At 47.2% G+C, this 115,343-nt stretch carries 107 protein-coding genes, 4 tRNA genes, 3 pseudogenes and 1 other annotated feature (1 of these 115 running past the window's edge); of the genes and pseudogenes, 77 read left to right on the forward strand and 37 right to left on the reverse strand.

All coding sequences use genetic code 11. From position 1 onward, the window contains the following. On the reverse strand, positions 1-213 hold a 213-nt coding region (locus B8880_RS00005; RefSeq protein WP_143933378.1), incomplete at its 3' end, for a transposase family protein. Positions 214-489: 276 nt separating this feature from the next. Between B8880_RS00005 and rpsB the strand changes: the two genes are divergently transcribed. The 15 genes from rpsB (at position 490) to rnhB (ending at position 15,758) form a co-directional block, all read left to right on the forward strand. Next, positions 490-1,239, forward strand: a complete 750-nt coding sequence (gene rpsB / locus B8880_RS00010) for a 30S ribosomal protein S2 (RefSeq protein ID WP_084255084.1) — start codon at positions 490-492, stop codon at positions 1,237-1,239. A gap of 136 nt (positions 1,240-1,375) precedes the next feature. After that, positions 1,376-2,224: a translation elongation factor Ts gene (gene tsf / locus B8880_RS00015; RefSeq protein ID WP_084255086.1), complete on the forward strand. Its 849-nt coding sequence runs from the start codon at positions 1,376-1,378 to the stop codon at positions 2,222-2,224. Between the two features lie 129 nt (positions 2,225-2,353). Further along, a complete protein-coding gene (gene pyrH, locus B8880_RS00020; protein ID WP_084255088.1) occupies positions 2,354-3,076 on the forward strand; it encodes a UMP kinase in 723 nt (240 codons plus the stop codon). Positions 3,077-3,234: 158 nt separating this feature from the next. Further along, positions 3,235-3,792, forward strand: coding sequence for a ribosome recycling factor (gene frr, locus B8880_RS00025; RefSeq protein WP_084255090.1), 558 nt, complete (start codon positions 3,235-3,237; stop codon positions 3,790-3,792). Between the two features lie 374 nt (positions 3,793-4,166). After that, positions 4,167-5,360: a 1-deoxy-D-xylulose-5-phosphate reductoisomerase gene (gene ispC, locus B8880_RS00030; protein ID WP_084255092.1), complete on the forward strand. Its 1,194-nt coding sequence runs from the start codon at positions 4,167-4,169 to the stop codon at positions 5,358-5,360. 89 nt (positions 5,361-5,449) lie between these two features. After that, the gene (uppS, locus tag B8880_RS00035) at positions 5,450-6,169 is read left to right on the forward strand and encodes a polyprenyl diphosphate synthase (protein ID WP_084255631.1); all 720 of its coding nucleotides are present in this window, start codon (positions 5,450-5,452) and stop codon (positions 6,167-6,169) included. A gap of 37 nt (positions 6,170-6,206) precedes the next feature. Further along, a complete protein-coding gene (locus tag B8880_RS00040) occupies positions 6,207-7,076 on the forward strand; it encodes a phosphatidate cytidylyltransferase (protein ID WP_084255094.1) in 870 nt (289 codons plus the stop codon). 12 nt (positions 7,077-7,088) lie between these two features. After that, entirely contained in the window at positions 7,089-8,432 is a 1,344-nt protein-coding gene (gene rseP, locus B8880_RS00045) for a sigma E protease regulator RseP (protein WP_084255633.1), read from the forward strand. Positions 8,433-8,499: 67 nt separating this feature from the next. Then, positions 8,500-10,911: an outer membrane protein assembly factor BamA gene (gene bamA / locus B8880_RS00050; RefSeq protein WP_084255096.1), complete on the forward strand. Its 2,412-nt coding sequence runs from the start codon at positions 8,500-8,502 to the stop codon at positions 10,909-10,911. A 92-nt stretch (positions 10,912-11,003) separates the two neighbouring features. Continuing rightward, a complete protein-coding gene (locus tag B8880_RS00055; protein ID WP_084255098.1) occupies positions 11,004-11,528 on the forward strand; it encodes an OmpH/Skp family outer membrane protein in 525 nt (174 codons plus the stop codon). 3 nt (positions 11,529-11,531) lie between these two features. After that, positions 11,532-12,560, forward strand: a complete 1,029-nt coding sequence (lpxD, locus tag B8880_RS00060) for a UDP-3-O-(3-hydroxymyristoyl)glucosamine N-acyltransferase (protein WP_084255100.1) — start codon at positions 11,532-11,534, stop codon at positions 12,558-12,560. A 73-nt stretch (positions 12,561-12,633) separates the two neighbouring features. Beyond that, positions 12,634-13,113 (forward strand): 3-hydroxyacyl-ACP dehydratase FabZ, encoded by a 480-nt coding sequence (gene fabZ, locus B8880_RS00065; protein WP_084255102.1) that lies wholly within the window; start codon positions 12,634-12,636, stop codon positions 13,111-13,113. A gap of 26 nt (positions 13,114-13,139) precedes the next feature. After that, positions 13,140-13,928: an acyl-ACP--UDP-N-acetylglucosamine O-acyltransferase gene (gene lpxA / locus B8880_RS00070; protein ID WP_084255104.1), complete on the forward strand. Its 789-nt coding sequence runs from the start codon at positions 13,140-13,142 to the stop codon at positions 13,926-13,928. Positions 13,929-14,002: 74 nt separating this feature from the next. Continuing rightward, positions 14,003-15,175 (forward strand): lipid-A-disaccharide synthase, encoded by a 1,173-nt coding sequence (lpxB, locus tag B8880_RS00075; protein ID WP_084255106.1) that lies wholly within the window; start codon positions 14,003-14,005, stop codon positions 15,173-15,175. After that, positions 15,162-15,758 carry a ribonuclease HII gene (gene rnhB / locus B8880_RS00080; protein ID WP_084255108.1) on the forward strand — a complete coding sequence of 199 codons (597 nt, stop codon included), beginning with the start codon at positions 15,162-15,164 and terminating at the stop codon, positions 15,756-15,758. Before lpxB ends, rnhB begins: the two co-directional genes overlap by 14 nt. A 70-nt stretch (positions 15,759-15,828) precedes the next feature. Here rnhB and B8880_RS00085 read toward each other — a convergent pair whose 3' ends face one another. Further along, entirely contained in the window at positions 15,829-17,043 is a 1,215-nt protein-coding gene (locus B8880_RS00085) for a pyridoxal phosphate-dependent aminotransferase (RefSeq protein WP_084255110.1), read from the reverse strand. Positions 17,044-17,212: 169 nt separating this feature from the next. Between B8880_RS00085 and B8880_RS00090 the strand changes: the two genes are divergently transcribed. From B8880_RS00090 to prmA, 11 genes are all read left to right on the forward strand, one after another. After that, positions 17,213-18,517 carry an isochorismate synthase gene (locus tag B8880_RS00090; RefSeq protein WP_084255112.1) on the forward strand — a complete coding sequence of 435 codons (1,305 nt, stop codon included), beginning with the start codon at positions 17,213-17,215 and terminating at the stop codon, positions 18,515-18,517. 39 nt (positions 18,518-18,556) lie between these two features. Continuing rightward, the gene (menD, locus tag B8880_RS00095; RefSeq protein WP_084255113.1) at positions 18,557-20,287 is read left to right on the forward strand and encodes a 2-succinyl-5-enolpyruvyl-6-hydroxy-3-cyclohexene-1-carboxylic-acid synthase; all 1,731 of its coding nucleotides are present in this window, start codon (positions 18,557-18,559) and stop codon (positions 20,285-20,287) included. After that, the gene (gene menH, locus B8880_RS00100; protein WP_084255116.1) at positions 20,280-21,026 is read left to right on the forward strand and encodes a 2-succinyl-6-hydroxy-2,4-cyclohexadiene-1-carboxylate synthase; all 747 of its coding nucleotides are present in this window, start codon (positions 20,280-20,282) and stop codon (positions 21,024-21,026) included. Before menD ends, menH begins: the two co-directional genes overlap by 8 nt. A 56-nt stretch (positions 21,027-21,082) precedes the next feature. Further along, positions 21,083-21,940: a 1,4-dihydroxy-2-naphthoyl-CoA synthase gene (gene menB, locus B8880_RS00105; RefSeq protein WP_084255118.1), complete on the forward strand. Its 858-nt coding sequence runs from the start codon at positions 21,083-21,085 to the stop codon at positions 21,938-21,940. A gap of 32 nt (positions 21,941-21,972) precedes the next feature. Next, on the forward strand, positions 21,973-22,965 hold the full coding sequence (gene menC, locus B8880_RS00110) for an o-succinylbenzoate synthase (protein ID WP_084255120.1): 993 nt from the start codon (positions 21,973-21,975) through the stop codon (positions 22,963-22,965). 80 nt (positions 22,966-23,045) lie between these two features. Next, complete coding sequence (gene aroQ, locus B8880_RS00115) at positions 23,046-23,504, forward strand: type II 3-dehydroquinate dehydratase (protein ID WP_084255122.1); 459 nt, start codon at positions 23,046-23,048, stop codon at positions 23,502-23,504. A 167-nt stretch (positions 23,505-23,671) separates the two neighbouring features. Further along, positions 23,672-24,121, forward strand: coding sequence for an acetyl-CoA carboxylase biotin carboxyl carrier protein (accB, locus tag B8880_RS00120; RefSeq protein WP_084255124.1), 450 nt, complete (start codon positions 23,672-23,674; stop codon positions 24,119-24,121). A 76-nt stretch (positions 24,122-24,197) separates the two neighbouring features. Next, complete coding sequence (gene accC / locus B8880_RS00125; RefSeq protein WP_084255126.1) at positions 24,198-25,544, forward strand: acetyl-CoA carboxylase biotin carboxylase subunit; 1,347 nt, start codon at positions 24,198-24,200, stop codon at positions 25,542-25,544. A 91-nt stretch (positions 25,545-25,635) separates the two neighbouring features. Next, the gene (locus B8880_RS00130; RefSeq protein WP_084255128.1) at positions 25,636-25,902 is read left to right on the forward strand and encodes a YhdT family protein; all 267 of its coding nucleotides are present in this window, start codon (positions 25,636-25,638) and stop codon (positions 25,900-25,902) included. Next, complete coding sequence (gene panF / locus B8880_RS00135) at positions 25,902-27,362, forward strand: sodium/pantothenate symporter (RefSeq protein WP_084255130.1); 1,461 nt, start codon at positions 25,902-25,904, stop codon at positions 27,360-27,362. The genes B8880_RS00130 and panF overlap by 1 nt, the downstream gene beginning before the upstream one ends. Then, a complete protein-coding gene (gene prmA, locus B8880_RS00140) occupies positions 27,343-28,227 on the forward strand; it encodes a 50S ribosomal protein L11 methyltransferase (RefSeq protein ID WP_084255132.1) in 885 nt (294 codons plus the stop codon). Before panF ends, prmA begins: the two co-directional genes overlap by 20 nt. Positions 28,228-28,312: 85 nt before the next feature. Here prmA and B8880_RS00145 read toward each other — a convergent pair whose 3' ends face one another. From B8880_RS00145 to yihU, 3 genes are all read right to left on the reverse strand, one after another. Beyond that, entirely contained in the window at positions 28,313-30,328 is a 2,016-nt protein-coding gene (locus tag B8880_RS00145; RefSeq protein ID WP_084255134.1) for an alpha-glucosidase, read from the reverse strand. Between the two features lie 66 nt (positions 30,329-30,394). Beyond that, positions 30,395-31,273: an aldolase gene (locus tag B8880_RS00150; protein ID WP_084255135.1), complete on the reverse strand. Its 879-nt coding sequence runs from the start codon at positions 31,271-31,273 to the stop codon at positions 30,395-30,397. A 24-nt stretch (positions 31,274-31,297) separates the two neighbouring features. Continuing rightward, complete coding sequence (gene yihU, locus B8880_RS00155) at positions 31,298-32,191, reverse strand: sulfolactaldehyde 3-reductase (RefSeq protein ID WP_084255136.1); 894 nt, start codon at positions 32,189-32,191, stop codon at positions 31,298-31,300. Between the two features lie 142 nt (positions 32,192-32,333). On the opposite strand from yihU, the gene B8880_RS00160 reads away from it, so the two are divergent. The 11 genes from B8880_RS00160 to B8880_RS00210 all read left to right on the forward strand — a co-directional run bounded on the left by B8880_RS00160 (position 32,334) and on the right by B8880_RS00210 (position 42,877). Next, positions 32,334-33,236 (forward strand): sugar kinase, encoded by a 903-nt coding sequence (locus tag B8880_RS00160; protein WP_084255138.1) that lies wholly within the window; start codon positions 32,334-32,336, stop codon positions 33,234-33,236. 46 nt (positions 33,237-33,282) lie between these two features. Then, positions 33,283-34,062 carry a DeoR/GlpR family DNA-binding transcription regulator gene (locus B8880_RS00165; protein WP_084255140.1) on the forward strand — a complete coding sequence of 260 codons (780 nt, stop codon included), beginning with the start codon at positions 33,283-33,285 and terminating at the stop codon, positions 34,060-34,062. A gap of 360 nt (positions 34,063-34,422) precedes the next feature. Further along, complete coding sequence (locus B8880_RS00170; RefSeq protein ID WP_084255142.1) at positions 34,423-35,664, forward strand: AGE family epimerase/isomerase; 1,242 nt, start codon at positions 34,423-34,425, stop codon at positions 35,662-35,664. 62 nt (positions 35,665-35,726) lie between these two features. Continuing rightward, positions 35,727-36,254, forward strand: coding sequence for a TRAP transporter small permease (locus B8880_RS00175; RefSeq protein ID WP_208610865.1), 528 nt, complete (start codon positions 35,727-35,729; stop codon positions 36,252-36,254). Positions 36,255-36,257: 3 nt separating this feature from the next. Further along, complete coding sequence (locus tag B8880_RS00180; protein WP_084255144.1) at positions 36,258-37,547, forward strand: TRAP transporter large permease; 1,290 nt, start codon at positions 36,258-36,260, stop codon at positions 37,545-37,547. Between the two features lie 38 nt (positions 37,548-37,585). Then, complete coding sequence (locus B8880_RS00185; RefSeq protein ID WP_084255146.1) at positions 37,586-38,641, forward strand: TRAP transporter substrate-binding protein; 1,056 nt, start codon at positions 37,586-37,588, stop codon at positions 38,639-38,641. A gap of 104 nt (positions 38,642-38,745) precedes the next feature. Beyond that, positions 38,746-39,798 (forward strand): aldose epimerase family protein, encoded by a 1,053-nt coding sequence (locus B8880_RS00190; RefSeq protein WP_084255148.1) that lies wholly within the window; start codon positions 38,746-38,748, stop codon positions 39,796-39,798. A gap of 31 nt (positions 39,799-39,829) precedes the next feature. Then, positions 39,830-40,558, forward strand: a complete 729-nt coding sequence (locus B8880_RS00195) for a sulfite exporter TauE/SafE family protein (RefSeq protein WP_084255150.1) — start codon at positions 39,830-39,832, stop codon at positions 40,556-40,558. Positions 40,559-40,869: 311 nt separating this feature from the next. Continuing rightward, positions 40,870-41,835 (forward strand): tRNA dihydrouridine synthase DusB, encoded by a 966-nt coding sequence (dusB, locus tag B8880_RS00200; RefSeq protein WP_084255152.1) that lies wholly within the window; start codon positions 40,870-40,872, stop codon positions 41,833-41,835. Between the two features lie 40 nt (positions 41,836-41,875). Then, positions 41,876-42,172 (forward strand): DNA-binding transcriptional regulator Fis, encoded by a 297-nt coding sequence (gene fis / locus B8880_RS00205; protein ID WP_084255154.1) that lies wholly within the window; start codon positions 41,876-41,878, stop codon positions 42,170-42,172. A 153-nt stretch (positions 42,173-42,325) separates the two neighbouring features. Beyond that, complete coding sequence (locus tag B8880_RS00210; protein ID WP_084255156.1) at positions 42,326-42,877, forward strand: DUF5358 domain-containing protein; 552 nt, start codon at positions 42,326-42,328, stop codon at positions 42,875-42,877. An 81-nt stretch (positions 42,878-42,958) separates the two neighbouring features. Here B8880_RS00210 and sodA read toward each other — a convergent pair whose 3' ends face one another. Further along, complete coding sequence (sodA, locus tag B8880_RS00215) at positions 42,959-43,603, reverse strand: superoxide dismutase [Mn] (RefSeq protein WP_084255158.1); 645 nt, start codon at positions 43,601-43,603, stop codon at positions 42,959-42,961. A gap of 237 nt (positions 43,604-43,840) precedes the next feature. Further along, the gene (locus B8880_RS00220; protein ID WP_084255160.1) at positions 43,841-46,123 is read right to left on the reverse strand and encodes an NADP-dependent malic enzyme; all 2,283 of its coding nucleotides are present in this window, start codon (positions 46,121-46,123) and stop codon (positions 43,841-43,843) included. A 200-nt stretch (positions 46,124-46,323) separates the two neighbouring features. On the opposite strand from B8880_RS00220, the gene rsuA reads away from it, so the two are divergent. The 3 genes from rsuA to treR are packed head-to-tail and all read left to right on the forward strand — an operon-like array spanning position 46,324 to position 49,229. Then, complete coding sequence (gene rsuA / locus B8880_RS00225) at positions 46,324-47,019, forward strand: 16S rRNA pseudouridine(516) synthase RsuA (RefSeq protein WP_084255162.1); 696 nt, start codon at positions 46,324-46,326, stop codon at positions 47,017-47,019. Between the two features lie 36 nt (positions 47,020-47,055). Beyond that, on the forward strand, positions 47,056-48,255 hold the full coding sequence (locus B8880_RS00230; protein ID WP_084255164.1) for a Bcr/CflA family multidrug efflux MFS transporter: 1,200 nt from the start codon (positions 47,056-47,058) through the stop codon (positions 48,253-48,255). Between the two features lie 14 nt (positions 48,256-48,269). Continuing rightward, positions 48,270-49,229 (forward strand): trehalose operon repressor TreR, encoded by a 960-nt coding sequence (gene treR, locus B8880_RS00235; RefSeq protein ID WP_084255166.1) that lies wholly within the window; start codon positions 48,270-48,272, stop codon positions 49,227-49,229. A gap of 165 nt (positions 49,230-49,394) precedes the next feature. Here treR and nifJ read toward each other — a convergent pair whose 3' ends face one another. The 4 genes from nifJ to B8880_RS00255 form a co-directional block, all read right to left on the reverse strand. After that, the gene (nifJ, locus tag B8880_RS00240; RefSeq protein WP_084255168.1) at positions 49,395-52,967 is read right to left on the reverse strand and encodes a pyruvate:ferredoxin (flavodoxin) oxidoreductase; all 3,573 of its coding nucleotides are present in this window, start codon (positions 52,965-52,967) and stop codon (positions 49,395-49,397) included. A gap of 9 nt (positions 52,968-52,976) precedes the next feature. Then, entirely contained in the window at positions 52,977-54,632 is a 1,656-nt protein-coding gene (locus B8880_RS00245; protein ID WP_260337792.1) for an NAD(P)-binding protein, read from the reverse strand. A 231-nt stretch (positions 54,633-54,863) separates the two neighbouring features. Next, entirely contained in the window at positions 54,864-55,466 is a 603-nt protein-coding gene (locus B8880_RS00250; RefSeq protein ID WP_244165577.1) for a sugar O-acetyltransferase, read from the reverse strand. Between the two features lie 18 nt (positions 55,467-55,484). After that, complete coding sequence (locus B8880_RS00255; protein WP_084255172.1) at positions 55,485-56,177, reverse strand: GDSL-type esterase/lipase family protein; 693 nt, start codon at positions 56,175-56,177, stop codon at positions 55,485-55,487. 288 nt (positions 56,178-56,465) lie between these two features. Here B8880_RS00255 and B8880_RS00260 point away from each other — a divergent pair, with 288 nt between their 5' ends. From B8880_RS00260 to hisIE, 11 genes and pseudogenes are all read left to right on the forward strand, one after another. Further along, positions 56,466-57,107, forward strand: coding sequence for a TfoX/Sxy family DNA transformation protein (locus B8880_RS00260; RefSeq protein WP_084255174.1), 642 nt, complete (start codon positions 56,466-56,468; stop codon positions 57,105-57,107). Positions 57,108-57,454: 347 nt separating this feature from the next. Further along, on the forward strand, positions 57,455-57,937 hold the full coding sequence (locus B8880_RS00265; protein WP_244165578.1) for an alpha-amylase family glycosyl hydrolase: 483 nt from the start codon (positions 57,455-57,457) through the stop codon (positions 57,935-57,937). Between the two features lie 171 nt (positions 57,938-58,108). Then, positions 58,109-58,234, forward strand: a sequence feature (His leader region). A gap of 38 nt (positions 58,235-58,272) precedes the next feature. Continuing rightward, entirely contained in the window at positions 58,273-59,172 is a 900-nt protein-coding gene (gene hisG, locus B8880_RS00270; protein ID WP_084255177.1) for an ATP phosphoribosyltransferase, read from the forward strand. A gap of 49 nt (positions 59,173-59,221) precedes the next feature. Then, entirely contained in the window at positions 59,222-60,508 is a 1,287-nt protein-coding gene (gene hisD, locus B8880_RS00275; RefSeq protein WP_084255179.1) for a histidinol dehydrogenase, read from the forward strand. A gap of 12 nt (positions 60,509-60,520) precedes the next feature. After that, positions 60,521-61,585, forward strand: a complete 1,065-nt coding sequence (gene hisC, locus B8880_RS00280) for a histidinol-phosphate transaminase (protein WP_084255181.1) — start codon at positions 60,521-60,523, stop codon at positions 61,583-61,585. Positions 61,586-61,595: 10 nt separating this feature from the next. Further along, positions 61,596-62,699, forward strand: coding sequence for a bifunctional histidinol-phosphatase/imidazoleglycerol-phosphate dehydratase HisB (gene hisB, locus B8880_RS00285; protein ID WP_084255183.1), 1,104 nt, complete (start codon positions 61,596-61,598; stop codon positions 62,697-62,699). A gap of 4 nt (positions 62,700-62,703) precedes the next feature. After that, positions 62,704-63,294: an imidazole glycerol phosphate synthase subunit HisH gene (gene hisH, locus B8880_RS00290; RefSeq protein WP_084255185.1), complete on the forward strand. Its 591-nt coding sequence runs from the start codon at positions 62,704-62,706 to the stop codon at positions 63,292-63,294. A gap of 115 nt (positions 63,295-63,409) precedes the next feature. After that, positions 63,410-64,252: pseudogene (locus B8880_RS00295) on the forward strand (BRO-N domain-containing protein). Positions 64,253-64,266: 14 nt separating this feature from the next. Next, positions 64,267-65,016: a 1-(5-phosphoribosyl)-5-[(5-phosphoribosylamino)methylideneamino]imidazole-4-carboxamide isomerase gene (gene hisA, locus B8880_RS00300; protein WP_084255187.1), complete on the forward strand. Its 750-nt coding sequence runs from the start codon at positions 64,267-64,269 to the stop codon at positions 65,014-65,016. Continuing rightward, positions 64,998-65,771, forward strand: a complete 774-nt coding sequence (hisF, locus tag B8880_RS00305) for an imidazole glycerol phosphate synthase subunit HisF (protein WP_084255189.1) — start codon at positions 64,998-65,000, stop codon at positions 65,769-65,771. The genes hisA and hisF overlap by 19 nt, the downstream gene beginning before the upstream one ends. A gap of 42 nt (positions 65,772-65,813) precedes the next feature. Beyond that, positions 65,814-66,431: a bifunctional phosphoribosyl-AMP cyclohydrolase/phosphoribosyl-ATP diphosphatase HisIE gene (gene hisIE / locus B8880_RS00310; RefSeq protein ID WP_418889038.1), complete on the forward strand. Its 618-nt coding sequence runs from the start codon at positions 65,814-65,816 to the stop codon at positions 66,429-66,431. A 50-nt stretch (positions 66,432-66,481) separates the two neighbouring features. On the opposite strand, the gene B8880_RS00315 is transcribed toward hisIE, so the two are convergent. The 3 genes from B8880_RS00315 to B8880_RS00325 form a co-directional block, all read right to left on the reverse strand. After that, positions 66,482-67,273: a glycosyltransferase family 32 protein gene (locus tag B8880_RS00315; protein WP_084255191.1), complete on the reverse strand. Its 792-nt coding sequence runs from the start codon at positions 67,271-67,273 to the stop codon at positions 66,482-66,484. A 104-nt stretch (positions 67,274-67,377) separates the two neighbouring features. After that, positions 67,378-67,453: transfer RNA gene (locus B8880_RS00320), tRNA-Val, on the reverse strand. 43 nt (positions 67,454-67,496) lie between these two features. After that, positions 67,497-67,572, reverse strand: a tRNA-Val gene (locus B8880_RS00325). Between the two features lie 177 nt (positions 67,573-67,749). Here B8880_RS00325 and gltX point away from each other — a divergent pair. Further along, positions 67,750-69,195 carry a glutamate--tRNA ligase gene (gltX, locus tag B8880_RS00330; protein WP_084255193.1) on the forward strand — a complete coding sequence of 482 codons (1,446 nt, stop codon included), beginning with the start codon at positions 67,750-67,752 and terminating at the stop codon, positions 69,193-69,195. Between the two features lie 122 nt (positions 69,196-69,317). Next, positions 69,318-69,393: transfer RNA gene (locus B8880_RS00335), tRNA-Ala, on the forward strand. Positions 69,394-69,519: 126 nt separating this feature from the next. Here B8880_RS00335 and yczE read toward each other — a convergent pair. After that, positions 69,520-70,179: a membrane protein YczE gene (gene yczE / locus B8880_RS00340; RefSeq protein WP_244165579.1), complete on the reverse strand. Its 660-nt coding sequence runs from the start codon at positions 70,177-70,179 to the stop codon at positions 69,520-69,522. A gap of 246 nt (positions 70,180-70,425) precedes the next feature. Between yczE and B8880_RS00345 the strand changes: the two genes are divergently transcribed. From B8880_RS00345 to tadA, 16 genes are all read left to right on the forward strand, one after another. Then, complete coding sequence (locus tag B8880_RS00345) at positions 70,426-71,964, forward strand: YjjI family glycine radical enzyme (protein ID WP_084255195.1); 1,539 nt, start codon at positions 70,426-70,428, stop codon at positions 71,962-71,964. Further along, positions 71,954-72,769, forward strand: coding sequence for a 4Fe-4S cluster-binding domain-containing protein (locus tag B8880_RS00350; RefSeq protein ID WP_084255197.1), 816 nt, complete (start codon positions 71,954-71,956; stop codon positions 72,767-72,769). The genes B8880_RS00345 and B8880_RS00350 overlap by 11 nt, the downstream gene beginning before the upstream one ends. Before the next feature lie 217 nt (positions 72,770-72,986). After that, positions 72,987-74,258 carry a NupC/NupG family nucleoside CNT transporter gene (locus tag B8880_RS00355; RefSeq protein WP_084255199.1) on the forward strand — a complete coding sequence of 424 codons (1,272 nt, stop codon included), beginning with the start codon at positions 72,987-72,989 and terminating at the stop codon, positions 74,256-74,258. A 102-nt stretch (positions 74,259-74,360) separates the two neighbouring features. After that, positions 74,361-75,152, forward strand: coding sequence for a deoxyribose-phosphate aldolase (gene deoC / locus B8880_RS00360; protein ID WP_084255201.1), 792 nt, complete (start codon positions 74,361-74,363; stop codon positions 75,150-75,152). Between the two features lie 60 nt (positions 75,153-75,212). Then, positions 75,213-76,445, forward strand: coding sequence for a phosphopentomutase (gene deoB, locus B8880_RS00365; RefSeq protein ID WP_084255203.1), 1,233 nt, complete (start codon positions 75,213-75,215; stop codon positions 76,443-76,445). Positions 76,446-76,469: 24 nt separating this feature from the next. Continuing rightward, the gene (gene deoD, locus B8880_RS00370) at positions 76,470-77,189 is read left to right on the forward strand and encodes a purine-nucleoside phosphorylase (protein ID WP_084255205.1); all 720 of its coding nucleotides are present in this window, start codon (positions 76,470-76,472) and stop codon (positions 77,187-77,189) included. Positions 77,190-77,480: 291 nt separating this feature from the next. Then, positions 77,481-78,332, forward strand: coding sequence for a co-chaperone DjlA (djlA, locus tag B8880_RS00375; protein WP_084255207.1), 852 nt, complete (start codon positions 77,481-77,483; stop codon positions 78,330-78,332). Further along, entirely contained in the window at positions 78,332-78,946 is a 615-nt protein-coding gene (locus B8880_RS00380) for a DUF2238 domain-containing protein (protein WP_084255209.1), read from the forward strand. The genes djlA and B8880_RS00380 overlap by 1 nt, the downstream gene beginning before the upstream one ends. Further along, entirely contained in the window at positions 78,943-79,893 is a 951-nt protein-coding gene (gene dusC / locus B8880_RS00385; protein WP_084255211.1) for a tRNA dihydrouridine(16) synthase DusC, read from the forward strand. The genes B8880_RS00380 and dusC overlap by 4 nt, the downstream gene beginning before the upstream one ends. Positions 79,894-79,912: 19 nt before the next feature. Further along, positions 79,913-80,593, forward strand: coding sequence for a pyrimidine 5'-nucleotidase (gene yjjG / locus B8880_RS00390; RefSeq protein ID WP_084255213.1), 681 nt, complete (start codon positions 79,913-79,915; stop codon positions 80,591-80,593). Next, the gene (locus B8880_RS00395; protein ID WP_084255214.1) at positions 80,590-80,976 is read left to right on the forward strand and encodes a pyrimidine dimer DNA glycosylase/endonuclease V; all 387 of its coding nucleotides are present in this window, start codon (positions 80,590-80,592) and stop codon (positions 80,974-80,976) included. The genes yjjG and B8880_RS00395 overlap by 4 nt, the downstream gene beginning before the upstream one ends. 11 nt (positions 80,977-80,987) lie before the next feature. After that, entirely contained in the window at positions 80,988-81,518 is a 531-nt protein-coding gene (yjjX, locus tag B8880_RS00400) for an inosine/xanthosine triphosphatase (RefSeq protein ID WP_208610866.1), read from the forward strand. Positions 81,519-81,781: 263 nt separating this feature from the next. Beyond that, positions 81,782-83,911, forward strand: a complete 2,130-nt coding sequence (pnp, locus tag B8880_RS00405; RefSeq protein ID WP_084255644.1) for a polyribonucleotide nucleotidyltransferase — start codon at positions 81,782-81,784, stop codon at positions 83,909-83,911. A gap of 68 nt (positions 83,912-83,979) precedes the next feature. Further along, positions 83,980-84,912, forward strand: coding sequence for a lipoprotein NlpI (gene nlpI / locus B8880_RS00410; protein ID WP_084255218.1), 933 nt, complete (start codon positions 83,980-83,982; stop codon positions 84,910-84,912). Between the two features lie 172 nt (positions 84,913-85,084). Further along, positions 85,085-86,941, forward strand: coding sequence for a DEAD/DEAH box helicase (locus B8880_RS00415; protein ID WP_084255220.1), 1,857 nt, complete (start codon positions 85,085-85,087; stop codon positions 86,939-86,941). Positions 86,942-87,141: 200 nt separating this feature from the next. Beyond that, on the forward strand, positions 87,142-87,645 hold the full coding sequence (tadA, locus tag B8880_RS00420; protein WP_084255222.1) for a tRNA adenosine(34) deaminase TadA: 504 nt from the start codon (positions 87,142-87,144) through the stop codon (positions 87,643-87,645). A 57-nt stretch (positions 87,646-87,702) separates the two neighbouring features. On the opposite strand, the gene B8880_RS00425 is transcribed toward tadA, so the two are convergent. The 16 genes and pseudogenes from B8880_RS00425 to orn form a co-directional block, all read right to left on the reverse strand. Beyond that, on the reverse strand, positions 87,703-88,650 hold the full coding sequence (locus B8880_RS00425) for a tagatose 1,6-diphosphate aldolase (protein WP_084255224.1): 948 nt from the start codon (positions 88,648-88,650) through the stop codon (positions 87,703-87,705). 12 nt (positions 88,651-88,662) lie between these two features. Next, complete coding sequence (agaF, locus tag B8880_RS00430; RefSeq protein ID WP_084255226.1) at positions 88,663-89,103, reverse strand: PTS galactosamine/N-acetylgalactosamine transporter subunit IIA; 441 nt, start codon at positions 89,101-89,103, stop codon at positions 88,663-88,665. 59 nt (positions 89,104-89,162) lie between these two features. Then, positions 89,163-90,011 (reverse strand): PTS N-acetylgalactosamine transporter subunit IID, encoded by an 849-nt coding sequence (gene agaE, locus B8880_RS00435; protein ID WP_084255228.1) that lies wholly within the window; start codon positions 90,009-90,011, stop codon positions 89,163-89,165. Continuing rightward, positions 90,001-90,774 carry a PTS N-acetylgalactosamine transporter subunit IIC gene (gene agaW / locus B8880_RS00440; RefSeq protein ID WP_084255230.1) on the reverse strand — a complete coding sequence of 258 codons (774 nt, stop codon included), beginning with the start codon at positions 90,772-90,774 and terminating at the stop codon, positions 90,001-90,003. The genes agaE and agaW overlap by 11 nt, the downstream gene beginning before the upstream one ends. A gap of 11 nt (positions 90,775-90,785) precedes the next feature. Beyond that, positions 90,786-91,262, reverse strand: a complete 477-nt coding sequence (gene agaV / locus B8880_RS00445) for a PTS N-acetylgalactosamine transporter subunit IIB (protein ID WP_084255232.1) — start codon at positions 91,260-91,262, stop codon at positions 90,786-90,788. 42 nt (positions 91,263-91,304) lie between these two features. After that, complete coding sequence (locus tag B8880_RS00450) at positions 91,305-92,465, reverse strand: SIS domain-containing protein (protein ID WP_084255234.1); 1,161 nt, start codon at positions 92,463-92,465, stop codon at positions 91,305-91,307. Positions 92,466-92,564: 99 nt separating this feature from the next. Then, positions 92,565-93,338, reverse strand: a complete 774-nt coding sequence (agaR, locus tag B8880_RS00455) for a transcriptional repressor AgaR (protein WP_084255236.1) — start codon at positions 93,336-93,338, stop codon at positions 92,565-92,567. A gap of 217 nt (positions 93,339-93,555) precedes the next feature. After that, a complete protein-coding gene (hflX, locus tag B8880_RS00460) occupies positions 93,556-94,860 on the reverse strand; it encodes a ribosome rescue GTPase HflX (RefSeq protein WP_084255646.1) in 1,305 nt (434 codons plus the stop codon). Positions 94,861-94,938: 78 nt separating this feature from the next. Then, on the reverse strand, positions 94,939-95,208 hold the full coding sequence (hfq, locus tag B8880_RS00465; RefSeq protein ID WP_084255238.1) for an RNA chaperone Hfq: 270 nt from the start codon (positions 95,206-95,208) through the stop codon (positions 94,939-94,941). Between the two features lie 111 nt (positions 95,209-95,319). Beyond that, positions 95,320-96,258: a tRNA (adenosine(37)-N6)-dimethylallyltransferase MiaA gene (gene miaA, locus B8880_RS00470; protein WP_084255648.1), complete on the reverse strand. Its 939-nt coding sequence runs from the start codon at positions 96,256-96,258 to the stop codon at positions 95,320-95,322. A 50-nt stretch (positions 96,259-96,308) separates the two neighbouring features. Then, on the reverse strand, positions 96,309-98,204 hold the full coding sequence (gene mutL, locus B8880_RS00475; RefSeq protein WP_084255240.1) for a DNA mismatch repair endonuclease MutL: 1,896 nt from the start codon (positions 98,202-98,204) through the stop codon (positions 96,309-96,311). 243 nt (positions 98,205-98,447) lie between these two features. Beyond that, positions 98,448-99,113, reverse strand: a pseudogene (locus B8880_RS14625) (N-acetylmuramoyl-L-alanine amidase); the annotation flags it as partial. Positions 99,114-99,275: 162 nt separating this feature from the next. After that, positions 99,276-99,635: pseudogene (locus tag B8880_RS14630) on the reverse strand (AMIN domain-containing protein); the annotation flags it as partial. Positions 99,636-99,690: 55 nt separating this feature from the next. After that, the gene (gene tsaE / locus B8880_RS00485) at positions 99,691-100,182 is read right to left on the reverse strand and encodes a tRNA (adenosine(37)-N6)-threonylcarbamoyltransferase complex ATPase subunit type 1 TsaE (RefSeq protein WP_084255242.1); all 492 of its coding nucleotides are present in this window, start codon (positions 100,180-100,182) and stop codon (positions 99,691-99,693) included. A gap of 127 nt (positions 100,183-100,309) precedes the next feature. Next, positions 100,310-100,385, reverse strand: a tRNA-Gly gene (locus B8880_RS00490). 119 nt (positions 100,386-100,504) lie between these two features. Then, positions 100,505-101,071, reverse strand: coding sequence for an oligoribonuclease (gene orn, locus B8880_RS00495; protein WP_084255244.1), 567 nt, complete (start codon positions 101,069-101,071; stop codon positions 100,505-100,507). Between the two features lie 73 nt (positions 101,072-101,144). Here orn and rsgA point away from each other — a divergent pair, with 73 nt between their 5' ends. From rsgA to crr, 4 genes are all read left to right on the forward strand, one after another. Then, positions 101,145-102,203, forward strand: a complete 1,059-nt coding sequence (rsgA, locus tag B8880_RS00500) for a small ribosomal subunit biogenesis GTPase RsgA (protein ID WP_084255246.1) — start codon at positions 101,145-101,147, stop codon at positions 102,201-102,203. A 330-nt stretch (positions 102,204-102,533) separates the two neighbouring features. Beyond that, entirely contained in the window at positions 102,534-102,791 is a 258-nt protein-coding gene (ptsH, locus tag B8880_RS00505) for a phosphocarrier protein Hpr (RefSeq protein WP_084255248.1), read from the forward strand. Between the two features lie 139 nt (positions 102,792-102,930). Next, the gene (ptsI, locus tag B8880_RS00510; protein ID WP_084255250.1) at positions 102,931-104,658 is read left to right on the forward strand and encodes a phosphoenolpyruvate-protein phosphotransferase PtsI; all 1,728 of its coding nucleotides are present in this window, start codon (positions 102,931-102,933) and stop codon (positions 104,656-104,658) included. Positions 104,659-104,724: 66 nt separating this feature from the next. Further along, on the forward strand, positions 104,725-105,225 hold the full coding sequence (crr, locus tag B8880_RS00515; protein WP_084255252.1) for a PTS glucose transporter subunit IIA: 501 nt from the start codon (positions 104,725-104,727) through the stop codon (positions 105,223-105,225). A 181-nt stretch (positions 105,226-105,406) separates the two neighbouring features. On the opposite strand, the gene arcA is transcribed toward crr, so the two are convergent. Then, positions 105,407-106,120: a two-component system response regulator ArcA gene (gene arcA / locus B8880_RS00520; RefSeq protein WP_084255254.1), complete on the reverse strand. Its 714-nt coding sequence runs from the start codon at positions 106,118-106,120 to the stop codon at positions 105,407-105,409. 244 nt (positions 106,121-106,364) lie between these two features. Beyond that, positions 106,365-107,954 (reverse strand): peptide chain release factor 3, encoded by a 1,590-nt coding sequence (gene prfC, locus B8880_RS00525; RefSeq protein WP_084255256.1) that lies wholly within the window; start codon positions 107,952-107,954, stop codon positions 106,365-106,367. Between the two features lie 152 nt (positions 107,955-108,106). Here prfC and dapF point away from each other — a divergent pair, with 152 nt between their 5' ends. From dapF to xerC, 3 genes are read left to right on the forward strand one after another with little or no spacing between them, the layout of a single operon-like run. Continuing rightward, the gene (gene dapF, locus B8880_RS00530) at positions 108,107-108,931 is read left to right on the forward strand and encodes a diaminopimelate epimerase (RefSeq protein ID WP_084255258.1); all 825 of its coding nucleotides are present in this window, start codon (positions 108,107-108,109) and stop codon (positions 108,929-108,931) included. A gap of 10 nt (positions 108,932-108,941) precedes the next feature. Then, a complete protein-coding gene (locus tag B8880_RS00535; protein WP_084255260.1) occupies positions 108,942-109,634 on the forward strand; it encodes a DUF484 family protein in 693 nt (230 codons plus the stop codon). Next, on the forward strand, positions 109,635-110,534 hold the full coding sequence (gene xerC, locus B8880_RS00540; protein WP_084255262.1) for a tyrosine recombinase XerC: 900 nt from the start codon (positions 109,635-109,637) through the stop codon (positions 110,532-110,534). Position 110,535: 1 nt separating this feature from the next. Here xerC and B8880_RS00545 read toward each other — a convergent pair whose 3' ends face one another. The 4 genes from B8880_RS00545 to lsrR form a co-directional block, all read right to left on the reverse strand. Continuing rightward, positions 110,536-111,069, reverse strand: a complete 534-nt coding sequence (locus B8880_RS00545; RefSeq protein ID WP_084255264.1) for a SprT family zinc-dependent metalloprotease — start codon at positions 111,067-111,069, stop codon at positions 110,536-110,538. Between the two features lie 30 nt (positions 111,070-111,099). Next, positions 111,100-111,933 (reverse strand): class II glutamine amidotransferase, encoded by an 834-nt coding sequence (locus B8880_RS00550; protein WP_084255266.1) that lies wholly within the window; start codon positions 111,931-111,933, stop codon positions 111,100-111,102. A 142-nt stretch (positions 111,934-112,075) separates the two neighbouring features. Then, complete coding sequence (lsrK, locus tag B8880_RS00555) at positions 112,076-113,653, reverse strand: autoinducer-2 kinase (protein WP_260337793.1); 1,578 nt, start codon at positions 113,651-113,653, stop codon at positions 112,076-112,078. 47 nt (positions 113,654-113,700) lie between these two features. After that, positions 113,701-114,663 carry a transcriptional regulator LsrR gene (lsrR, locus tag B8880_RS00560; protein WP_084255268.1) on the reverse strand — a complete coding sequence of 321 codons (963 nt, stop codon included), beginning with the start codon at positions 114,661-114,663 and terminating at the stop codon, positions 113,701-113,703. Positions 114,664-114,913: 250 nt separating this feature from the next. Here lsrR and lsrA point away from each other — a divergent pair, with 250 nt between their 5' ends. Beyond that, positions 114,914-115,343, forward strand: the 5' end (the start) of a protein-coding gene (lsrA, locus tag B8880_RS00565) for an autoinducer 2 ABC transporter ATP-binding protein LsrA (protein WP_084255270.1). The gene runs 1,091 nt beyond the window's last position; 430 of the gene's 1,521 nt are visible here — the first part of the coding sequence; its start codon is at positions 114,914-114,916; its stop codon lies off the right edge, out of view.

The following is a 115,343-nucleotide window of genomic DNA, read 5'->3' on the forward strand; positions in this document are numbered from 1 at the left end:
AATGGTATCATCGACCGGGATGCCGCGCTCAAAAGGTAAATATTGACGCAACCACGCCAAATGATATTCCCCGAACCGTTTAATGTCCGTCCAACCTTCCGCACCGGAAATGACGGCGCTCATGGTCAGAAAAATGATTTCAAGAAAAGGATATTTTTGGTTGATATCTTTACGCGGGTCTTCCAATTGACCGAAAAAGCGGAATAAGTCCATGACGTTACCTTGTATTTTAACGTATTAAAGGCTTATTAGATCATATTTTGAGGAAAAGTGCGATCTTGCCCTGGCGGTCTTGACGGAAGTGCGGTAAATTTACTGGTAATTTCCGGCTGGCTATGGTATAAAATGCGCCGTTATTCCGAACCGTCGGAATGGCATTATGATTAACTAAGACTTCACACACATATCACACACTGTCAGTCGGGGTGCCAAACGGTCGATGCGACAGGATATGTGGAGGCTAAACCCCAATTAAATAAGGAATTTATCATGGCACAAGTTTCAATGCGCGATATGCTGCAAGCAGGCGTACATTTCGGTCACCAAACTCGTTACTGGAATCCAAAAATGAAATCTTACATTTTCGGACCACGCAACGGCGTTCATATCATCAACCTGGAAAAAACCGTTCCGATGTTCAACGAAGCATTGGTTGAGTTGACCCGCATTGCAGGCAACAACGGTAAAGTGTTGTTTGTCGGTACCAAACGTGCAGCTACCGAAGCAGTAAAAGACGCGGCATTAAGCTGTAACCAATACTTTGTCAACCACCGTTGGTTAGGTGGAATGTTGACCAACTGGAAAACCGTTCGTCAATCAATCAAACGTTTAAAAGATTTGGAAGCACAGTCTCAAGACGGCACTTTTGAAAAATTAACCAAAAAAGAAGCGTTAATGCGTGCGCGTGAGATGGAAAAACTGGAATTAAGTTTAGGCGGAATCAAAAATATGTCCGGTTTGCCGGATGCGATTTTCGTTATCGCTGCCGATCACGAACACATTGCAATCAAAGAAGCCAATAACTTGGGCATTCCGGTATTTGCGGTTGTTGATACCAATACGAATCCGGATGGTGTTGATTACATTATCCCGGGTAACGACGATGCGGCGCGCGCAATTCAATTATATTTGACAGCGGCAGCGGCAGCAGTCAACGAAGGTCGTGCGCAGTCTAACCCAACCGTAACAGAAGAAAGCTTTGTTGAAGCGGAAGCAGCCGTAGAAGCAGCAGCTGAATAATGTTATCGGTAATAAGGCTGTTTGCCCTTATTAACCACACGAATTAATTGGTTAGCAGGGGGCTTTATGTTCCCTGCTTTTTTATTCAAAGTGCGCTTATTTTTACAATAGGTTGTACGGACAAGAGGATTAAAAAATGGCTGATATTACAGCGGCATTGGTAAAAGAACTGCGTGAGCGTACCGGCGCAGGTATGATGGAATGTAAAAAAGCCTTGGTGGAAACCAACGGTGACATCGAATTGGCAATCGACAATATGCGTAAATCCGGTCAAGCAAAAGCGGCGAAAAAAGCCGGTCGTGTTGCAGCGGAAGGCGTGATCTTGGCACGCGTTGACGGCGGTTACGGCGTGTTGGTTGAAATGAACTGTGAAACTGACTTCGTTGCCAAAGATGCCGGTTTCTTGGCATTGGCAAACAAAGTGGCCGATGCGGCGTTAGCGGGTAAAATCACCGATGTCGAAGTGTTGAAAGCGCAATTTGAAGAAGAGCGTGCGACCTTGGTTGCCAAAATCGGCGAAAACATGAATATCCGCCGTGTGGCTGCGATCAGCGGTGACGTGGTGGGTTCTTACCTGCACGGCGCGAAAATCGGTGTGTTGGTTGCGGCAACTAATGCGAATGATGAATTGGTTAAACAAATCGCGATGCACGTTGCGGCGAGCCGTCCGGAATTCGTGAAACCGGAAGATGTTTCTGCGGAAGTGGTGGCGAAAGAGCGTGAAATCCAAGTGGCTATCGCCATGGAATCCGGCAAGCCGCGTGAAATCGCAGAGAAAATGGTTGAAGGCCGTATGAAGAAATTCACCGGCGAAGTCTCTCTGACCGGTCAACCGTTCGTGATGGATCCGTCCAAATCTGTCGGCGATTTGCTGAAAGAGAAAGGCGCGGACGTTTCCGGCTTTATCCGCTTTGAAGTGGGTGAAGGCATTGAGAAAGTCGAAACCGACTTTGCCGCTGAAGTGGCAGCGATGCAAAAAGTGTAATACTGAAATAAAAGGCGAGGAAACTCGCCTTTTTAATGAATTTTATTTGTAATGATTTTGGGATAGAAAAGTTTTGATCAAATAGTAATGCTATTCGATCAGCACTTTGAACAGAGCGAGGAACAAAAAATGGCTACACAACCGGCATACAAACGTATTTTATTGAAATTAAGCGGCGAAGCCTTGCAAGGCGAAGAAGGCTTCGGCATTGATCCTTCGGTATTGGATCGCATGGCGATTGAAATTAAGGAATTGGTCGATTTAAACGTGCAGGTAGCGTTGGTGATCGGCGGTGGGAATCTGTTTCGTGGTGCAAAATTGGCTAAAGCGGGCATGAATCGTGTGGTGGGTGATCACATGGGAATGCTGGCGACAGTGATGAACGGCTTGGCGATGCGCGATTCGTTGCACCGTGCCGAAGTGAATGCCAAATTGATGTCGGCGTTTCCGTTAAACGGCGTATGCGATACCTACAGCTGGGCGCAAGCGATTCGTCTGTTGAACCAAGGGCAGGTAGTGATTTTTTCCGCAGGTACCGGCAACCCGTTCTTTACCACCGATTCCGCCGCCTGTTTGCGCGGTATTGAGATCGAAGCGGACGTGGTATTGAAAGCGACCAAGGTAGATGGTGTGTATGACTGCGATCCGGCGAAAAATCCTGATGCCACGCTATATCATAATTTGAGCTACCAAGATGTTTTGGAAAAAGAGTTGCAAGTGATGGATTTGGCGGCATTTACGCTGGCACGCGATCATAATGTACCGATTCGGGTGTTTAACATGAATAAACCGGGGGCGCTAAAACGTGTTATTATGGGTGAAGCCGAAGGTACATTAATCAGCCACGAATAATCAGCCACGAATAATTTAGCCTCGAATAATCGGCCATTGATAATCTATAGCGGAATAATTGGTTGTTCGGCTAGGTTGTCAATCTTGATTTGTCGGCGAGAATAGGTTAAAAATAGCTGTTTATAACATCATAGTAGCAACTGAGAAAGGAAAAGAGCGTGATTAACGAAATTAAACAAGATACTGAACAACGCATGGAAAAAAGCATTGAAGCGTTTAAAACTCAGATCTCTAAAATCAGAACCGGCCGTGCCCACCCAAGTCTGTTAGACGGCATTCAGGTTGAATATTACGGTGCGGCAACGCCATTACGCCAGCTGGCGAATGTGGTGGCGGAAGACGCACGAACCTTGGCGGTGAGCGTGTTTGACCGCTCTTTGATTCAGGCGGTGGAAAAAGCGATTATGTCGTCGGATTTGGGGTTGAACCCGTCATCTGCGGGTACTACAATCCGAGTTCCGTTACCGGCGCTGACTGAAGAGCGTCGCCGTGATTTAACTAAAATCGTGCGCGCTGAAGCGGAGCAAGGCCGTGTTGCGGTGCGCAATATCCGTCGTGATGCCAATGATCAAATCAAAGCGTTGTTGAAAGACAAAGAGATCAGCGAAGATGACGAGCGCAAGGCGCAAGACGTGATTCAAAAACTGACTGACGCTTTTGTGAAGAAAGTCGATGACGCCTTGGCTGACAAAGAAAAAGAGCTAATGGAATTTTAATGCTGTTTAAGGCTTTATTTATTGTGAAAGTGCGGTTGTCATTGAGGTGGTAACCGCACTTTTGGTTTTTATGCCCTAAAATAGTGATGTTTGTTTTCCCCCTTCTGCGGTGCCTGAGCGTGTGTGAAATTTGTAGGGAAATTTTTTTGTTTGAGCGAAGCGAGTCTGCCCGCAACGCGGGCGAATTAAAAATTTTCCGTTAAGCAAATTCACACTAAGCGAAGATCAGCACCGCAATAGGGTCGCCTTTCTTTTGCATACTTTTCTTTGGCGAAGCAAAGAAAAGTATGGTCGCCATCGGCGAAATACGATGTGGGTGGCAAGAGAAATGTGATAAATTTCAATATATTTCAATTTTTTCAATACGGTGATCTATGCAACAAAATATCGTGATTCTGGGTTCGACCGGTTCGATCGGTAAAAGCACTTTATCGGTGATCGAACACAATTCCGAAAAATACCGCACTTTTGCGCTGGTCGGGGGACGCAATGCCGAGTTGATGGCGCAGCAGTGTTTGGATTTCCAACCGCACTTTGCCGTGATGGCGGATAGCGAAGCGGCGAAACAGCTTAAACAACGGTTAAGCGAAAGTGCGGTTAAGACAGAAGTCTTGAGCGGTGAGCAGGCGATTTGTGAAATTGCGGCGCACCCTGAAGCGGACTGCGTGATGGCGGCGATTGTCGGCGCAGCAGGTTTACGTTCAACCTTGGCAGCGATTCAAGCCGGAAAACGAGTGCTGCTCGCCAATAAAGAATCACTGGTCACCTGCGGACAACTGTTTATAGATGAGGTGGCGAAATCGGGCGCAACCTTGTTACCGGTGGACAGCGAACACAACGCGATTTTCCAAGCGCTGCCGCAGAGCGAACAGCAGCGGATCGGGCATTGCCGATTGCACGAAAGCGGTATTGAACGCATTATTCTGACTGGTTCGGGCGGGCCGTTTCGCCATACCGCACTTGAAGATTTTGCTGCGCTCACGCCGGCACAAGCGGTGGCGCACCCGAATTGGTCGATGGGGCATAAAATTTCGGTGGATTCGGCGACCATGATGAACAAAGGTTTGGAATATATCGAAGCCCGTTGGTTGTTCAACGCCTCCGCCGAACAGATGGAAATTATCATTCACCCGCAATCGATTATCCACTCGATGGTGCGTTACAGCGATGGCAGTGTATTGGCGCAAATGGGCAATCCGGATATGCGCACCCCGATCGCCCACACGCTAGCCTACCCCGACCGCACTTTTGCCGGCGTTGCGCCATTGGATTTCTTTAAACTTAAAGAATTGACTTTCATCGAACCGGATTACCAACGCTATCCGAACCTGAAATTGGCCATTGACTGCTTTGCCGCAGGGCAATATGCCACCACCGTGATGAATGCGGCGAATGAAGTGGCGGTTGCGGCTTTTCTGCAAGGCCAAATCCGTTTTACGGATATTGAACAAATAAATCGCCGCACAGTGGAACAATTTCCGTTTTCCGCTATCAAACAAATAGAAGATGTGTTTGAAATCGATCAAAAAGCACGGCGATCGGCACAACAACTGATTTTAGCTTTTTAAGTTATTTCAGGCTTGTGATATAGTTAGCCGGATATTATTTTTAAATTTGGATAGTTATGAACGAACGTTTAACTTCTGTAGCGATTCCTATGTCCGTCGAGCGAAAGGGACAGATGCCGAAACATGTTGCCATCATTATGGACGGCAACGGACGCTGGGCGAAGGAAAAAGGAAAGCTACGTCTGGTCGGGCATAAAAACGGCGTGCAGGCGGTGCGCAAAGCGGTGGCGTTTGCGGCGGAGCAGCGGATCGAATCGTTGACCTTATACGCCTTCAGCAGCGAAAACTGGGCACGACCGGCAAGCGAAGTCAGCGGCTTGATGGATCTGTTTATGTTGGCGCTGAATCGCGAAGTAGGGAAATTACACAAAAACAATATCAAATTACAGATTTTGGGCGATGTCAGCCAATTTAGCCGCGCGTTGCAAAAGAAAATCGCCGAAGCCGAAGCGTTGACCGCCGCAAACAGCGGTTTGATGTTAAATATCGCGGCTAATTACGGCGGTCAGTGGGATATTGTGCAAGCCGCGCAAAAGTTAGCCGAAAAAGTCAAGCGGGGCGAGCTGGAAACGGCGATGATCAGTGCCGCCGTGTTTCAAGAGCAGCTGGTGACAGGACGGCAGGCTCCGGTGGATTTATTGATCCGTACCAGTGGTGAACAGCGCATCAGTAATTTTTTACTGTGGCAACTGGCTTATGCCGAATTGTATTTCAGCCCGGTGTTATGGCCGGATTTTGATGAGCAAGAATTTTCCAACGCAATTGTGGCGTTTCAACAGCGTGAGCGCCGTTTTGGCGCGACAGACTGATCATCAATAATTCAATAATAAGAAAGGGGAATCTTAGGTGCTTAAACAGCGTATTATTTCTGCGATAGCATTACTTATTTTTGTCATAGCGGCCTTGCTGCTGTTTTCACCCTATGCATTTGCTTTAACCGTCGCGGCGATTGTGGTGCTGGGCGTGTGGGAGTGGTGCCAGTTTGCCAAACACAAAAATGATATATGGCGTTGGTTGATCACCGGATTATCCGCTTGCGCTTTATTTATGATCATTTTTTCTTACCGCGATTATATTAATGCCGGTATTGTGCTGAACAGTGATACGGTTTGGTTGTTGGTTGCCGCACTGCTTTGGTGGCTGTTGGCGTTACTGTTGGTGGTGAGCTACCCGAATTCCAGCAAATATTGGCAGAAACCGGCGTTGTTACAACTGTTTTTCGGTTTCTTCACCTTAATGCCTTTTCTATTCGCTTTACTGGCGTTGCGTTTGTACAACTATAACCAAAACAGTTATGAGGGGTTGCTGCTGCTGTTGTATGTGCTGATTTTGATTTGGAGCACAGATACCGGCGCCTATTTTTGCGGCAAAGCCTTTGGTAAACATAAATTGGCACCGCACGTTTCACCGGGTAAAACTTGGCAGGGCGCCATCGGCGGCGTGGTTGTCGCATTGATTATTGGTATCGTTTTTGTGCAGTTTACCCCAAGCAACTTTGTTCTGCGTCACTTTTCACAGCCAACATTATCGGCAATCTCTTTTGGAACTGTTGCGATTTCGATTCTCGGTGATTTAACCGAAAGCATGTTTAAACGCCATGCCGGCATTAAAGACAGCAGCCAGTTGATTCCGGGACATGGTGGCGTCTTGGATCGGATTGACAGCCTGACGGCGGCGTTGCCGTTCTTTTGTGCCATGTTCTATTTTTATCGCTAAGGAAATCGCATGATGTCTTCGCTTTGGTATGTTTTCGCTTTCCTGATCGTGATCAGTGTACTGGTGTTTGTGCATGAGTTCGGACACTTTTGGGCAGCACGAAAGTGCGGTATTAAAGTGCTGCGCTTTTCGATCGGTTTCGGTAAAGTGTTGTGGCGCCGCACCGATAAGCAGGGGACGGAGTTTGCCCTCTCCCTGATTCCGTTAGGCGGTTATGTCAAAATGTTAGACAGTAAGGCGGAAGCCGTTGCCGAAGCCCAGCGGGAGCAGGATTATAGCAGCAAATCGGTGTGGCAACGGGTTTTTGTGATTGCCGCCGGCCCGTTGGCGAATTTTATTTTTGCCGTGTTGGCATACTGGGCGATTTATATGATCGGCGTGCCGACGGTGAAGCCGGTGATTGAAAGCGTTATGCCCGACTCGATTGCTGCACAGGCGGGATTGCAACCGGATAGCCAAATTTTTGCAGTGGACGGAAAAGCGGTGGAAGATTGGACTACGGTGAATATGTTGCTGACGACTAAGGTCGGCTCATCGCAGGTGGTGTTGACGGTCGCCCCTTTCGAACAACCGCAAATGCGGCAAGAGAAACGTTTGGATTTGAGCGCTTGGCACTATGAACCGCAACAGCAGTCTGCATTTGCGGCGTTGGGTATGGTGCCAAAGAGCGGTAAAGTGGAGCTCACCGTATCGAAAATCACAAAAAACTCGCCGGCGGCAATAGCCGGCTTGCAGGTTGGTGATAAAATTCTGACGGTTAATGGGCAAACGTTGCCATGGCAAGAGTTGGTCCAGACCATTCGCCGTCATTTGAATCAGCCCTTGCAATTCCAAATCGAGCGCAATCAACAAATTTTCACCTTATTGATGACTCCGATCAACAATAAAGACGGTCACGCCTATGTCGGATTTTCCCCGACTTTTGAACCGTTGCCGCAGCAGTACCGCACCGAATTAAAATATGATATTCTAAGCGCCTTGCAGCAGGGCGTGGAAAAAACGGCGGAATTATCGCTGGTGATTGTCAAATTGGTTGCAAAATTATTCAGCGGTGATATTTCGTTGAATAATATCGGCGGGCCGATTTCGATTGCTCAGGGCGCCGGAATGTCATTGGACAGCGGTTTGGTGTACTACCTCAGTTTTATGGCGCTGATCAGTGTCAATTTAGGGATCATGAATTTATTTCCATTGCCGGTATTGGACGGCGGACATTTGCTGTTTTTGGCGGTTGAAGCCGTGCGCGGACGTCCGGTGACGGACAAGGTGAGAGAAGTTTTTTTCAAAATCGGTGCGATGTTATTGCTTATCCTGACATTTTTTGCCGTATTTAATGATATTATACGCTTTATTTGATTTTGAACCGAATCTCAGACAATCTGAACATTTTATTTAACAGGGCTTATTGAACAGGAAAGCTACAATGAAAAAACTCCTAGTGACCAGTTTACTCTTAAGCAGTGCCAGTGTATTGGCGGCGCCTTTCACCGTACAGGATATTCGGGTAGAAGGTACTGATCCGGTAACCGCTGAAAACATTATTGCCGGTCTGCCGGTTAAAGTCGGACAGCGTGCCAATGATCAGGATTTATCGCAAATCGTACGCAGTCTATTCTTGCGTGGCGGTTATGAAAACGTGGAAGCGGTGCGCGAAGGCAATGCCTTGGTTTTACGCATTCAGGCGCGCCCTTATATCAGTTCGCTGGAAATTGAGGGTAACAAGCAAATACCGAAAGATGCCTTGGAAACCAATTTGCGTGAAAACGGCATTGCCAAAGGGGAAATTCTGGAGCGGGAAAAATTGGAATCGTTCCGTCAGGAATTGCTCAATTATTACCATTCCGCCGGTTACACTAACGCCGAAATCAATACCATTGTTGATGATTTGGGGCAAGGTCGGGCAGCGTTGAAATTAGAAATTAAAGAAAACGACGGTGCTTTGGTTAAAGAGATTAACTTTGTCGGCAACAATGCTTTTAGCGACAGCAAATTACTCGACCAAACCGAAATTCAACCGGATGTGTCATGGTGGAATATTTTTTCCAGCAGCAAATTCTCGAATCCGAAATTTGAAAAAGATCTCAACACGTTGCGGGATTTTTATCTGAACCAAGGTTATGCCAAATTCAAAATTGTTGATACGGACGTGCAATACAGTGATGATAAAAAAGACATCAATTTGACGATCACAATGGACGAGGGTGAAAAATACACGATTAACGATGTACGGATTATCGGCGATACCGCCGGTATGAGCGCCGATTTGAATCAATTACTGGCAAATATCAAGCGTGGCGAGCAATTCCGCGGCAACACGGTCAAGGCTATTGAAGACGGGATTAAAAATACCTTGGGCGCACGTGGCTATGCCAATCCGCAAATTACTATCCAACCGGACTTTGATGACGCCAACCACACCGTTGATTTAATCGTGGTGGTTGATGCCGGCCGCCGTTATTATGTGCGTTCTATCCGCTTTGAAGGTAACGATGTCAGTGCGGATTCGACATTGCGCCAAGAAATGCGCCAACAAGAGGGCAGTTGGTTGTCGACCGCACTCATCGAACAGGGAAAATATCGTTTGGAAAGAACCGGTTTCTATGAAACGGTGGAAAGTCAAACCTTGGCGGTACCGGGCGTCGATGACCAACTGGACGTGTTGTATAAAGTGAAAGAGCGCAACACCGGCAGCATTAACTTCGGGATCGGTTTCGGTACCGAGAGTGGTTTAAGCTATCAAGCCAGCGTGAAACAAGATAACTTTCTGGGAATGGGGTCATCGGTCAGTTTGTCCGGCGTGAAAAATAAATATGCCACCAGTGTCAATCTGGGGTATACCGAACCGTACTTTACCCGTGACGGCGTGAGTTTGGGCGGAAATATTTTCTATGATACCTACGACTATAAAGACAGTGATACCACCGCCTCTTACGCGCGTACCAGTTATGGTATCAACGGCACGTTAGGCTTTCCGGTGAATGAAAACAACTCCTATTATTTGGGCGTCGGTTATGTGCATAACAAACTGAAAAACATGTATCCGGAATATAACCGTGCCCGTTATTTACGCTCGATGGGCGTCAATGACTGGAGAATCAAAAGCGATGACTTTGAATTCAGTCTGGGGTGGAATTATAACACGCTCAACCGTGGCTTTTTGCCGACTAACGGGACTCGAGCCAGTATCGGCGGGAAAATTACGATTCCCGGTTCCGATAACAAATATTATAAATTAAGTGCGGATATCACCAGCTTCTATCCACTGAATTACGATCAGACCTGGGTGTTATCGGGGAAAGCCACGCTTTCTTACGCGAACGGCTTCGGCGATAAAAAATTACCGTTCTATCAAAACTATAGCGCCGGTGGTATCGGCAGCTTGCGCGGATTTGCCTACGGTGCGGTCGGGCCAAGAGCGATTTATAATACCCAGAGCGGTGCTTCGGTTAATGATCCTGCCAGAAATTACAACAATATCAACTATGATGTCGTCGGTGGCAATGCTATGGCGACAGCGAGTGTTGAATTGATTATGCCGACTCCGTTTGTCAGCGATAAAAACCAAAATACGGTCAGAACGTCGTTATTTGTTGACGCGGCCAGTGTTTGGAACACCGAATGGAAGAAAGACAAGGCGAATTTGTTTACGCAAGGCAATATTCCGCAACGTATTACTGACTATGGTGATCCTAGCCAAGTCAGGGCTTCCGCCGGTTTGGCCTTCCAGTGGAACTCGCCGATCGGGCCGTTGGTTTTTTCGTATGCCAAGCCGATCAAAAAGTATGAAGGTGATGAAATCGAGCAGTTCCAATTCAGTATCGGTGGTAGTTTCTAATCTTAAACGGCAACTTTTTATTTAAAATAGCGTCATATTAAACAGGCGGATTGATTGTGAATCCGCCGTATAAACTCAATAAGGGATATCATATGAAAAAAGTATTAAAAATCGCAGGTCTGTCTTTGGCTTTGGCACTAACTTCTTCATTGGCGACGGCAGCAGAGAATATTGCTTTTATTAACTCGGCTTATTTATTCCAAAACCATCCGGATCGCGAAGCTGCCGCAGACAAAATTGATGCGGCGCTAAAAGCACCGGCAGAAAAATTACAAGCCAGTGAAAAAGCGATTGTCACGAAGATTGAAGCCCTACAAAAAGAAGCACCGAAATTGCGTTCGGCGGATATTCAAAAACGCGAAGACGAAATCAATAAAATGCGTGAAGCCTATCAAAAACAGGCGGAAGAGCTGCAGGCGCAAAATGAAGAATTGCAGTATCAAGAAAGAGCAAAATTATTGGCCGATATCCAAACCGCAACCAACGAAGTGGCGGCAAAAAATAACTACAGCTATGTAATTGATGCCAATGCAATTGTCTATGCCGCTGCCGGTAAAGATATTACCGAAGAAGTATTAAAAGCAATTAAACCGGCTGCCGCAGAAGCTAAAAAATAATTTATGGCACAGTATTTATTACAACAACTCGCAGAACATGTCGGCGGCGAATTACGCGGCAATCCTGAAAGTGCGGTAGAAAGTATCGCCGCGTTGAATAAAGCCGAGCCTAATCAGCTGAGTTTTATTTCCAACGCTAAATTCCGCGAATTACTTGCGGACTCTAAGGCAGGCTGTTTGTTAGTCACCGCACAGGATATTGATTTTTGCCGTGCGGACAGCAATTTGATTATCGTTAAGGATCCTTACATTGCTTATGCGTTAATCGCACAATTAATGGACGCTACGCCTCAAGCGGCAAGCGGAATTGCCAAAAGTGCGGTTATTTCCGCTTCGGCAAAAGTGGGCAGCAATGTGGCGATCGGTGCGCATGCCGTGATCGAAGACAATGTTGAATTAGGCGATAATGTCGTTATCGGCGCCGGTTGTTTTATCGGTAAAAATACGAAAATCGGCGCCGGAACCCGACTTTGGGCGAACGTGACGGTATATCATGAGGTGGAAATCGGACAGGATTGCTTGATTCAATCTTCTTCCGTGATCGGTGCTGACGGTTTTGGTTACGCCAATGATAAAGGCAAATGGATCAAAATTCCGCAACGCGGGCAAGTTATCATCGGCAACCGCGTTGAAATTGGCGCTTGCACTTGTATTGATCGCGGTGCATTAGATGCGACGGTTATCGAAGATAATGTCATTATTGATAATCTGTGCCAAATTGCGCATAACGTGCATATCGGCACAGGTACGGCGGTTGCCGGCGGGGTGATTATGGCCGGCAGTCTGACCGTGGGTAAATATTGCTTAATCGGTGGCGCCAGCGTACTGAACGGCCATATGGAAATCTGCGACGGAGTGACGGTAACCGGCATGAGCATGGTTTTACGTCCGATTACCGAACCGGGGGTGTATTCTTCCGGTATTCCGGCACAAACGAATAAAGCATGGCGTAAAACGGCGGCGCTGACAATGAACATCAGTGAAATGAATCGCCGCTTGAAGACATTAGAACGAAATTACGACAAGTCATAAGTCAGCAACAAAATCATTTTTGCTACGGACAGTCTGCCGTAGCAATGGATATAATACTTAAGGGAATTAGAACGTGACAACTGAAAACAATCAAACCGATTCGCAGGCAAGAGAAGCGAAAATTGTCGATATTAATGAAATCATGCAGTTATTACCGCATCGTTATCCGTTTTTATTAGTGGATAGAGTCATTGATTTTGAAGAAGGCAAATGGCTGAAAGCGGTGAAAAACGTCACTGTCAACGAACCTTGTTTCACCGGTCATTTTCCGCAGAAACCGGTATTTCCCGGCGTATTGATTTTGGAAGCCATGGCACAGGCGACCGGCGTGTTGGCATTCAAAACGCTGGAACTGCCGAAAGACGAACTGTTCTATTTCGCTGCTATCGACAATGCCCGTTTTAAACGCCCTGTCGAGCCGGGCGACCAAATGATTTTAGAAGTTCACTTTATCAAGGAGCGCCGCGGCGTGACCCGTTTTACCGGTGTAGCGACGGTGGACGGAAAAGTGGTGTGCGAAGCCGAATTGATGTGCGCACGTCGTCCGATGTAAACCCACAAGCATAAACAGGATACGAGATGATTAATCCAACGGCGAAAATTCATAGTTCAGCGATAATCGAAGACGGAGCCAAAATCGGCGCCGATGTTGTCGTCGGCCCTTTCTGTATTATCGGTGCCGATGTTGAGATTGGCGAACGTACGGTGCTGCACTCCCATGTGGTGGTGCGCGGACACACCAAAATCGGACGGGATAACCAGATTTTTCAGTTCGCCAGCATCGGTGAGGTCAATCAGGATTTGAAATATAACGGCGAACCGACCAAAACCATTATCGGTGATCGTAACCGCATTCGTGAAAGCGTGACTATTCACCGCGGTACGGTGCAAGGCGGTGGAGTAACCCGCGTTGGGGACGACAATTTATTGATGATCAATACCCATATTGCCCACGACTGTCAGATTAAAAACCGCTGTATTTTAGCTAACAACGCCACGTTGGCAGGACACGTTGAACTGGACGATTTTGTGATCGTCGGCGGTATGTCGGCAATTCACCAGTTTGTCGTGATTGGCGCCCATGTAATGTTGGGTGGCGGTTCGATGGTCAGTCAAGACGTGCCGCCGTATGTGATGGCGCAGGGCAACCATGCACAACCGTTCGGTGTCAATTTGGAAGGGCTGAAACGCCGCGGCTTTGACAAACCGGCAATGCATGCGATCCGCAATGTGTATAAATTGATTTACCGCAGCGGCAAAACCTTGGAAGAGGTTATCCCTGAAATTGAACGGATTGCAGAAACGGAAGCCTCAGTCAGCTTCTTCCTGTCATTCTTCAAACGTTCGACGCGCGGAATTATTCGCTAATTATCGCGTGGTTCGCGTTGTGTTATGCAGTTTAACCGCACTTTCAAGTGCGGTTATTTTTTAACGGGGGATTTATGCAACCACCAAAAAACGCACCGTTGATCGCCTTGGTCGCCGGTGAAATTTCCGGTGATATTCTGGGCGCGGGATTGATTAAAGAATTGCGCCGGATTTATCCCGACGCCCGCTTTATCGGCATTGCCGGCCCGCAAATGTTGGCGCAAGGGGCGGAGAGCTACTTCGAAATGGACGAATTATCAGTGATGGGCTTGGTTGAAGTGTTGAAGCATTTGCCGCGCTTGCTGAAAATCCGTAACACCTTAATTCAAAACCTGTTGGCTGAAAAACCGGATATTTTTATCGGTATCGATGCGCCGGATTTCAATCTCGGTGTGGAGAAAGTATTAAAACAGAACGGGATTAAAACCATTCATTACGTCAGTCCGTCGGTGTGGGCATGGCGGCAAAAACGGATTTTTAAAATTGCCGCCGCCACCGATTTGGTGCTGGCTTTTTTACCGTTTGAAAAAGCCTTTTATGACCGTTTTAACGTGCCGTGCCGTTTTATCGGGCACACGATGGCAGATGCGATTCCGCTTGAAGTCGACCGCAGGCAGGCGTGTACCCGACTGCAACTGGATCCGCAGCAGCGTTATGTGGCGATTCTGCCCGGCAGCCGCGGCTCGGAGCTGGAATTTCTCAGCGAACCGTTTTTGCAGACCGCACTTTTGCTGAAACAACGCTTTCCCGATCTGAAATTTTTAGTGCCGCTGATCAACGCCAAACGCCGGCAACAATTTGAACGGGCGAAACAGCGTATCGCACCGCAATTGCCAATGCACTTGCTCGACGGGGAAGCCCGTGCGGCGATGATGGCAGCAGACGCCACTCTCTTGGCTTCCGGCACGGCGGCGCTGGAATGTATGTTGTGCAAATCACCGATGGTGGTGGGTTATCGCATGAAGCCGCTGACCTATTGGTTGGCGCAGCGCTTGGTCAAAAGCAAATATGTCTCGCTGCCGAATTTGCTGGCTGATGAAATGCTGGTGCCGGAATTGATTCAGGACGAGTGCAATCCGCAACAGCTGGCGGACGCTCTATCACGCTATCTCAGTCCTGATGAGCGCGCACAAAACCGCACTTTGGCGTTGAAGCGGTGCTTTGTCGAGCTGCATAACATGATCCGCTGCAATGCCGATCAACAGGCGGCGCAAGCCGTTGTCGAGGTATTAAATGGACAGCTTTGAATATCCGCAAGCGGTTGGTTTGATCGCCGGTGTTGATGAAGTCGGACGCGGCCCGTTAATCGGCGCGGTAGTCACCGCCGCCGTGATTTTAGATCCGAATAAACCGATTGTCGGCTTAGCCGATTCAAAAAAATTATCTGAAAAAAAACGCCTATTATTGGCGGAAGAGATCCAAGCCAACGCCTTAGCATGGGCGCTAGGCAGAGCGGAGCCGGAAGAAATTGATCAACTCAATATTCTGCAAGCCAGCCTGCTCGCCATGCAAAGAGCGGTTGCCGCACTCCGCATTCAACCGCACTTTGTGTTGGTGGACGGCAATAAACTGCCGAAATTGCCGATGCCGGCGCAGGCAGTGGTCAAAGGTGATAGCTTAGTCGCAGAAATCAGCGCTGCGTCGATTTTGGCAAAAGTTGCACGCGATCAAGAAATGACGGAGTTGGATCGGCAATATCCGCACTACGGTCTGGCGCAGCACAAAGGCTATCCGACCGCACTTCACCTGCAAAAACTGCAACAATACGGCGTATTGCCGCAGCACCGCAGAAGTTTTTCGCCGGTGAGGAAATTGTTGGAACAGGCTTAAACAGAGTGCGAAAGCAAAGAAAAAAGGTATCCGCAGATACCTTTTATTGTTTATCGGCTTGATAACCCAATTATTGGCGATAGTTTTCCAAAAAACGGGCAAATCGTGTCAAGGCGTCTTCAATTTGATGGACATACGGCAGGGTGACGATTCGGAAGTGATCCGGTTGCTGCCAGTTGAAGCCGCGTCCGTGCACCAGCAACACTTTTTCCCGGGTCAGTAAATCGAATATCATTTTTTCATCATCATAGATATTGTATTTTTTGGTATCGATTTTCGGGAACATATAGAGCGCCCCCATTGGTTTAACGCAGCTGACCCCCGGAATCTGGTTGAGCAGCTCATGCGCCCGATTGCGCTGTTCCAACAAACGTCCGCCGGGCAGAATGTATTCGTTAATGCTTTGATAGCCGCCAAGTGCGGTTTGAATTGCATTTTGCATCGGCACGTTGGCACATAAGCGCATGGAAGCCAGCATATCCAAACCCTCGATGTAGCCTTGCGCCGCTTGTTTCGGGCCGTGCAGCATCATCCAACCTTGACGGAAACCGGCGATCCGGTAGGCTTTTGACAAGCCGTTAAAAGTCACGGTCAGCAGATCCGGCGCCACTTCCGCCATATGATGGTGTACTGCGCCGTCGTATAAAATTTTGTCATAAATTTCATCGGCAAAAATAATCAGCTTGTTTTGCCGCGCCACTTCGGCGATTTCCAGCAACAGTTCGCGGCTGTAGACCGCGCCGGTCGGGTTGTTCGGGTTGATAATGACAATGCCTTTGGTGCGGCTGGTGATTTTGCTTTTAATGTCGGCGATATCCGGAAACCAGTTGGCTTCTTCGTCACACAAATAATGCACCGCCGTGCCGCCGGAAAGGGTAACCGCCGCAGTCCACAACGGATAATCCGGCATCGGCACCAGAATTTCGTCACCGTCATTCAGTAGCGCCTGCATCGACATGGTGATTAACTCGGACACGCCGTTGCCGATATACACATCATTCACCGACGGATTGCGCAGTCCTTTTGACTGATAATATTGCACAATCGCTTTGCGCGCGGAATACAAGCCTTTGGAATCGCAATAGCCTTGTGCGGTCGGCAGGTTGCGGATCACATCAACCAAAATTTCGTCCGGCGCCTCGAAGCCGAACGGTGCCGGGTTGCCGATATTGAGTTTTAAGATTTTATGTCCTTCTTCTTCCAAACGCAGTGCTTCTTTGTGCACAGGTCCGCGAATGTCGTAGCAGACATGTTCTAATTTGTTGGATTTAGGAAAAATATCCATGCTGAACCTTTGATGTCAATGTGTGATAAGTGAATTTGTTTACTCTACGCTGATTTGCGAAAAATGAAAAGATTTCGGTCAATATTTCTTTTAAAGTGCGGTAGAATGAGTGTTTTCAAGTTTTATACGATGACTTGGTTTCAAGAAATAAAAAAGGTCACTGGATATAATGGACTGTTGGCAACAGCTAAAACAACAATTATTACAACTGCTGCAAAATCATCAGGTTGTCGCGGATCAAGCGATTACGCAATATCAATTTTGTATTGCGTTGCCGCCGGATTGCGGCAATGTACTGGCATGGCTGAAAGGGCAGCCGCACTATCCGCGTTTTTTCTGGCAGGCGCGAGAATCGGAAAGCCAATGTGTCGCCCTCGGTGAGGTGCAGCGGTTTTCACAGCTTGATGCGGCGCAGCAATTTTTAAATCAGCACGCGGATCAACCGCTGCATTTGGTCGGCGGTTTAACCTTTGAAGGCGAGGCGAGTTTTTATTTGCCGCGCTTGTGGCTTGAGCAGTGCGCAGAGCGGTTGAAAGTGACGTTCAGTTTGTCGGCAACGGATCGGCAAAGTGCGGTTTACGCCTTTATTGAGGGGTTGCAAGGCGCGCAAACGCTGAATGCGGTGACTGCAGGTTTATACCCCGGCGAACAAAATTACAGCCAGACACAATGGCAGGATTTGGTGCAGGAGTCGCTGGACTGCATCGCACAAGGGCGGTTTACCAAGGTCGTTCTGGCGCAAAAGAAAACCTTTGCCTTAAGCGAAGCGCTTGATCCGCATGATTTGCTGGCGCAAGCGCGCCGTCAGCAGCCGTGTTGTTACTATTTTTTATGGGCGCAATCGGCGCAATCGGCATTTTTGGGTATCAGCCCGGAGAGACTGTATCGGCGGCAACGGCAAACCCTGTTTACCGAAGCCTTGGCTGGCACGGCGGAATACGGCGGCGATCAACGGCAAAACCAACAGCAGCAGCAATGGCTGTTGCAAGACGGTAAAAATATTCATGAAAACCGACTGGTGGTGGAAGATATCTGTGCCAAACTGTCAAATTTAAGCCAGCATTTGGATATCGGTGAATTGAGCAGCCGCACCTTGCGTTATGTGCAGCATTTGGTGCGGAATATCGGTGCCAAGCTCTATCCCGAGGTCGATGATCAGGCTTGTTTAACCGCCATTCACCCAAGCGCCGCCGTCGGCGGTCTGCCTTATGCCGCCGCATTAAAATTTATTGCTGAACGGCAAAATTTTAAACGGGATTGGTATGCCGGCACTTTGGGAGTGATGTCGTTGGCGAGCAGTGAATTTTGCGTGGCGATTCGTTCCACTTTGTTAAGTAAAGATCCGCAGGAACAGGACAAAATCGCGATTTTCTCCGGTGCGGGTATTGTTGCCGGTTCCGTTCCCTTGCTAGAATGGCAGGAGATTGAAAGAAAAGCGGCGGGAATCCTGTCATTATTTCCAACATCAGGTTGATAGAATTCAGGTTTTCTGGTTAAAAATTGGAGAAAAATCATGTCAGTTTCGGCATCCGTAGCGTTATCTGTTGCAGTAATGAACCGCTGTTGGGCGAGAGTTGTTTTAGAAAGTATAGTACGAAATGGCGTGCGGCATATTTGTATTGCCCCGGGTTCGCGTTCGACGCCGTTGACATTGGAAGCCGTGCGCTTGCAAGACAGCCACCGCGCCGTCTGTCATACCCATTTTGATGAGCGCGGCTTAGGCTTTTTTGCGCTCGGACTGGCAAAAGCCGACAATACGCCGGTGGCGATTATCGTTACTTCCGGTACCGCAGCGGCCAATTTATATCCGGCGATTATCGAAGCCGAGCAAAGCGGACACGATTTAATCGTGCTGACTGCCGATCGCCCGCCGGAGCTGATCGATTGCGGTGCCAATCAAGCGATTCAACAACAGGGCATTTTCGCCGATTATCCTGTCGTCAGCGTCAATTTCCCCCGGCCGAGCGAAGATTATAGCAGCGCATGGCTGCTGAGCCGTATTGATCAGGCCTGTCAGCGACAAAAAGTGCAACACGGCGTGATCCATTTTAATCTGCCGTTTGCCGAACCGCTGTACCAAGCCGATGAAAGTGCGGTGCAGCACGCGGCTTGGTTAGCGGAGTTCAACCGTTGGGCAAGCAAAAAGCAGGTGTGGATTGAGTATGCCGCACAGCAGAGCGAAGTGTTGATCCACGAAAATTGGGATTATTGGCGCACCAAACAAGGCGTGATTGTTGTCGGCAAATTGCCGCCAGAGCAGAGCATGGGCATTTCCGCTTGGGCGGCAACCATGGGCTGGGTGGTGATCACCGACATTCAATCCGGCTTGGAGCCGTCTTTGCCGTATGCCGATATTTGGCTGGCGAATGAAATCGTGCAGCAAAAATTATTACAGGCGGAAATCGTGCTGCAATTCGGCAGCCGGATTATCAGCAAGCGCGTCAATCGCTTCCTCGAGCAGTTTAAAGGTGAATACTGGCTGATCGAAGCCTCGCAGAAAAACCTCGATCCTTATCATCATCAGCACACCCGTTTTAATGTGAAAGTGCATCACTGGCTGCGTGCGCATCCGCCGTTGCGCCAACGTCCGTGGCTGTTGGAGCCGTTGGCGTTGTCGCAATTCTGCGCCGCTTTTATTGAACAGCAGATCGGCGGGCAGCTAAACGAAGCCTCGCTGGCACACCATGTCAGCCGCGTACTGCCGAGCAACGGCTCGCTATTTTTAGGCAACAGCCTGTTTGTGCGTTTGGTCGACGGTTTGTGCAAACTGCCGGAAGGCTATCCGGTTTATACCAATCGCGGCGCCAGCGGCATTGACGGGCTGTTGGCGACCGCCGCCGGTGTTGCCGTAGCGACTAACCAACCGTTAGTGGCGATGCTTGGCGATATTTCCGCTTTATACGATCTTAACTCGCTGGCGCTGTTTAAGCAGGTGCGCCAACCGACGATTCTGTTTGTGATCAACAACAACGGCGGTGCGATTTTTGATCTGTTGCCGGTGGAAGAGAGCGTCAAAGATCAGTTCTACCGCTTGGGACACGGCTTGGATTTCTCCTCGGCGGCGGCGATGTTCGGGCTGAGTTACAGCCGCCCTTATACTTGGGCGGATCTCAATTCGGTGTTGAAACAGGCTTACGGGCGCAAAGAAGCGACGATAATCGAAATTAAAGTCAATCCGAGCGACGGTAGCAAAACCTATAAATCACTGATTGAGCAAATTGCCGGAGCGGTGATCGGTGGTTAACACAAACCATAAGCCTGTGCTGGTTTTTTTACACGGCTTATTGGGCGATAAACAGGATTGGCAAGCGGTGATCGAGCGCCTACCGCACTTTGAGTGTATCGCACTGGATTTGCCGTTGCACGGCGCACAAAAAAGTACAATTGTTGCCGATTTTGCGCAAACTTGTGGCTATTTGGCGCCAAAAATCCAAAGTGCGGTCGGCGATGCGCCTTATTGGTTGGTCGGTTACTCTTTGGGCGGACGGCTCGCCTTGTATTATGCGTTTCAGGCGCAGATCGAACGTGGCAAGCTGCAAGGCGTGATTGTCGAAGGTGCGAATTTAGGGCTGGGTAGCGCTGCGGAAAAACAGGCGCGTTGGCTGAATGATCAGGCTTGGGCGCAGCGTTTTAGCACCGAATCGCCAAGTGCGGTGTTAAGCGCTTGGTATCAGCAAGCGGTGTTTAGCCATTTGAATTCGGCACAACGGCAAGCGTTAGTTGCAAAGCGTGCGCCGAATTGCGGCGAAAATATCGCGCGAATGTTGTTGGCGACCTCGCTGGCGAAACAGCCGGATTTCACGGCAAAAGTGCGGTCCGCCGCGTTGCCGATCCACTTTTTTTGTGGCGAATGCGATCAAAAATTCCGTCGGCAAGCAGAAAATAACCAATTAAATTTGACCTTAATTAAACGGGCGGGGCATAACGCCCACCTTGAAAATCCGACAGAATTTGCCGCTCAGCTTGTGGCATTGTTAAGATAACCGCACTTTTATACGAAAAACCGATCTCTATTGTTATAAAAAATAAAGGAAAAATTATGTTATATCCAAGTGAAGAATTTTTATATGCTCCGGTTGAGTGGCAGGATTGTAGCAACGGCTATAGTGATATTTTGTATCACAAATCCGCCGACGGCATTGCCAAAATCACCATTAATCGTCCTGAAGTGCGCAATGCGTTTCGTCCGCAAACGGTGAAAGAGATGATTAACGCCTTTGCCGATGCGCGTTTCGATGACAAAATCGGTGTAATCGTGCTGACCGGACAAGGCGAAAAGGCGTTTTGCGCCGGCGGTGATCAAAAAGTGCGTGGCGACTACGGCGGTTATAAAGACGAAGCCGGTGTTCATCACTTGAACGTGTTGGACTTCCAGCGTGATATTCGCAGCTGCCCGAAACCGGTGGTGGCGATGGTCGCCGGTTATGCGATCGGCGGCGGTCATGTGTTGCATATGCTGTGCGATTTAACCATTGCGGCGGAAAATGCGGTCTTCGGGCAAACCGGTCCGAAAGTCGGCTCATTCGACGGCGGCTGGGGCGCATCGTACATGGCACGCATCGTCGGGCAGAAAAAAGCGCGCGAAATTTGGTTCTTATGTCGCCAGTACAACGCACAAGAAGCGTTGGATATGGGCTTAGTCAATACCGTTGTGCCGTATGCCGAACTAGAAAAAGAGACCGTGCGCTGGTGTCGCGAAATGCTGCAAAACAGCCCGATTGCGCTGCGCTGCCTGAAAGCCGCGTTAAACGCCGATTGTGACGGACAAGCCGGTTTGCAAGAGCTTGCCGGCAATGCCACCATGCTGTTCTACATGACTGAAGAAGGGCAAGAAGGGCGCAACGCCTTCAACCAAAAACGCGAACCGGACTTCAGTAAATTTAAGCGTAATCCGTAGTTTTTTTAATAATTGCTTAACAAGGTGTATTTATGACAACGCGCAGTTATCAACTTTATCGTTATTCAATTCCGGTGGATTCGCAAGTGGTATTGCGCAACCGGTTTTTAAAACGGCGCGAAGGGCTGCTGGTGCAGGTGAAGTGCGGTGCGCACGAAGGTTGGGGAGAGATTGCGCCGTTGCCGGAATTTAGCCAAGAAACGCTGGTGCAGGCACAAGAGCAGACCGCACTTTGGTTGCGGCAATGGGACGAGGCGCGCAGCCGCAACGAAAAGTTAGCGCTCGACGGGTTGTATCCGTCGGTGGCGTTCGGCTTGAGCTGTGCTTTGGCGGAGATGAAAGGTGAATTGGGCGAAGCGGGTAATTATCAGGCGGCTCCATTGTGTTATGGTGATCCCGACGAATTGTATGAACAGCTGGATCAAATGCCGGGCGAAAAAGTGGCGAAAGTCAAAGTCGGTTTGTATGAAGCCAACCGCGACGGTTTGATCGCCGATATGCTGCTGGAAGCCGTGCCGGATTTAAAATTGCGCCTTGACGCTAACCGTTCTTGGACACCGGCAAAAGCACAGATGTTTGCCAAGTATGTCAAACCGGAACATCGCACACGGATTCAGTTTTTGGAAGAACCGTGCAAAACTCGGGAGGAAAGCCGTCAATTTGCCGCCGAAAGCGGAATTGCAATTGCATGGGACGAATCGGTGCGCGAAGCGGATTTTCAGGTGACAGCCGAACCGCATTTAGCGGCGATTGTCATCAAACCGACACTGGTCGGCTCGTTACAAAAATGCATTGAATTAATTCGACAGGCGCAGGCGCAAGGCATTATGGCGGTGATCAGCTCCTCGATTGAATCCAGTTTTGGTTTAACTCAGTTGGCACGCATCGCGCAACAATATACGCCGAATGTGATTCCCGGTTTGGATACGTTGGATTTGATGGATTTTCAGTTGATCCGCACTTGGCCGGATTCAACCTTGCCGATTATCGGATTTGACAGCGAGCGGTTGGAAAAAATCATCTGATTTAACTATCGGGTAAAATATGGTTATAATGGCGTGATAGTTACTCTTGGAAATTACTTAATGTGTCATGAGAAATCAAAATGAACAAAAAAATTTTGTTATTGAACGGGCCGAATCTGAATATGCTGGGCAAACGCGAACCTCAGCATTACGGCAGTTTGACTTTGGCGGATATTGAGCGGCAACTACAGCAACAAGCGGCAACACTAGGCTTTGAACTGGATTGTTTTCAAAGCAACAGCGAAGAAAAGCTGATTAATAAAATTCACCAAGCGTTTGAGCAAGTGGATTTTATCCTGATTAATCCGGCGGCATTTACCCACACCAGCGTGGCGTTGCGCGATGCATTGTTGGCGGTGAATATTCCGTTTGTCGAAATCCATTTGTCGAATGTGCATGCGCGCGAGCCTTTCCGTCATCACTCGTATTTAAGCGATAAAGCCGTGGGTGTTATTTGCGGTTTAGGTGCGAAAGGCTATCAGTTCGGCTTGGAATTTGCACAGCAATATTTGCGTGATAAAAGTCATAAAAAAGCCTGATTTTCGATAAATTTCAGGCAAAATGCAGATTTTTATCGCCAAAATGCCAGAATTCAGGTAATCTCTGCGTTTAATGTAAATCAATATAATGTTACGGCGCTGTTGCGGAGAAGATCACGTCAACTGTGCGGTAATGTCACTTAAATTTCAATCAGCGGAATCAAAACATGGATATTCGTAAAATCAAAAAATTAATTGAATTGGTAGAAGAGTCGGGCATTATGGAAATTGAGATTTCCGAAGGCGAAGAATCGGTGCGTATCAGTCGTGGTACACCGGCGCCGACTGCCGTTCAATATAGCTTGCCTGCGGCAGCGCCGGCAGCTGCTCCGGTTGCCGCACCGGCAGTGCCTGCGGCGGCGCCGGTTGCAACGGAAGTATCCGGCCATGCGGTACGTTCGCCGATGGTAGGAACGTTCTATCGTAGTCCGAGTCCGGAAGCCTCTCCGTTTGTGGAAGTCGGCAGCACCGTTAAGGTGGGTGATGCGCTTTGTATTGTGGAAGCGATGAAAATGATGAATCGTATCGAAGCGGATAAAGCGGGCGTGGTGAAAGCGATTCTGGTAAATGACGGGGAAGCCGTTGAATTCGACCAATCGTTGATTATTATCGAATAATTTGATTATCAACAAGCAGCTGACCGCACTTTGCCTTCAGCCGCAATCACATCTTAAAGAGTAAACGGATAATCGTATGTTAGAAAAAGTTGTCATTGCCAACCGTGGCGAAATCGCCTTGCGAATCTTACGCGCCTGTAAAGAGTTGGGCATTAAAACCGTTGCGGTGCATTCAACCGCCGATCGTGAATTAAAACATGTTTTATTGGCCGATGAAACCATCTGTATCGGGCCTGCGCCGTCGAGTAAAAGCTATCTGAATATTCCGGCATTGATTGCCGCAGCGGAAGTCAGCGGCGCCGACGCCATTCACCCGGGTTATGGTTTTTTATCGGAAAATGCCGATTTTGCCGAGCAAGTCGAGCGTTCCGGTTTTGTGTTTATCGGTCCGACGGCTGATGTGATTCGCTTGATGGGGGATAAAGTGTCCGCCATCAATGCAATGAAAGCGGCCGGTGTGCCTTGCGTCCCCGGATCTGACGGACCGGTTGGCAGTGATGTGAAGAAGAACAAGGAAATTGCCGAACGTATCGGTTATCCGGTGATTATCAAAGCATCCGGCGGCGGCGGCGGGCGTGGTATGCGTGTGGTGCGTTCTGCCAATGAGTTGGAAGAGTCGATTGCGATGACCAAGTCCGAAGCCAAAGCGGCGTTTAACAATGACGTGGTGTATATGGAAAAATACCTTGAAAATCCGCGCCATGTCGAAATTCAAGTGTTGGCAGATACCCACGGCAATGCAGTGTATTTGGCGGAGCGTGACTGTTCGATGCAGCGCCGTCACCAAAAAGTGGTGGAAGAAGCCCCTGCGCCGGGGATCAGCGAAGAACTGCGCCGCGATATCGGCAGCCGTTGTGCCAAAGCCTGTGTCGAAATCGGTTACCGTGGTGCGGGAACCTTTGAATTTCTGTATGAAAACGGCGAATTCTATTTTATCGAAATGAATACCCGTATTCAGGTTGAGCACCCGGTTACCGAAATGATCACCGGAATTGACTTGGTAAAAGAGCAATTGCGTATCGCTTCCGGCTTGCCGCTTTCTTTCCGCCAAGAGGACGTGAAAGTCAAAGGCCACGCAATTGAATGCCGGATTAATGCGGAAGATCCGCGCAACTTCCTGCCGTCTCCGGGTAAAGTCACCCGCTTGCATACGCCGGGCGGTTTCGGTATCCGTTGGGATTCGCATATCTACGACGGCTACACTGTGCCACCGCACTATGACTCGATGATTGCCAAATTAATCAGCTACGGTGAAAACCGCGCCGAAGCGATCAGCAGAATGCGAAATGCGTTGTCGGAAGTGATTATCGAAGGTCTGAAAACCAATATTCCGTTACATGAATTGATTATGGAAGATCCGAATTTCCAACAAGGTGGCACCAATATTCACTACCTTGAGAAAAAATTGGGTATGCACGATTAATTCGGCGTAAAAATCAGTAATAAAATAATGAAGTGGAATCAAATGATTCCACTTTTTTTCACAGGGTCTTTTTCTGTTTGAGGTGTTCATCATGAAATTGCAGCAAAAGTATCAACAAGCCAGTAAAGAAGCCCGTTGGGCGTTGGGTGTAACTGTTTTGTATGTGATCGGTTGGTGTTTGTGTGCCTATTTGCCAAGTGGTACGCAAGGACCGATTGGTTTTCCGTTATGGTTCGAACTTGCCTGTATTTATTTGCCGGTTTTATTTATCGTGGTTGCCTATTGGGTGATTCGGATCGTGTATCAGGATTTTGATTTGGATAATCATGCGGGCAGCGCGCAACAGGAGAAAAAATAATGAATTTAGGCATTATTTTACCGCTGGTCATTTATCTGGCGTTTGTGTTCGGTGCGGCGCTCTATGCCTATGTTAAACGCAGCAAAGGCGACTTTTTGACCGAATATTATGTCGGCAACCGTTCAATGACCGGCTGGGTGTTGGCGATGACCACCGCCTCGACTTACGCCAGTGCCAGTTCATTTATCGGTGGGCCGGGGGCGGCGTATAAATTCGGTTTGGGTTGGGTGTTGCTGGCGATGATCCAAGTGCCGGCAGTTTGGCTGGCTTTGGGCGCATTAGGCAAAAAATTCGCCCTGCTATCGCGTGAAAGCAACGCATTGACTATTAATGATCTCTTGCTGCACCGCTATAAAAACAAATATTTGGTCTGGATTGCCTGTGTTGCCCTACTGATTGCCTTTTTTGCTGCGATGACGGTGCAATTTATCGGGGGGGCAAGATTGTTGGAAACAACCGTCGGCATTAGTTATACCCAATCATTGTTGATTTTTGCGCTAACGGTCGGTATTTACACCTTTATCGGCGGCTTCCGCGCGGTGGTGCTGACCGATACCATTCAAGGTACGGTAATGATTTTCGGTACGCTGATGTTATTGGGTGGCGTAATTTACGCTGCCGGCGGAGTCGAAAGTGCGGTCGCGGCGTTGGCGGCACAAGATCCGCAGTTGATCAGCCCATACGGTCCGAACGAGATGTTAGACTTTCAGTTTATGGCCTCATTTTGGATTTTGGTCTGTTTCGGCGTTGTCGGCTTGCCGCACACAGCGGTGCGTTGTATGGCATTTAAAGACAGCAAAGCCTTGCACGGCGGTATGTTAATCGGCACGGTGGTGCTGAGTATAATTATGCTGGGCATGCATCTGTCCGGTGCGCTCGGGCGTGCGATTTTGCCGGATTTGACCATTCCGGATCAGGTGATCCCGACCTTAATGCTGCAAGTGTTGCCGCCGATTGTCGCCGGAATTTTTTTGGCGGCGCCGATGTCGGCGATAATGTCGACTATTGATGCGCAGTTGATTCAATCATCGGCGATCTTCGTTAAAGATATTTATCTGGCGGCAAAACCGGAAGCGGCGCAAAACCAACGTAAAATCGGGTTGTTCTCTTCAATGGCAACCTTGATTCTGACCGCACTTTTGGTATTGGCGGCGCTCAATCCGCCGGATATGATTATCTGGCTGAATTTATTTGCCTTCGGCGGCTTGGAAGCGGCGTTTTTATGGGTGATCGTGTTGGGTTTATATTGGGACAAAGCCAATGCCTACGGTGCGATTGCCTCGATGGCGGTCGGCTTGGGCAGCTATGTGTTGCTCACCGTTGCTTCGCTGAAGCTTTTGGGTTTTCATGCCATTGTGCCATCGTTGGTCTTCGGCTTGATTGCCTTCTTAGTCGCCAATAAAATCGGTGAAAAACAGTTTGATAAAAGAGGAACGACAGATGCCTTGGGTGCAAATTAGAATCAACAGCAATGATAAACAAGCGGAAGCCATCGGCGAGGTGCTGGAAAATCTCGGCTCGGTTTCCGTGACCTTTGTCGATAGTCAGGATACACCGGTGTTTGAACCGCTGCCGGGTGAAACCCGCTTGTGGGGCAACACCGATGTGATTGCGCTGTTTGATGCCGAAACCGATATGCAACAAATTGCAGCCGAATTAACCGCACAGCGGATTTTAAACGACAGTGCCAGCCATAAAATCGAACAGATCGAAGACAAAGACTGGGAGCGCGAATGGATGGAGAATTTCCACCCGATGCAATTTGGCACGCGCTTATGGATTTGTCCGAGCTGGCGACCGGTACCGGACGAAAGTGCGGTTAATGTAATGCTCGATCCGGGGCTGGCATTCGGCACCGGAACCCATCCGACGACCGCACTTTGCCTGACTTGGTTGGACGGTTTGGAGCTAAACGGCAAAACCGTGATCGATTTCGGCTGCGGCTCCGGAATTTTGGCGATTGCCGCCCTTAAACTGGGCGCAAAACAGGCGATCGGTATCGACATTGATCCGCAAGCGATTCTCGCCAGCCGTGATAATGCCGAACGCAACGGCGTAGCTGATCGTTTACAATTATTTCTTGCCAAAGATCAACCGCAAGATTTAAAAGCCGACGTGGTGGTTGCGAATATTTTAGCCGGCCCGTTGAAAGAGCTGGCAGAACCGATCATCGCTTTATTAAAACCAAACGCCGATTTGGGGCTGTCCGGTATTCTTGCCAACCAAGCGCAATCGGTTTGCGAGGCCTATCAAGCCCAAGTACGGTTGGATCCGGTGGCGGAACAAGAAGAATGGTGCCGGATTACGGGCGTTAAACCGCTGTAGCTATGGATTGATTTAGACATAGTAGATAGAAATTTTAATTTTTTTCTACTATGTCTTTTTAGCTATATTGAAGACGTTCGGATAATTATTGGATTTCGATTATGCCGTTAAACAATTCTGTCCATTGGCTGTTTTTCCTATAAAAGAGAGGCGGTTTGCCTATTGGTGCCGGGACAGTGATATATTGTCCTCCCTGAACTTCTTGTTTATCCCAAACGTAAACCCAAGTTTCGTTTGCCGGCAAGTATACTTTCCATTCATCTGCATTGGCTTCATGAACAGGAGCGACTAAGAGTTCCGAACCGTAAAGATATTGATCTTGGATATCGTAAGTGTTCAAGTCATTTTCGAAATGTAAAAATAGGGCTCTTTGAACAGGGTATCCTTTAGTGTGCGCTTCGTTTGACAGGTGTTTTAGATATGGTGTCAAATGTTTATATACCTTGACCATTCTAGCAAGATGGGCGATGGTATTTGCATCATGATCAAACTGAAAATTTTCATCAGGGCGATTCCCTTCATGGGTTCTCATCATTGGCGTAAAAGTTGCCATATCAACCCAACGCTCAAAAACCTCTTTCGTTCGACGATTGCCAAAAAGACTGGTGTAGCCTCCTATATCGCTATGGTGATATGCGTTGCCTAATATTCCCGAAGAAAGTGCGCCGCAAATAACAGTATTGAGACCATCATGGCGAGAGAAATCGACACATTGGTCACCGGCCCAAAGCATAGGGCAATATTTTTGCGTGCCAGTGAATCCGGCTCGCATGAAATACATGATTTCTCCACTGAGGCCCCTTTCAGCCACAGCTTCAGCATTAACACTTGCCCAAAGGGGCGGCCAAGCATTATGCATGATAGTTGAATTGATTCCGTTAGCTAAAAGCAAATTATCAGTCGGTAGGTATTCGCCGAAATCGGCCATCCAGCCGGATACGCCTAAATCAAGCATATTCTTTTGAATAATTTCCTGTTTAAACCATTCTCTGGCTGCTTTATTGGTGAAATCTAATACGCCGCAATTAAATTCGCCAAAATCGACTAACGCGACTTCACCCGTATTATCAAGGGCGAATAATGATTTTTCTTTTGCAATCGGAAATAGTTCTCCATCCTCGCATAAGTATGGACTAACATAGGCAAGGAAGCGGATGTTTTGCTCTTTTAGGGATTGAATTCTTTTATCTAAGTTGGGATAGCGTTTTTTACTCCATTTCCAATCCCAAAATAACCTTTTGCCAAAGGAGGTTTCACGTATTCCAGCCCAATCTTCACACCATAATCCGGACACCGAAATCCCATTTTTAACAGCATTCTCTAATCTTGAGAATGTGTTTTCTTCTCCGCCTTTTAAGCCTAAGATTATACCGCTATAAATCCACTCGGGTAATTTAGGTTGTCGGCCAAAGCGTAAACTGAGTTTCTCAACCAAATCCAGAAACGAGGGTGCCGTAAAAAATTCGATGGTTTCCGGAATTTCCCAAATTTGCAATTCATGATAAGCCGGATTTCTGAAATCAAAATCGGCATAAGCACTGCTATTCACATGGCAGGCATAATGCAGGGAAGACACAAAAGTCGGTTGCGGATAATTGGTATTGTAGTAGTCTCCACCTGCTTGGTTATATTTGTCAGATAGAAAAGTCATTTCGGTTGTTTTATCCCTACCGACACCGGGCTCTGAAGTCCATAATGGGAAGTGTCTGCCGCGTAAATTGAAATAGGACATTTGTTCGCCACAACCCCAAACTTTTTCGGATTCAACCACACTTAGGCGAATCCAAAAACGGTTTAAATCGGGGTTTTCACTTTTGCAAGATATTATGGCATTGCCATTATCTGATGGAATAAATATTAACGTTAATAGTGGAGCCGTATTTTGTTGGTATGAGAGTAGGACACGGTCATCACCGACTTGAGAATGCGTTAAAGGTATTCTTTCAACCAATTGATCTTGGATATTAAAATTTCCCCGATAAGTCTCAATCTTCTCATATCCGATACCGACAAAAAATGCAGGATTATTAGGAGTATGATTGAGTAAAACTTGTTCATTGTGGATAATTTGAAATCCATCTTTTATTTGTTTTAATTGCATAATTTGCCTCATTTATCTGATAAGAGACTATCCGGCTAATTAAAGTGGCTTCATGCTGTGAATGATTTATCTTGATGCCATCATTTCATCGACGATTGTGCCTAAATATTGCATTCTAGGCGCAGATATATCTCGCAGCATTAAATTCGTATCAGGTAAGCCTATCGTTGATGCCCAAATTGCACGACCGGCAAGAAAGCCTGAAGCACCAGCTTGCATAGCTATTCTTACGGCACGACAAAATAAATTTTCATTAATTCCCGAAGATAAGATAACCCAAGGAATATTGATGTTATCATTCAACTTTTTAGCTGCTGCTAATAGTACTTGCGAATCGCCTTTACCGAATAGCGGCATTTCCCCTTTGTATAGATCCGAACCCAGATCGCCAAGTTCCTTTGCTGCGTCTAAGATACATTGCTCACGGTCAAATTTATCACCAATTCTAGGCGGTCTTACGACGGGCTCTATAATGCTGAGTAATCCGGCGGAATGACACTTTTGATTAAATGCTTTTACCATTTCAATACGTTGTTGCGCATCTTCATCTTGACGCCAAAGAATAAGAAGTTTTAGCGCTTTGCCGCCATTTTGTTTTACTTCATTGGCATCAATATCAGGATCAATACATACGCTGTCAACAGGTATCCCGTTTCCTGCAATAAATTGATCGCCGGCCACGATGAGTGCCGAATTTTTAGAAAGTGCTTTTTGTTTCACAATTTCTTTATAACAGAATTGATTGTCTACCAGCACGGCTGAAGCATAGGGTGATATGATTTCTGCTGCGCTGACTTTAAAATCAGTCAGGGTTTTATCGCTGACAGGTTGTTTCATACCGGCAGCAGAAAACATATTTCTCATTGCTTCACGCTGATCCACAGCTAACATTGCGAAACCGCCAGAGGGTCTGGCAATATCTTTGAGGGTATAAATAGTCGTCATTTTAAAGTCTCCTGCGTTATGACATCATGGGTTGTTATTTTTTAAACCGGAATTACTGCGGGTCTGTTCTAATATGGCCGTCCAATCCAGTTGTCCTTTTCCAACCGCTCTGGCTTGGCTATAAATTTCTCTAGCGGCAGCTCCCATAGATAGGGGGACATGTAGCTGGTTGGCAACATCTAGGGCGATGCTTAAATCTTTGTGTGCAAGGTCGATCATGAAAGCCGGGGTTAAATCATTTTTTAATACTTTGTTCACCCAGGTTGTTGTGAAATGACTTTTAATTGCAGGGGTTCCTTTCATGACTTCTATCGCAATATCCAAAGGAAGCTCCAAGGCTTCGCAAAGTGCGGCCGCTTCTGCGGATAGTGCGTTGAGCGAGATACTCATAAAATTATTAATTAATTTAACTCGGATTCCTCTTCCGGGACCGCCGGCATCCACTATCTCTGACCCCATACAGAGCAATATCGGCGATGTACGGTTAATTTGTGTTTTAGTTCCTCCGGCTAAGATTAGCAAGGTTCCTGTAATGGCATTATCCGAAGTCCTTCCAACCGGAGCATCCATGAATTCAACGTTGTGTTTTTCTAATCGGTTACGTAAGTTGTCGCTTTCTAAAGGATGGATTGTTGACATATCAATTATCAGGCTGCCTTTACCAATAGAATGGATTACGCCGTCTTGTCCAAAAATTACCTCTTCAACCAGCTTTCCGTTAGGTAGCATTGTAATGATGAATTCACATCCTTTTGCTGCTTCTTTGGGGGAGGTTGAACTTTTTGAGCCGAGAGACTGAACTTCGGACATCGTGATTTTATTGACATCGTAAACGGTTAACGCATGTCCTTTTTTAATTAGGTTAGAAGCCATTGGCTTACCCATTTGGCCAAGACCAATAAACGCAATGCTAGACATTTGAACTCCTTTTGTGTTCGAATATTTTCGTTTGTTATCATATTTGTAATTTTTGATTAAGTAAAGTGACATGGATCACTTTTTTTAAAATTATAATTCGATACAATTCGCAACAACCTATTTTTATTTATTGGGGAAAATAATGGTAAAACTGGCGTGCGTTGGAATAGCGGTACAAGATAGAATTTATTACTTAGATAAAATGCCTCACTCCGGAGGAGGGAAGTTTGTTGCGCATAACTACAAAGAAGTCGGCGGTGGACCAGCGGCGACTGCTGCTGTAACTATTGCGAAACTCGGAGCGGAAGTTGATTTTATTGGTCGCTTAGGAGATGACAACATAGGTAGTGCAATTATTTCAGAATTAAATAGCTATCAGGTCGATACTAGTAAAATTAAAGTGTATGAAGCTGCCAAGTCATCTCAATCGGCTATTTTTGTTGATAATAATGGCGAAAGAGTGATTGTTAATTATCCAAGTCCTGATCTTTTAAATTGTACGGATTGGTTGGAAGAAATTGATTTTACTCAATATGATTTGGTTCTATGTGATGTCAGATGGCATGAAGGTGCAGAATATTGCTTACGAAAAGCGAAAAACTTAGGAATATCGACAGTGCTTGATGCTGATATAACTCCGCAGAGTATAGTATCTTTAGTCAAATTAGCAGAGCATGCAGTATTTTCTGCACCCGGTCTAGAAAAAATGACAAATGAAAAAGATATGAACTGTGCTTTGACAATGGCAAAGAAAATTTGTGCAGGTACAGTATATGTGACGAAAGGTAGTGAGGGATGTGATTGGATTAAAGACAATTCACAAACTAGCTTTAAAGGATTCAAGGTAGAAGTCGTCGATACGACGGGAGCCGGGGATGTCTTTCATGGTGCGTTTGCTTTTGCAATTGCTAATAATTATTCTATAGATAAAGCAATTATATTTGCCAATGCGGTAGCTGCATTAAAATGTACTGCTGAAGGAGGACGTGATGGTATTCCTGATTTGCAGCAAGTTGAAAAATTTATGCTGCGTATGAATAGATAGGCTATAATTAAAGCATGATTTAAATGCTATAAACTAAGGAAATATTTTGAACCATACTGCAATAACTGGAAATCCAAGACATGATAAGCTAATTTCTTTGGTGATGGATAATGGTTATATTAGTAATGAAGAGTTAGCTAATATTCTAAATGTTACGACTCAAACTATCCGTAGAGATATCAGACTATTAAGCCAAATGAAATTAATCTCTCGCCATCATGGAGGCGCGGGACGAGTATCGAGCATTAATAATACTGATTTTTCTATCCGAGAGACATCTCATATAAAAGAAAAAGAGACAATAGCTAAAAAGATAGCTGAATATATTCCGGATGGCTCTACACTATTTATTACCATCGGTACAACAGTGGAATTTATAGCAAAAGCATTAGAAATTCGGAAAAATTTGAGAATCATTACAAACAGCCTACGTGTAGCTAATTTATTATATCAAAATGAAAATTTTGAAGTGATCACGGTAGGTGGTGTGCTTCGAGCGCATAACAGCGGAATAATCGGTCCGAATGTTATATCTTCAATCAATAGTTTTCGGGCGGATTACTTGATCACAAGTTTAGGAGCCGTTGCTGAAGATGGAACGCTTTTAGATTTTGATATTAATGAAGTTGCTGTTGTTAAATCAATGCTGGAAAACTCAAAAAAACTTATTTTAGCCTTAGATAGTTCGAAATTTCATACTTCGGCTGCTGTTGAGGTCGGGCATTTGAAACAAGTGGATTTACTTTTTACAGATAAAAAACCACCTATGCATATTATGGAGCTGCTAAAAATAAATAAAGTAGAACTATTTTTAACGAATAAGTAGATTGGTTTTCCCTGTACTGAGTTTGTCTTAAATTCTAAATTTAGCCCCATACTTTTGATGGGGTTCGCTTGACTCTATTTAAAACACTTTTTTCCATTAAAAATTTTCGTTTTCTTTCTTATAAAAAAATCTTCTTCATCTGCCAAACTTATTAAATATATTTTATATCAATAAGATATGTCTTTTTACAAGGTGAATGCATCATTCTTTATCAATAAATCTTACTCTCTTTATCCTAAAAAGTTTGACTTCTCTCACAAAATTTGTTTTTTTGTGTTGTTTTTATTTTCGTTTTTGTCATTATTTATTCATATTTAGTCAGTCTTGATAGTTTTTATTTTAACGAAGGGAATATATAGGATGAAATGGATCAATACTAGAGCGCATAACTCTTGGTTGGAAACCGAGGTCGATCGAATTTTTGAATTCGGAAGAAGAGCGGTTGTACCAACTGGCTTCGGCTGGCTGGGGAATACCGGGAATATTAGAGAAGAAATGGGAACTCAACTGTGGATTACCGCAAGAATGTTACATGTTTACTCTTTAGCCGCTCTTATGGGAAGGCCGGGGGCATATGATCTCGTCGAACACGGAATTAGTGCTTTGGAAGGTTCTTTGAAAGATAAAAATTATGGTGGTTGGTATGCAACCGTTAATGATTCAGGTGTCGTAGATCCTTCTAAACAAGGTTATCAACATTGTTTTGTACTTTTGGGCGCTGCAAGTGCGGTACTGACAGGGCATCCTAGGGCAAGAAATTTGTTGAACGAAGCAATTGAGATTATAGAGAAATATTTCTGGAATGAAGAAGAGCAGATGTGCCTTGAATCATGGGATGAGCAGTTTACTAAAACCGAAGAATACCGCGGTGGTAATGCAAATATGCACGCAGTGGAAGCATTTCTGATTGTATATGATGTCACTAAAGAGAAAAAGTGGTTGGATAGGGCGCTGCATATTACATCGGTAATTATCCATCATTTTGCTAAGAATAATAACTATCGTGTTAATGAACACTTTGATCCAAATTGGCAACCTATCGTTGATTATAACAAGGAGCAGCCAGCCAGTCATTTCCGCGCTTATGGCGGTACGCCCGGTCATTGGATTGAATGGGGGCGCTTGATTTTGCATCTTCGTGCGACGCTAATTTCTATTGATGCAGAAGCTCCGGAGTGGTTACTTGACGATGCCAAAAATTTATTTGCAGCCGGTATTCGAGATGCGTGGTTTGTGGATGGTGCTCCTGGCTTTGTTTACTCCGTTGATTGGGATGGTAAACCGGTCGTTAGAGAGAGAATTCGTTGGGTTATTGTTGAAGCTATTGGCACTGCCTATGCATTATATACGGTCACCAATGATAGCCGATATGAAGAATATTACCAACGTTTCTGGGATTATTGCCGGACATATTTGATGGATTACGAAGAATGTTCTTGGTGGCAAGAGTTAGATGCGAATAACCAAATATCAAGCAAGGTATGGGATGGAAAACAGGATATTTATCATCTTATGCACTGCTTGATTATTCCAAGATTACCTTTAACACCCGGTTTAGCGCCAGCTTTAGCACAAGGGTTGCTTGATTGTTATGTGAATTAGTGCCTTACCTTAATCATTAGCTATTGCTGTGATTTTATGCTTTAAATTTAGAGAGGTTCATAATGATTTTGAAAAATATCGAATTGTTCCTATTAAAAATTAATAATCCGATTGCAAGAGTTGGAAAGTGGAGTGCAGGGTTATTATTAATCATCATGATGATAATTGTTCTTTTGCAGGTAGTCTTCAGATATGTTTTGAATAATCCTATTAGTTGGAGTGATGAATTGTCATGTTATTTAATGATATATATGACTTATTTATGTATGCCTTTCATTTATCTAAAGGATAAAAATATTGCGATGACGTTCTTGTTGGAAAAAACGCAATCTAGTAGGTTTTTCCATATGTTGATGGTTATTATCCATATTTTTGCGTTAGTCACTATTTTGATTTGGGTCTATTTTGGATGGAGCTTCTTTTTAAAAGGGAATGTTATGGCTAATAGTTTGCCTTTTAAAATGTATTATATTTATATTGCACCACCATTATTGTTTGCAATTACCTTGTTATCCGTTGTTCAAAAAATTATCAGTGAACTCAATAATTTTATTAATTTTGAAATGATTGATAAGAGTAAAGGAGTGTAGAATATGGTTTCCCCGATTTTTGTCATTTATTTTCTTATTCTTTTATTAATTGGCGTTCCTGTTTTATTTGCATTAGGATTATCTCCGGCGATAGCGTTATTCCAAGATGATAAAGTGTTATTTATTAATATGCTTTATCAAAGGCTGTATTCGGGGCTGGATAGCTTTTTATTACTAGCTTTACCGTTTTTCATGCTTGCCGGCGAATTTATGGTGAGCGGAGGTATAACGACACGTATTATTACCTTTTCTCAAACTATGGTGCGTCATATGCGTGGTGGCTTAGGTCATGTTGTCATCCTGGCATCTACGCTTTTTGGTGCTTTAACCGGATCTGCAGTCGCGGCGACATCGGCTATTGGGAATATGCTGATACCTGAGATGGTGCGTTATAAATATGATCGAACCTATGCAGCCGCACTTACGGCAGCGGCGACGGTACTTGGCACAATTATTCCACCGAGTGGAATAATGCTCATATATGCCTTTGTAATGAATACTTCCGTAGCAGCAATGTTTATGGGAGGAGTTGTACCCGGAATTATTCTTTGTATCGGTTTAATGATCGTTAATCGATTTCAGATGAAAAAGTATCCTCAAGTTGAACAATTTACTCGAGCAACAAGAACAGAGCGTATTGCAGGTTTCAAATTGGCCATTCTTCCTTTATTTACACCAATAATTATATTGGGAGGAATTTATGGTGGAATTTTTACACCAACAGAAGCTGCTGCTGTTGCAGTATTCTATGCGTTGATATTATCCGTATGGATCATGAAAAACTTGAAATTACGTGAAGTTTTTCCAATGTGTGCTCGTGTAGGCGTAAATGCCGCAGCAATATTGATTATTGTTGCTGCCGCCAGTGGATTCGCTTCGGCAATCAGTTTATCAGGCGTTGCGCGGGAAATTACTACATTCTTATACTCCATAACGGATAATAAATATATTCTTATTTTTATTATAAATGTTTTTTTATTTATTGTTGGAATGTTCCTTGATGCTGGTCCGGCAATATTAATCTTTGCTCCTATCTTAGCACCAATCATGACTAATGTAGGGATTGATCCTGTTCATTTTGGGGTTGTCATGGTGGCGAATTTGTCAATAGGTCTGGCAACACCGCCAATGGGATTGGTTCTTTTCGTGGCATCGGGTGTTTCCGGCGTACCGTTGCAGAAGATATCAAAAGCCATCTTACCTTTTTTATTCGTTGAATTTTTAATTATATTCTTAATTTCATTTTTTCCTGTACTCGTTATAGGGTTACCAGAGATGTTAAATCTAATGTAGTTATTTTAGATTGAGTTTATATATAAAAGGAGATTTTTATGAGCTTTAAGAAAAGTATAGCATTATCTTTATATGCCTTATCATTTTCGGCAGCAATTCAAGCGGCAGAATATAAAATTACTGTTCCAATTGTTACCAACCCGGATAGTTACAATTATCAATCGTTATTAGTCTTTAAAAATATAGCCGAGTCTTATTCTAATGGTGAAATTATCGTAGATATTTATCCAAGTGGACAATTATGTGGAAATGCAAAAGAGTGTCTGGCAGGTGTACAGTCTGGCATGTTTGATTATTTCCAAACCACTGTGCCTGAATTGGCTTACTATTGGAGGCCAATGGAAGGTTTTGACTTGCCGTACATATTACCTAACGATAGAGTTGCTGAATGTGTTTATGATGATAAAGATTTTATGCGTGATGTTAGAGAAAACGTATTAAAACAAACCAATAATAGCTTGAGATTGATGATAGTGTCTAATTCGGGCGGTTGGAGAAATATTGCAACAACGAAGAAAGTTATTCATAGTCCGGAAGATGTAAAAGGGTTGAAATTAAGAACAGTTCCGGCTGCGATTCAACAAAAACTGGTGACCGCACTTGGTGGTTCGCCAACTCCAATTGCATGGCCTGAAGTTTATACCGCTCTTTCAACAGGCATGGTTGACGGAACAAAAAATGGTATTGTGGATATTGTTCAAATGAAATTTCATGAGAGCTTAAAAAATATTATTTTAGATGGTCATGCCTATATGGGGGGCGCATGGATTATGAATAATGACAAGTTTAAATCCATGCCGGATAATTTGAAAAAAGTTATTCTCGATGCCGTTTCGGCACAAAATCAATATTTACGTGCTTATCCGAAATGGAAAGAATATGAGGCATATGAAGAGTTTAAGAAATCGGGCGGTAAAATTTATAATCCTAGCGTCCAAGAAAAAGATGCATTTAAGGCGATGTCCGTTTCTGTAATTGATAACTATATTAAAGAGAGTGATGACGAGAGTAAAAAGTGGTTAACAAGATTTGAAAGTGTAGTGAAGTCTTGTGAAACTAAAATTTATGAAGAGGATAATGCTGCGTTGCAATAATACGTCTAATTAAAAAGAGGGCTATATTGAAATTTTTATCAATATTTTCCTCTTTTTATTAAGTTTTATTCGTTAAAAGTTTGTTGGTGAGTGTAGGTTGATATATGAAGCTTCAAGTCAATGATTTTGGCAAAATAGATGGTGAAGATGTTGTTTTAATTACATTAAGCAATCAAAATGATATGAGTATTAGTGTTACAAATTATGGTTGTATTGTGACGGCGATAAACGTAAAGGATAAATACCATAAAATTGATAATGTTGTTTTACATTATGATACTCTTGAGAAATATCATCTTGGCCATCCTTTTTTTGGTGCGGTAGTCGGTAGGTTTGCAAATCGTATTAAAAATGGTGAGTTTATAATAAACGGAATAAAGTATAAGTTGGATACAAATGAAATAGACACTTTGCAGCATATCCATGGAGGGATTAAAGGTTTTGATAAGTATGTTTGGGGATATGTTATTGAAGAGCAAGAACAATCCATAATGGTTCATTTTCACCGTATATCTGTTAATGGTGAATCAGGTTATCCCGGAAATCTAGATGTAGTCCATACTATAGGGTTAGATGAAGATAATCAAGTCCATTTTTATTTTAGAGCAACAACTGATCAACCAACAATTTTAAATTTAACAAACCATAGTTATTATAATTTATCAGGAGTAGGTAAAGGGGATATCTTAAGTCATAACTTAAAAATATACAGTGATTTTTATCTTCCTGTGGATAACCAATCTATTCCTACAGGTGAAATTTTAAGTGTAGATAAAACAGGGTTTGATTTTAGAAAAATAAAGGTGATTGGGGATAATATGCAAAAATTTGCAGATAAGAGTATTGATAATACATTTATCTTACGAGGTGAATTGGAATATAGCCGATTTAAGAAAGGAATTGAACTGCATGATCCTAAAAGCGGACGTTGGATGACTATGATTACAACACAGCCTGGTGTTCAAGTATATAATGCGTCTAAACTATCAAATAAAATATGGATTGGCCCAAATAATCTGCGTTATGAATCTTTTATGGGGATCTGCTTTGAGGCGCAGCATTTTCCGGATAGCCCTAATCATGCACATTTTCCATCAACTCAGTTAAATCCCGGGGAAGTTTATGATGAAAGAACGATTCATAAGTTCGGTAATTAACTTACTATAAAATTAACAACAGAAGAATATTATGGATGCTATTATTATTTCCCTTATTATTGCATTTGGTGGATTTGTACAAGGCGTTACGGGGTTTGGATTGGCACTGGTTTCAGTTCCATTACTATCTCTATTTATAGATGTGAAACTAGCAATACCAATAGCCGGAATTTTTGGTTGGTTCGTGACTTTTCCTATTGTGTATAAAATGAGGTACTATGTTAACTGGAAAGCCGGCCTAATTTTGTTTATTGGTTCTCTACCCGGTTCGTATCTTGGCGCGGATCTTTTGAAACACCTTCCGGCAAATATAATTTTAATTGCGATGGGGATAATTTTGCTTGTTTCGAGCATATATTCTTTTACGGCAAAAAATACATTATTTAAATCTGAATCAAAGCCTGTTTCCCTTGGCGTCGGATTTTTCTCTGGCGCATTAGGAGCGAGCGTAGGCGAGCCTGGCCCTCCTGTCATTGCTTATACATCGATGCTACCTTGGTCAAACCACGAAACAAAATCGACTTTAGTTTTTTTCTTTATGTTACAAATGATAGGTGCTATTTCCGGTTTTTGGTTGAAAGGATTATTAACGGAAAGTGTTTTTAAGCATGTTGGGCAAGCGATACCGGCATTTTTGATAGGCGTGTTTTTAGGTATGTTTTGTTACAATTTACTTAATAAGTATCATTTTAATTACCATAAAATTATCTACATTTTTCTAATTTTTATCGGTACTATTTTGATTATAAAAAATGTTTAGATGATTAAAATCAAATAATTTTTAGCGATGGCCTGGTTTGGTTGTCAGACAGGAAGAATGGTGTGCGGGCGTGAAAACCGTTTAGAACTTCAATTGAATGAAAACAGGCTGGTTGTCAACTGATAAACAGCCTGTTTTTTGATTTTTTTATTATTCTTTTCGCTGTTTTTTTAACCAGATCAAAAAAATGCAAAAAAACGCATTTTGGATAAAAAATGTACTTCCCTAATTGACAAAAAGTGCGTATTATAGCCCCCCTTGTTCGATGATGGTTCTGTTACGATTCTGTTTATTATTGTTGTGGTGAATGCGTGCGCATTGGAAAATTTCAATTAAAAAATCGCGTATTGCTGGCACCGATGGCAGGAATAACCGATCAGCCGTTCAGACGACTTTGCGCCCGCTATCATGCCGGACTGAGTTATTCTGAAATGATGTCGGCGAATCGTGATGTGTGGCACACCGAGAAATCTCGCTTGCGTGTGGCGCATCATGCGGAAATCGGGATCAATGCGGTGCAAATTGCCGGCAGTGATCCGCTGGAAATGGCACAGGCCGCAGCATTGAATGTAGAGCACGGCGCACAGTTGATTGATATCAATATGGGCTGTCCGGCCAAAAAAGTGAATCGCAAAATGGCGGGTTCGGCATTATTGCAATATCCTGATTTGGTTGGAAAAATTCTGCAAGAAGTGGTGTCGGCGGTGAATGTTCCGGTAACATTGAAGATTCGGACGGGGTGGGACAAAGCCAATAGGAATTGTGTTGAAATCGCCGAAATAGCGGAACAATCCGGTATTCAGGCGTTGACCGTACACGGCAGAACCCGCAGTTGTTTATACGAGGGTGAAGCGGAATACGAACATATTCGTGCGGTCAAGCAACAGGTTTCTATTCCGGTGATTGCAAACGGTGATATTACTTCACCGCAAAAAGCGAAACAGGTTCTGGATTACACCGGAGCGGATGCCGTGATGATCGGACGGGGTTCTCTCGGCCGACCGTGGCTGTTTCGACAGATTGAGGCTTTTTTGCAGTCGGGCGAGCTGTTGGCTGAGCCTGATTTGACGGAAAGGTGTCAGGTGGCGCTTGAGCATATTCAAGGCTTGCACGATTTTTACGGCGAGCAGAAAGGCTATCGGGTTGCCCGTAAACATGTAAGTTGGTATTTGGATAACATCAAACCAGATTCTGCTTTTAAACGTACTTTCAATACGATTACTGATCCGCAGCGACAGTTGGCCGAATTGAAAGAGTTTCTTGACTCAATCCAATAGGGGATTGGGGTGATTTTTTAGTTAAATGGAACACATAACAATGTTAGAACAACGTAGCACTTCAGACGCATTAACCGTTTCGACTTTAAATGCGCAATCTCAACTTACCAATAAACCATTAAGAGATTCCGTTAAACAAGCGTTGAAAAACTATTTGGCTCAATTGAACGGGCAAGATGTGAATGATCTTTATGAGTTGGTATTATCCGAAGTTGAGCATCCGATGCTGGACATGGTGATGCAGTACACCCGCGGCAACCAAACCCGCGCAGCCAACATGCTGGGGATTAACCGTGGTACGTTACGCAAAAAACTGAAAAAATACGGTATGGGTTGATTTTCGATTCGAAATCAGGTTATCAAAAGCGGCTGTCGGAGCAATTCGGTGGCCGTTTTGTTTTATTTATTCCAAACAAACCGAATGGCTTTATAAAGCATTTGGTTATTGCTAAAATTCTTTTTTATTTCAGAATAATAATCAGGATTAATGATGTTTAAAAAAGTGGTGTTATCTGCTGCGGTAATGTTGCTTGCCGCTTGCGCGCAGGATACTGAGCAGCAAGCTTTTCCGGCAGAATTTGCCAATGCGGATTATGTTTTGTCTGACAACGCGGCAAAACAGTGGGTAATTGCCAGTCACCAAGCGGAACAATGCGTCTATCCTAATTTAACGCGCATTCAGCAGGAACATTTTTCCAAAGAAGATGCCTATATCCATTCCCAGTATGTCTTTTTTTATCCGCTGGAAAAGATCATCGGCGGCGAATATTTGAAAATGATTCAGGAAGATGAAAAATCAATGGGCTATGCGCAATATCAATATAAAAAATTTAAGCAGCTGAGTGCCGAGCCGTTGGCTGGTGCGGAATGTGAAAATTTAAGACGTCAAGCCCGTGATGATCTTTCGGTGGTAAAAGGCCAATATAAGAGCGGTATGGTAGAAGAAGCGGGGGCGACTGGCGGCAGTAATGATGCGGTTGCAACCAATGATAATAAATTTTTCTTCGATATTATCAAGTGGGGAGCCGCATTATTGCTCTAAGCGAACCGGTTTTTCGGGCTTATCGATATAGTCTCATATGATTAACCCACCTGGATAGGTGGGTTTTTTTATCGGTAAGGATTATTTATCCTGGCATCCGCAGCCGGCCGCTTTTTTCTCGAAACGGGCGTTGGCTTCGTCCCAGTTGACCACGTTCCAGAACGCTTTGATGTAGTCCGGACGGCGGTTTTGGTATTTTAAGTAGTAGGCATGTTCCCACACGTCCAAGCCGACAATCGGGTAGCCTTCGACACCGGCGATCTCTTTACCCATCAACGGCGAATCTTGGTTGGCAGTGGAAACAACGGACAGTTTGCCGTCATTTAACACCAGCCATGCCCAACCGGATCCGAAACGGGTTGCCGCCGCTTTTTCAAATTCGGCTTGGAAGGCTTCCACCGAGCCGAAATCACGCACGATTGCCTCTTTTAATGCGCCTTGCAAGGTTGTGCCTAGCTTCAAGCCTTTCCAGAACAAGGAATGGTTGGCGTGGCCGCCGGCGTTGTTGCGCAGTGCGGTACGTTTGTCGGCAGGAATTTTATCCAAGTTGGAAATCAGTTCGCCCGGACATTTGTCTTGCCATTCAGGCAGGGTTTCCAACACTGCGTTGGCATTGTTGACATATGCCTGATGGTGCTTTGAGTGGTGGATTTCCATGGTTTGTTTGTCAAAGTGCGGTTCTAACGCGTCGTAAGCATAAGGTAATTCAGGTAGAGTATAAGCCATTTTCGTTTCCTCATTGGTTGAATAAAAAAGAGCTACATAAAAGTGCTTCTGTAGGGAAGAAGCGGATTGAATTTTCGTAACCATTTTCGTAACCGTAGTGTAGCAAAAAAATTGATCGAGATCATTAAATGTTTCTTTTTTGTTAGAAAAGGGCACTAAAACAAAACGGGCGGAATGGTGATATTCCGCCCGTTTACTTCTTATTGCCATCGATTTAAGCGGCGCTAAACCGCACTTTTATTCGGTGTCTTTCGAAGCGTTGACCGCCGCCACAGCCACCATGTTGATGATACGGCGCACGGAGGCGACCGGTGTCAAAATATGTGCGGATTGGCGCAAGCCCATTAACATCGGCCCGACGGTAATCGCGGTGGTGGCAGAGCGCAGCAGGTTGTAGCCGATACGCGCCGCTTCCATATTCGGCATCACCAGCAGGTTGGCAGAGCCTTTCAACGGGCTGTCCGGCATGATGTTTTGGCGCAGTTTTTCCGATAGCGCAATGTCGGCGTGCATTTCGCCGTCGATGATCAATTCCGGATCGCGTTGCTGCACCAACTGTAAGACTTTGCGCATTTTAACCGCACTTGGGTGATCGCTTGCGCCGTAGTTGGAGTGGGAAATCAATGCCACTTTCGGTTCGATCCCGAAACGACGAACTTCTTCCGCCGCCATCAAGGTGATTTCCGCCAGTGATTCGGCGTCCGGATCTTGGTTGACAAACGCATCGGTGACGAACACGTTACCGGTCGGCATCACCAATCCGTTGACCGTAGCCGCTGTTTTTACGCCCTCTTTCAAGCCGATCACATTATGGATCGATTTAAGGTGATCGGCATAAGATCCGACCAAGCCGCAGATCATGCCGTCCGCTTCGCCCAAGTGCACCAACATGGCGGCGATAGTGGTCGAGTTGACGCGAATTTCTTGTTTTGCCAGCGCCGGTGTGATCCCGCGACGTTTCATAATGTCGTAATAACCTTTCCAACAGGTTTCGTAGCGCTCGTCCTTTTCGATATTGATAATCTCAAAATCCGTGCCTTCTTCCAGTTGTAAGCCAAGTTGCTTGATGCGCTGTGTGATCACGTCCGGACGGCCGATCAGAATTGGTAATGCCACTTCCAGAGTCGCAATTTCCTGTACCGCATGTAATACTCGTGGTTCTTCGCCGTCGGAGATGATGATCCGTTTTTTGTCTAAACGGGCTTGGGCGAAAATCGGCTTCATGAACAGATTGGTTTTGTATACAAACTGGGTCAGTTTTTCAACATAAACATCGAAATCGTTAATCGGGCGCAGGGCGACACCGGAATCCATCGCGGCTTTGGCAACTGCCGGTGCGATTTTGATAATCAAACGCGGATCGAACGGCTTCGGAATCAAATATTCAGGGCCGAATGCCAATTCCTGATCGCCATAGGCGGAAGAGACGACTTCGCTCTGTTCGGCGTGGGCTAATTCGGCGATTGCGTGCACTGCCGCCAGCTTCATCTCTTCGTTAATGGTGGTCGCGCCCACGTCCAATGCCCCGCGGAAAATAAACGGGAAGCACAACACATTATTCACCTGATTCGGGAAGTCGGAACGGCCGGTGCAGACGATCGCATCAGGGCGCACCGCTTTGGCGTCCGGCGGCAGAATTTCAGGATCGGGATTTGCCAACGCCAGAATAATCGGGCTCGGCCCCATGCTTTTCACCATTTCTTGGGTCAACGCGCCGGCAGCAGAGCAGCCTAAGAAAATATGCGCATTCGGAATCGCTTCCGCCAAACTACGGGCGCCGTTGTCTTCGATAGCATAGAATTTTTTGGTTTCGTCCATGCGCTCGGCATCTTCACGCTGTTTGTAGATCACGCCTTTGGAGTCGCACACGGTGATATTGTCTTTTTCCATGCCCAGTGCGCGCAGCAGGTTCAAACAGGCAATCGCCGAAGCGCCGGCGCCGGAAACGACCAGTTTGACGTTTTTAATATCTTTGTTCACCACGCGTAAACCGTTCATTACCGCCGCAGCACAGATAATTGCCGTGCCGTGTTGGTCATCGTGGAAAACCGGAATTTGCATACGTTCACGCAGTTTTTGCTCGATATAGAAACATTCCGGCGCTTTAATGTCCTCCAGATTGATGCCGCCGAAGGTCGGTTCCAGCGAGGCGATAATTTCCACCAGTTTGTCCGGATCTCTTTCGTCGATTTCGATATCAAACACATCGACGCCGGCGAATTTTTTAAACAGCACGCCTTTGCCTTCCATCACCGGTTTGCCGGCCAGTGCGCCGATATTGCCCAAACCGAGCACCGCCGTACCGTTGGAGATCACCCCGACCAAATTGCCGCGAGCGGTATATTTGTAGGCGGCGAGCGGATCTTGTTGAATTTCCAAACACGGAATGGCAACGCCCGGCGAATAGGCGAGCGCCAGATCACGTTGGGTGGCGAGGGATTTTGTCGGGGTTACTTCAATTTTTCCCGGAACCGGAAATTCATGAAAATCAAGAGCGGCTTGGCGAAGTGATTTATCCATTATGGCTATCCTTATACAAGAGGTTGTTAAAAAAGTGAGAGAAATTATACGCTTTATTTTTACAAAATTGAAAACTCTTCCGGCAGTATGTGATATGGAACACATATTTTTACCGGATAAATTTATTCGCACTAAACTGTATCTTTAGCACTAAACAGGTACAATATGGACAATTCGAGAATTAAGATAAGGTTTATAGTATGCGGTTAGATAAATTTTTAGCCGAGCAAACGGGCTTGACCCGTTCTCAAGTCACCAAAGTGCTGCGTAGCGGCGTGGTGGAACACAACGGCAGCGTGGTTAAATCGGGCGCATTGAAAATTGCGCCGACCGATCAGATTGTTTTTGACGGCGAACCGCTCTTTTGGCTGTCGGCCGGACAATATTTGATGTTGCACAAACCGCAAGGTTATATCTGCTCCCACGATGACGGCGAATATCCGACGGTGTACCAATTTTTTGATTATCCGTTAAGAAACAAGCTGCATTGTGTCGGGCGTTTGGACGTAGACACCACCGGTTTGGTGCTGCTGACCGATGACGGGCAGTGGTCGCACCGTATCACTTCGCCTAAATTTCAGTGCGAAAAGACCTATTTGGTGACGTTAGCCGATCCGATCGAAAACCATTATCAAAGTGCGGTCGAACAGGGCATTTTGTTGCGTGGCGAAAAAGCGGCGACCAAGCCGGCTAAATTGGAAATCCTCGATGATTACAATTTGAATTTAACCATCAGCGAGGGGCGTTATCATCAGGTGAAGCGCATGTTTGCCGCGTTGGGCAATAAAGTGGTGGAGCTGCACCGTTGGCGAATCGGTAGTGTGGTTTTGAACGATGATCTGCAAGAGGGCGAATACCGTGCGTTAAGCCCGATCGAAATCGACGATTTTAACTAATCGTGGTAGCAAACAGTGTGAAAAATGGAATAAATTATGCCGCAAACAGAAAAAATCAGACAAATTAAGAAAAGCCCGATTTTCGTGCTTATTTTAGGTATTTTGGCGATGTTGCCGCCGTTGGCGATTGATATGTATCTGCCGTCGTTTTTGGATATCGCCCGCGATTTGAACGTCAATTCCGAACGGGTGCAGAACACGTTGGCGTTGTTCACGCTCGGTTTTGCCGCCGGACAACTGCTGTGGGGGCCGGTGGCGGACAGTTTCGGGCGTAAACCGGCGATTGCGATCGGCACGCTGGTGTTTGCCGTGACCGCACTTTTTCTGACCCAAGTGAATGATATTCAGGATTTCCTGCTGCTGCGCTTTGTGCAAGGCTTTTTCGGCGCTGCGCCGGCGGTGGTGTTGGGCGCATTGCTGCGTGATCTGTTCTCGAAAAACTATTTTTCCAAAATGATGTCGATGATCATGCTGGTATCAATGATTGCACCGTTGCTGGCGCCGTTTATCGGCGGTTATTTGGCTAAGTTTTTCCACTGGCATTCGATTTTCTATGTGTTGGCGTTTTTCGGCATTTTAAGCTGCATCTTGGTTTTCTGGAAAATCCCTGAGTCCCACCCTGTCGAAAAACGCGTGCCTTTCAGTTTGAAAATAGTGCTGCGCAATTTTGCTTCGCTGATTCGGGTCAAAGCGGTGGTCGGTTATGTGTTGGCAGGGGCGTTTTCTTTTGCCGGCATGTTCTCTTTTCTTACCTCCGGATCGATTGTTTACATTGATATTTACGGTGTCGCGCCGGAGAATTTCGGCTTTTTCTTTATCATGAATATGACGGTGATGATTCTGTTCACCTCGATTAACGGCAAAATGGTGGTCAAAGTCGGTGCAGAAAAAATGCTGCGCTTCGGGCTGAGTATTCAATTTTTAGCCGGTTGCTGGCTGCTGTTGGTGGCGGTTTTTGATTTGGGCTTTTGGCCGATGGCATTAGGCATTTCCGCTTTTGTCGGCATGTTGTCCACCATCGGTTCCAATGCAATGGCATCAATTTTGGATCGCTTTCCGCAAGTCGCCGGTACGGCTAATTCGCTGGCGGGCACAATCCGTTTCGGCACGGGGGCAATGGTCGGATTTTTAATCGCCTTAGTGCCGTTGACCAGTGCGGCGCCGATGCTGCTGTCGATGTTTTTCTGCACGTTGTTGTCCGTGTTAAGTTACTACTTTTTAACCTATCGCAACTGACAAGCATAGCGGTTATGAAGCTGACGATTAAAGATATTGCCCGTTTGAGCGGCGTGGGAAAATCGACCGTATCCCGCGTGTTGAATAACGAACCGAACGTAAGCGAAGCCACTAAAGCGCAGGTGCTGGCGGTGGTGGCGGAACACAATTTCCAGCCGTCACGCAGTGCCAGAGCCATGCGCGGCATTGAAAATCGGGTGATCGGCATTATCGTCACCCGTTTGGATTCGCCGTCGGAAAATCGGGTGCTGCGCGGCATTTTGAATGCCTTACGGCAGGACGGCAGCGAACATTTTATTGCCGAAAGCCGCTTCGAGCCTAAAATGGTGAAAGAACACCTGCAATTTTTCGCCCAACGCCAAGTGGACGGCATTATTGTGTTCGGCTTCAGTGCCCTGAAACAGGAACTGTTGCTGCCGTACCGTAACAAATTGGTGGCGGTGGCGCAAAACTACGCCGAATTGTCATCGGTTTACTACGACGATTACGGCTCAATCCGCTTGTTGATGGAGCGCCTATATCAGCAGGGCAAACGCCGTATCGGCTATCTTGGGGTGGAATCAAGCGACCGCACCACCGGTTTGCTGCGCCACCAAGCCTATCTGAATTTCTGCACTGAAAAGCAGCTTACACCGCACTTTGCCTTAGGCACGCTGGATTATTACCACGCCTACCAACTGGCGGCAGATGTGATCCGTGCCGATACCGATGCGCTGGTTTGCGCCACCGACAGCATTGCAATCGGTGTCAACAAATATCTGGCGGAGCAGCAGCGCAGCGATATTCAAGTCTGCGGCGTCGGCAACAACGACCTGCTGAAATTCCTCTTTCCGCAAACCCTCAGTATCGAATTCGGCTTTTATCGTGCCGGAGAGCGTGCTTTTAAACAATTATTGCGTTTATTAAATACGCCGGAAAAGATTGAGCATTTTTGCGTGGATTGCCATTTTCCCGAAGAGCAAAAAAACGGATAAAAATATCGCATTGAGGACGGGAAAACCTGCTATTGATAACGCGAATTTTCCCTCGAATCGAGTGGCAAAGCTACTCAATCACGCTGAACCGATTGCGGTGTAGCCGCTGTCGGCTCAAATAGACGGAGGGCGGAAAATCCGCCCTCGATGACGAGGTATCAGCCCCTATTCGACATAAGGATCAAAAATGGTCGCTTTGCGGGTCGCCATTTCTTCATAAAGCCCCCATTTGCGGTTAGCCACTTTTTGCGCACGAACGGCGATGTCGGCGGCTTCCTGCGGGTGCAGCCGTTGCAGCATTTGGAAACGGGTTTCGTGGCTGCGGTACTCTTCTAACGGTACACTCGGGCGCAGGCTGTCGAGCGAGAACGGAATTTCGCCGACCTCTTTCAGCGCCGGATTGTAGCGGAACAGCGGCCAGTGTCCGGATTTGACCGCTCTTTGTTGCTGCTGCAAACCCTCTTCCATTTGAATGCCGTGCGCAATGCAATGGCTATAGGCAATGATGAGCGACGGGCCCGGATAGGCTTCGGCTTCGCGCATGGCGAGCAACGCCTGTTGCGGATCGGCGCCGAAGGCAATCCGTGCCACATAAACATTGTTATAGGTGATCGCTTGCATGGCGATGTCTTTTTTACTGGCTTGCTTGCCGGAGGCGGCAAATTTGGCGACCGCACCCAACGGAGTCGATTTTGACATCTGTCCGCCGGTGTTGGAGTAAACTTCGGTGTCCATCACCAAAATATTGACATCAGTACCACTTGCCAACACATGATCCAAACCGCTGTAGCCGATATCATAAGCCCAGCCGTCGCCGCCGACGATCCAGATTGAACGGCGGATCAGGTGATCGGCGATCGATTTTAAATTCAACGCACTGTCACTGCCGATCTGCGTCAACCGCTCTTTTAATTGCGCCACCCGCTTGATTTGCGCTTGAATCTGCGATTCGGTTTTTTGCTCGCTGTGCAGCAGTTTTTCGACCAATTCGGCATCAAGTTGCGCCGCGTGTTGCTGCAACTGCTCCCGTGCCAATTCGTGATGTTTGATCTCCGCCAGTCGGAAACCGAAACCGAATTCGGCATTGTCTTCAAACAGCGAATTTGACCACGCCGGACCGCGCCCTTCGGCGTTTTTGCTCCACGGGGTGGTCGGTAAATTGCCGCCGTAGATTGAGGAGCAGCCGGTGGCGTTGGCCACCATTAAACGATCGCCGAACAGACGTGATAGCAAGCTGAGATACGGCGTTTCGCCGCAACCGCTGCATGCACCGCTGAACTCAAAGAGCGGTTGCAGAAACTGAACGCCGCGCACATTAGAGAAATCGATTCTGGCACGGTCGTTATACGGAATGGTTTCAAAGAAGTCGAGGCTTTGTTTTTCCTGTGCCAAATACGGCGTTTTTTCGTGCATATTAATCGCTTTATGGCTCGGGTTTTCCAAATCGCTCATCGGGCAGGCGTCAACGCAGAGCGAGCAGCCGGTGCAATCTTCCGGATAGAGCTGAATGGTGTAACGGGTATCGGGAAAACCGCGCGCGGTCGTCATTGCGGAACGGAATCCCGCCGGCGCATTATCCAGCAGATCTTTGTGGTAAAACTTGGCGCGAATCGCACTGTGCGGACAGACAAAACTGCAATTGCCGCACTGAATGCACAGTTCTTGATCCCAAATCGGGATATTTTGCGCAATGTTGCGTTTTTCCCATTGGGTGGTGGCAGAGGGATAAGTGCCGTCCGCCGGCAGCATGGAGACCGGAATCAAATCGCCTTTGCCCGCCATCATTTGCGCGGTGACTTGGCGCACAAACTGCGGCGCTTTGTCGGACACCGCTTGATACGCCTGCTCAAGTGCGGTCACTTGCGACGGGATTTTCACCGGATAGAGATGGGTCAGGGTGTGATCCACGGCGGCGAAGTTCTTTTTCACCACCTCCGGCCCTTTGCGTTGGTAGGTTTTTTCAATCGCTTTTTTGATTTTCGCGATCGCTTTGTCTTTCGGCATCACGTTGGACAGCGCAAAGAAACAGGTCTGCATAATGGTATTGATTCGTTTGCCCATGGCGGTATCTTTCGCCACTTTATAGGCATCGATCACATACAGCGCAATATTTTTATCGATAATCTGCCGCTGTACCGCACTTGGCAGCTTGTCCCAAATGGTATCGGCATCATATTGGCTGTTCAGCAGGAACGTGGCGTTTTGTGCGGCGTTCCCCAACATATCGGTGGTTTGCAAAAAGGTTTCCTGATGACAGGCGATAAAATTGGCGGACTGAATCAGATACGGGCTGTCGATCGGATTCGGGCCGAAACGCAAATGGGAAATGGTTTGTGAGCCGGATTTTTTCGAATCGTAGACAAAGTAGCCTTGTGCAAAATAATCCGGGTCGTCGCCGATGATTTTAATGGTATTTTTATTGGCGCCGACAGTGCCGTCCGCGCCCAGTCCGTAAAACATGGCGCGCACCGTATCTTGGCTTTCGATATCATAGTTCGCATCGATGTCCAGACTGGTTTGGCTGAGATCGTCGTTGATACCGACGGTAAAATGTTGCTTCGGCTTGCTTTGCTTCAATTCATCAAAGATCGCTTTCACCATCGCCGGCGTAAATTCCTTACTGGAAAGCCCGTAGCGACCAGCGATCACTTTTGGTAATCCGTCGAGCTGATCCTGATTTTCGATAAGTGCGGTCAGAATGTCCTGATAGAGCGGTTCGCCGTTCGAGCCGGGCTCTTTGGTGCGATCGAGCACGGCGATCCGTTGAACGCTGCGCGGCAATTCCGCCAAAAGGTGCTCGGCGCTTAACGGACGGTATAACCGCACTTGGATTGCGCCCAGCTTTTCGCCTTTGGCATTTAAATCGCGGATCGTTTCTTTAATAGTTTCAATGCCGGATCCCATCGCGATAATCACCGACTGCGCCGTCGGATCGCCGTAATATTCGATGATTTTATAGTGCCGTCCGGTCAGTTCCGCCAGCTGTCGCATTTTTTCCGCCACGATTTGCGGCGTGTTTTGGTAGTACGGATTCACCGATTCGCGCGCCTGAAAATAGACATCGGGATTTTGCGCCGTGCCGCGGATAAACGGATTATCCGGACTCAGTCCGCGCGCGCGGTGCGCTCTGACCAAGTCGTCCGGAATCATCGCTTTCACGCTTTGATCGTCAATCAGCGTGATTTTATTCACTTCGTGAGAGGTGCGGAAGCCGTCAAAAAAGTGGATAAACGGAATGCGGGCGGACAGGGTGGCGGCATGGGCAACCAGCGCCATGTCGTGGCTCTCTTGCACCGAAGACGCCGCCAGCATGGCAAAGCCGGTGGTGCGCGCCGCCATGACATCTTGATGATCGCCGAAAATGGACAGCCCCTGCGCCGCCAAAGAGCGGGCGGCGACATGGAACACGGCGGAGGTCAGTTCGCCGGCGATTTTATACATATTGGGCAGCATTAACATCAAGCCTTGCGAGGCGGTGAAGGTGGTGGTTAGTGCGCCGCTTTGCAGGGCGCCGTGCACCGCACCGGCCGCACCCGCTTCGCTTTGCATTTCCGCTACTAACGGAATGTTGCCCCAGATATTTTTTTGTTGTTCCGAAATCCACAAATCGACCAATTCCGCCATGGTTGAGGAGGGGGTGATCGGATAAATCGCGCAGACTTCGCTGACACGGTAGGCAATGGAAGCGGTGGCTTCGCTGCCGTCACAGGTAATCATTTGAGTATTCAATGCGTTCATAATCTTCTCCTAACTGGCAACCGCCACCATTTCCAAAGCATGACAAGGACATTGCAGATAACAGGCTTCGCAGCCGGTACATTTGGCGTAATCCACCTGATAGCCTTTCCCTTTGCCGAGACGGATAATCGCATCTTGCGGGCAGGCGCCGAAACAGCCGTTGCATTCGAAACAGTTGCCGCAGGAATAGCAGCGTTGCGCTTCATACACCGCCTCCTGTTCGCTCAAGCCGCCCAGCACTTCATCAAAGGTTTTGGCTCGCAAATGCGCCGCCATTTCCGGCTGTTCGCTTTGCTCGGCATCGGTTTTATACCAAAGGTGCAGACGGTTATATTGAATCAGCGGATGTTTGCCGGCTTTTTGGTAAGTGCGGTTATTCAGATAGGCGTCAATGTGATAGGCGGCTTTTTTGCCGTGCCCGACCGCAATGGTGACGGTGCGATCGGACGGCACCATATCGCCGCCGGCAAACAAACCGGCATAGCCGGTCATCATGTTTTCATTGACCATCACCGTGCCGTCGGCTTTGTAGTCCACACTCGGAATGCCTTGCGTCAGCCGGCTGTCGATATTTTGCCCCAACGCCAAAATTAACGAGTCGGCTTCCAGATAGTCATATTCGCCGCTTGGCTGCGGACGTCCTTTTTCGTCGAGCAGCATTTTTTCCAGTTTAAAACGGCAACCGTCGATCTCATTGATGGTGCGCAGCCAGTGGAAATCGATGCCTTCGGCAATGGCCTCGGCGCATTCGAAATCGTGTGCCGGCATATGTTCCCGATCACGGCGGTAAATCACCATGACGTCTGATCCCAAGCGTTTGGCGGTGCGGGCGGCGTCCATTGCGGTGTTGCCGCCGCCGTAAACCGCCACCCGTTTGCCCAGTGTCGGCGCTTGTCCCATGCCGATGTCGCGCAGATAGCTGACCGCATCGGTCACGCGCGACGGATCGTCGTTCGGAATATCGGCGCCCCGCCCGATATGCGCGCCGACCGCCAAAAAGACCGCATCAAAATTGCCTTCCAGTTTGGCTTGCAAAATGGTATCGACTTTACTGTTGAGCACGATTTTCACACCCATTTCTTCAATCCGTTTGATCTCCGCTTCCAAAATGTGGCGCGGCAAACGGTAGGCAGGAATGCCGAAGCGCATCATGCCGCCGGCAAGCGGAGCGGAATCACGCACTTCCACCTCATGTCCTTTCAGACGCAGATGATAGGCGGCGGACAAACCGCTGGGGCCGGCGCCGACAATTAGCACTTTTTTACCGCTGGCAGGATTGCGGATCTCAACCGGCCAATGCTGTTCGATCGCCAAATCGCCCAAAAAACGCTCGACGGCGTGGATACTGACCGCCTCATCAACATAAGTGCGGTTGCATGAGGTTTCGCAAGGGTGATAGCAAACCCGTCCGTGAATCGCCGGCAGCGGATTATTGCGCATTAACTCTTGCCATGCCGCTTGATATTGTTTTTCCTGTGCCAGCGAGAGCCATTGTTGGATATTGCTGCCGGTCGGGCAGGCGTGATTGCAGGGCGGAAGCGAATTGGTGTACACCGGCACTTTGACTTGCACCGGCCCGGATCCTTTCTTCGCGGTGAGATCCGGTGGAAATGTCATATCGGCTTTTGCGTCTTTCATGGCAATGTCCTTTTTGTTTGTGTGCAAACAACGGACTGCATTCGCCCGAAAAAGGCGAATCTCGTTATCATGTAGAGTCGTTTTGGGGTAAAAGTATTATTCGTTACTCGTGAGAGTAAGATTACAATACCTTATTTTTATTAAGGATATGCGTTTATCTTCGGTTTCTGCGAGAGAGATCAATTTTTAGTCGGACGAGGCGGTGAAAAATGAGAGGTCGCCCAAAATCCGGCAAGATTTCGGGCGTTAAAAAAAGGCTTAATAGCGGGTTTTATCCTGTTCGGTAATCGGGCGGATCACGCGGCAAGGCACGCCGCCTGCGATCACATTATCCGGAATATCCCGATTCACTACGCTGCCGGCGGCAATCACCACATTATTACCAATGGTCACGCCAGGCATGACTTTGACACCGCCGCCGAACCAAACATTGTCGCCGACGGTAATCGGGTAGGCATATTCCAAGCCTTGATTGCGGCGCTCGCTGTCCAGCGGATGACCGGCGGTGTAGAAACCGCAATCGGGGGCGATAAACACGTTATCGCCAAAAGTGACTTTCGCACCGTCCAAAATCACGCAATGATGGTTGGCAAAAAAGTTATCGCCGATCTCGATGTTATAACCGTAATCGCACCAAAACGGCGCAACCAGACAAAAATTCGCTTGTGTTTTGCCGAACAGTTGACGAATCAGAGTTTGCTGTTGTTCCACCGCCGACGGACGTAATTGATTGTAATCGTAGCACCGCTCTTTGCAGCGGAGCCGCTCTTGGATTAAATCTTCATCATTGTTGGCATCGTAAATCAGTCCGGCTAACATTTTTTGCTTTTCGCTCATGTCCGGCGTGGGTTGTTTGCTCATAGCGTTAAGTTTCCTTCACTAACGTTGTAAATAAGGCAACAGCTCGCGCAGGAAAACCTGATAACCTGCCAGCGTTAAATGCAGCCCTTCGCGGGTGTATGCCAGCGCCAGCTCGTTTTCATGATTCACAAAGTGCGGGTGCAGATCGATAAACACCACACCGCACTTTTCCGCCAGTGGACGTAAATGGTGATTCAACGCTATGATCCGCCGGTTATCGCTCAGGCTCAACATTACCTGATCGATTTTCGGATCTTGCGATTGGTTCACCGGCAACACGGAGGATAAATGCAGCTCGCAATCGGGCAGGTGGGTTTGCAGGTTGCGGATGATCTGCTCGACGCGTTGGCTGACCGCCAGCGGCGTATCATTGGGGTATTTCGCCAAGTCGTTGACTCCGATCAGTAAAAACAGTTTGCGCGGTTGCAGCGGATAAATGTGCTGCGCCAAGCGGTTCAGCACATCATAAGTATCGTTGCCGCTGATGCCGCGATTGTAGATCGTCAGCTCGGGCAGCATTTCATGAATCGGGAATTCTTCGGTAATGGAATCGCCCAACAACACGATTTGTCCGGGACGGGTAAATTCATGCAGGCTATTGTAACGTTCCACCATCATTTCTCTCCGTTGCGCACTGAAATTGATTAAAAATGCTTCGGCTTGTTGTTGTTTATTTTCTGCGATAAATTGCAAGATCTCTTTTAATGCCATCGGGATAACCTCAAAGGTTGTTGCAGGGAGTAAAAATGGTACGCCTGCACGTCGAAAAAGGCAATCGACAAGTGGAAAGTGCGGTTTTCCGCGTAAGTTAAGTTCTTGTTTTTCCGCTTTAATGCGATAAAACTCCACTTGATTATAAAAAAAGATAAAAATTAAGCATTAAATAATTAATTTAGGAATCCATATCACAAAAAAAATATTTATCTAACTCAAGCTGTTAAATTGTAAATTAATATATTTGTACACTTAACCTTGGCTTTACATGGAGTAAGTTTACTTATGAGAAGTGTACAACAACATACTTATTGGGTTCGTAAACAGCTGGATCGGTTACTTGATGACGTTACAACAAGCAGCCTGTTTTCCGGTTACGGATTTTACCAAAATAATCATCTGTTCGGTATTCAACAATACGGTATATTTTATCTGCGTGCGGAAGGGGATCTCGCCCGTTTGCTGGAAAAACAAGGGGCAGTGCCTTGTATTCCCAGCGATAATAACGCGCTGTCTTTATCCCGTTATTACCGTTTGCCGTGCGAGATCAGCAACAATGATACGTTGTACCGTGAATTTCTGTTACGCTCAATAGAGCAGGTCAAGCAGCAAAAAATTGATTTTCAACTCGCCAAGAAAACCCGCATCAAAGAATTGCCGAATCTCAGCATTAAGCACGAACGGTTATTAATAAAAATCAATATTATCAATGTCGCCCAACTGCGTCGGGCAGGTGCGGAAAAAGCGTATACAATTGCCAAAAAACACGGCTTTTCAATTAATTTGGATTTTTACTGGAATTTGGTCGCCGCACTCCAAAATATCCATGTTTCCCTGCTGCCGCCGGAGCAAAAAGCCAAGGCGTTGGAAAAGCTAAATCACTATTTGCGTAAGGCAGGATTACGCCCTGAAAAAGTAAAACAATAACGCTCGGTTAATTGTCAAGTAAGCCAAATACATACCGCACTTTTATCCCAAGATCACAAATCTCTTCCAATTTGTGATCTTGAACACTAGTCGGGAACGTTCCCATTGATAAGGAAATAAACAGGATTAAAATGCGTGCAGAATTTAAAAAACCCTCTGCAAGGATAAATATTATGGCAAAGAAGCTGGATGCGAAAAATGTGACGCGCTTGATTGAATTGGTCGGCGGTGGTTTGATTTTGGGCTTCCGCAATATGATCGGAGATGTAGAAAACGGTTTATGATTTCCTGTGGTTGTTGGGTGATGCGATCGCGGTGAAAGCAGTGATGAAACCGCACTTCGCACGGTGTCGACAAAAATGTTGGCGTTGGTGCTGAAAATTTTAGCGCAGAAATCCCGTGACAACAGCCGCACGCCGAAGCAGTGGAACAGCCAACCGCATGCCGGTTTCAGCAGCGGCGAGCCATGGATTGGAGTGGCGCAAAACTATCCGGAGATCAATGCCGAAAGTGCGGTCAACGATCGCGGCTCGGTATTCTATTGTTATAAAAAATTGATTGAATTGCGCAAATCGTTACCGTTACTGACCGACGGCAACTACCAAGATTTATTGCCCGAACACCCGTCGGTTTGGAGCTATCTGCGTGATAACGGCAAACAGAAACTATGGGTGCTGGCAAATTTGAGCGGCCAAACACAAACAATCGCACGCCCGACACAAACCGGCGGCGAATGGAAATCCCTGCTCAACAACTATCCGCAAGCGCTATTGCCGCAGGATAAAATAGAGTTGGCGCCTTATCAGGCGGTTTATCTATTGCAAGCATAATTGCTGCAAGTGCGGTTTTAGATTATTCGCGTTAACCTATTGTTTTGGGATAGGCTTGGAAGAAATATCGCCAATTAGCAAAAATAATACTTGCATAATAAAAACGGATTCAGTATTTTAAATGCAACCGATTTTTAAGGATATCAACATGAATTTGACTCGTACTGCAACTCACCACCACCATACCTGATTTTTCTTTCAGGCGTTTGGTGTTGCTTGGAAGATCAACCTCTTCCGAGTCAAGTACGATAAAGTAATAACGACCCCTCGGAAGGAAACTTTCGAGGGGTTTATTTTTTTAACCGTTTTAAAATTAAATAATTTAAGGATTGACTATGTTGGATAAAAAACGTTTACGCATTGCCATGCAAAAATCCGGTCGTTTGAGCAAAGAGTCGCAAGAGCTGCTGAAACAGTGTGGGGTGAAAATCAATTGGAATGAGCAGCGTTTGATAGCCTATTCGGAAAATATGCCGATTGATATTCTGCGCGTGCGTGACGACGATATTCCGGGCTTGGTGTTTGACGGCGTGGTCGATTTGGGGATTATCGGCGAAAACGTGCTGGAGGAAGAGGAGTTGGGGCGTTTGTCCGCCGGTGATGACGTGCAATATAAAATGCTGAAACGCCTCGAATTCGGCGGTTGCCGCCTTTCGTTGGCGATTCCGCGCGATATTGCTTACAACGGCGTGCAAGATTTGAAAGATGCCCGTATCGCCACCTCTTATCCAAACTTGTTAAAACGCTATATGCAGGAAGAGGGCGTGCCGTTTAAAAACTGTCTATTGACCGGTTCGGTCGAAGTGGCACCGACTGCCGGTTTAGCCACAGCGATCTGCGATTTGGTGTCGTCAGGGGCGACGCTTGAAGCCAACGGTTTGCGCGAAGTGGAAATTATTTATCAATCCAAAGCCTGTTTAATCCAGCGCGCCGCTGAGTTGAGCGATGAAAAACAAGCGCTGGTGGACAAACTGCTGACCCGTATCCAAGGGGTGCAGCAAGCCAGCGAAAGCAAATATATCATGCTGCATGCGCCGAAAGACAAACTCGATGAAATTACCGCACTTTTACCTGGCGTGGAACACCCGACCATTCTGCCATTGGCGCACGATGACGACAAAGTGGCAATGCATGTGGTCAGTCAGGAAAACCTGTTCTGGGAAACCATGGAAGAACTGAAAGCGGTTGGTGCCAGCTCGATTTTGGTGCTGCCGATTGAGAAAATGATGGGCTAAAACCGCACTTTAGCGCATATCATCGAATATATAATAGAAGAGATAAAATATGAAAACCCTGATTTGGAATGAACTGAACGAGAATGAAAAACAGCAGGCGCTGACCCGTCCGGCGATTTCGGCCTCCGATGAAATTAAACGTGCGGTGGAAAATATCGTCAATTTAGTGAAGCGCGACGGCGACAGTGCATTATTTGCGTTGAGTGAAAAATTCGACAAAGTGAAATTGGACAGTCTGGTGGTGTCGAAACAACAAATCGAACAAGCCGCCGCGCGCATTCCCGACGAGCTGAAACAGGCGATTCAAAATGCCAAGCGCAATATCACCGTCTTTCACCAAGCGCAGCAACCGCAAGCGGTCGATTTGGAAACCCAAGCCGGCGTGCGCTGCCAAGTGTTGACCCGTCCGATCAATCGGGTCGGTTTATATATTCCCGGCGGCTCGGCACCGCTCTTTTCAACGGTGTTGATGTTGGCGATTCCGGCGCAAATCGCAGGCTGCAAAAAAGTGGTACTGTGTTCGCCTCCGCCGATTGCTGATGAAATTCTGTATGCCGCCGATTTATGCGGCGTGGAAACTATTTATGCGGTCGGTGGTGCGCAAGCGGTTGCGGCAATGGCGTTCGGCACGCAAACTGTGGCTAAAGTGGATAAAATTTTCGGACCGGGCAATGCTTTTGTGACCGAAGCCAAGCGCCAAGCCAGCCAAAGCATTAACGGCGCAGCAATTGATATGCCTGCCGGCCCGTCGGAAGTGCTGGTGCTGGCGGACGAATTCGCTGATCCGGATTTTGTCGCCAGTGATTTATTGTCACAGGCTGAACACGGCGCGGATAGCCAAGTGATTTTGGTTACGCCGAGCCAAGCACTGGCACAAGCGGTCGAACAGGCGATTGAGCGTCAATTGGCACAATTGCCACGCGCTGAAACGGCGCGCAAAGCCTTGAGCCACAGCCGCATTTTTATCGCCGCCGATTTGGCGCAGTGTGTGGCGATCAGCAATGAATATGCCCCAGAGCATTTGGTGGTGCAAGTGGAAAACGCCCGTGATTTATTGCCTGAACTGGATAATGCCGGTTCGATTTTCTTGGGCGCGTATTCTCCTGAAAGCATGGGCGATTACGCCAGCGGAACCAACCATGTTTTGCCGACCTACGGTTACACCCGCACTTATTCCAGTTTGGGCTTGGCGGATTTCAGTAAACGCATGACGGTGCAAGAATTAACGCCGCAAGGCTTTAAAGATCTGGCGCGTACGGTAGAATTGATGGCAAGTGCCGAACAACTGGACGCACACAAACAAGCGGTCAGTATCCGCTTGGCGAAGATGGGATAAGAGGAAAACACCATGACGATTTCACAACTTTCACGCAAAAATATTCAAGCCTTAACGCCGTATCAGTCGGCACGCCGTTTGGGCGGTAAAGGTGATGTGTGGCTAAACGCCAATGAATATGCGACCTCGCCCGATCTTAATCTGCAAAACCGCACTTTCAACCGTTATCCCGAAGCACAGCCGCAAAAACTAATCGAACACTATGCCGCTTATGCCGGTGTAAAAGCAGAGAATGTGTTGGTCAGTCGTGGCGGTGACGAAGGCATTGAATTATTGATTCGCGCTTTTTGCGAACCGGAACAAGATACGATTTTATACTGTCCGCCGACTTACGGCATGTACGCCGTCAGCGCCGAAACTTGCGGCATTCAAAGCAAAACCGTGCCGCTGACTGCCGATTTCCAATTGAATTTGGCGGAAATTGAAAAAAATTTGGAAGGCGTAAAAGTGGTCTTTGTTTGCAGTCCGAACAACCCGACCGGCAACCTGCTCAAGCGCGCGGATCTCGTGGCATTATTGGAAATGACCCGCGATCGCGCGATTGTGGTGGTCGATGAAGCCTATATCGAATTTTGCCCGCAGGCGACGATGGCAAACGAACTGGCGAATTACCCGCACTTGGCGATTATCCGCACCTTGTCGAAAGCCTTTGCCCTCGCCGGTTTGCGCTGCGGTTTCACCTTAGCAAATCCCGAATTAATCAACGTGTTGCAAAAGGTGATCGCCCCTTATCCGATTCCCGTACCGGTTTCCGATCTGGCGTGTCAGGCGCTGGACAGCAACGGTTTGGCAGCCATGCACAATCGGGCGGAGGAAGTGTTGCAATACCGCACTTGGCTCATCAACGAACTGCAACCGCTGCCGATAGTGGAGCAAATTTTCTCTAGTGAAGCGAACTATATTTTGGTCAAATTCCAAAACGGAACAAACGTGTTTAACACCTTATGGGATCAGGGTATTATCTTACGCGATCAAAACAAGGCTCTCGGCTTAAGCAACTGCATTCGGATTACCATTGGTTCAGAACAAGAAAACCGCCGCGTAATTGAGGCGGTTCGAGCGATTTCCGCAAAATAAGGACAACATCATGACACAAACCACTCCACAAAAAATTCTGTTTATCGACCGCGACGGCACTTTGATTGACGAGCCGAAAACCGATTTCCAAATTGATACGTTGGAAAAGCTGAAATTCGAGCCGAATGTGATTCCGGCACTGCTGAAACTGCGTGACAAAGGTTTTCGGTTTGTGATGGTCAGCAATCAGGACGGTTTAGGTACGGAATCGCTGCCGCAAGCTGATTTTGACAAACCGCACAATGCGATGATGGAACTGTTCCGCTCGCAGGGAATTGAGTTTGATGAAGTGCTGATTTGTCCGCACCGTCCGGAAGACAACTGCGCCTGTCGTAAACCGAAACTCGGTTTGATGAAAAAATATATCAATAAAGGGCTGTTCGATCCGAAACACAGCTATGTGATCGGCGACCGCTCCACTGATATGCAACTGGCGGATAATTTGGGTATTGCCGGCTTGCAGTATCACCCTGAAAAGTTGAATTGGGATCTGATCGCCGAAAAAATTCTGGCAAAACGTGTGCGCAAATCCGGTTTCAAACCGCGCCATGCGGCGGTGGTGCGCACCACCAAAGAGACTGATATTCGGGTGGAAGTGTGGTTGGACGAGCAAGGCATGAACGAAATCAAAACCGGTTTAGGCTTTTTTGATCACATGCTCGATCAAATCGCTACCCACGGCGGTTTCCGCATGAAAGTGACGGTGGACGGCGATCTGCATATCGACGATCACCACACCATCGAAGATACCGCACTTGCCCTTGGCGAAGCGTTAAAACAAGCCTTAGGCAACAAACGCGGCATCGCCCGTTTCGGCTTTGTGTTGCCGATGGACGAATGCAAAGCGGAATGCGCGATGGACTTGTCCGGCCGCCCGTACCTGAAATTCAAAGCCAAATTCACCCGCGACAAAGTGGGCGATTTCAGCACCGAAATGGCGGAACATTTCTTTATGTCGCTCTCCTACGCACTGGCGTGCACATTGCATATCAGCGTCAAAGGCAAAAACGCCCACCACCAAGTGGAAGCGATTTTCAAAGCCTTCGGGCGCACCTTACGCCAAGCGATTCGAATTGAAAGCGACCAGTTGCCGAGCTCGAAAGGGGTGTTGTAAGAGGATGAATATTGTAATTATCGACACCGGCTGTGCCAATTTATCATCGGTAAAATTCGCCTTTGATCGTTTGGGCTATCAGGCGAAAATCAGCCGAGATCTAAATCAGATTCAGCAAGCGGATAAGTTGCTCCTCCCTGGAGTTGGCACAGCGGCAGCAGCGATAAAAAACCTCACCGATCGCAATTTAATCGAAACGATCCGTCAGCTAACACAGCCGGTTCTTGGCATCTGTTTAGGCATGCAGTTGATGACCGAATTTTCAGCAGAAGGCAATTTAGCCACCTTGAATTTGATGTCGGGACATACGGATTTGATCCCGGATACTGGCTTACCGTTGCCGCATATGGGTTGGAACCAAGTGCGGTATCAAGCGGATCATCCGCTGTTTGCAGATATTGAACAAGACAGCCATTTTTATTTTGTGCATAGCTATGCGGTATTACCCAACGAAAACACCATTGCCAGCTGCAACTACGGTGTACCGTTCTCCGCTGCGCTGGGCTACAAAAATTTCTACGGCGTGCAGTTTCATCCTGAACGTTCCGGCAAGGCTGGGGCGCAGTTGTTGAAGAATTTTGTGGAGAAAATATAAAAGTGCGGTTGGTTTGCTCACATTTGCGATCCCTGTTCCAGAAATGCGGATATGCTGTTTCATATGAATAAAATACTGTATATAATTACAGTTATTTTGTTTGGAGGGAAAGGCGATGAGTGAGATTAAATTGTTTGAAAATAGCCAAATTCGTTCCGTTTGGAACGATGAAAAAGAGGAATGGTTTTTTAGTGTTGTGGATATGGTTGCAGCGCTGACTGAGAGCCCTAATCCGAGAGATTATTGGTATCGTGTTAAAAAACGGATGTCCGATGAAGAGAAATCCGAACTGTCGACAATTTGTCGACAGTTGAAATTACAAGCTGCCGATGGAAAAATGCGAGAAACTGATGTGGCTGATACACAAGGCATTTTCCGCATTATTCAATCTATTCCGTCTCCCAAAGCTGAGCCGTTTAAAATGTGGTTGGCGGAAGTAGGAAAAGAACGGATCGATGAAATTATCGATCCTGAATTAACGATTGATCGCGCACTGGAAACCTATGCTAAAAAAGGATATTCCCGTGAATGGATTAATCAGCGCTTACAGGCGATTCAAGTCAGAAAAGAGCTGACCGATGCTTGGTAGGATCACGGAGTGGAACAAGGGCGTGAATTTGCTATTTTGACCAACGAGATTACGCAAGCATGGAGCGGCATGACGGCACGTGAATATAAATCGTTCAAAGGGTTAAAAAAGGAAAGTTTACGTGACAATATGTCCACGACGGAATTAGTACTGAATATGTTAGCAGAAGCGGCAACCAAAGATATTACCCAAATGACAAATCCGCAAGGGCTTGATGAAAATCTCCAAGTCGCAAAACGCGGTGGGAATGTCGCAAAAGTTGCACGAGAGAGTTTAGAGCAAGAGACTGGAAAGCCCGTGATCACGCAAAAAACAGCGGTTGATTTTGCAGAATTAATTAGCAATATCGCCAATATTAATAAAAAATAGGAAATATCGTTCAAATGAAAAAATCCATTATTATTCCGGCACTTGATTTGATCGACGGTCAAGTGGTGCGTTTGCATCAAGGTGATTATGGCAAGCAGACCAACTATTCGTCCAATCCGACCGCACTTTTTGCCGATTATGTGGCGCAAGGGGCGGAGCAGTTGCATTTGGTGGATCTGACCGGGGCGAAAGATCCGAATAAACGTCAAACCGCCTTGATTGGCGAGATTATTAAAGCGACAAATTGTCCGGTGCAAGTAGGCGGTGGAATTCGCTCTGAAAAAGACGTCGCCGATTTATTGGCGGTGGGGGCGAATCGGGTGGTGATTGGCTCAACGGCGGTGAAAGAACGCAACATGGTGAAAGGCTGGTTTGCAAAATACGGTGCAGAGAAATTTGTGCTTGCCTTAGATGTGAATATTGCTGCCAACGGTGAGAAAATTATTGCCATCAGCGGTTGGCAGGAAGCGAGCGGCGTGTCGCTTGAGGAGCTGATTGAAGATTACCAATCAGTCGGTTTACAACACGTTTTATGCACCGATATTTCTCGTGACGGCACATTAGCAGGCTCAAACGTGGATTTATACCGTGAAATCTGTACGAAATATCCGACAATTCAGTTCCAATCCTCCGGCGGTATCGGTTCGCTTGCCGATGTGGCAGCGTTGAAAGGCACGGGCGTAGCCGGGGTGATTATCGGGCGTGCTTTATTAGAAGGCAAATTTAATGTAGCGGAGGCAATCGAATGCTGGCAAAACGGATAATTCCTTGTTTGGACGTACGTGACGGGCAGGTGGTGAAAGGCGTACAATTTCGCAACCACGAAATTATCGGCGATATCGTGCCGCTGGCAAAACGCTATGCCGATGAGAGTGCCGATGAACTGGTTTTTTATGATATCACCGCTTCGTCAGATGGGCGCACGGTGGATAAAAGCTGGGTCGAGCGGGTAGCAGAAGTGATCGATATTCCGTTTTGTGTTGCCGGTGGAATTAAGACCATCGACGATGCCGAAAAGCTGTTCGCTTTCGGTGCGGATAAAATTTCCATCAACTCCCCTGCGTTGGCTGATCCGGATTTGATTTCCCGTCTGGCGGATCGGTTCGGTGTGCAGGCGATTGTGGTCGGCATTGACAGCTGGTTCGAGCAAAGCAGCGGTAAATATTGGGTCAATCAATATACTGGCGATGAAAGCCGTACGCGTCAAACCAACTGGCAGTTGCTGGATTGGGTGCAAGAGGTGCAAAAACGTGGTGCTGGCGAAATCGTATTGAATATGATGAACCAAGACGGTGTACGCCAAGGCTATGATTTAACTCAGCTCAGTGCGGTGCGGGCAGTGTGCCATGTGCCATTGATTGCTTCGGGCGGTGCGGGCGAAATGGTGCATTTCCGTGACGCTTTTGTGCAGGCAAACGTGGACGGTGCACTGGCAGCGAGCGTGTTTCATAAGCAAATTATCAATATCGGCGAATTAAAAACTTACCTTGCAGCGCAAGGGGTGGAAGTGCGCCGTTAATTCTCTTGGCGAAGAGTAACAACGGAATAAATAGGACAAAATATGTTAGATATGCAAAAAATTGACTGGCAAAAAGTCGATAACTTACTGCCGGTGATCGTGCAAAATGCCGTAACTTGCGAAGTATTAATGCTTGGCTATATGAACCTAGAGGCACTGGAAAAAACCGTAACTGAAAGTAAGGTAACATTTTTCTCACGCACCAAGCAACGCTTATGGACCAAGGGCGAAACGTCGGGTAACTTCTTAAATGTTGTTGATATGAGCTTGGATTGCGATAACGATACCTTATTGATTTTAGCCAATCCGATTGGCGAAACCTGCCACACCGGCGCGGAAAGTTGTTTCCATCAGTTTACGGACAAAAACCAGCCGGATTGGATTTTCTTTAGTAAATTAGAACGTTTAATTGCCGAACGCAAAGGTGCAGATCCGGACAGTTCTTATACTGCGCACCTCTATTCACGCGGCACTAAACGCATTGCGCAAAAAGTGGGAGAAGAAGGGGTTGAAACCGCACTTGCCGCGACAGTGAAAGATCGCAATGAAACCATTTGCGAAGCGGCGGATTTAGCCTATCACTTAACCGTGCTATTGCAAGATGCTGAGCTGTCTTGGGCGGACGTGATTGGCAAGTTGAAAGAGCGGCATGCAAAATAAGGCAACATAACAAAAAAAGTCTGACTTAATGTCAGACTTTTTTATTCCTCTTATTTCAGTAAATCCTCTTTTTTGGCGTGCGTCCATTTACCGCGTTTTTTATCAATATATTGAAAATATTCATTGGTAAAACTGCCTTGAATCGCGGTCAATTTTTCCGGACGGACACTCATTTTTCTATCGCCGATGGCGGTATTAAACGGCACCGGTCCGGTCAGATTATAAACGCCGTGTTCAATTCGACGCTGTTCAATATTGTCCACAATCAGATCTAGAGTATCTTTTAAAATCGGATTGCCTTTGGCACAGGCGATAAAATAGTTGTTATAGCGGCCTTTGCGATAGACCAATACTTCATTATCTTCCGCGCCAATCATGTTGGCTAACGGCCACACCAGTTGCCCGTCAATATCCATATAAATTCCGCCTTGCTTATACAACACCAATAAACGCCAAAAATCGGCTTGGGCTGCGCCGTCAGTGAGTTTGCTGTAAGCGGCAAACATGCGCTCATCGGCATTTTCACGAATAAATTCAACCCGCTCTTCGGTGCTGACATAGCGGTAGTCATAGCTGAGCGACATTAAACGATTGAACAAGTAATTTAGATAAACTGGTAGGCTGACATGATTAGTGTAATTTGTCTGCCAAATGGTTTTATTGATTTTGGTCGGCGTATTCGATTGTACTTTTGCCGGACTGAATGCCGGAATGGTAAAACGTTTTTTAGGGAAAAGGGCATGAAACGGATAGCACAGGGTCTTCATGATATTCCCCAGCAATCTGCTGCAGCGGTTGACGATCAGAATGGCTGTTTTGTATTTGATTTTATTATATTCCATTAATTCACCTGACAATATTTAGCGTGCGTAAATGCACACGCAATATAACACAAATTAAGTGCAAATCGTTAGAATCTCAAGAGGAATTTGAAGAGAAAAAGAAGTGGTGGGCGATACCGGTCTCGAACCAGTGACCCCCTCCTTGTAAGGGAGGTGCTCTCCCAACTGAGCTAATCGCCCACTTAAGATTACCTTAAAATCATGGGATAAGTTTGCGCGGAAGTGGTGGGCGATACCGGTCTCGAACCAGTGACCCCCTCCTTGTAAGGGAGGTGCTCTCCCAACTGAGCTAATCGCCCGTTTGTTGTGAGCGAGCATTATAATTGGTGTTGCATTTCAGTCAACGATTTTTTACACTTTTCTCGCCAATTGTCGTAAAAATAAACATATAAGATCAATTTTATCTATCAATAGCCGTCAGTCATAGTACAATAACTGATGTTTTATTTTTATCAGCGAATTTACAAGGTCAACCAATGGATATTCAACCACTTTTCAAGTTTAATCCCGATGTCAACGTCAGAACCCGTTTTGCCCCGAGCCCGACCGGCTTTTTGCATGTCGGCGGTGCGCGTACCGCACTTTACTCTTGGCTGTATGCCCGCCACAATCAAGGCGAATTTGTATTACGGATTGAAGACACCGATTTGGAACGCTCAACCCAAGCCGCCACCGATGCGATTCTGGAAGCGATGGAATGGTTGGATTTAAATTGGGAACACGGGCCGTATTATCAAACCAAACGCTTTGACCGCTATAATCAAGTGATTGACCAAATGTTGGTGCAGGGGTTGGCATACCGTTGTTATTGCAGCAAAGAGCGGTTGGAAACCTTGCGTGAACAGCAAGAGCAAAACAAAGAGAAACCGCGTTACGATCGCCACTGTCTGCACGATCACGCCCATCAGCAAAACGAACCGCATGTGGTACGTTTTAAAAATCCGACCGAAGGAACGGTCGTGTTTGACGATGCGGTGCGGGGCAAAATCGAAATCAGCAATCAGGAACTGGACGATTTGATTATCCGCCGTACCGACGGTTCGCCGACCTATAACTTCTGTGTGGTGGTGGACGATTGGGATATGGGTATTACCCATGTGGTGCGTGGCGAAGACCATATCAACAACACTCCGCGTCAAATCAATATCTTAAAAGCGCTGGGTGCGCCGGTGCCGGTTTATGCCCATGTGTCGATGATTTTGGGTGATGACGGGCAAAAACTGTCTAAGCGTCACGGTGCGGTCAGCGTGATGGAATATCGTGATAAAGGCTATTTGCCGGAAGCGTTGAACAATTATCTGGTGCGTTTGGGCTGGGGGCACGGCGATCAGGAAGTGTTCAGCCGCGAAGAGATGATTAATCTGTTTGATCTGCACTCGGTCAGCCGCTCTGCCAGCGCATTTAATCATGATAAGCTGTTATGGTTGAACCACCACTATATCCGCGAATTACCGGCGGAAAAGGTCGCAGGCTATTTACAATGGCATATGCAAAATCAAAATATCGACATCAGTAACGGACCGGCCTTGACGGAAATCGTGCAAATGTTGGCAGAACGCTGCAAAACACTGAACGAAATGGCAGCAGCCAGTCGTTATTTCTTTGAAGATTTTAGTGAATTTGACGAAAGTGCGGTCAAGAAACACTTTAAAGCGGCAACCGTTGAGCCGCTCAGCCTTGTATTGCAAAAACTGACCGCACTTAGTGATTGGAATGCGCATGATATTCATCAAGCGATCGAACAAACGGCGGCGGAACTGGAAATCGGCATGGGCAAAGTCGGCATGCCGTTGCGTGTCGCCGTGACCGGCAGCGGACAATCGCCGTCTTTAGATGTCACGTTAGTCGGAATCGGGCGAGAACGCAGCTTGGCTCGGATTCAAAAAGCGATTGAATTTATCCAAAGCATTCACGCCGTTTAAACACAACTGATTTAATTTTAGGCATTTAAACCATAAAGCCGATAAATCAGATTGACAGATGCAAGTGCGGTTATTAATATAGCCGCACTTTGATGAACAGCTCATCAAATCCATTCTAAAATGGGGATATAGCTCAGTTGGGAGAGCGCTTGCATGGCATGCAAGAGGTCGTCGGTTCGATCCCGTCTATCTCCACCAAATAACTTCTTGAGATTCATACTCTTTTTTCAAAAAATCTGTTTCGGTGTTTTATTTGAATAACCGCACTTTGGTCTATTTCGGGCGTATATTTGTTTTTAATTCGGCGGTACTTATATGTTTACGTTATTTTTTCAGATAAGCGGTAAAACAGTATAACGTCAGTTGAATCACCCAGCCGATCGAAAAAGCAAATAATAGAGTGGCGAAGCCGAGCGTGCCGCCGAGCAGAAAGCCAATCAGGGCGACGCTGCTTTCCATTACGGTGCGCACCAAGCCGACTTTTAATTTAAAGCGCTGGCAAAGTCCGACCATTAAGCCGTCGCGCGGACCGGCGCCCATATGGCAGGTGAGGTAAAACGCCGAGCCGATTCCCATCAAGAGAATGCCGATCACGGCATAGCCGACTTGGCCAAGTGCGGTTGCCGGCGTTTGCATTGTTCCGGCGCTGATGTCGAGCGCCAGCGCAATCAAAATAATGTTTAAAATCGTACCTAAGCCGATTTTCAGGCGTAGCGGCAGCCAGCACAACATAACCAGACAACTGACGATAAACGAGGCAAAACCGACACTGATGCCGGTTTGTAGTGCGATACCTTGTGACAAAATCGTCCACGGTGCCGAGCCGAGATCGGAGGTCAACAGAAAGCCTTCGCCGAGCCCGAACAGCAGCAGCGAGAGACACAGCGGCACGAAACTGTGGAATTTCACTTCCCACAGCCGATTGGCGCTCCATTCGGTTTTTGGTAAAACCGTGTACTGTTTTTTCAGGGTTTCGCTGTTCATCGCTGTCCTATCGCCAAAAGTATTATTATGTATTCTAAGGGGCTTGCGCATAAACTGTGAAATAACTTTTTCATATGAGATATATTCATGACAGGCCTTGTTCATTATGCGGCGAGTATGGGGAATTGTCTTTATTTTATAAGGATTTCTTGACCATGATCACGCTTTCAACCTTGCGGGTAAGCACTTAATTTCATACTATGGCTAATCTTTTCTAATATGTAAAGCAGGAATCGGGAGCGTGTTATGCTGGCGACATTACAAGATATTTTGGATACCGTTAAGGCTGAAAATTTAACTTATCAGCAAAAACTGATGACATTGGGCAATATTGCGGAACGGCTGTTTGATCCGCGCGAGCTGTTGGGATACAGCGAAGACGAGTGGCACTATCTGGAAAATCAAATGATTTGCGATTTAAACGAGGGATATGCCGTTTACCGTCCCCGCTATATTTTGCCGGATTATTCGGTTTATATTAAAAACGGCTGCCGATTTCTCGATCTGCCTGCGCCGCAAACGCTGGACGAGGTGCTGGACGGGTTGCTGATTCTTTATTCCCATGTTCCTTCGATTACCACATTTCCGGTTTATATCGGGCGCTTGGACTGTCTGTTAGAGCCGTTTATCAGCGACGAAGCGCAAGATTATATCAAAATAAAACGCTTTTTAAATCATATTGATAAAACCGTGCCGGACTCTTTTTGCCATGCCAATATCGGTCCTTATGAAACCCGTGCCGGCCGCTTGATTTTGCAGGCGGTGATCGAGTTGGAAAACACTACGCCGAATATGACGATTCGTTACGATAAAAATAAGACCTCGCGTGAGTTTGCCGAATTGGCGGCGAAAGCCTGTCTGTTGGCTTCCAAACCGTCTTTCGCCAACGATGCGTATTACACGGCGGATCTGGGGGAATACGGCGTCGCCAGCTGCTACAACGCCTTGCCGGAAGGTGGCGGCGCTTATACCTTGACCCGTTTGCGCTTGGGCACGATTGCCAGAGCTTGCGCTTCGGTTGAGGAAATGGTGGATCAATTATTGCCGAAAGTGGCGAAACTGGCGCTTTCCACCATGGATAAACGCCATCGTTTTATCGTGGAGCAAAGCAATTTCTTTACCAGCAGCTTTTTAGAAAAAGAAGGCTTTATCAAACGGACGAATTTTACCGGTATGTTTGCCATCGTCGGTCTGGCGGACGCGACCAATCATCTTTTGCAGCAGGAAGGGCTGAACGAAACCTTTGGGCAAAGTGCGCGCGGTGAGGAGATCGCAACCGCAATCATGAAAAAATTGAAAACGATCAATGATAGCCATCAAGGCGTTTACGCCGAAAGAACCGATAATCACTATTTATTACACGCGCAGGTCGGTGCCAGCAACCATGAGGAAGACCGCGCCAATACGCCGGCGCACCGAATCAAAGTCGGGCAGGAACCGACCTTGCTGGCGCACTTAAAACAGTCCGCGCCTTATCATCAATATTTCCCGTCGGGCACCGGCGATCTGTTTGCGTTTGATCAAACCTATGTTGATCATCTTGATGCGGTGGTCGATATCATTGACGGCGCATTTGCTTTGGGATATCGCTATATCACCACCTACCTTAAAAATACCGACTTGATTCGCGTGACCGGTTATCTGGTGAAGAAAAGCGAGGTGGAGCGCTTCCGTCAAGGCGAAGCGGTGCTGCGCGACACGACGTGGTTTGGTTCGGGAACGGACGAATGCGCACAGGTTTTTGATCGCCAACTGCGTGATCAAGGCGATGTCAATGCCGCTTGACGACACAAAGTGCGGTTTGCCGACCGCACTTTACGACATAACCCTGCCGCTGCACCGCATTATTCCGTTTTCCAATGTCGAGGGCGCAGGCAACCGAATCAGTCTCTTTTTGCAAGGTTGCAAACTGAACTGCCTCTATTGCCATAATCCGGAAACCATTGCCAGATATACGCCGGACAGCAAGCCGGTGAGCTTGGCCTACCTTTATCAGCAGGTGCAAGCTTCGATGCCGTTTATTCGCGGCGTTACCGTTTCCGGCGGCGAGCCGACCATTCATCACCGTAAATTGGTGCCGTTATTTCATGCGTTACGGCAATTGGGCTTGACTTGTTATTTGGATTCCAGCGGTTTTTTTGAATTTGAAGCCATGCAGGAATTGATTCAGGTGACGGATAAGTTTCTGTTTGATCTGAAAGGAAGCGGATTGGGGCTGCAAACCTTGTGTTTTGACCGGCGTAACCAATCGGGAAAAGTACCGGATAGACTGATTGAAGCGCAAAGAATCAAGCATGTTAACTTGGAGCGCAATCTTGAAAACCTGCGCCGTTTATTGCCGTTGGGGAAGATCGAAGAAGTGCGGTTGGTGTTGATCAACGGTTTTTTTGATCCTTACCAGTTGGTTGACAAGGTTGCCCCGTTACTTGCGCCTCACCCTGAAGTCCTGTTTAAACTCATTCGGGTGCATGCCAAAGGCACGCGCGATCCGCAAGGAATCGGTGCATTGGTTCCCGAGGTGGCGGACGTCGATAAACTGGCGAACTACGCCGAATCGCAAGGGATAAAAAATAGGCTAACTATTTATTAAATCACCAGAAAGCCTGTTTTTTATACAAAAAAATAGCAGCTATTTTTTCACAACTTGATTTTGATCGCATTTTGGAAATTATTTTCAGATTTTTTTTTGAAAAGATGTATAGTGAGCAAACTCAATTTTCTGTCGAAACGTTTTTTTGGTTTGCTAGAAATTGCAGGTGGTTTTTTATAGTAAAAAAATTCTAAAAAATATTATTTTAGGGGTAACTATGGATTTATTGATGAGCATTCTTGGTATTGTTGTGCTTTTGGCAATTGCGTTTTTATTGTCGAATAACCGTAAAGCAATCAATTACCGTACCGTTTTAGGCGCGTTGGCGATTCAAATCGGAATCGGCGCGTTGATTCTTTATGTGCCGGCGGGCCGTGATGTATTGTTAGCCGCGGCGGAAGCGGTACAAAAAGTGATTAACTATGGTAATGACGGTGCAGCTTTTCTGTTTGGCGGGTTAGTCAGTGATAAAATGTTCGAGGTATTTGGCGGCGGCGGCTTTGTGTTTGCCTTGCGCGTATTGCCGGCAATCGTTTTCTTCGCCTCGTTGATTTCTGTGCTGTACTATATCGGCGTTATGCAGTGGGTAATCAAAATTATCGGCGGTTTCCTGCAAGTGGTGTTGAAAACCTCGAAAACCGAATCCATGTCGGCAGCGGCCAATATTTTTGTAGGGCAGACCGAAGCGCCGTTAATTGTGAAACCTTATATCGCCAAAATGACCGAATCGGAATTATTCGCCATCATGTGCGGCGGTCTGGCTTCCGTTGCCGGTTCGGTGATGATCGGTTATGCGCAAATGGGCGTACCGTTACCGTATCTGATCGCAGCATCGTTTATGGCGGCACCGGGCGGCTTATTATTCGCAAAAATTTTGCTGCCGCAAACCGAGCGGCCACATGACGATTTAGATCGTGACGCCGTAGAAGAAAAGCCGGCGAATGTGTTGGACGCAGCCGCAGCCGGAGCATCTTCCGGTATGCAACTGGCGTTAAACGTCGGGGCGATGTTATTGGCATTCGTCGCATTAATCGCGTTATTAAACGGTATTATCGGCGGCGTCGGCGGCTGGTTCGGACAACCGGATTTAACGTTGCAGGCCATTTTAGGTTATGTTTTCCAACCGTTGGCATTTGTTATCGGCGTGCCGTGGGCTGAAGCGAATATTGCCGGTTCGATGATCGGACAAAAACTGGTGATTAACGAATTTGTGGCTTATTTGGACTTTATCAAATACTTAGGCCCTGAAACACCAGTTGTTCTGAATGAAAAAACCAAAGCGATTATTACATTTGCGCTGTGCGGATTTGCCAACTTCAGCTCGATTGCGGTTTTAATCGGCGGCTTGGGAACGATGGCACCGAACCGTCGCTCCGACGTGGCACGTTTAGGGATTAAAGCGGTTATTGCCGGTTCATTATCGAATTTAATGAGCGCCTGTATCGCAGGTCTGTTCATCGGTTTAACCGGTGCGGCGTTAATCGGCTAACCACCGTTCTATTGGTTTAAATCTTGAACACCACGCTTGGCGTGGTGTTTGTCATTCGATGACAGGGTGGTTTTAGCGCCGGTCATCTTTGCAGGAGTCACTATGACACAATTAAACGACATTAAACAAACGGCAAAACTGGCGTTAAGCCTGATGGATCTGACCAGTTTAAACGACAACGATACCGACGAGGCGATCATCGCGTTATGCCGTCAGGCGAAAACCGAATTCGGTTCGCCAGCGGCGGTTTGCGTTTATCCGCGCTTTGTTCCGCTTGCACGCAAGACCTTGCAACAATTGGGCTTAACCCAAGTCAAAATCGCCACCGTCACCAATTTCCCGCACGGCAATGACGATCTTGAAATCGCACTTGCCGAAACCAAAGCGGCGATTGCTTATGGCGCTGATGAAGTTGATGTGGTATTTCCATACCGCACTTTAATCAACGGCGATGAAAAGTGCGGTTTTGAATTGGTTGCCGCCTGTAAAAAAGCGTGTGCCGACAGCGGCGTGTTGCTGAAAGTGATTATTGAAAGCGGCGAGCTGCAAAGTGCGGTATTAATCCGCCAAGCTTCTGAAATCGCGATTCGAGCCGGTGCAGATTTTATCAAAACCTCCACCGGCAAAGTGAAGGTCAACGCGACGTTAGAGTCGGCAAAAATCATGTTGCAAACCATTGCCGATCTGAAGGCACAAGACCGCGTCGGCTTTAAAGCGGCAGGGGGCGTGCGCACGGCGCAAGAGGCGCAGCAATATCTGCAACTGGCGGCTACTATTCTAGGCAATGACTGGATTCACCCGAGCCACTTCCGCTTCGGCGCTTCCGGTCTGTTGAACGATTTATTGGGAACTTTAAACGGCAGTTCCCAGTCTAACCAAGCGAACGGTTATTAATAAACAGCAGCAATAAACTCACAGTAATAAAACAACAGTAATAAAATAAGGAACGATACAATGAAAAGAGTTTTTATTTTGATGATGGATTCCTTTGGAATCGGGGCGGCGGCAGATGCCGATAAATTCGGCGACGTAGGTTCGGATACCTTAGGCCATATCGCCGAGCAGTGCGCGGCAGGCAAAGCGGATAACGCCGAGCGCAGCGGCGCCTTGAAATTGCCTAACTTAACCAAATTGGGTTTGGCACTGGCAGCGAAAGAATCGACCGGACGCGTGCCTGCAGGTATGGACGCAAATGCAGAGATTATCGGCGGCTACGCTTTTGCCAAAGAGATCTCGTCCGGCAAAGATACGCCGTCAGGCCACTGGGAAATCGCCGGTGTGCCGGTGCTGTTCGATTGGGGCTATTTTAAAGATCACCAAAACAGCTTTCCGCAAGAGCTGCTCGATCGTATCGTGGAAAAGAGCGGTATTCCCGGCTATTTAGGCAACTGCCATTCATCGGGCACAGTGGTGTTGGACGAATTGGGCGAAGAACACATGAAAACCGGCAAACCGATTTTTTACACCTCTGCCGATTCCGTGTTCCAAATCGCCTGCCATGAAGAGACTTACGGCTTGGAAAAGCTGTACGAACTGTGCCACATCGTGCGTGAAGAGCTGGAAGGTTATAACATCGGGCGTGTCATTGCCCGTCCGTTCGTCGGCGAAAAAGCCGGCGAATTCAAACGCACCGGCAATCGTCACGACTACTCGGTCGAACCGCCGTCGGCTACCGTGCTGCAAAAACTGGTGGACGAGAAACAGGGCGACGTGGTTTCTATCGGTAAAATCGCCGATATTTATGCCCACACCGGCATCACCGGCAAAGTCAAAGCCACCGGTTTGGAAGAAATTTACGACAAAACCATCGCCGAAATTAAAGCCGCCGGCGATAACACCATTGTGTTCCCGAATTTTGTGAATTTTGACTCCGACTACGGCCATCGCCGTGATGTCGCCGGTTATGCACAGGCATTGGAATACTTCGATTCGCGCTTGCCGGAAGTATTGGCGCTGGTACAAGAGGGTGATCTATTGATTATCACCGCCGATCACGGCTGTGATCCGACGTGGAGCGGCACCGATCATACCCGTGAACACGTTCCGGTATTGCTCTACGGCAGCGATGTACCGAAAGGCTTTTTGGGCAAACGTGAAACCTTTGCCGATATCGGGCAAACCATTGCCAGCTATTTCGACCTGTCGCCAATGGATTACGGCACAACGATGATTGATTTTCAAAAATAACGATTGATTAAAGAGGATACTATTATGGCTACACCACATATTAATGCTGTTGACGGCGCATTTGCCGATGTTGTTCTGATGCCGGGCGATCCGCTGCGGGCAAAATACATTGCGGAAACTTTTTTGGAAAACCCGCAAGAAGTGACCAACGTGCGCAATATGCTGGGTTATACCGGCACTTATAAAGGGCGTAAAATTTCGATTATGGGACACGGTATGGGCATTCCGTCTTGCTCGATCTATGCCAAAGAACTGATCACCGAATACGGTGTGAAAAAAATTATTCGCGTCGGCTCTTGCGGTGCAGTGCGTCATGACGTGAAAATCCGCGATGTGGTGATCGGCTTGGGGGCGTGTACCGATTCCAAGGTTAACCGTATCCGCTTTAAAGACAACGATTTTGCCGCGATTGCCGATTATTCAATGGTTGCCGCCGCAGTTGAAGCGGCAAAGCAAAAAGGGGTGAAAGTGCAGGTCGGTAATCTGTTCTCCGCCGATCTGTTCTATACGCCGGATGTGGAAATGTTTGATTACATGGAAAAATACGGGATTCTAGGCGTAGAAATGGAAGCCGCCGGTATCTACGGTGTCGCCGCCGAATTCGGAGCCAAAGCGCTGACCATCTGCACCGTCTCCGACCATATCCGCACCCACGAACAAACCAGCGCGGAAGAACGCCAATTAACGTTCAATGAAATGATTGAAGTAGCGTTGGAATCGGTATTGATTGGCGATCAGCAGTAAAAGTGCGGTTTATTAACTACTGAAGCAGCCGAAAGGCTGCTTTTTTGTACGCAATTTTTGAAAAATACGATCTAAATTCCCGATTATTATTGCTATAAAAGAAAATTATTGTGATGCGCGCATAATCAGGTTTATCACTTAAACTTGATAATAACGTTATGTTCAACAACATTCGGCCGTATCAGCGGCTTTCTGCATAAAAACCGTACTCAGCGCTTTGGTGATAAATATTTATAAGCCTAGATTAATCGGGTAGAATAACCGCACTTTGTTTGATTGTTGGAAAGAAACATGAATTTTATCGGAAAAATTATCGGTTTTATTCTCGGCTACCGTTACGGTGGGTTCTGGGGGGCGGTTTTTGGTGCGGTGCTGGGGCATTTTGTAGATAAAAAAATCTATGAAATGGGCAGTGTCAGTTCGTCATTTTTTAGTAAAACCTTGACCCGCCAGCAGCTTTTCCTGCAAACCACGTTTGCGGTGATGGGGCATTTGAGTAAATCCAAAGGGCGGGTGACGGAAGAGGATATTCAACTGGCGCAAGCGTTTATGACCCGACTGAATCTGGATTCGGCGGCGCAGCGCATGGCGCAGGACGCCTTTAACCGCGGTAAAGGCGCAGATTTCCCGATTCGTCAGGTGATCCGCGAATTCCGTTTTGGTTGTGGGCGTCGTCCTGATTTGCTGAGAATGTTTTTGGATATTCAAATTCAGACCGCACTTGCCGATAACCATTTGGATCAAAACGAAAAAGAGTTGCTGTCGGTGATCGCGCAGGAGCTGGGCTTGTCGCAAATGCAGTTTGAGCAGATGATGGCGATGATTTATGCCTCGCAGCAGTTCGCCACCGGCGGACAATATCAACAACAAGGCAATTATCAGCAGCAGAGCGGCGGTTATCAGCAGTCTTACCGCACTTCGAGCGCTGATAATCTGCAAGCGGCGTATCAAGTGTTGGGCGTGAGTGCCGGTGATGATCAGTTGAGTGTAAAACGGGCTTACCGCAAGCTGATGAACGAATACCACCCCGATAAGTTGGTCGCCAAAGGCTTGCCGCCGGAAATGATGGAAATGGCAAAAGAGAAAGCGCAGAAAATCCAAGCCGCTTACGATCTGATTTGTAAAAACAAAGGGTGGAAGTAATGGCACAAGCACGATGGTTTCCGCCTGCTTTGGCGCTCTTTGTTGTGGCGCTGGCGATTTGGTCGGGCGTGCAGCCGTATGATAGAGCGGTTTGGTATGCGGAAGTCGCACCAATTTTTATCGTGTTGTTTGCGCTGATGGTAAGCTATCGCCGTTTTCAGTTCAGCAATTTGGCGTATATTTTTATGAGCCTGTGGATGATGTTGCACCTGATCGGCGCCCATTACACGTTTGAATTGGTGCCGTTCGAGTGGGGCAGCCGAATGTTAAGCGCTTGGCTGGGCGAAGGGCGCAACCATTTTGATCGGGTGGCGCATTTTATTATCGGATTTTACAGCTTCCCGATGGCGGAATGGCTGCTGCGCCGCCGTTTATGCGGCCCGGTTTTAGCCGGTTTTTTCTCGCTGTTTTTTATTATGAGCGTGGCGGCAAGTTACGAATTGATCGAATGGCAATATGCGGTGCTTGCCGGCGGCGAGCAAGGGATCGCTTTTCTCGGATCGCAGGGCGATGTTTGGGACGCACAAAAAGATATTTTAGCCGACACCTTGGGCGCGCTGACCGCACTTTTGGTGTTTTATTGGGTGCGAACCGATAAACGCTATTCATCATGAACGTGATATTAGCGCCGATGCAAGGCGTGTTGGATCCGTTCTTGCGCCATCTGTTAACCCAAGTCAATGACTATGATCTGTGCCTGTCGGAATTTGTGCGCGTGGTTGATCAGTTGTTGCCGAAAAAAGCGTTTTACCGTCTTTGCCCCGAATTGCAGCACGGCGGTTATACCGCTGCCGGAACGCCGGTGCGGGTGCAGCTGTTGGGGCAGTTTCCCGAATGGCTGGCGGAAAATGCGCAAAGAGCGGTCGAACTGGGATCGCACGGCGTCGATTTGAACTGTGGCTGTCCGTCGAAAACGGTGAACAACAGTCAGGGCGGCGCTTCGTTATTGAAACAGCCGGAACTGATTTATCAAGCGACCAAAGCGATTCGCGGCGCGCTGGATAAACGACATCGGGTCAGCGTAAAAGTGCGGTTGGGTTGGGACAGTGATACAGCGGCGTTTGAAATTGCCGATGCGGTGCAACAGGGTGGTGCCGATGAAATCACCATTCACGGGCGCACCAAAACCGACGGCTACCGTGCCGAGAGGATCAACTGGCAAAAGATCGGTGAAATCCGCCAACGTTTGCAGATTCCGGTGATCGCCAACGGGGAAGTTTGGAACTGGCAAGACGCACAAGCCTGTCTGGCGGCGACCGGTTGCGACAGCCTGATGATCGGGCGCGGCGCGTTGAATATTGCCAATCTCAGCCGAGTGGTGAAATTCAATCACGAAAAACTGGCGTGGGCGCAGGTGTTACAACTGTTATGGCAATACGTCAATCTGGACAATCCGGCGGACAGCGGTTTTTATCATGTGGCGCGGATCAAACAATGGCTGCGTTATTTGGAAAAAGCGTATCCGCAAGCGCAACAACTGTTTCAAATCATTAAAACCGAACACGGCTATGACGGCTTAAAAGCCGAAGTGGAACGCCAGACCGCACTTTGTATGCTTTAATTGAAGTTAAGGAAACTAATTGAAATACCAATGGATCTTTTTTGACGCCGACGAAACCCTGTTTTCGTTTGATTCTTTTAGCGGACTGCGCAACATGTTCGCCGATTACGGTGTGGAGTTCGGTGCGCAGCATTTTGCTGATTATCAAGCCCTGAACAAACCGTTATGGGAGGCCTATCATCACGGCAAAATCAGTGCCGACGAATTGCAAACCACGCGCTTTAACCAATGGGCGAAACGCTTGAGCCGCGATCCGCGTGAGCTGAATGAGGCTTTTTTAATTGCAATGGCTGATGTGTGCAAGCCGTTGGACGGCGTGGAGCAGATGTTGCAAACGTTATCGGATAAAGTGCGGTTTGGGATTATCACCAACGGTTTCAGTGCCATGCAGGATTTGCGTTTGCAGCGCACCGGCTTGAAACCGCACTTTGACTTTGTCGTGGTGTCGGAAAATATCGGTTTGCCGAAACCGCATCACGGTATTTTTGAACATGCGTTGAATTTAGCCGGACAACTCGATAGAAGTGCGGTGTTAATGGTCGGCGATACCTTGGAAACCGATATTTTAGGCGGGCAAAACAGCGGTTTGGATACCTGCTGGATCAGTCACGGCAAAGAGAATCACGGTGAAATTCAACCGACCTATCAGATTGCCAAAATGGATCAGCTGGTGCAAATCGTACAAGGACAATCGGAATGACCCGAATTAATGTCGTGCCGGTGACGGAACTGTGCGATCAACATTTGCTGGCGGAACACCGCGAGCTGACCCGCATTCCGAATGCGATCGCCAAAGGCAAATACAATTTAGCCGGACAGCCCGACGAGTATAAATTGGGGACGGGGCACGTTAAATTTTTTATGAATAAGCTAACCTTCCTGCACAAACGCTATCAAGCGTTGCACCAAGAGTGCTTGGCGCGCGGCTTTAATGTCAGCAACCGCTGGGCGCAAGATTTGCCGCAAGCACCGCACTTGTGGCAGGATTATGTGCCGACGGACGATGCGCTGCGTGCCAACCGCGCCAGAATTGCGGAACGTATGCCGCTGAAAGCCCGTTTCACGTCGCATAAAACCGAATAAGGAGCACAATAATGCAGATTGTGATTGCCTCGACCAATCCGGTGAAAGCCAATGCGGTCAAAACCGCATTCAGTCAACTATTTCCGCACCGCACTTTGAGTTTTCAGGCTATGCCGTCGCAATCGGGCGTGGCGGAACAGCCGATGAGCATGGCGGAGACCAAACAAGGCGCATTCAATCGGGTGAAATTTTGCCAACAACAGCTGCCGAACGCAGATTTTTATCTGGCGATTGAAGCGGGTGTCGAGCGCTTCGATTACGGTGCGGCGACTTGCGCCTATGTTGTGATCAGCGATAAAGTGCGGTTTGCCGTCGGACGCAGCGCCGAATTGCCGATTCCGGATTGTGTGTATAACCAACTCAGCGCAGAAATGGAATTGGGCACAGTGATGGATCGGCTGTTCCAAACCGAGAATATCAAACAAAAAGGCGGCGCTATGAGCCTGTTGACCAACGGCAACGCCAGTCGCGAAAGCGTATATGTACAAGCGGTGATCTTGACGATGGCGAAATTTCTTAATTTATCACTTTTTGAGCAGTAACACGGCTTGGCAAGCATATGGTTATTTTGCCGAAGTCGGCGGAATTTAAGAAATTATTAGCATTCTGATGGAAAATATCGGTATAATGGCAGCGCTTATACTCTTTGTCAGCGTGCGGCTATCAAAAATGATCTATTCAAGTTGTATGAAAACCATTTTTATCCCTATCAACTCTTAATCTAAATCACGAAGCAGATTATTTTTGCTAGTCGCAATAAAGAGATAAGCATCATTGAATGACTTATTTTAAAAAGGAAAAAAAAGTGACTCCAATTGTTAAACAATTTAAATACGGTCAGCATACCGTAACTCTGGAAACCGGTGCAATGGCGCGTCAAGCCACGGCGGCGGTGATGGCAAGCATGGACGATACCTCGGTTTTGGTGACGGTCGTCGCGAAAAAAGAAGTGAAAGCAGGACAGGATTTCTTTCCGTTAACCGTCAACTATCAAGAGCGTACTTACGCAGCCGGTCGTATTCCGGGTGGATTCTTTAAACGCGAAGGCCGTCCGTCCGAAGGCGAAACCTTGATTGCACGTTTAATTGACCGCCCGATTCGTCCGTTGTTTCCGGAAGGGTTCTACAACGAAATTCAAATCGTAGCGACCGTGGTATCGGTTAATCCGCAAATTTCTCCGGATATCGTGGCGATGATCGGCGCTTCCGCCGCACTTTCGCTGTCCGGCGTGCCGTTTAACGGTCCGATCGGTGCGGCGCGTGTCGGCTTTATCAACGATCAATTCGTGTTGAACCCGACCATGGCGGAACAAAAACACAGCCGCTTGGATTTAGTGGTCGCCGGTACGGATAAAGCAGTGCTGATGGTGGAATCGGAAGCGGATATTTTAAGCGAAGAACAAATGTTGGCGGCGGTGGTATTCGGGCACGAGCAGCAACAAGTTGTGGTTGAAAACATTAAAGAATTCGTCAAACAAGCCGGTAAACCGCGTTGGGATTGGCAAGCGCCGGCGGTCAACACCGCACTGGTCAACCAAGTGAAAGCGTTGGCGGAAAGCCGTTTGGGCGAAGCCTACCGTATCACTGAAAAACAAGCGCGTTATGCGCAAGTCGATGCGATTAAAGCCGACGTGATTGCGGCGGTATTGGCAAGTAACGAAGATGAAAGCGTAAATGAAAACACCATCGCCGATATTTTAGGTGCACTGGAAAGTGATGTGGTGCGCAGCCGCATTTTAGCTGGCGAGCCGCGTATCGACGGGCGTAGCGTGGACACCGTGCGTGCGTTGGATATCTGCACCGGCGTATTGCCGCGCACTCACGGTTCGGCGATTTTCACCCGTGGCGAAACACAGGCGTTGGCGGTGGCGACATTGGGTACGGAACGTGATGCACAAACGATTGACGACATTACCGGCGAGCGTACCGATCACTTCTTGTTCCACTACAATTTCCCTCCGTACTCCGTGGGCGAAACCGGTATGATCGGCTCGCCGAAACGTCGTGAAATCGGACACGGTCGCTTGGCAAAACGCGGGGTGATGGCGGTCATGCCGACGATCGAAGAATTCCCGTATGTGGTGCGCGTGGTGTCTGAAATCACCGAATCCAACGGTTCTTCGTCCATGGCTTCCGTTTGTGGCGCTTCGTTGGCGCTGATGGATGCCGGTGTGCCGATTAAATCTGCGGTTGCCGGGATTGCAATGGGCTTAGTCAAATCCGATGAGAAATTTGTGGTGTTATCCGATATTTTGGGTGACGAAGATCACTTGGGTGATATGGACTTTAAAGTCGCCGGTACCAAACAAGGTGTGACCGCGCTGCAAATGGACATCAAAATCGAAGGGATCACGGCGGAAATCATGCAAATTGCCTTGAATCAAGCCAAAGGTGCGAGAATGCACATTTTGGGTGTGATGGAACAAGCGATTGACGCACCGCGCGGCGATATCTCCGATTTCGCACCGCGTATCCACACCATGAAAATTGATCCGAAGAAAATCAAAGATGTGATCGGTAAAGGCGGTGCGGTGATTCGTTCCCTGACCGAAGAAACCGGCACTTCAATTGATATTGCCGATGACGGTACGGTGAAAATCGCCGCCACCGACAACTCGGCGGCGAAAGCGGTTATGCTGCGCATCGAAGATATTGTCGCCGATGTGGAAGTGAACCGTGTCTATAACGGCAAAGTCAGCCGGATTGCGGATTTCGGGGCGTTTGTATCGATTGTCGGCAACAAGGAAGGCTTGGTGCATATTTCCCAAATCGCAGAAGAGCGGGTGGAGAAAGTGACGGATTATCTGCAAATCGGTCAAGAAGTGGCGGTGAAAGTGGTCGAAATCGACCGTCAAGGCCGCATTCGTCTGACCATGCGCGATATTAACGCACCTGCTGCTGACAGCAATTCAGCCGAGCAAGCTGATCAGGAGTAATAAAACGATTTCGGGTTAGGCTGATTGAAGGCGTAACCTGAATCTTTTATCCATAAGGACTATGGGACATGAAGATCGCTGATAAAGTTGTGCATTACACAAAATCATTTTGTGTGCTGGCATTTTTGCTTGCAGCGGCGGCATGTTCAATGCGTCCGACCAGTCCATTGATTTCCGAACAAAAGGTGACGTTGGCCGAGCAGAATCCGTTACTGCATTTTGATCAAGAAGTGATGATTGCACGGATTAGCCAAGTGTTGCTGGTCGGAAATCTGGGAAAAGACGAACGGGCATCTTTACACTTTGAGCGTGGTGTATTGTATGACAGTTTAGGCTTGTGGGGTTTAGCCCGTTATGACTTTACCCAAGCCTTAATGCTTCAACCGAAATTAGCGCCGATTTACAATTATTTAGGTTTATATTTGCTGCTCGACGGCGATTATGACGGCTCGTTAGATGCGTTTAATGCGGTATTGCACTTAGACTCGAATTACGAATATGCCTACCTGAATCGGGGATTGAATTTCTACTATGTCGGCCGTTATGGGTTGGCCGAACGGGATTTTTTAACATTCTATGAAGCGGATCCGAGCGATCCGTACCGCACTTTGTGGTTATATCTGAATGAATTGAAATATAAACCGCATGAAGCAAAACGGAATTTAGCCGAGCGGGCAAAAGGGTTGTCCAATGAATTTTGGGGAACCAATATTGTTCATTACTATTTGGGGGAACTATCGTTTGCGGATTTGCAGCAAAAAATTGATAATTTTGCTGTGCCGTATGCGCCTCAATATGCTGAAATTTTAACAGAAACCTATTTTTATTTAGCAAAACAACAACTCAATCTGGGGAAGGTTGACGAAGCAACCGCTTTGTTTAAATTGGCTATTGCCAATCAAGTATTTAACTTTGTTGAGTATCGTTTTGCCTTGTTTGAACTCTCGCGTTTACGCTTGAATGAGAGCCAAACATTAACGGTTGTACCTGATACGAACTAAGTTATTCTCCGTCTTGATTGGGATAGTATGGCTTTAGCGCCTGTAAAAACGGCTTGCAACAATAGTTGCAAACCGCACTTCGCCTGTCACGTCGTACAAGATGTATTATTCTATCACGCAACAATTTATCATTTATCGCGGGCAACGTCCGCTTTCTACTATTGAGTAAAATATGACTGAAACAACTTTAACATTCAATGATTTAGGTTTGCCTGAATCGCTTATCTCCGCTGTCACCGCCATGGGATTCGTCAATCCGTCCCCGATTCAGCAAATTTGCATACCGCACTTGCTAAACGGCCGTGACGTGCTGGGTATGGCGCAAACCGGCAGCGGCAAAACCGCCGCGTTCTCCTTGCCGTTATTGGCACAAATTGATGCCGATGTGCGCACGCCGCAAATGTTGGTGATGGCACCGACCCGTGAATTGGCGATTCAGGTTGCCGATGCTTGTGAACAATTCAGTAAAAATATCAAAGGGTTGAATATCGTCACCCTGTACGGCGGGCAACGCTATGACATTCAATTGCGCGCCTTGCGCCAAGGCTCGCAAGTGGTGGTCGGTACGCCGGGCCGTATTTTGGATCATATCCGTCGCGGCACGCTGAATCTGTCCGAATTGCGCTTTATGGTGCTGGACGAAGCCGACGAAATGTTGCGCATGGGCTTTATCGACGATGTAGAAGAAGTGATGAGCAAATTACCAGAGCAGCACCAGACCGCACTTTTCTCCGCCACCATGCCGGAACCGATCCGCCGAATTACCCGCCGTTTTATGCGCGATCCGCAAGAGGTTAAAATTCAGGCAACCCAACAAACGCTGCCGGATATCACGCAAAGCTGCTGGTATGTCAACGGCGTACGCAAAAACGAAGCCTTGCTGCGTTTCTTGGAAGTGGAAGATTTTGATGCGGCGATTATTTTCGTGCGCACCAAAACCGCAACCTTGGATTTAGCCGAATTATTGGAAAAACACGGTCATAGCGCGGCGGCATTGAACGGCGACATGACCCAACAATTGCGCGAACAAACCTTGGATCGTCTGCGCAACAACCGTTTGAATATTTTAATCGCGACCGATGTGGCGGCGCGCGGGCTGGACGTGGAACGGATCAGTTTGGTCATCAACTACGATATTCCGTTAGATGCCGAATCCTATGTACACCGTATCGGTCGCACCGGTCGTGCCGGTCGTGCCGGTCGTGCCTTGCTGTTTGTTGAATCGCGCGAAAGACGTTTATTGCGCAACGTTGAACACTTGATCAAAAAACAGATCGATGAAGTGGAATTGCCGAATCATAAAACATTGGAAGCCTGTCGCCGTGAGAAATTTAAGCAAAAAATTTCCGCGCAATTGGAACATCACGATTTGGAAAAATACCGTAATCTGTTGGAAGACATGTTTACCGCCGATCAGGATCACGAAGATTTGGCTGCGGCGATGATGATGTTGTTGCAAGGCAAACAAAAACTGATTCTGCCGCCGGATCCAGTGATTAAACCGCGTCGTGAACGCCAAGAAAATCCACGTTCCGCCGATAGACGCGGCGGACGTTTTGAGCGTGAAGAGCGCTCCCGTCCGGCGCGCGAGCAGATGCCGATGGATTTATACCGCATCGAAGTCGGACGTGCCGACGGCGTGGAAGTGAAACATATCGTCGGGGCAATCGCCAATGAAGGCGATATCGACAGTCGTTATATCGGACATATCAAACTGCACGATGATTATTCGACCATTGAACTGCCGAAAGATATGCCGAAAGAGTTGTTACAGCACTTCGGCAAAACACGGGTGCTGAATAAACCGATGCAAATGCGCTTTGTGGAAGAAGTAAAAGGTGACGGCGGCTTTGCTGGCCGTGGTGAACGCAAAGGCGGTTATGGCCGTAAAGAAGGCGGTTTTTCGCGCGACGGCGGACGTGAGTTCCGTGGCGGACGAGGCAAAGACCGCTTCCAAGATCGTAACGATCGCGGCGGCAAACCGAGTTTTGAGCGCAAACCACGCCGTAGCGGACGCAGAGAGGGGTAATTTCTCTTATTTTTAACCGAGGTTTTTGATAAGTAGAGTAGCGGCGGATTATATATCCGCCCGTTTACGAAATACGATATAAGCATTTAATCTATAAAGGTAAAATGCAACGTGCGGTTCGGGCGGATATATAATCCGCCCCTACTTTTACCATAGAAATTTCATATTTGTCTTTTGTTAGCAGTCTAATTGAGATCACCATGACCGCACTTGAACATGATCAACACTTTATGCAGCGCGCGCTCGAGCTTGCCGATTATGCCGAATCGCTGGGTGAAATTCCGGTGGGAGCGGTTTTGGTCGATGAACAGGGTAATATTATCGGCGAAGGCTGGAATGCCTCGATTTTAAAAAACGATCCGACCGCGCATGCCGAAATCGAGGCCATTCGCAAAGCGGCAAGTGCGGTGCAGAATTACCGTTTGCTCAATACGACGTTATACGTTACCCTCGAACCTTGTACCATGTGCGCCGGCGCGATTTTGCACAGCCGGATTAAACGCTTGGTTTTCGGCGCGAGTGATTATAAAACCGGTGCGGTCGGTTCGCGTTTTCATTTTTTTGATGATTACAAAATGAACCATTTTTTAGAAATTACCACCGGCGTGCTGGAAGCGCAGTGCAGTGAAAAACTGAGCGCGTTTTTCCAACGGCGGCGGCGAGAGAAAAAAGCCGCAAAGTGCGGTGCGGAAACGGCAGAGTAAACAGCAGAGTAAACAGGCAGCCGATAGAAAGTTGTTTCTATCGGCTTTTTTGCGAGTTTAAAACTTAATAGGGGTGGCGTTTTGTTGCAAGACGGCATCTAATTCTTGAATATTTTTAATGCCCTCTGTTTTCAGCCATTCGATCGAGGCGTCTTTACCTTGCGCTTTATAGATTTTCGCGCCGTCCGCCCACGTTGCGCGTCCGCATAATACACCATTGTAGTTCGAACCGGCTTGTTTGGCGAAGACCAACGTTTGTTGGAACAAGGCGGCGGAAACGCCGGCACTGAGGAAAATAAACGGCAATTCGGAAACCGCACTTTGTGCGGCAAAATACTCGGCGGCTTGCTGTTGGCTGTATAGCGCTTCGCCTTCGGCAAAGCCTTCCACATATTTCATATTGACCGGCACTTCCACTTTAAAGACGTCCACGCCGTATTTCGGATCGGCATAGCTGCGCATGGCTTCGATCACTTTGCGCGGTTTCAGTTTGGCGTAGGCTTTTTCGTCTTCCACATTGGCATCGTAAGTCAGAATTTCCAAAAAGAGCGGCATCTCTTCGGCTTTGCATTCGGACGCAATCCGTTCGACAAACGCCTTTTTGCGATCATTAATGCAATCCGGCTCGTCAACATCCACATACAGTAATAATTTGACCGCATCAGCGCCTTTTTCTTTTAAACGCAACACTGACACATCATCGATCAAATCGGGAAAACGTCCGACTGCGGTTTTGTCATAACCGGTTTTTTCATACGCCATCATCAGCCCTGATTCGCTGTCGCGCACCTTTGCCGCAGCCCAGCCGAATTCCGGATCCAGTAAGATTGAAGACGCATAAGGGGTTAAAATCGTGGAAACCAAGCTCTTGAATTCACTGATTTGTTCGGCAGTGATGTCGTCGCCTAGCATTCTTTTTAATGCGCCGCGCTGGTCAATCGCCAGTGCGCTGATCACGCCTTGGGCATTACAAATTTTTTTCAGTCGTTCTGTTCTTTTAGACATAATATCAATCCTTTAGATTCCGTCGTCTTCCTGTGTGGTGTTATGCGATTTGCTTTGGGTTAATTCTTCACTGAGTTTGACGATGCCTTGCTTGCCGCTATGGATAGCCAGTTCGACTAATTCGGCAAAGGGTAATTCGTCTTTTTCCATGGCACATTCAATCAACATTTGCAGATTAGTGCCGGTGATCACTTCGCTTATCGGCAATTCTTGTGCGATAAGCGAAGCGGTTCTGAACGGCGAGCCGCCGAGAATATCGCAACAAAACAACACGCCGTCACCGTGATCAAGCTGGGTAAGTGCGGTTAAAATTTCATCTTTAAGTTGAGCGGGACTTTTGCTTTCCGGAAAATCAATAAACGCCATATTTTCCTGTTCACCGATAATTTGGTTCAGGGCATACTGAATCCCCGAAGCAAAGTGACCGTGTCCCAGCACAATAATACTGATCATGAGAGCTCCTCAAATCTGGCTGGGGTTGCCCCCAACCAAGCCTGTGTGTTAGTGGTGAGTTACATAAATCCGGCAAAGCGTCCGATAATGCCCAAGGCAACGGTCAGAATAATCAAACGCAGTGGTGACCAGCCTTTTTTCACTAACCAGTACATCAGTAAAGTATAAACCAGCGGGAAGAATGCCGGCATCAGTTTGTCGATCACATCGGTTTGCACCTTGACGACAGCATCACCGGCGGTGATTTCCAAGGTGGTATTGAAGCGGATATAGGTTGCCACCAATGCGCCGATAACGGTCATCCCGACGATAGACGCCGCATGGCCGACTTTCTTGGTGTTGGCTTTGATCACCGGAATGGCTGCGACCCCCATGCGGTAGGAATAATGTGCCAAGCCGAAGCGTAAACCGAAATGCACAATGTTAAATACCACAAAGAAGAAGATAGCACCCATAATCGACCCCTGCAATGCCAAACTGGCGCCTATCCCGCCGCAGATAGGTAGCAAGGTCAACCAGAACATCGCATCGCCGATCCCGCCTAACGGCGCACCGACCGCAATTTTGGTACTTTGGATACTGTTGACGTTCTGTTTGGAACGCTCCATTGCCAGAATAATCCCCATCACAAAAGTCACTAAGAACGGGTGAGTATTGAAGAAACCCAGATTCCCTTTCATGGATTTGCTCAAATCCGCCTTATTGGTATGGATTTTTTTCAGTGACGGCGCAAGCCCGTATAACCAGCCTGCCGCCTGCATTCTTTCATAGTTGAAAGAGGCTTGCAGTAGTAGCGAACGCCATGCCATCACATTAATGTCATGTTTGGTCAGTTCGGCACCGATAGTTTGATCTTCATAAACATCGTCATTTTGTGCCGTTGCTTGAGTATTCAGTTTAGATTCCATCTTCAAACTCCTCTTTTTTTACTTCCACTGTTTCAGTGCCTTTACGCATATAATCGATAATTGCCATGGCGGTCGCCGCTGCGGCAATTGCCAAAACCGGTAATTGAAGCCAAGCTGCGGCAACGAATCCCAAAATAAAATACGGAATATAGACGTTTTTCATCATGATTTTCATCAGCACGGCAAAGCCGATAGCCGGCATGATACCACCGGCGACGCCCAAGCCGTCGATCACTTGTTTCGGCAGCATTTCGATGATTTTTCCGGCATGTTCCGCACCGAAGTAAACCGGCAGGAAAGCACAGAAGAAATAGAATGTGCCTAAGACTAACAGCCCGAAATAGTTGACATAATCAATGCCTTTCAGGTTGGCGTCTTCCGCCATTTGGTCACAGCGCGACATTACGGCAGACATGATGGAGAACAGGAAGGTGATCCCCATTTGCACCGCAATCGCAAACGGCACGGCGACCCCGACTGCAACGGTCGGATCGGTTTTGGTGGTAATCGCAAAAGTCGCACCGACCACGGTACCGATAATCACGTTCGGCGGTTGCGCGCCGGCGAGTGGCGCCAAGCCCATCCAGACCAATTCCAACGTACCGCCGACCAAAATACCGGTTTGCAAATCGCCCAGCACCAAGCCGACGATAGGTCCCAGTACAACCGGACGGTGGAAGTGGGTTAAGCCGTTATAGAGATCGAGACCTGCTATAAAAGCAATAATGCCAAGGATAATTGATTGTAGTAATCCAATTTCCATGAGTTGCCTCCTTACTTGAGTAATTTAAATAGATCAGCGGATTCTTCGGTTGGAACGCCTTGGATATAGCATTCCACACCAAGTTGTTGCAGCTTTTTGAAGGCGGCGACATCTTGCGGATCGACTGATACCGTTTTGTGGATTTGTTGTTTTCCATCGGCAAAGTGCATATTGCCGACATTGATTTTTTTCACCGGCACACCGCCTTCGACCAATTTCAAGAAATCGGACGGACTGCGGCAAACCAACAGGATTTTTTGTCTGTCGGCGGCACGGTGAATGTTGTCAATCACTTTTTGTAATGGCCAGAAGCGCACGTCAATACCGTCCGCCAACACCATTTCCATTAAATTCTGTTGCATTTCGTCTTGCGCCACTTCATCGTTGGCGACCAGCACCAGATTGGCACCGGCAAATCCAACCCACTGCACCCCGACTTGCCCGTGAATCAGGCGTTCGTCAATTCGGCTTAATACGATATTCGGCATAGTTGTTCTCCTTTGAATAATAATTCGGCACTTAAAGTGCGGTTAAGGTTGATACGCATGAATCGTGACGCCCTGCACCACGCGATTGACTTCGCCGGTCGGACACGGATTATCAGTGGTGTGGCCGGTGAGGTAAGAGCGGTAGAAGGCAAACATTTGGGCAAAGGTGACGTACGGAAATGCCAGCGCCATATCCGAAACCGCACTTAATGCGCCTAAACAAATTTGATGCTCCGCAGGCAGGCGGCTTTCTACTTCAGCGGTTAAAATCACCAAACGTTGAACTTTGCCGTCACGCAGGATTTCATTACATAAATCAATGTCATATTGACGGGTGTAAGGATTGTTGGAGAGATAGACAATCACCGTGGTTTGATGATTAATAATGGATTTCGGCCCGTGGCGGAAACCGAGCGGCGTGTCATAAATCGCCACCACCTCGCCGGCGGTCAGTTCCAATAATTTCAAGGCGGACTCTTGCGATAAGCCTTTGAAACCGCCGCTGCCGAGATAGACAATCCGTTCCACCGCTTCGGCAGCCACGTTTTTTATTTGCCAATGTTTGTCTTGGATAAAGCGCTCGGTGCAATCGGCAATCTGCTGCACTTGCGCCAAGTCAAAGTGCGGTTGGAAAAAGATGATCGCCGTTGCCAAGGTCATACTGGAAAAGCTGGAGGTCATGGCAAAACCGTTATCGTTGGTTTGCGGCGGTAAGGCTAAGGCATACGCATTGTCGGCTTGGCAATTCTCTTGATAGAGTTTGCCTTCTTGGTTGCAAGTGATAATCAAGTGATAACTGTCATCGACAATTTGATTGACCAACTGCACCGCCGCCGCACTTTCCGGGCTGTTGCCGGAACGGGCGAAGGAGATCAGTAGGGTGGGCTGATCTTTTTTCAGATACTGATACGGATTGGACACCAAATCGGTGGTGGCAATCGCCGCCGCTTGCAGTGCGGTCCATTGGTTAAAAAACGGTGATAACACCTCGCCGGAAAAAGCGGAAGTGCCGGCACCGGTTAAAATGATATGTAAGTCACTTTTGGCTAACAGTGGCGCTAAAAAATTATCAATCGCTTGCCGTTGTGAATCAATTATTGACGCGGTTTGTCGCCAGCAGTCAGGCTGCTGGCAAATTTCTTTTGCCGTCCACAACGCATTGGCTTGTTCGAGGGATTCGGTGACGATGCCCAAATAGTCCATTTCTGACTCCTTATCAGTGGATAGGTGCGAATAAATACGGCGTTCGGTAAGGAGTCGAATGATGGTGCTAATGTGGAAAACGGCAAATAATTATCCGAGCTATTCGTGATTGACTAAAATAACCTTTACGCCTTGTTGTTGAAAGGCTTGCAGGTAATCGGGCGGAATACCGTCATCAGTGATCAACACATCTATTCCGGCAAAATCGCGAATCACATGAAAGCTGCGTTTGCCGAATTTACTGGAATCCGTAACGACAATAATTTGCGTCGAAATATCACACATCAAGCGGTTTAAGCTGGCCTCTTGTTCGTTATGTGTGGTAATCCCGACTTTCAAATCATAGCCGTCCACCCCTAAAAAGACTTTGTCAAAAACATAGTTTTCCAAACTTTTTTCTGCGGAAATACCGGAAAAAGATAACGCATTTTTTCTCAAACTACCACCGGGCATGCGTACCTGAACGCCGTCCGCCATCGTCAGCTCCATCGCGACGTCCAAACCGCTGGTCATCACCACCACATCATGCAAATGCTGCATATTGGCAGCAATTTCTTTGGTGGTGGTGCCGGAATCGAGAATAATCGACTCGCCGTCATGAATCAGTTTTACGGCGGCTTGACCTATCAGGCGCTTTATTTCGGCATGGTGGTTGCGTTTTTCTTTTATGGATAATTCGCTGATCATTCGGCTATTCGGCAGGGCAAAACCATGCGAGCGCAGTAGCAGCCCTTGTTTTTGCAGGTAACTGAGATCATTGCGAATTGTCACGCTGGAAACCGAACAAAGTTGTGCTAGTGCCTCTACCCGAGTACTGCCTTGAGTATTGACAATTTGTACGATCTGAGCGCGTCTTTCCACAGTACTTATCATTTTCAACCCCTTACGAAAACAAATTTTAATCTTTCATTTGCTTTCGAGTTAATTGTGAATGGCTTCATTTTTGGAGTAAAGCGCAATGTTTTAAAAAGAGAGTTGTATCACACATTTTTTATTATAGTGCGATATATTGGTGATAATTATAACGGTTTAGTCTTTATTTTGACAGCGGGTGAGGTTTTGAAATAATGGAAACGAAAGCAAAAGAAAATTATTTTAAATAACTTATTAAATGGGGATAATGGGCGGTGATCTGTTGCCATTTGTGATTATCTATTTGTAATGAAAGGGAAAACTCACCGTTTTCAGTGATGTTTTCAGTGCGGATATGATTTTGTTGATAGAGCAAGTGTCTTACTTTTCCTTCCGTTACCGGCAGTAACAATTGCAAATGCAAGATTTCATTTTCCAGTCGCTTTTGAATGGCTTCGAGTAATAATCCAATGCCTGCGCCGTTTTGGGCGGAGAGATAGACCGCACTTGGCTTGCCTTGATCATCATATTCGATATGCGGCGGCACGTTTTCGCACTGATCGATTTTATTGAACACCAGCAGAGAAGGCACGCTATCGGCGCCGATTTCTTCTAAGACCAAATTGACTGCTTCGATATTCTCTTGGCGGCGTTCATCGGAGGCATCGATCACATGCAATAACAGCGTGGCTTCGGTGGTTTCTTGCAGCGTGGATTTAAAGGCTTCGACTAAATCGTGCGGCAAATGGCGGATAAATCCGACGGTATCCGCCAGAATTGTAGTGCCGACATTTTCAATATTCAGCTTGCGCAAGGTCGGATCAAGCGTGGCGAACAGTTGATCAGCGGCGTAAACTTCGGCGGTGGTCAGCGCGTTGAATAGGGTGGATTTACCGGCATTGGTATAACCGACTAGAGAGAGCGTCGGAATTTCGGCTTTCTGTCGGGTGCGACGGTTAAGGTTACGTTGTTGGTTGACCTTTGCCAGTTTGGCTTGTAGCTGTCCCAACCGCACTTTAATTAAACGACGGTCGGTTTCTAGCTGGGTTTCGCCCGGGCCGCGCAAGCCGATCCCGCCTTTTTGCCGCTCCAAGTGCGTCCAGCCGCGAATCAGGCGGGTGGAAAGATGTTTCAATTGTGCCAGTTCGACTTGCAGTTTACCTTCATGGGAACGGGCGCGTTGGGCGAAAATATCCAAAATCAGGGTAGTGCGGTCAATAACACGGCAGCCGCACAATTTTTCCAGATTACGATTTTGTGCCGCACTCAGAATGTGGTTTACCAGTACGATATCGGCATCATGCAGTTTGACCGCCTCGGCGACTTCTTCGGCTTTCCCCTGACCGATATAGTATTTTGGTTGCGGCGCGGAGCGGGAAGTCGTGAGTACATCAATGACTTCAACCTGTGCAGACGCAGCAAGTTGTCGGCATTCTTCAATGTTTTCCGGATCTTTCTGTTGGGAAAAGAAAACATGTACCAAAATAGCCCGTTCATTTTCTAGTAATTGATCACGGATATCTTTGGTTACGCCAACAGTCAAATCAAAAACGGCGCTCTGCTTTTTGCTGGGAGCGCAGTCGTTATCATGGTCAAACAACGTGCTTGTCCTGTGGCGATATTATTCGCTGTCTGTGGCTTCGGTTTTATTCTCGTTGCTTTGGGCTTGAGAATTATTGTGGTGCGAAATTGCGCGTGCCGGCACGACCGTAGAAATGGCATGTTTGTACACCATTTGACTAACGGTATTTTTTAACAAGATAACGAATTGGTCGAATGATTCGATTTGTCCTTGCAGTTTGATGCCGTTTACCAAATAAATGGAAACGGGAATACGTTCGCGACGCAGTGAATTCAAGTAAGGATCTTGTAGAGATTGTCCTTTTGCCATAATTGGATTCCTTATATTTTAGTTATGATGTTTTAGTTATAGTGTTATGAATTTTAAGTATAACCGGAAACGACGGCAGTATGTCTGTCCCTCTTTTTCAATATAGCAACTTTATTTGATAAAGTCATCAGTCTGCAAGGAGCGGGAAGCGCTTTCTTGCAAAATTTGTATAATTTTTTGTTTTGCTTGCGAAATCGCCAGACTGTCCAACCAATGAATCTCCGATTTCCAACCTCTCAACCAAGTGATTTGCCGCTTGGCCAGTTGTCGGGTGGCGCAAATACCGCGGTAAACCATTTCATCGTGCGTATAATCGCCGCGCAGATATTCCCACATTTGGCGATAGCCGACGCAACGGATTGACGGCAGATCCAAATGCAAATCGCTGCGTTGGTATAGTCTGCGCACTTCTTCTTCAAAGCCTGCTTCGATCATGTTATGGAAACGCTGTTCGATACGTTGGTGCAATACCGCCCGATCTTGCGGCGCAATGGCGAATTGCAGGATTTGGTAAGGCAGTTTTTCCCCTTGTGTTGCTGTCAGCTCGGTCATGCTTTTGCCGCTGATGTAATACACTTCCAAGGCGCGGTTAATCCGTTGCGGATCGTTGTGGTGAATCCGCGCGGCGGCAATCGGATCAATATGTTGTAGCTGTTGGTGCAGATAGTGCCAGCCTTTTTCGGCGGCAACCGCTTCGATTTCAGACCGCACTTTTTCATCAGCCGACGGCAGTGGTGATAAGCCTTCCAACAGCGCTCGATAATACAACATCGTGCCGCCGACCAAGAGCGGTATTTTACCCTGCTGTGTAATGTCTTGCATTTCACGCAGTGCGTCGTGGCGGAAATCGGCGGCAGAATAGCTTTCCGCCGGATCTTTGATATCAATCAAACGGTGCGGCGCCAGCGCCAATTCGGTTGCATCGGGTTTTGCAGTACCGATATCCATACCCTTATAAATCAGGGCGGAATCGACACTGATCACATCGAACGGCAGTTGTTGGCATAGCTGAATTGCCAAGTCGGTTTTGCCGGACGCAGTCGGCCCCATTAAAAAAACAGCCAAGGGCTTTGAACGGCTGCTGGTGTTATCGGCAAAGGTCACGCTGATTTTTCCTGTGATAAATAGGGTTGCAGATCAAGCGGCATCAGTAGCGGTTTTAGGCTTTCGCTTTGATTGCCGGCCAGTTGTTCGATACGGGCAAATTCATTGGCGGCATCGGCGAGCGACTGCATCGGGGTCAAATTCAGCGAATTAACCAATGATTCGATAAAATCGTCAAATTGCTCAAGCGGTTGATTCAAGAGTTTGACGAGGCAGGCTTGCAGATTTTGCCGGCGTAAAAATACCGGTACCGCACTTAGGGTTAAACGGCTTCTTTCCGCCGAGCCGTATTGGGTTATCTCAAAGCCGCAACGGGCAAAGTGCGGTTGCAGGGTTTGCCAGTGCCGGCTTTGGTTTTCGTCCAGATGGATAACCAACGGGATCAACAGCGGCTGGGTCGGAACCGCACTTTGGGTCAGCGCCGCACGAAAAGTGGCACGCTGTAATGTGCCTGTTTTTACAAAATAGAGTTGCTGCTGTTGTTGTAATAAAATCAACTGTTCCGCCACTAACAACGTTAATAGGCGCAGATGAGGACTGAGTGCACTCTTCGGTTCGGATTCGATCGAGAACGGCTTTGGCGTATCAACAGCGGTGGGAGCCGGTTCGCTGCGTAGCAATTGTTGATAAGCCGCGCCTTGTGCTTTGGAATATCCGCTGTCGGAACGGGTGAAATAGGGGCTTTTGGTATCCGTAGCGGAAACAGGGCGCGGCGCCGTGGGGCTGCTGCCGGCTGATGAAGCAGGGGGGGCAGAATAGCGCGGGCTTGGTTCAAATACCGCACTTTGAGGCATAACCTCGCTGTTTTTGGATTCGACGGCAAAGATATTTTCACCTGCCGCAATGCGGTTGCCCTGCGCCGTTGCCATCGTCGGATCAACAAAATCCAACTGGTTGGCTGCCTGCAACGCATTGCGCACGCCTTGGTGAATAAAATCATGCACCAAGCGGTTTTGGTGAAACCGCACTTCGTGTTTCGCCGGATGAACATTCACGTCCACTTGCGACGGATCCAAATCGATAAACAGCACGAATGCAGGGTAGGCTTCCGTTTGAATTTTTTCGCTATAAGCAAGACGTACGGCATGGTTAATGGTTTTGTCACGCATCATGCGCCCGTTGACGTAGCTGTAATTCAGGTCGTTTTGCGCACGCAAAAAACGGGTGTCCGCTACCCAGCCGTAAAGGTGCAAATCATTGTGTTGCCAATTGATTTCGAGAGCATGATCGACAAAATCCTGTCCGCAAATTGCCGCCAAGCGTTTGATTTTCTGTTGCGGATTGTTTGCCTTGCGATATTGGCGCACGATTTTGCCGTTATGGGTCAGGGTAAAGCCCGCCTGCGATTTAACCAATGCAATACGGCGAACCACTTCGTCAATATGGCTGAATTCGGTTTTTTCGGTGCGCAAAAATTTGCGCCGTGCCGGCGTATTATAAAACAGATTGGCGACTTCCACCGTTGTGCCGACAGGGTGCGCCGCCGGCTGAACGGTGGTTTCCATCTCGCGCCCTTGGGCGAAAACCTGCCATGCCTCCGCTTGTTGCGGCGGGCGGGAGGTTAGGGTGAGGCGTGAAACCGAGCTGATACTGGCAAGTGCTTCACCGCGAAAACCCAAGCTCAGAATCGCTTCTAGATCTTCCAGCGTACTGATTTTGCTGGTGGCATGGCGCGATAACGCCAAACCCAGCTCTGCTTGCGGAATGCCAAAACCATTATCGCGGATTCGAATCAAACCGGCGCCGCCTTGTTCGATATCGATTTGGATTTCGTCGGCTCCGGCATCCAAGCTGTTTTCGATCAGTTCTTTCACCACCGAAGCCGGACGTTCCACGACCTCGCCGGCGGCGATTTGGTTGGTGAGTTGGGGCGAAAGAATCTGAATCGGCATGGTACTCACTCCGGACTAATCACGCAGTTTGATTTTTTGTCCGACCCGAACGTTATCATTGCTTAAATTATTCAGGCGGCGCAGTTCACGCAATTTGATATTATACTTGATCGAAATTGCGCCTAAAGTTTCGTTCTTTTTCACGGTATGATACTGCGGCGTATTGTCATTGACCGCACTTTTATTCGTGCTTTTGGCTGTTGCGCTGCTTTTTGTGCTGACGGCTTCACCGCTGGTGTTGTAATAATCAATCAGACCACGATAAATCGCATTGGCGATTTGGCGGCGGTAAGCGGCGGTTGCCAGCTTGCTTTCTTCTTCATGGTTGGATAAAAAACCGGTTTCCACCAACACCGACGGAATATCCGGCGAACGCAAAACTCCGAGGCTGGCGTGCTGCGGTACGTTTTTGCTCAATTTGGCAAAGCTGCCGAAGCGTTTCAGAATGGATTGGCCCAACTGATAACCAGCGCGTTGCGAATGACCGAACTGTAGATCCAATACGGTTTGGTTCAAATATTTTTCATCGTGCGACGCCAAAACATTACCGGCGCCGCCCAATAATTCCGATTGTTTCTCATGGTCTTCCAGCCAGCGCCCCATTTCGCTGCTGGCACGTTTATTCGACAGCACCCAAACCGAAGCACCACGCAAGGAGGAGGAGCCGTTGGAGTCGGCGTGAATGGAAATCAGGTAATTGGCCTTGTTTTTGCGGGCGATTTCCGAACGGTTCGGCACAGAAATAAAGTAGTCGCCGGTACGGGTCAGCACGCTTTTGAAACGTGGATCTTTGTCCAGTAACGCCTTCAATTCTTTGGCAATTTGCAGGGTGACGTTTTTTTCACGCAAGCCCAGACTGGTGCCGATTGCGCCGGGGTCTTTACCGCCATGTCCGGCATCAATGGCAATGACTAATACACCGGTTCGGGCAGTGTTGCTGCGGGCGGCGGTCGCTCTATTTTTATCGGTGGTGGCGGTTTTTATTGCGCTGTTTGTAATTTTAGCCGCGGCTGTTTTTTTATCGGAAGAGGGGGGGGGTTTCGCCGTCGGATTATCAACCGTCACGACGATTTTTTTGCCGTTATTTTGGAATTTAACCGCACTTTTTTGACTTAATTCCAGCACAACCCGCAAGGTAGTCGAGCGGGGCGGATTGCTGGTGCGAATATTGGTAACCACGCTGTCGGCGACTTTCTTTGGCAGCAGATTGGCGTGGCTTTGGCTGTTGGCAAAATCAATGACCAAACGCTCCGGATTTTGCAACGCAAAATAGCTGTATTTGGTTTGCAGCGAAAAGGAAAATTCGATTTTGGTATTTTTAGCCTCATTTTTAACGCTGACAGCCGTTAATGTGCCGGCATGAGCAGAAAAACTCATTAAACCGAGTAGTAAAGTTAAAAAATAGGTCAAAAATAAGGCAATTTTTTTCATTCTATCGTCTTTCGTCAGGTCATCATTAAAGGTAAGCAGCGTATTTTGCGCAGTTTTAGCGCAATTGGCAAATAATTTGTGCCGCAATTTCACTATGGGCGGTCAATTGTAATGCTCTGCCTTGCGCCAGATAATTCAAGCGGATAGTGAGATCGGCGGCAGGAATCATGCCCCGTCCTTTATCCGGCCATTCCAGCAAAAGCAGCGAACCGGACTGAAAATAATCACGAATGCCCATAAATTCCAGCTCTTCGGGATCGGCTAAACGGTAAAGATCAAAATGATAAATATCCCATTGTGGCAAATGGTATTCTTCCACCAGCGTGTAGGTCGGGCTTTTCACATTGCCGTTATGTCCTAACGCTTGAATAATGCCGCGGCTGAACGTGGTTTTCCCTGCGCCGAGATCGCCATATAGATAGACAACAAAACCGCTCTTTTGTTCGGCGGCGTTGAGTTGAAGCAAGATTTTGCTCAAACGGTTTGCAAATTCAAGCAGCTGTTGTTCGTTTTGGCATTCGGTAGTGTAAGTTTGCGATAATGGCATGGCTGATTATTGGCGTTAAATTAAAGATCAATCAAGGTGCTAATCATAGAGTAATTTCAATTGCAATGCACGGTTAAAACGCATGTGACTAAAAAGCAGAATTTTTATTAAACAAGATTTGAAAATTTGGAGCGGGAAACGAGACTCGAACTCGCGACCCCAACCTTGGCAAGGTTGTGCTCTACCAACTGAGCTATTCCCGCATTAGATAGGTACTGTCGTAATCAGTGGGGTGCATTATACAAAAATTTTTTTTGCCTGCAACCCCAAAATATAAAAAAAAATTTGATTGCCTAAAATGAAAGCAAAAGACGGTTAATTTTTAGCTTTCCCCGGCGGTTTTGGTGAGATTAATAAAATGCTCGCGGTAATAGGCCAACTCGGCAATGGATTCTCTGATGTCGTCCAGCGCCAAATGCGTGTTCTGTTTTTTGAAACCGTCTAAAATTTCCGGTTTCCAACGGCTGGCCAGTTCTTTTACGCTGCTGACATCCAGATAGCGGTAATGAAAATAATCCGCTAATTCAGGCATATAGTTAAACAGGAAACGTTTGTCTTGCGCCACGCTGTTGCCGCAAATCGGCGAGCAGTTTTTCGGTACCCATTTTTTTAAGAAATCGAGGGTGCGTAATTCCGCCGCCCGTTCGGTTAATTTGCTCTCTTTCACCCGTTGCACCAAGCCGTTGGCGGTGTGGGTTTTGACGCACCATTCGCTCATGGCGTTGAGCAGCGTATCGGGCTGGTGAACTGCCAATACCGGACCTTCGGCGAGAATGTTCAAATCTTTATCGGTAACAATGGTGGCGATTTCGATGATCCGCTCTTTTTCGGGGTCAAGGCCGGTCATTTCCAGATCGATCCAAATCAGATTTTGTTTATCTAATTGCATAATATAAGGTATCCTATCCATTCAAATTTGGGCGTTATTCTAACGCAAAAATGATTAGGGGTAAGGAAATTTTTTGAGCAAGCAGAAGCTAACCAAAAACCAGAAACGCAGGATTCAGTCCAACAAACAGAAAACCTTGAGCGATTATCAGCGGCGCAAAAAAGAAAAACGGGACAGTCTGGAATGGCAAGACGAGATGTTGGGCGATGTGCAGCCCGGACGGGTGATTGCGCGCTATGCGCTGCATGCGGATATTGAAAACGCCGCCGGTGAGGTTTTCCGTTGTAATTTGCGCCGGACGATCAGCAATCTGGTGGTCGGCGATTATGTGTTATGGCGTGCCGGACACGAGCAATTGCAAGGCATTAACGGCGTGGTGGAAGCGGTTCAGCCGCGTAAAAACGAGCTGGCACGGCCAGACTATTATGACGGGATCAAATTAATTGCTTCCAATATTGATAAAATTTTTATCGTCTCGGCAATCCTACCGCACTTTTCCAGCAATATTATCGATCGTTATCTGGTGATTTGCGAAAATTTGGGCATAAAGCCGATTTTAATTTTGAACAAGATCGATTTGTGTGATGCAAACAAACGGCAAGAAGTCGAGCAATTGTTTGATATTTATCGCAATATTGGCTATCAAGTATTGATGGTGTCGGCACAATCCGGTGAGAACATGCCGCAATTCAAACAGCTTTTGAGTGATGGCTGCGCTATTTTTGTCGGGCAGTCCGGCGTGGGAAAATCCAGCCTGTTAAATGCACTCGAACCGCACTTGGGCTTGCAAACCGGCGCAGTCAGTGAGAATTCCGGCTTGGGGCAGCACACCACCACAGTTTCGCGTTTGATTCACCTAAAGTGCGGTGGTGAAGTGATCGATTCGCCCGGCATTCGCGAGTTTGGGGTGTGGCATTTGGACGCCAATACCATCACCAACGGCTACCGAGAATTCCAACCCTATTTGGGCGGTTGTAAATTTCGTGATTGCAAGCATTTGGACGATCCGGGCTGTGTGTTGCGCGCCGCCGTTGAGCAAGGCAAGATCGATCCGTTGCGTTTTGAAAATTATCACCGCTTGATTTTGGCGTTGGAGGAAAACAAGGCGGGACGCCATTTCGTCACTGCCTAGTTGTAACAAACCGGTAACTTAATTCAAGTTTTCACACTGCAATAAAGCCGTTAAAATAGCGTTCAGATAGGTAGACGAAATGTGAATATTGCTCAAAAAATAAGCTTTATTTAATAAAAAATGTGCGATATCTCATATTTTTTCCAGTTATGGCTTGATTATTTAAGTGGAATATTGATACTAACCCCACTAATTATTTTAATCGGTAAAATAATTATGAAAAAATTGTAATAATCGCGGCGTTGGACGTATTTTCCGATTTTTTACGGAACTTATGGCCAACGTATTGATTTATATTCAATATTATTCATATAAATTAAGGAAATTACTATGTACTCAAAAGACGTTACCATTACTGCTCCAAATGGCTTGCATACTCGTCCGGCTGCTCAATTTGTGAAAGAAGCAAAAGCGTTTGCCTCTGACATCACTGTAACTTCCAACGGCAAAAGCTCAAGTGCGAAAAGCCTGTTTAAATTGCAAACCTTAGGTTTGGTGCAGGGTACGGTGATTACCATTAGTGCGGAAGGGGAAGACGAAGAAAAAGCGGTTGAGCATTTGGTCGCGTTGATCCCGACATTGGAATAATGCGCAGCAGATAATTTCATGTTGAGTTTCATCAGGGCGGCGGTGAAAACGGCTTGCCATCATCGGTGAATCCAAGGTAACAAAAGCGGGTAGAGTAGCCTATTCGCTTCTACTATTTTATCCAAGAAAAGGTTTTATTATGATTTCAGGTATTTTGGCTTCGCCAGGGATTGTCTTCGGAAAGGCATTGGTTCTGAAAGAAGAAGAAATTGTTCTAAATACAAAATCAATTGCTGAATCTCAAATTGATACTGAAATTCAGCGCTTTTATAGCGGTCGTGAAAAAGCCGTAGAGCAATTAACTGCGATTAAAGAAAAAGCAACGAGAACATTAGGCGAAGAAAAAGGCGCGATCTTTGACGGGCACTTAATGATTCTTGAAGACGAAGAACTTGAAGAAGAAATTATCGCGTTTATTCGTGACGAGTCGGTGAGCGCCGATTTTGCCGCCAGCACCGTGATTGATCAACAAGTCACCATGCTGTCGGAAATTGACGATGAATACTTAAAAGAAAGAGCGGGCGACATCCGTGATATCGGTAACCGTTTGATTAAGAATATTTTGGGCATGCATATCGTTGATTTGGGTGAAATCAACCAGGAAGTGATTTTGGTTGCCAACGATTTAACCCCATCGGAAACCGCACAATTGAACTTGGATAAAGTACTGGGTTTTATCACCGATATCGGCGGACGCACTTCCCACACCTCGATTATGGCACGTTCATTGGAACTGCCGGCAATCGTGGGAACTAATGTGGCGACCAAATCGATTGTCAGCGGCGATATATTGATTTTGGATGCGGTGAATAATCAAGTATTGATTAATCCGAGCCAAGAAGCACTGGAAAATATTAAAGGCTTGCAGCAACAATTGGCAGAAGAAAAAATTGAACTGGCCAAATTGAAAGATCTGCCTGCGCTGACGCTGGACGGACATCAAGTGGAAGTGTGCGCCAATATCGGTACGATTCGTGATATTGATGGCGCTCACCGCAACGGTGCCGAAGGCGTTGGCTTATACCGTACCGAATTCCTGTTTATGGATCGTGATCAACTGCCGACGGAAGAAGAGCAGTTCCAGGCTTACAAAGAAGTGGTTGAAGCAATGGACGGCAAACTGGTGGTGTTGCGCACCATGGATATCGGTGGTGACAAAGATCTGCCATATCTGAATTTGCCGAAAGAAATGAACCCGTTCTTGGGTTGGCGTGCGATCCGTATCGCCTTGGATAAACGTGAAATCCTGAATACACAATTAAGAGCGGTTTTACGCGCGTCTGCGTTCGGCAAGTTGGCGGTGATGTTCCCGATGATTATTTCGGTTGAAGAGATCCGCACTTTAAAAGCGGTTATCAGCGAATTAAAACAAGAGCTGCGCAACGAAGGCATTGCGTTTGACGAAGAGATTCAAATCGGTGTGATGGTGGAAACGCCGTCGGCGGCGGTGAATGCCAAATTCTTAGCGAAAGAAGTGGATTTCTTCAGTATCGGCACTAACGATCTGACCCAATATACTTTGGCGGTCGATCGGGGGAACGAACTGATTTCCCACCTGTACAACCCAATGACACCATCGGTATTGAACCTGATTAAACAAGTTATCGACGCCTCCCATGCCGAAGGCAAATGGACCGGTATGTGCGGTGAGCTGGCCGGTGATGAAAGTGCAACTTTGCTGCTGCTGGGCATGGGTTTGGACGAGTTCAGCATGAGTGCGATTTCAGTGCCTAGAATTAAGAAATTGATTCGTAACGTTAACTTTGAGGACGTGCAACGTTTGGCGAAAGACGTTCTTGAGCAACCGACTGCGGCCGATATCGAAGCAAAAATTTCTGATTTTTTAGCCGAAAATGGTTTAAACTAGATACAAATTAAAAAATTTCGGGTAACATAATACCGATTTTTGATGGATTAATGAGGAGAATGTAAAATGGGTTTATTTGATAAACTGTTTGGTTCAAAGGATAACAAGGGTGCGGAAGTCGAAATTTATGCGCCTTTGTCTGGTGAAATTGTCAATATCGAAGATGTGCCGGATGTTGTCTTTTCTGAAAAAATCGTTGGCGACGGCATTGCAATTCGTCCGACCGGAAATAAAATTGTAGCGCCGATTGATGGTGTGATTGGCAAAATTTTTGAAACCAACCACGCATTTTCAATGGAATCCAGAGAAGGTGTTGAATTGTTCGTTCACTTCGGTATTGATACCGTCGAGTTGAAAGGCGAAGGCTTCACCCGTGTTGCCGAAGAAGGTCAGGAAGTGAAAAAAGGCGACGTCATTATCGAGTTTGATTTGGCGTTGTTAGAAGCGAAAGCAAAATCGGTATTAACGCCGGTAGTGATTTCCAATATGGACGAAATCAGCAGCATTGAAAAATCCAGTGGCGCCGTCGTTTTAGGCGAAACTGTGATCTTGAAATTGAAAAAATAATCTGATTTTTTATCCGATCAATCTTTCAATAAAAAACCGAGCCGTGTGCTCGGTTTTTTTATATCTGATACATGTGCGGACAGCGAAGTTTTCAGGTGTAGATCATAAAAAATCGGAGCAGCTCATGACTGTTTCCGATTTTTATACTTTGTTTATTTTTTGCGAAAGTGCGGTCGGAAATTTATTCCAATTCGCCGCAGAAACGGTAGCCTTCGCCGTGAATGGTTGCGATAATTTCCGGCGTATCCGGATTGGCTTCAAAATGTTTTCTGATACGGCGAATGGTTACATCGACAGTTCTGTCGTGCGGTTTCAATTCGCGTCCGGTCATTTTTTTCAACAGATCGTCGCGAGTTTGAATTTTGCCCGGATTTTCACAGAAGTGTAAGAGCGCACGAAATTCACTGCGCGGCAATTTGTTGCTTTCGCCTTCCGGAGAGATTAACGTGCGGCTGTTAATATCCAATACCCAGCCGTTAAAGCGGTACTGATCAACGTGTTCATGCGACACCGGCTGATCTTTTTCCGACATGGTGCGCTGGAGTAAATTTCTGGCGCGAATGGCTAATTCGCGTGGGTTGAACGGTTTGGTAATGTAATCGTCAGCGCCGATTTCCAGACCTAAGATCTTATCGACTTCATTATCGCGGCCGGTTAAAAACATCAGCGCGGTATTGGCATTTTCACGCAGTTCGCGTGCTAACATCAGCCCGTTTTTGCCGGGCAGGTTGATGTCCATCACCACCAAATTGACGGTATTGTTAGACAGAATAGTATGCATTTTATTACCGTCTGATGCTTCCATTACTTCGTAGCCTTCGGCTTCGAAAATATTTTTTAGAGTATTGCGTGTAACGGCTTCATCTTCAACGATAAGGATTTTAGGAATACGCATTTATTTTTTACCTATAAAATCACAAGGGCGATAAGCTGTCTTAGCGTGTTAGTTTTTAAGACAGCGAATTTTACTTTTAATAAACAAAATAAAATATTAATTGCAGAATTGCAACGTAACTATAACATAAAGAGAATAAAAAGCGCACCATTCTCCGCGAAACTTTGACATAGGTCATTATTTATTATTGCCACTGTTAGTGAAAGCGGCAAAAATATAGTGGTAATAGGCTGCGCTTTAGTTTCTAATGCTCTTTAGTTTTGAAGAATTGCACGTCGGGATAGCGCTCTTGCGCTAAATTCAAATTCACCATCGTCGGGGCGATATACGTCAGATTATCGCTGCCGTCCAAGGCGAGATTTTGTTCGTTTTTACGTTTGAATTCTTCAAATTTTTTCACATCAGCGCATTCAACCCAACGGGCGGTTGACACGTTGACGGTTTCATAAATCGCTTCCACGTTATATTCGCTTTTCAGACGTGCGACCACCACATCAAACTGCAATACCCCGACCGCACCGACAATCAGATCGTTGTTCATCAACGGGCGGAACACCTGCACGGCACCTTCTTCGGAAAGCTGCACCAGCCCTTTCAACAGCTGTTTCTGTTTTAACGGATCTCTCAGGCGGATACGGCGGAACAGCTCCGGCGCAAAGTTCGGAATGCCGCTGAATTTGAGTTTTTCGCCTTGGGTAAAGGTGTCGCCGATTTGAATCGTGCCGTGATTGTGCAGCCCGATAATGTCGCCGGCATAGGCTTCTTCGGCGTGCGTGCGATCACCTGCCATAAAGGTTAAGGCATCGGAAATCACCACGTCTTTGCCGATGCGTACATGGTGCATTTTCATGCCTTTTTCATATTTTCCGGAGACGATTCGCATAAAGGCGACGCGGTCACGGTGTTTCGGATCCATATTCGCCTGAATTTTAAACACGAATCCGCTCAGTTTGTCTTCCGCCGGCGAAACATCGCGCACATCGGCGTGGCGAACTTGCGGGCGTGGCGCCCATTGGGTTAAACCGTCCAGCATATGATCGACTCCGAAATTACCAAGTGCGGTACCGAAAAAGACCGGCGTGAGTTGCCCTTGCAAAAACAGTTCCAGCTCAAACGGATTTGAAGCCCCCTGCACCAGTTCCAACTCGTCACGCAGTTGTTGTGCCAAATCGGCGCCGACCGCACTTTCCAACTCGGGATTATCCAGTCCTTTAATGGTACGCACGCTTTGAATGGTATGCCCTTGACCGCTTTGATACAGATAGGTTTCGTCATTATAAAGGTGATAAACCCCTTTGAATAACTTGCCGCAGCCGATCGGCCAAGTGATCGGCGCGCAGTGGATATTCAGCACGTTTTCCACCTCGTCCAATAACTCCATCGGATCACGGATATCGCGGTCGAGTTTATTCATGAACGTCAAAATCGGCGTGTCGCGCAAACGGGTCACTTCCATTAATTTAATCGTTCTTTCCTCGACCCCTTTGGCGGAGTCGATCACCATCAAACAGCTGTCAACAGCAGTCAAAGTGCGGTAGGTATCTTCGGAAAAGTCTTCGTGACCGGGCGTATCCAACAAATTGACCAAACAGTCGTTATACGGAAACTGCATGACGGAGGTTGTAATCGAAATCCCACGTTGTTTTTCCATTTCCATCCAATCCGATTTGGCGTGTTGGCCGGAGCCGCGCCCTTTTACTGTGCCGGCGGTTTGAATCGCTTCTCCGTACAGCAACACTTTTTCGGTAATCGTGGTTTTACCCGCATCGGGGTGCGAGATGATCGCAAAAGTGCGGCGCTTATCAACTTGTTGTGGATATTGATTTAATGACATTATGCTTTCGGTTCTATTAGGGTTAATCATGATTAAACGGCGTATTGTCGCTGATTTGCCACCTAAACACAATCAGTGATTTGTACTTGGCTTTAGACATTCCGCGAGCTTGGTTCTATAATGCGTTTACGATTAAAATTTAAGGACTGTTTATGCAATTTTCAAAAATGCACGGCTTGGGGAACGATTTTATGGTGGTGGACGGCATCACCCAAAACGTGTTTTTCCCGGAAGGCACCATTCGCCGCTTGGCGGATCGGCACCGTGGCGTGGGCTTTGATCAACTGTTGTTGGTTGAGCCGCCTTACGATCCGGATATGGATTTTCATTATCGCATTTTTAATGCCGACGGCAGCGAAGTGGCGCAATGCGGCAACGGTGCGCGCTGTTTTGCCCGTTTTGTGCAGCTAAAAGGATTGACCAATAAAAAAGAGATCAACGTCAGCACCCAAAAAGGCAAAATGGTGCTGAGTATTAAAGAGGACGATCAAATTCGGGTCAATATGGGCGAACCGATTTGGGAACCGGCTAAAGTGCCGTTCAGCGCCAATAAATTCGAGAAAAATTATATCTTGCGTACCGAGTTGGAAACCGTGTTATGCGGCGTGGTGTCGATGGGCAACCCGCATTGTGTTTTAACCGTTGATGATGTAGCGACTGCACCGGTGCTGCGTTTAGGTGCGCTGCTGGAAAGCCACGAACGTTTTCCGGAGCGTGCGAATATCGGGTTTATGCAAATTCTTAACCGTCAGCAGATTAAATTACGGGTTTTCGAACGCGGTGCTGGCGAAACCCAAGCCTGTGGCAGCGGCGCCTGTGCGGCGGTGGCAGTCGGCATTATGCAAGGCGCATTAGATTCGCAAGTGGAAGTGGAACTGCCGGGTGGTAAATTGCTGATTGAATGGCAAGGCGAGGGCAAACCGCTGTTTATGGCCGGCGACGCAACCCATCTGTTTGACGGTTACATTCGTTTATAAGGGAAATCAAATGAGTGAAGCATTAAGCGCCAGTGCGGTAGCTGATTACCTGCGGCAACATCCGGATTTTTTCCACCAATATCCCGAACTGCTCGATGAATTGCAGGTGACCCATCGGCAAAAAGGGATTTTATCCTTGGTGGAAGCCAAATTGCAGCGCCAACGTGATCAGCTGCAACAACAGCAGCTTGAACTGGATAAAATTCACAAATTAGCCGAACACAATGAACGGATGTTTTTCAGTTTGTTACCGCTGCAAACCCGCTTTACCCAAGCCAAGCGTTTTAATGACGGAGTGGGTGTGTTGCAAGCGTGGAGCAGTGCGCTGGGCTTACAAAAGGGTACGGTGTTGTTGTTCCGTGACAGTTGGGTGGAGAGTGAGGAAATCGCCGCGGCAAACTGGCTGGATCGCACCGCCTTTGAAATTATCCGACTGGAGCGCTTCGGCTTACAACGTTACTATTTGGGCACCTTGACCCATCGTGAAAAAACGCTGATGTTTCTGCCGGAGGATTTTCCGCTCGGTTCGGTGGCAGTTTGTCTGTTGGGAAAACGCAAATCCAGACACCCTTACACCGCAGTGTTGCTGTTTTCCGCTAAAGACGAACGCCATTTTCACCGCAATCAGGAAACGGCATTTCTACAGCAACTGGCGGAAATGATTGAACAGCATTTGGATCACTGGCTGATCGAGAAAATCTAGATGAGCGCAACCGCACTTTCGCAACCGCTGCAAGGCTATTGGAACTACTTGCGGATTGAACGTCAGCTCAGTCCGCATACCCTGAGCAACTACCAACATCAGCTGGAACAAATTATCCTGATGTTGCAGGCGCAAGGGATTGATAGCTGGCGACAAGTTGATGCCGGCGTAGTGCGTTATCTGTTGGCGGCAAGCCGTCAGCAAGGGCTGAATGCCAAAAGCCTCGCGTTGCGCCTCTCCAGTTTGCGCGGCTTTTTGAATTACCTGCTGTCGCAAGGCGAGATTGAGGTGAATCCGGCAAGTGCGGTTTCCGCACCGAAACAGGCGAAGCGGCTACCGAAAAATATCGAAGCCGAGCAAGTCGCGCAATTGCTGGATAATAGCAGTAACGAGCCGATTGACCTGCGTGATTTGGCGATGATGGAGTTGATGTACAGTGCCGGTTTGCGCTTGAATGAATTGCAACAACTGAATGTACAAGATCTGCAAAGCCGCACGCGTGAATTGCGGGTGATTGGTAAAGGCAACAAAGAGCGGATCTTGCCCTACGGACGCTATGCCGCGCAAGCACTGCAAAAATGGCTGGCGGTGCGCGTGTTGTTTAATCCGGAAGATGATGCGCTGTTTGTCAGTATGCGTGGAAAACGTATTACTCACCGTGCGATCCAAAAACGCTTGGAAGTGTGGGGACAGCGGCAGGGCTTGCCGACCCATTTAAATCCGCACAAACTGCGTCATTCGTTTGCCACCCATATGTTGGAATCCAGCTCCGATCTGCGCGCAGTGCAAGAGTTGTTAGGACACGCTAATCTCTCCACCACCCAAATCTACACCCACCTCGATTTCAAACATCTCGCCGACGTGTACGACTCTGCCCATCCACGGGCGAAGCGGAAATGAATTAGGCAGTGTCCTTCGCCCCTTCTTCCAGCAAAACCCCCTTACACACCCGACAATGATAACGCACTTTATTACGCAGGATATTGTTGTGGCGGCGCACGCTGAGGCGGTGGGTTTGGCAGTCGCAGCGGTAAGCGAACGTTTTGCCCTGCACATTTTGCACATCAAATTGATGGCAGGTGTCGGCAGGCAAGTTGAACACCTGCTGCATCAGCATTTGCCACTCTTTGCCGTGCGGTTGCACCCGCCCAAAGACTTGATACACGATTAAATGCGCCAGTTCGTGCGGCACGACTTGACGCAGAAATTCCTCGTTGTTTTCCAACAGCAAAGTGCGGTTCAGGCGGATTTCATTTTGTTGCAGATAGGCAACGCCGGCTTTCATGCCGCGCAGGTTAAAACTCAACTCCGGCATGGCGAAAGTGCGGTTAAAATGGCGCTCCGCCAACGCCAAACAGGCACGCAAGCGCCGTGAAATCTGCATTTTCAGTTGGCGCAAGTGTGATGAATCGGCCGGTGGTAATGAGGTTGTCATACTGAACGGGGATTGACCTTAAAAGTGCGGTTATACGGCATGGCGCGCCATTGCCAAACCCTGTGCTTCCGTCGGATAATACGGATTGTCCGGCGTGCGGCGCAAGACAATTTCACCGTCTTGAAACAACGCCAATTCATTGACCGCCAGTTGCTGCCAGTTTTCGTTATCGGTCAGTGGCAGCGTGGCAATCACCGCCACCCGATCATTCGGCGTGGTGACGGAAGCAAAATCAATCTGCACGTCATCATCAACCAATTTTGCCTCGCCAAACGGCGCTTTACGCACGATATAGTGCAACAGCGAACCAGTGTGGGCAATCAACCACTCGCCATTTGACAACAGAAAGTTCAGCAAACCATATTGACGCAACTCTTGCGCAATCAAATTCACTTCGGCAAAAATCTGTTCCAAACTTGGCGCGTGATCGAATTTCTGGCGCAGAGTTTCCAACAGATAACAAAAGGCGGCTTCGGAATCGGTCGTACCGACCGTACGGTAATATTGTCCTTCGCGCGGCTGAAAGCCCTTCAAATTGCCATTGTGGGCGAATAGCCAATATTGCCCCCACATTTCGCGCATAAACGGGTGCGTGTTGGCAAGCAAAATCGGACCTTGTGTCGCCTTGCGGATATGCGCAATCACATTTTTCGACTGGATCGGATAATTACGCACCAAATCCGCCACTGGCGACGTCGCACTGGCTTTGTCGTCATGGAACAAGCGCACGCCCTTATCCTCAAAAAAACCAATCCCGAATCCGTCCGCATGCGAATCGGTCAACCCGCCGCGGCAACGGAAACCCTCAAACGAAAACACAATATCGGTCGGGGTGTTGCAATTCATTCCGAGGAGTTGGCACATTGTTTTTCCTTAAGTTGTAGGGTTGATTTTGACTTAAGTGTATATAAGGGCTGGGAGAATGTAAAACAATCTCGTGATCTAAATTAGATTGTTAGGTTATAAATAGGGGAGAAAGATCAGCCCGTCAGTCATGGGCCGAGCATTATAATCCCGGCGCTTTCCACAGTGATGTGGTGAGCTCGGAATCGACTAACAGTAGTTGTTGATGATAAATTTCTATCCATTTCTTTTTATGGGCTTGATAGACGGCGTGGTTTTGTGCGTCAGGCTGATGTTGCCGCTCAAATTTAACCAATTTTTTTCCGGCGGCGGAAAGCGAAGGATAGATCCCCACGCCGACACCGGCAGCAATGGCGCAACCCAGTGCGGTGGCTTCTTTCACCACCGGAATATTCACGGTCAGTCCGGTGACATCAGCCAAAATTTGGCTCCACAGATGCCCTTTGGAGCCGCCGCCGGCAAACACGACGGAAGTCAGTTTCACACCGGAAAATTTCTCTACTTGATCTAAATTGCAGGAAGAAACAATCGCGGCATTTTCTTCTAAGGCGCGGAACAGTGCCGCTTTGTTGCATTTGGCGGAATCCAATGAAAGATTAATAAATGACGGCGAAGCGTGATACCACGATTTAAAGTGCATGGCATCGGAGAATACCGGCACAATATCGTTGGAACCGACGGGTACTCTAGCCGCCATCTGTTCTAATAAGGTATAAGTATCAATCCCGAGTTGTTCGGCAAGGTGTTTTTCGGCTTCGCAAAAGGCGTCTCTGAACCAGCGCATGGTTAAGCCGGTGAAAAAGCTGATCGATTCGGCTTGGACGAGTGGCGGGATCACATGCGGATTAACCCGAATATTCATCTCCGGATCGGTTTTTGCCACGGGTAAATTCACGACTTGTTGCCAAAAAGTACCGCCGATAATCGCCGCTTGAGAGGCCTCGGTGATCCCCAACCCGACACAACCGAGTTGTACGTCGCCACCGCCGACAACAACGCGGGTTTCAGGGCTCAGTCCGGTTGCCGCCGCCACTTCTGACCGCACTTTGCCTAATAAGGTACCGGTTTCTTTGACCGGCGTTAAAATATCCGATTTCAAGCCGACGGCTTCCAACAAATCAGGTTGCCAGTTTCTGGTTTGCAGATTCAGTATGCCTGTGGTGCCGGCATTCGACGGCTCTACCGCAAGTTCGCCGCTCAACATAAAAGCCAGCCAGTCGCTAATCATACTGATGGCATGAACTTGCGCATAGAGCGTCGGTTCGTGTTCTGACAACCACAATAAACGGGGAATGGCGCTCAGGGCTAAGGTTTGTCCGGAAATGTCATAAACGGCTTTTTCAAAAGTGCGGTCATTCAGCATTTTTAATTTTTTGACTTCCTCGACCGCTCTGGCATCGACATTGCCGCATGCCCAAATCGGACGTTGCCGTTTGTCGTACAGCACGATACCTTCACGCATCGAACAGGTCGAAATGGACATAATTTGGACAGCGTCGATTTTGGCGTTTTGAATGGCTTGCTTAATACATTCACTGGCGAGATTCCAATTGGTATCTAAATCAAAATTCATTGAGCCCGGAATATGCGGATCGGCCAAATGCGTCCATTCTTTTTGCGCCGAGCCGATTTGATGACCGTCCAAATCGAAAATAACCGCTCTTACACTTCCCGTTCCCGCATCTAACGCCATGAGATAACGCTTTGATTTATTTTCCATTTAATTTCCTCCAAGTGAATGAAATAAATGCATAGTTTTTAACGCCACTACACAAGTTGTGCCAGAATCATCTTTGCCGTCACCTCTTCCGTAACCAGTGAATTGATATGTTTTCCTTTTAATGCGCTTAAAATGGCATCAACTTTATTTGTGCCGCCGGCAACACCGATAACGGTCGGTATTTTGACTAATTTTTCCAACGGAACGCTGATAAGCTCATCATGCAACGGAATATCCGCTTGAATCGTACCGTCCTGTTGCATGAAATAGCCGAGAATATCGCCGATTGCTCCTCTGGCGCGTAATTCTTGTTGCCCTTCTTCGTTGATATAGCCTGAACGGATCAGAGTTGCCTGTCCTTTTTGTTGGGTAGAGCCGATTCCGACAATGGCAACGTCGGCAGCACCGGCAGCAAGCATAATATCCCTGACGCAAGCTTCCCGTTTAAACAATTTTGCCGCTTCGATCGAAGAGGCCCTCAGTGGTGCGGGAATGATGCTGATGCTGCAAGAGCCGTCCAACTCTCCGATTCCCTTCATGTAAGGACCGACACCGCCCGAAAGCGTAATTAATTTCAATTGGTTGCTGGTGATAAACTCATTGCAGTATTTGATGGTCTGCATAATGGTTTCGCCGAAACCGATTGCCAGCAATTGATTCGGTTTCATTAACGACATCAGCATCTGTGATGCGCCTATGCCTAATCGGGTGTTAATCTCATGTTGCTCCAGTGCCGGTAAAACCCGGATATGCTTTAAGTGGAAATATTGCTGCAACGCCTCTTCCAATTCCAAACAGCCGGTAAAACGCGAGTTGATTTGCACTTTTATCACGCCGAGTTGCCGCCCTTTTTCGAGTAAGCGCGAGACTTTCAGTCTGGGAATGTCGAGTCGCTTGCCGATTTCGCTTTGGGTTAAGTTGTCGTGATAGTAAAACCACGCAACTCTGGCCAACATTTCCTCTTCATTCATGCTATGCGGAATAGATTCCGTTTCTTTTACTCGGCTCATCTCAAGGTTCCTTATTCTTGTTTAACTTATTATTCATATGATTTTGTTTTTATCAATTGTTCATTTTGTTTTTGTTACATAACCGTGATTAAGATCACAGATAAGTTTTAAATGTGGGTTTTGGCTTATTTTACACCAATTTAATCTCTTTTTTGTGATGTTGATCACTGTTATTTAAATTTTTATCTGATAGCTTGTTGAACAAATGATAAATAAAAATATATTTGTTCACTTTGTTGAGCGAGGGATTATGGAAAACCGATCGGCAAAAAGTAGGCTACTGCTGCGAGCACGGGGTGTCAGTAAAGCGTTCTCCGGAGTTGAGGTGTTAAAAGAGATTGATTTTGAACTGTATTCCGGTCAGGTTCACGCACTATTAGGCGGAAACGGCGCGGGGAAATCAACGTTGATGAAAATTATTGCCGGTATCCAACCGCAAGACAGCGGCGAAATTGAGATTAACGGTCATGTGCAGAATGCATTATCGCCTGGTAAAGCCCATCAATTAGGGGTTTATTTGGTGCCGCAAGAACCGCTTTTGTTTCCTAATTTAAGTGTGAAAGAGAACATTTTATTCGGCTTGAAAACCAGTCGTCAGCATGATGAGAAGCTGGATTCATTACTACAAGAACTGAATTCGCATCTGAAATTAGAGATGCAGGCCGGGTTGTTGGAAGTGG

Source organism: Pasteurella testudinis DSM 23072 (assembly GCF_900176075.1).
Taxonomy (GTDB): Bacteria; Pseudomonadota; Gammaproteobacteria; order Enterobacterales; family Pasteurellaceae; genus Chelonobacter; species Chelonobacter testudinis.

Excerpts from the sequence above, each read along its gene's own strand:
- B8880_RS00160 (WP_084255138.1), top strand. The coding sequence starts at position 32,334 with ATGGTAAAACTGGCGTGCGTTGGAATAGCGGTACAAGATAGAATTTAT.
- hisB (WP_084255183.1), top strand. The coding sequence starts at position 61,596 with ATGACACAAACCACTCCACAAAAAATTCTGTTTATCGACCGCGACGGC.
- yihU (WP_084255136.1), bottom strand. The coding sequence starts at position 32,191 with ATGTCTAGCATTGCGTTTATTGGTCTTGGCCAAATGGGTAAGCCAATG.
- B8880_RS00185 (WP_084255146.1), top strand. The coding sequence starts at position 37,586 with ATGAGCTTTAAGAAAAGTATAGCATTATCTTTATATGCCTTATCATTT.
- bamA (WP_084255096.1), top strand. The coding sequence starts at position 8,500 with ATGAAAAAACTCCTAGTGACCAGTTTACTCTTAAGCAGTGCCAGTGTA.
- lpxA (WP_084255104.1), top strand. The coding sequence starts at position 13,140 with ATGATTAATCCAACGGCGAAAATTCATAGTTCAGCGATAATCGAAGAC.
- agaF (WP_084255226.1), bottom strand. The coding sequence starts at position 89,103 with ATGATCAGTATTATTGTGCTGGGACACGGTCACTTTGCTTCGGGGATT.
- gltX (WP_084255193.1), top strand. The coding sequence starts at position 67,750 with ATGGATATTCAACCACTTTTCAAGTTTAATCCCGATGTCAACGTCAGA.
- pyrH (WP_084255088.1), top strand. The coding sequence starts at position 2,354 with ATGGCTACACAACCGGCATACAAACGTATTTTATTGAAATTAAGCGGC.
- rnhB (WP_084255108.1), top strand. The coding sequence starts at position 15,162 with ATGGACAGCTTTGAATATCCGCAAGCGGTTGGTTTGATCGCCGGTGTT.
- accB (WP_084255124.1), top strand. The coding sequence starts at position 23,672 with ATGGATATTCGTAAAATCAAAAAATTAATTGAATTGGTAGAAGAGTCG.
- yjjX (WP_208610866.1), top strand. The coding sequence starts at position 80,988 with ATGCAGATTGTGATTGCCTCGACCAATCCGGTGAAAGCCAATGCGGTC.
- fis (WP_084255154.1), top strand. The coding sequence starts at position 41,876 with ATGTTAGAACAACGTAGCACTTCAGACGCATTAACCGTTTCGACTTTA.
- B8880_RS00220 (WP_084255160.1), bottom strand. The coding sequence starts at position 46,123 with ATGGATAAATCACTTCGCCAAGCCGCTCTTGATTTTCATGAATTTCCG.
- agaW (WP_084255230.1), bottom strand. The coding sequence starts at position 90,774 with ATGGAAATTGGATTACTACAATCAATTATCCTTGGCATTATTGCTTTT.
- sodA (WP_084255158.1), bottom strand. The coding sequence starts at position 43,603 with ATGGCTTATACTCTACCTGAATTACCTTATGCTTACGACGCGTTAGAA.
- arcA (WP_084255254.1), bottom strand. The coding sequence starts at position 106,120 with ATGCGTATTCCTAAAATCCTTATCGTTGAAGATGAAGCCGTTACACGC.
- deoD (WP_084255205.1), top strand. The coding sequence starts at position 76,470 with ATGGCTACACCACATATTAATGCTGTTGACGGCGCATTTGCCGATGTT.
- B8880_RS00230 (WP_084255164.1), top strand. The coding sequence starts at position 47,056 with ATGCCGCAAACAGAAAAAATCAGACAAATTAAGAAAAGCCCGATTTTC.
- agaE (WP_084255228.1), bottom strand. The coding sequence starts at position 90,011 with ATGGAATCTAAACTGAATACTCAAGCAACGGCACAAAATGACGATGTT.
- crr (WP_084255252.1), top strand. The coding sequence starts at position 104,725 with ATGGGTTTATTTGATAAACTGTTTGGTTCAAAGGATAACAAGGGTGCG.
- B8880_RS00150 (WP_084255135.1), bottom strand. The coding sequence starts at position 31,273 with ATGACGACTATTTATACCCTCAAAGATATTGCCAGACCCTCTGGCGGT.
- hisD (WP_084255179.1), top strand. The coding sequence starts at position 59,222 with ATGAAAACCCTGATTTGGAATGAACTGAACGAGAATGAAAAACAGCAG.
- agaR (WP_084255236.1), bottom strand. The coding sequence starts at position 93,338 with ATGATAAGTACTGTGGAAAGACGCGCTCAGATCGTACAAATTGTCAAT.
- B8880_RS00085 (WP_084255110.1), bottom strand. The coding sequence starts at position 17,043 with ATGGATATTTTTCCTAAATCCAACAAATTAGAACATGTCTGCTACGAC.
- accC (WP_084255126.1), top strand. The coding sequence starts at position 24,198 with ATGTTAGAAAAAGTTGTCATTGCCAACCGTGGCGAAATCGCCTTGCGA.
- prfC (WP_084255256.1), bottom strand. The coding sequence starts at position 107,954 with ATGTCATTAAATCAATATCCACAACAAGTTGATAAGCGCCGCACTTTT.
- B8880_RS00550 (WP_084255266.1), bottom strand. The coding sequence starts at position 111,933 with ATGTGCCAACTCCTCGGAATGAATTGCAACACCCCGACCGATATTGTG.
- B8880_RS00395 (WP_084255214.1), top strand. The coding sequence starts at position 80,590 with ATGACCCGAATTAATGTCGTGCCGGTGACGGAACTGTGCGATCAACAT.
- menD (WP_084255113.1), top strand. The coding sequence starts at position 18,557 with ATGTCAGTTTCGGCATCCGTAGCGTTATCTGTTGCAGTAATGAACCGC.
- yczE (WP_244165579.1), bottom strand. The coding sequence starts at position 70,179 with ATGAACAGCGAAACCCTGAAAAAACAGTACACGGTTTTACCAAAAACC.
- B8880_RS00090 (WP_084255112.1), top strand. The coding sequence starts at position 17,213 with ATGGACTGTTGGCAACAGCTAAAACAACAATTATTACAACTGCTGCAA.
- rpsB (WP_084255084.1), top strand. The coding sequence starts at position 490 with ATGGCACAAGTTTCAATGCGCGATATGCTGCAAGCAGGCGTACATTTC.
- B8880_RS00380 (WP_084255209.1), top strand. The coding sequence starts at position 78,332 with ATGGCACAAGCACGATGGTTTCCGCCTGCTTTGGCGCTCTTTGTTGTG.
- panF (WP_084255130.1), top strand. The coding sequence starts at position 25,902 with ATGAATTTAGGCATTATTTTACCGCTGGTCATTTATCTGGCGTTTGTG.
- ptsI (WP_084255250.1), top strand. The coding sequence starts at position 102,931 with ATGATTTCAGGTATTTTGGCTTCGCCAGGGATTGTCTTCGGAAAGGCA.
- xerC (WP_084255262.1), top strand. The coding sequence starts at position 109,635 with ATGAGCGCAACCGCACTTTCGCAACCGCTGCAAGGCTATTGGAACTAC.
- rsuA (WP_084255162.1), top strand. The coding sequence starts at position 46,324 with ATGCGGTTAGATAAATTTTTAGCCGAGCAAACGGGCTTGACCCGTTCT.
- B8880_RS00055 (WP_084255098.1), top strand. The coding sequence starts at position 11,004 with ATGAAAAAAGTATTAAAAATCGCAGGTCTGTCTTTGGCTTTGGCACTA.
- B8880_RS00345 (WP_084255195.1), top strand. The coding sequence starts at position 70,426 with ATGCTGGCGACATTACAAGATATTTTGGATACCGTTAAGGCTGAAAAT.
- tsf (WP_084255086.1), top strand. The coding sequence starts at position 1,376 with ATGGCTGATATTACAGCGGCATTGGTAAAAGAACTGCGTGAGCGTACC.
- hfq (WP_084255238.1), bottom strand. The coding sequence starts at position 95,208 with ATGGCAAAAGGACAATCTCTACAAGATCCTTACTTGAATTCACTGCGT.
- lpxB (WP_084255106.1), top strand. The coding sequence starts at position 14,003 with ATGCAACCACCAAAAAACGCACCGTTGATCGCCTTGGTCGCCGGTGAA.
- lpxD (WP_084255100.1), top strand. The coding sequence starts at position 11,532 with ATGGCACAGTATTTATTACAACAACTCGCAGAACATGTCGGCGGCGAA.
- B8880_RS00450 (WP_084255234.1), bottom strand. The coding sequence starts at position 92,465 with ATGGACTATTTGGGCATCGTCACCGAATCCCTCGAACAAGCCAATGCG.
- B8880_RS00130 (WP_084255128.1), top strand. The coding sequence starts at position 25,636 with ATGAAATTGCAGCAAAAGTATCAACAAGCCAGTAAAGAAGCCCGTTGG.
- menC (WP_084255120.1), top strand. The coding sequence starts at position 21,973 with ATGACAACGCGCAGTTATCAACTTTATCGTTATTCAATTCCGGTGGAT.
- B8880_RS00425 (WP_084255224.1), bottom strand. The coding sequence starts at position 88,650 with ATGTCTAAAAGAACAGAACGACTGAAAAAAATTTGTAATGCCCAAGGC.
- lsrR (WP_084255268.1), bottom strand. The coding sequence starts at position 114,663 with ATGAGCCGAGTAAAAGAAACGGAATCTATTCCGCATAGCATGAATGAA.
- B8880_RS00535 (WP_084255260.1), top strand. The coding sequence starts at position 108,942 with ATGAGTGAAGCATTAAGCGCCAGTGCGGTAGCTGATTACCTGCGGCAA.
- B8880_RS00195 (WP_084255150.1), top strand. The coding sequence starts at position 39,830 with ATGGATGCTATTATTATTTCCCTTATTATTGCATTTGGTGGATTTGTA.
- ispC (WP_084255092.1), top strand. The coding sequence starts at position 4,167 with ATGCAACAAAATATCGTGATTCTGGGTTCGACCGGTTCGATCGGTAAA.
- deoC (WP_084255201.1), top strand. The coding sequence starts at position 74,361 with ATGACACAATTAAACGACATTAAACAAACGGCAAAACTGGCGTTAAGC.
- B8880_RS00545 (WP_084255264.1), bottom strand. The coding sequence starts at position 111,069 with ATGACAACCTCATTACCACCGGCCGATTCATCACACTTGCGCCAACTG.
- treR (WP_084255166.1), top strand. The coding sequence starts at position 48,270 with ATGAAGCTGACGATTAAAGATATTGCCCGTTTGAGCGGCGTGGGAAAA.
- agaV (WP_084255232.1), bottom strand. The coding sequence starts at position 91,262 with ATGCCGAATATCGTATTAAGCCGAATTGACGAACGCCTGATTCACGGG.
- B8880_RS00315 (WP_084255191.1), bottom strand. The coding sequence starts at position 67,273 with ATGGAATATAATAAAATCAAATACAAAACAGCCATTCTGATCGTCAAC.
- djlA (WP_084255207.1), top strand. The coding sequence starts at position 77,481 with ATGAATTTTATCGGAAAAATTATCGGTTTTATTCTCGGCTACCGTTAC.
- nlpI (WP_084255218.1), top strand. The coding sequence starts at position 83,980 with ATGAAGATCGCTGATAAAGTTGTGCATTACACAAAATCATTTTGTGTG.
- B8880_RS00250 (WP_244165577.1), bottom strand. The coding sequence starts at position 55,466 with ATGAGCAAACAACCCACGCCGGACATGAGCGAAAAGCAAAAAATGTTA.
- hisIE (WP_418889038.1), top strand. The coding sequence starts at position 65,814 with ATGTTAGATATGCAAAAAATTGACTGGCAAAAAGTCGATAACTTACTG.
- B8880_RS00180 (WP_084255144.1), top strand. The coding sequence starts at position 36,258 with ATGGTTTCCCCGATTTTTGTCATTTATTTTCTTATTCTTTTATTAATT.
- B8880_RS00210 (WP_084255156.1), top strand. The coding sequence starts at position 42,326 with ATGTTTAAAAAAGTGGTGTTATCTGCTGCGGTAATGTTGCTTGCCGCT.
- uppS (WP_084255631.1), top strand. The coding sequence starts at position 5,450 with ATGTCCGTCGAGCGAAAGGGACAGATGCCGAAACATGTTGCCATCATT.
- orn (WP_084255244.1), bottom strand. The coding sequence starts at position 101,071 with ATGCAATTAGATAAACAAAATCTGATTTGGATCGATCTGGAAATGACC.
- dapF (WP_084255258.1), top strand. The coding sequence starts at position 108,107 with ATGCAATTTTCAAAAATGCACGGCTTGGGGAACGATTTTATGGTGGTG.
- menB (WP_084255118.1), top strand. The coding sequence starts at position 21,083 with ATGTTATATCCAAGTGAAGAATTTTTATATGCTCCGGTTGAGTGGCAG.
- hisH (WP_084255185.1), top strand. The coding sequence starts at position 62,704 with ATGAATATTGTAATTATCGACACCGGCTGTGCCAATTTATCATCGGTA.
- aroQ (WP_084255122.1), top strand. The coding sequence starts at position 23,046 with ATGAACAAAAAAATTTTGTTATTGAACGGGCCGAATCTGAATATGCTG.
- dusC (WP_084255211.1), top strand. The coding sequence starts at position 78,943 with ATGAACGTGATATTAGCGCCGATGCAAGGCGTGTTGGATCCGTTCTTG.
- B8880_RS00350 (WP_084255197.1), top strand. The coding sequence starts at position 71,954 with ATGCCGCTTGACGACACAAAGTGCGGTTTGCCGACCGCACTTTACGAC.
- B8880_RS00170 (WP_084255142.1), top strand. The coding sequence starts at position 34,423 with ATGAAATGGATCAATACTAGAGCGCATAACTCTTGGTTGGAAACCGAG.
- tadA (WP_084255222.1), top strand. The coding sequence starts at position 87,142 with ATGACCGCACTTGAACATGATCAACACTTTATGCAGCGCGCGCTCGAG.
- lsrK (WP_260337793.1), bottom strand. The coding sequence starts at position 113,653 with ATGGAAAATAAATCAAAGCGTTATCTCATGGCGTTAGATGCGGGAACG.
- B8880_RS00145 (WP_084255134.1), bottom strand. The coding sequence starts at position 30,328 with ATGCAATTAAAACAAATAAAAGATGGATTTCAAATTATCCACAATGAA.
- B8880_RS00415 (WP_084255220.1), top strand. The coding sequence starts at position 85,085 with ATGACTGAAACAACTTTAACATTCAATGATTTAGGTTTGCCTGAATCG.
- hisA (WP_084255187.1), top strand. The coding sequence starts at position 64,267 with ATGAAAAAATCCATTATTATTCCGGCACTTGATTTGATCGACGGTCAA.
- deoB (WP_084255203.1), top strand. The coding sequence starts at position 75,213 with ATGAAAAGAGTTTTTATTTTGATGATGGATTCCTTTGGAATCGGGGCG.
- nifJ (WP_084255168.1), bottom strand. The coding sequence starts at position 52,967 with ATGAACGCATTGAATACTCAAATGATTACCTGTGACGGCAGCGAAGCC.
- B8880_RS00355 (WP_084255199.1), top strand. The coding sequence starts at position 72,987 with ATGGATTTATTGATGAGCATTCTTGGTATTGTTGTGCTTTTGGCAATT.
- hisF (WP_084255189.1), top strand. The coding sequence starts at position 64,998 with ATGCTGGCAAAACGGATAATTCCTTGTTTGGACGTACGTGACGGGCAG.
- tsaE (WP_084255242.1), bottom strand. The coding sequence starts at position 100,182 with ATGCCATTATCGCAAACTTACACTACCGAATGCCAAAACGAACAACAG.
- B8880_RS00260 (WP_084255174.1), top strand. The coding sequence starts at position 56,466 with ATGAGAAGTGTACAACAACATACTTATTGGGTTCGTAAACAGCTGGAT.
- mutL (WP_084255240.1), bottom strand. The coding sequence starts at position 98,204 with ATGCCGATTCAGATTCTTTCGCCCCAACTCACCAACCAAATCGCCGCC.
- B8880_RS00190 (WP_084255148.1), top strand. The coding sequence starts at position 38,746 with ATGAAGCTTCAAGTCAATGATTTTGGCAAAATAGATGGTGAAGATGTT.
- hisG (WP_084255177.1), top strand. The coding sequence starts at position 58,273 with ATGTTGGATAAAAAACGTTTACGCATTGCCATGCAAAAATCCGGTCGT.
- miaA (WP_084255648.1), bottom strand. The coding sequence starts at position 96,258 with ATGGGGCCGACTGCGTCCGGCAAAACCGACTTGGCAATTCAGCTATGC.
- prmA (WP_084255132.1), top strand. The coding sequence starts at position 27,343 with ATGCCTTGGGTGCAAATTAGAATCAACAGCAATGATAAACAAGCGGAA.
- B8880_RS00175 (WP_208610865.1), top strand. The coding sequence starts at position 35,727 with ATGATTTTGAAAAATATCGAATTGTTCCTATTAAAAATTAATAATCCG.
- rseP (WP_084255633.1), top strand. The coding sequence starts at position 7,089 with ATGTCTTCGCTTTGGTATGTTTTCGCTTTCCTGATCGTGATCAGTGTA.
- B8880_RS00255 (WP_084255172.1), bottom strand. The coding sequence starts at position 56,177 with ATGGCATTAAAAGAGATCTTGCAATTTATCGCAGAAAATAAACAACAA.
- ptsH (WP_084255248.1), top strand. The coding sequence starts at position 102,534 with ATGTACTCAAAAGACGTTACCATTACTGCTCCAAATGGCTTGCATACT.
- hisC (WP_084255181.1), top strand. The coding sequence starts at position 60,521 with ATGACGATTTCACAACTTTCACGCAAAAATATTCAAGCCTTAACGCCG.